This is a genomic window from Staphylococcus canis (genome assembly GCF_016238445.1).
GTDB classification, from domain to species: domain Bacteria; phylum Bacillota; class Bacilli; order Staphylococcales; family Staphylococcaceae; genus Staphylococcus; species Staphylococcus canis.
Map to the genome: position 1 here is coordinate 1 of NZ_JABANU010000001.1, position 115,343 is coordinate 115,343.

110 protein-coding genes, 1 tRNA gene and 1 riboswitch (1 of these 112 running past the window's edge) are annotated in these 115,343 nt (G+C 34.1%); of the genes, 78 read left to right on the top strand and 33 right to left on the bottom strand.

Annotation, left to right across the window (positions count from 1 at the left end; genetic code table 11):
* The first annotated feature begins 278 nt into the window (after nt 1-278).
* From HHH54_RS00005 to HHH54_RS00015, 3 genes are all read left to right on the top strand, one after another.
* A complete protein-coding gene (locus HHH54_RS00005; RefSeq protein ID WP_198616770.1) occupies nt 279-1,700 on the top strand; it encodes a DHA2 family efflux MFS transporter permease subunit in 1,422 nt (473 codons plus the stop codon).
* 359 nt (nt 1,701-2,059) lie between these two features.
* The gene (locus HHH54_RS00010) at nt 2,060-3,127 is read left to right on the top strand and encodes a YkvI family membrane protein (protein ID WP_198616771.1); all 1,068 of its coding nucleotides are present in this window, start codon (nt 2,060-2,062) and stop codon (nt 3,125-3,127) included.
* 45 nt (nt 3,128-3,172) lie between these two features.
* On the top strand, nt 3,173-4,198 hold the full coding sequence (locus tag HHH54_RS00015; protein ID WP_198616772.1) for an alpha/beta hydrolase: 1,026 nt from the start codon (nt 3,173-3,175) through the stop codon (nt 4,196-4,198).
* A 142-nt stretch (nt 4,199-4,340) separates the two neighbouring features.
* Here the strand turns inward: HHH54_RS00015 and HHH54_RS00020 are convergent, their stop codons facing one another.
* A complete protein-coding gene (locus HHH54_RS00020) occupies nt 4,341-4,847 on the bottom strand; it encodes a GNAT family N-acetyltransferase (protein ID WP_198616773.1) in 507 nt (168 codons plus the stop codon).
* 138 nt (nt 4,848-4,985) lie between these two features.
* On the opposite strand from HHH54_RS00020, the gene HHH54_RS00025 reads away from it, so the two are divergent.
* From HHH54_RS00025 to HHH54_RS00055, 7 genes are all read left to right on the top strand, one after another.
* Nucleotides 4,986-5,900, top strand: a complete 915-nt coding sequence (locus HHH54_RS00025; RefSeq protein WP_198616774.1) for an NAD(P)H-binding protein — start codon at nt 4,986-4,988, stop codon at nt 5,898-5,900.
* 5 nt (nt 5,901-5,905) lie between these two features.
* Nucleotides 5,906-6,580, top strand: a complete 675-nt coding sequence (locus tag HHH54_RS00030; protein ID WP_198616775.1) for a response regulator transcription factor — start codon at nt 5,906-5,908, stop codon at nt 6,578-6,580.
* A gap of 196 nt (nt 6,581-6,776) precedes the next feature.
* On the top strand, nt 6,777-7,595 hold the full coding sequence (locus tag HHH54_RS00035) for a sensor histidine kinase (RefSeq protein ID WP_232796180.1): 819 nt from the start codon (nt 6,777-6,779) through the stop codon (nt 7,593-7,595).
* A gap of 101 nt (nt 7,596-7,696) precedes the next feature.
* Nucleotides 7,697-8,458 (top strand): ABC transporter ATP-binding protein, encoded by a 762-nt coding sequence (locus HHH54_RS00040; RefSeq protein ID WP_198616777.1) that lies wholly within the window; start codon nt 7,697-7,699, stop codon nt 8,456-8,458.
* Entirely contained in the window at nt 8,448-10,343 is a 1,896-nt protein-coding gene (locus HHH54_RS00045) for an ABC transporter permease (protein ID WP_198616778.1), read from the top strand. The genes HHH54_RS00040 and HHH54_RS00045 overlap by 11 nt, the downstream gene beginning before the upstream one ends.
* A 406-nt stretch (nt 10,344-10,749) precedes the next feature.
* Complete coding sequence (locus tag HHH54_RS00050) at nt 10,750-11,367, top strand: DUF47 domain-containing protein (RefSeq protein WP_198616779.1); 618 nt, start codon at nt 10,750-10,752, stop codon at nt 11,365-11,367.
* 12 nt (nt 11,368-11,379) lie between these two features.
* On the top strand, nt 11,380-12,381 hold the full coding sequence (locus tag HHH54_RS00055) for an inorganic phosphate transporter (protein WP_198616780.1): 1,002 nt from the start codon (nt 11,380-11,382) through the stop codon (nt 12,379-12,381).
* Between the two features lie 51 nt (nt 12,382-12,432).
* Here the strand turns inward: HHH54_RS00055 and HHH54_RS00060 are convergent, their stop codons facing one another.
* Entirely contained in the window at nt 12,433-13,236 is an 804-nt protein-coding gene (locus tag HHH54_RS00060) for a LysM peptidoglycan-binding domain-containing protein (RefSeq protein WP_198616781.1), read from the bottom strand.
* A 251-nt stretch (nt 13,237-13,487) separates the two neighbouring features.
* Between HHH54_RS00060 and HHH54_RS00065 the strand changes: the two genes are divergently transcribed.
* The 9 genes from HHH54_RS00065 to HHH54_RS00105 all read left to right on the top strand — a co-directional run bounded on the left by HHH54_RS00065 (nt 13,488) and on the right by HHH54_RS00105 (nt 20,645).
* Nucleotides 13,488-14,105: a Bax inhibitor-1/YccA family protein gene (locus HHH54_RS00065; protein ID WP_198616782.1), complete on the top strand. Its 618-nt coding sequence runs from the start codon at nt 13,488-13,490 to the stop codon at nt 14,103-14,105.
* A 15-nt stretch (nt 14,106-14,120) separates the two neighbouring features.
* Nucleotides 14,121-14,229: riboswitch (TPP riboswitch) on the top strand.
* A 63-nt stretch (nt 14,230-14,292) separates the two neighbouring features.
* Entirely contained in the window at nt 14,293-14,883 is a 591-nt protein-coding gene (locus HHH54_RS00070) for a thiamine phosphate synthase (RefSeq protein ID WP_198616783.1), read from the top strand.
* A 1-nt stretch (nt 14,884) separates the two neighbouring features.
* A complete protein-coding gene (gene thiS, locus HHH54_RS00075; RefSeq protein WP_198616784.1) occupies nt 14,885-15,085 on the top strand; it encodes a sulfur carrier protein ThiS in 201 nt (66 codons plus the stop codon).
* 1 nt (nt 15,086) lies between these two features.
* Complete coding sequence (locus HHH54_RS00080; RefSeq protein WP_198616785.1) at nt 15,087-15,854, top strand: thiazole synthase; 768 nt, start codon at nt 15,087-15,089, stop codon at nt 15,852-15,854.
* On the top strand, nt 15,854-16,843 hold the full coding sequence (locus tag HHH54_RS00085; protein ID WP_198616786.1) for a ThiF family adenylyltransferase: 990 nt from the start codon (nt 15,854-15,856) through the stop codon (nt 16,841-16,843). The genes HHH54_RS00080 and HHH54_RS00085 overlap by 1 nt, the downstream gene beginning before the upstream one ends.
* An 86-nt stretch (nt 16,844-16,929) precedes the next feature.
* Nucleotides 16,930-17,646: a YebC/PmpR family DNA-binding transcriptional regulator gene (locus HHH54_RS00090; protein WP_198616787.1), complete on the top strand. Its 717-nt coding sequence runs from the start codon at nt 16,930-16,932 to the stop codon at nt 17,644-17,646.
* A gap of 245 nt (nt 17,647-17,891) precedes the next feature.
* Nucleotides 17,892-18,449, top strand: a complete 558-nt coding sequence (locus tag HHH54_RS00095) for a ribonuclease FAU-1 family protein (protein ID WP_198616788.1) — start codon at nt 17,892-17,894, stop codon at nt 18,447-18,449.
* A gap of 86 nt (nt 18,450-18,535) precedes the next feature.
* Nucleotides 18,536-19,405, top strand: a complete 870-nt coding sequence (locus HHH54_RS00100; protein WP_198616789.1) for a LysR family transcriptional regulator — start codon at nt 18,536-18,538, stop codon at nt 19,403-19,405.
* Between the two features lie 46 nt (nt 19,406-19,451).
* On the top strand, nt 19,452-20,645 hold the full coding sequence (locus HHH54_RS00105; RefSeq protein ID WP_198616790.1) for a sugar efflux transporter: 1,194 nt from the start codon (nt 19,452-19,454) through the stop codon (nt 20,643-20,645).
* An 81-nt stretch (nt 20,646-20,726) separates the two neighbouring features.
* On the opposite strand, the gene HHH54_RS00110 is transcribed toward HHH54_RS00105, so the two are convergent.
* Nucleotides 20,727-21,410: a hypothetical protein gene (locus HHH54_RS00110; protein ID WP_198616791.1), complete on the bottom strand. Its 684-nt coding sequence runs from the start codon at nt 21,408-21,410 to the stop codon at nt 20,727-20,729.
* 84 nt (nt 21,411-21,494) lie between these two features.
* Between HHH54_RS00110 and HHH54_RS00115 the strand changes: the two genes are divergently transcribed.
* The 4 genes from HHH54_RS00115 (at nt 21,495) to HHH54_RS00130 (ending at nt 23,453) form a co-directional block, all read left to right on the top strand.
* On the top strand, nt 21,495-21,947 hold the full coding sequence (locus tag HHH54_RS00115; RefSeq protein ID WP_198616792.1) for a GNAT family N-acetyltransferase: 453 nt from the start codon (nt 21,495-21,497) through the stop codon (nt 21,945-21,947).
* 69 nt (nt 21,948-22,016) lie between these two features.
* Nucleotides 22,017-22,352 carry an SA0632 family lipoprotein gene (locus HHH54_RS00120; RefSeq protein WP_198616793.1) on the top strand — a complete coding sequence of 112 codons (336 nt, stop codon included), beginning with the start codon at nt 22,017-22,019 and terminating at the stop codon, nt 22,350-22,352.
* 119 nt (nt 22,353-22,471) lie between these two features.
* Nucleotides 22,472-22,771 (top strand): hypothetical protein, encoded by a 300-nt coding sequence (locus tag HHH54_RS00125; RefSeq protein ID WP_198616794.1) that lies wholly within the window; start codon nt 22,472-22,474, stop codon nt 22,769-22,771.
* Nucleotides 22,772-22,913: 142 nt separating this feature from the next.
* The gene (locus HHH54_RS00130) at nt 22,914-23,453 is read left to right on the top strand and encodes a GNAT family N-acetyltransferase (RefSeq protein ID WP_198616795.1); all 540 of its coding nucleotides are present in this window, start codon (nt 22,914-22,916) and stop codon (nt 23,451-23,453) included.
* 251 nt (nt 23,454-23,704) lie between these two features.
* Here HHH54_RS00130 and HHH54_RS00135 read toward each other — a convergent pair whose 3' ends face one another.
* The 4 genes from HHH54_RS00135 to HHH54_RS00150 all read right to left on the bottom strand — a co-directional run bounded on the left by HHH54_RS00135 (nt 23,705) and on the right by HHH54_RS00150 (nt 27,039).
* Nucleotides 23,705-24,271: an LOG family protein gene (locus HHH54_RS00135; protein ID WP_198616947.1), complete on the bottom strand. Its 567-nt coding sequence runs from the start codon at nt 24,269-24,271 to the stop codon at nt 23,705-23,707.
* Nucleotides 24,272-24,307: 36 nt separating this feature from the next.
* The gene (locus HHH54_RS00140) at nt 24,308-24,760 is read right to left on the bottom strand and encodes a YaiI/YqxD family protein (protein WP_198616948.1); all 453 of its coding nucleotides are present in this window, start codon (nt 24,758-24,760) and stop codon (nt 24,308-24,310) included.
* Nucleotides 24,757-25,995: a hypothetical protein gene (locus HHH54_RS00145; RefSeq protein WP_198616796.1), complete on the bottom strand. Its 1,239-nt coding sequence runs from the start codon at nt 25,993-25,995 to the stop codon at nt 24,757-24,759. The genes HHH54_RS00140 and HHH54_RS00145 overlap by 4 nt, the downstream gene beginning before the upstream one ends.
* Nucleotides 25,996-26,184: 189 nt before the next feature.
* A complete protein-coding gene (locus tag HHH54_RS00150; RefSeq protein ID WP_198616797.1) occupies nt 26,185-27,039 on the bottom strand; it encodes an undecaprenyl-diphosphate phosphatase in 855 nt (284 codons plus the stop codon).
* Nucleotides 27,040-27,251: 212 nt separating this feature from the next.
* Between HHH54_RS00150 and HHH54_RS00155 the strand changes: the two genes are divergently transcribed.
* Both HHH54_RS00155 and HHH54_RS00160 read left to right on the top strand, forming a co-directional pair.
* A complete protein-coding gene (locus HHH54_RS00155; protein ID WP_432813783.1) occupies nt 27,252-28,862 on the top strand; it encodes an ABC transporter ATP-binding protein/permease in 1,611 nt (536 codons plus the stop codon).
* A gap of 24 nt (nt 28,863-28,886) precedes the next feature.
* Complete coding sequence (locus HHH54_RS00160) at nt 28,887-30,557, top strand: amino acid ABC transporter ATP-binding/permease protein (RefSeq protein ID WP_198616798.1); 1,671 nt, start codon at nt 28,887-28,889, stop codon at nt 30,555-30,557.
* Nucleotides 30,558-30,785: 228 nt separating this feature from the next.
* On the opposite strand, the gene mgrA is transcribed toward HHH54_RS00160, so the two are convergent.
* On the bottom strand, nt 30,786-31,223 hold the full coding sequence (gene mgrA / locus HHH54_RS00165; RefSeq protein ID WP_198616799.1) for a global transcriptional regulator MgrA: 438 nt from the start codon (nt 31,221-31,223) through the stop codon (nt 30,786-30,788).
* 238 nt (nt 31,224-31,461) lie between these two features.
* Here mgrA and HHH54_RS00170 point away from each other — a divergent pair, with 238 nt between their 5' ends.
* The 4 genes from HHH54_RS00170 (at nt 31,462) to mdh (ending at nt 34,744) form a co-directional block, all read left to right on the top strand.
* Entirely contained in the window at nt 31,462-32,391 is a 930-nt protein-coding gene (locus HHH54_RS00170) for a CobW family GTP-binding protein (protein WP_198616800.1), read from the top strand.
* A gap of 25 nt (nt 32,392-32,416) precedes the next feature.
* A complete protein-coding gene (locus tag HHH54_RS00175; RefSeq protein WP_198616801.1) occupies nt 32,417-33,325 on the top strand; it encodes an aldo/keto reductase in 909 nt (302 codons plus the stop codon).
* Between the two features lie 100 nt (nt 33,326-33,425).
* Nucleotides 33,426-33,704, top strand: coding sequence for a hypothetical protein (locus HHH54_RS00180; protein ID WP_198616802.1), 279 nt, complete (start codon nt 33,426-33,428; stop codon nt 33,702-33,704).
* 101 nt (nt 33,705-33,805) lie between these two features.
* Nucleotides 33,806-34,744 (top strand): malate dehydrogenase, encoded by a 939-nt coding sequence (gene mdh, locus HHH54_RS00185; RefSeq protein ID WP_198616803.1) that lies wholly within the window; start codon nt 33,806-33,808, stop codon nt 34,742-34,744.
* Between the two features lie 76 nt (nt 34,745-34,820).
* On the opposite strand, the gene HHH54_RS00190 is transcribed toward mdh, so the two are convergent.
* Complete coding sequence (locus tag HHH54_RS00190) at nt 34,821-35,537, bottom strand: CPBP family intramembrane glutamic endopeptidase (RefSeq protein WP_198616804.1); 717 nt, start codon at nt 35,535-35,537, stop codon at nt 34,821-34,823.
* A 402-nt stretch (nt 35,538-35,939) separates the two neighbouring features.
* Nucleotides 35,940-36,557, bottom strand: a complete 618-nt coding sequence (locus HHH54_RS00195) for a DUF1361 domain-containing protein (RefSeq protein ID WP_198616805.1) — start codon at nt 36,555-36,557, stop codon at nt 35,940-35,942.
* 190 nt (nt 36,558-36,747) lie between these two features.
* Here HHH54_RS00195 and norA point away from each other — a divergent pair, with 190 nt between their 5' ends.
* The 8 genes from norA to HHH54_RS00235 all read left to right on the top strand — a co-directional run bounded on the left by norA (nt 36,748) and on the right by HHH54_RS00235 (nt 47,447).
* Nucleotides 36,748-37,911, top strand: a complete 1,164-nt coding sequence (norA, locus tag HHH54_RS00200; RefSeq protein WP_198616806.1) for a multidrug efflux MFS transporter NorA — start codon at nt 36,748-36,750, stop codon at nt 37,909-37,911.
* A gap of 101 nt (nt 37,912-38,012) precedes the next feature.
* Entirely contained in the window at nt 38,013-40,343 is a 2,331-nt protein-coding gene (locus HHH54_RS00205; RefSeq protein ID WP_198616807.1) for a CDP-glycerol glycerophosphotransferase family protein, read from the top strand.
* Nucleotides 40,344-40,829 carry a Cys-tRNA(Pro) deacylase gene (ybaK, locus tag HHH54_RS00210; RefSeq protein ID WP_198616808.1) on the top strand — a complete coding sequence of 162 codons (486 nt, stop codon included), beginning with the start codon at nt 40,344-40,346 and terminating at the stop codon, nt 40,827-40,829.
* Between the two features lie 244 nt (nt 40,830-41,073).
* A complete protein-coding gene (locus tag HHH54_RS00215; protein ID WP_198616809.1) occupies nt 41,074-41,829 on the top strand; it encodes a DeoR/GlpR family DNA-binding transcription regulator in 756 nt (251 codons plus the stop codon).
* Nucleotides 41,826-42,749, top strand: coding sequence for a 1-phosphofructokinase (gene pfkB, locus HHH54_RS00220; RefSeq protein ID WP_198616810.1), 924 nt, complete (start codon nt 41,826-41,828; stop codon nt 42,747-42,749). Before HHH54_RS00215 ends, pfkB begins: the two co-directional genes overlap by 4 nt.
* A 2-nt stretch (nt 42,750-42,751) precedes the next feature.
* A complete protein-coding gene (locus tag HHH54_RS00225) occupies nt 42,752-44,653 on the top strand; it encodes a PTS fructose transporter subunit IIABC (RefSeq protein WP_198616811.1) in 1,902 nt (633 codons plus the stop codon).
* Nucleotides 44,654-44,947: 294 nt separating this feature from the next.
* Complete coding sequence (locus tag HHH54_RS00230; protein WP_198616812.1) at nt 44,948-46,291, top strand: hemolysin family protein; 1,344 nt, start codon at nt 44,948-44,950, stop codon at nt 46,289-46,291.
* A gap of 175 nt (nt 46,292-46,466) precedes the next feature.
* The gene (locus tag HHH54_RS00235; protein WP_198616813.1) at nt 46,467-47,447 is read left to right on the top strand and encodes a glycosyltransferase family 2 protein; all 981 of its coding nucleotides are present in this window, start codon (nt 46,467-46,469) and stop codon (nt 47,445-47,447) included.
* A 67-nt stretch (nt 47,448-47,514) separates the two neighbouring features.
* Here HHH54_RS00235 and HHH54_RS00240 read toward each other — a convergent pair whose 3' ends face one another.
* The 5 genes from HHH54_RS00240 to queC all read right to left on the bottom strand — a co-directional run bounded on the left by HHH54_RS00240 (nt 47,515) and on the right by queC (nt 50,398).
* Entirely contained in the window at nt 47,515-47,766 is a 252-nt protein-coding gene (locus HHH54_RS00240) for a GlsB/YeaQ/YmgE family stress response membrane protein (RefSeq protein ID WP_198616814.1), read from the bottom strand.
* Nucleotides 47,767-47,828: 62 nt separating this feature from the next.
* Complete coding sequence (locus tag HHH54_RS00245) at nt 47,829-48,422, bottom strand: hypothetical protein (RefSeq protein ID WP_198616815.1); 594 nt, start codon at nt 48,420-48,422, stop codon at nt 47,829-47,831.
* A 170-nt stretch (nt 48,423-48,592) separates the two neighbouring features.
* The gene (gene queE / locus HHH54_RS00250) at nt 48,593-49,306 is read right to left on the bottom strand and encodes a 7-carboxy-7-deazaguanine synthase QueE (protein WP_198616816.1); all 714 of its coding nucleotides are present in this window, start codon (nt 49,304-49,306) and stop codon (nt 48,593-48,595) included.
* Nucleotides 49,299-49,730, bottom strand: coding sequence for a 6-carboxytetrahydropterin synthase QueD (queD, locus tag HHH54_RS00255; RefSeq protein WP_198616817.1), 432 nt, complete (start codon nt 49,728-49,730; stop codon nt 49,299-49,301). Before queD ends, queE begins: the two co-directional genes overlap by 8 nt.
* Entirely contained in the window at nt 49,730-50,398 is a 669-nt protein-coding gene (queC, locus tag HHH54_RS00260; protein WP_198616818.1) for a 7-cyano-7-deazaguanine synthase QueC, read from the bottom strand. Before queC ends, queD begins: the two co-directional genes overlap by 1 nt.
* A gap of 278 nt (nt 50,399-50,676) precedes the next feature.
* Here queC and HHH54_RS00265 point away from each other — a divergent pair, with 278 nt between their 5' ends.
* From HHH54_RS00265 to ltaS, 6 genes are all read left to right on the top strand, one after another.
* Complete coding sequence (locus HHH54_RS00265; protein ID WP_198616819.1) at nt 50,677-51,270, top strand: anthranilate synthase component II; 594 nt, start codon at nt 50,677-50,679, stop codon at nt 51,268-51,270.
* Entirely contained in the window at nt 51,254-52,390 is a 1,137-nt protein-coding gene (locus HHH54_RS00270) for a chorismate-binding protein (RefSeq protein WP_198616820.1), read from the top strand. Before HHH54_RS00265 ends, HHH54_RS00270 begins: the two co-directional genes overlap by 17 nt.
* A 2-nt stretch (nt 52,391-52,392) precedes the next feature.
* Nucleotides 52,393-53,004 carry an aminotransferase class IV gene (locus HHH54_RS00275; protein ID WP_198616821.1) on the top strand — a complete coding sequence of 204 codons (612 nt, stop codon included), beginning with the start codon at nt 52,393-52,395 and terminating at the stop codon, nt 53,002-53,004.
* A gap of 229 nt (nt 53,005-53,233) precedes the next feature.
* A complete protein-coding gene (locus HHH54_RS00280; protein ID WP_198616822.1) occupies nt 53,234-53,914 on the top strand; it encodes a 5-oxoprolinase subunit B family protein in 681 nt (226 codons plus the stop codon).
* Nucleotides 53,911-54,915 carry a 5-oxoprolinase subunit C family protein gene (locus tag HHH54_RS00285; protein WP_198616823.1) on the top strand — a complete coding sequence of 335 codons (1,005 nt, stop codon included), beginning with the start codon at nt 53,911-53,913 and terminating at the stop codon, nt 54,913-54,915. The genes HHH54_RS00280 and HHH54_RS00285 overlap by 4 nt, the downstream gene beginning before the upstream one ends.
* A gap of 374 nt (nt 54,916-55,289) precedes the next feature.
* Nucleotides 55,290-57,227 carry a polyglycerol-phosphate lipoteichoic acid synthase LtaS gene (ltaS, locus tag HHH54_RS00290; RefSeq protein ID WP_198616824.1) on the top strand — a complete coding sequence of 646 codons (1,938 nt, stop codon included), beginning with the start codon at nt 55,290-55,292 and terminating at the stop codon, nt 57,225-57,227.
* 51 nt (nt 57,228-57,278) lie between these two features.
* On the opposite strand, the gene HHH54_RS00295 is transcribed toward ltaS, so the two are convergent.
* Entirely contained in the window at nt 57,279-58,094 is an 816-nt protein-coding gene (locus tag HHH54_RS00295) for a ZIP family metal transporter (RefSeq protein WP_198616825.1), read from the bottom strand.
* Nucleotides 58,095-58,207: 113 nt separating this feature from the next.
* Here HHH54_RS00295 and HHH54_RS00300 point away from each other — a divergent pair, with 113 nt between their 5' ends.
* From HHH54_RS00300 to HHH54_RS00325, 6 genes are all read left to right on the top strand, one after another.
* Nucleotides 58,208-60,076, top strand: coding sequence for an ABC-F family ATP-binding cassette domain-containing protein (locus tag HHH54_RS00300; protein ID WP_198616826.1), 1,869 nt, complete (start codon nt 58,208-58,210; stop codon nt 60,074-60,076).
* Between the two features lie 9 nt (nt 60,077-60,085).
* On the top strand, nt 60,086-61,864 hold the full coding sequence (gene recQ / locus HHH54_RS00305) for a DNA helicase RecQ (protein WP_198616827.1): 1,779 nt from the start codon (nt 60,086-60,088) through the stop codon (nt 61,862-61,864).
* Nucleotides 61,865-61,909: 45 nt separating this feature from the next.
* Nucleotides 61,910-62,869, top strand: a complete 960-nt coding sequence (locus HHH54_RS00310; protein ID WP_198616828.1) for an ABC transporter ATP-binding protein — start codon at nt 61,910-61,912, stop codon at nt 62,867-62,869.
* Complete coding sequence (locus HHH54_RS00315; RefSeq protein WP_198616829.1) at nt 62,866-64,383, top strand: ABC transporter permease/substrate-binding protein; 1,518 nt, start codon at nt 62,866-62,868, stop codon at nt 64,381-64,383. Before HHH54_RS00310 ends, HHH54_RS00315 begins: the two co-directional genes overlap by 4 nt.
* Before the next feature lie 154 nt (nt 64,384-64,537).
* Nucleotides 64,538-65,587, top strand: coding sequence for a histidinol-phosphate transaminase (gene hisC, locus HHH54_RS00320; protein WP_198616830.1), 1,050 nt, complete (start codon nt 64,538-64,540; stop codon nt 65,585-65,587).
* Nucleotides 65,588-65,728: 141 nt separating this feature from the next.
* Nucleotides 65,729-66,268 (top strand): 5' nucleotidase, NT5C type, encoded by a 540-nt coding sequence (locus HHH54_RS00325; RefSeq protein WP_198616831.1) that lies wholly within the window; start codon nt 65,729-65,731, stop codon nt 66,266-66,268.
* Nucleotides 66,269-66,332: 64 nt separating this feature from the next.
* Here the strand turns inward: HHH54_RS00325 and HHH54_RS00330 are convergent, their stop codons facing one another.
* From HHH54_RS00330 to HHH54_RS00350, 5 genes are all read right to left on the bottom strand, one after another.
* A complete protein-coding gene (locus HHH54_RS00330; protein WP_198616832.1) occupies nt 66,333-67,250 on the bottom strand; it encodes a diacylglycerol/lipid kinase family protein in 918 nt (305 codons plus the stop codon).
* Between the two features lie 124 nt (nt 67,251-67,374).
* On the bottom strand, nt 67,375-68,871 hold the full coding sequence (locus HHH54_RS00335; RefSeq protein WP_198616833.1) for a peptide MFS transporter: 1,497 nt from the start codon (nt 68,869-68,871) through the stop codon (nt 67,375-67,377).
* Between the two features lie 237 nt (nt 68,872-69,108).
* A complete protein-coding gene (locus HHH54_RS00340) occupies nt 69,109-70,620 on the bottom strand; it encodes a peptide MFS transporter (RefSeq protein ID WP_198616834.1) in 1,512 nt (503 codons plus the stop codon).
* Nucleotides 70,621-70,812: 192 nt separating this feature from the next.
* Entirely contained in the window at nt 70,813-71,313 is a 501-nt protein-coding gene (gene queF / locus HHH54_RS00345) for a preQ(1) synthase (RefSeq protein ID WP_198616835.1), read from the bottom strand.
* A 34-nt stretch (nt 71,314-71,347) separates the two neighbouring features.
* On the bottom strand, nt 71,348-72,208 hold the full coding sequence (locus HHH54_RS00350; RefSeq protein WP_198616836.1) for a DMT family transporter: 861 nt from the start codon (nt 72,206-72,208) through the stop codon (nt 71,348-71,350).
* A gap of 619 nt (nt 72,209-72,827) precedes the next feature.
* Here HHH54_RS00350 and nrdI point away from each other — a divergent pair.
* The 3 genes from nrdI (at nt 72,828) to nrdF (ending at nt 76,432) form a co-directional block, all read left to right on the top strand.
* On the top strand, nt 72,828-73,226 hold the full coding sequence (gene nrdI, locus HHH54_RS00355; RefSeq protein WP_198616837.1) for a class Ib ribonucleoside-diphosphate reductase assembly flavoprotein NrdI: 399 nt from the start codon (nt 72,828-72,830) through the stop codon (nt 73,224-73,226).
* Complete coding sequence (gene nrdE, locus HHH54_RS00360) at nt 73,189-75,294, top strand: class 1b ribonucleoside-diphosphate reductase subunit alpha (RefSeq protein WP_198616838.1); 2,106 nt, start codon at nt 73,189-73,191, stop codon at nt 75,292-75,294. The genes nrdI and nrdE overlap by 38 nt, the downstream gene beginning before the upstream one ends.
* Before the next feature lie 166 nt (nt 75,295-75,460).
* The gene (gene nrdF / locus HHH54_RS00365) at nt 75,461-76,432 is read left to right on the top strand and encodes a class 1b ribonucleoside-diphosphate reductase subunit beta (RefSeq protein ID WP_198616950.1); all 972 of its coding nucleotides are present in this window, start codon (nt 75,461-75,463) and stop codon (nt 76,430-76,432) included.
* Between the two features lie 134 nt (nt 76,433-76,566).
* Here the strand turns inward: nrdF and HHH54_RS00370 are convergent, their stop codons facing one another.
* The 3 genes from HHH54_RS00370 to HHH54_RS00380 form a co-directional block, all read right to left on the bottom strand.
* On the bottom strand, nt 76,567-76,881 hold the full coding sequence (locus HHH54_RS00370; protein ID WP_198616839.1) for a CHY zinc finger protein: 315 nt from the start codon (nt 76,879-76,881) through the stop codon (nt 76,567-76,569).
* Nucleotides 76,882-76,894: 13 nt separating this feature from the next.
* The gene (gene murB, locus HHH54_RS00375; protein WP_232796184.1) at nt 76,895-77,830 is read right to left on the bottom strand and encodes a UDP-N-acetylmuramate dehydrogenase; all 936 of its coding nucleotides are present in this window, start codon (nt 77,828-77,830) and stop codon (nt 76,895-76,897) included.
* A 67-nt stretch (nt 77,831-77,897) separates the two neighbouring features.
* The gene (locus HHH54_RS00380; protein ID WP_198616841.1) at nt 77,898-78,416 is read right to left on the bottom strand and encodes a GrpB family protein; all 519 of its coding nucleotides are present in this window, start codon (nt 78,414-78,416) and stop codon (nt 77,898-77,900) included.
* Between the two features lie 368 nt (nt 78,417-78,784).
* Between HHH54_RS00380 and ytxJ the strand changes: the two genes are divergently transcribed.
* Together ytxJ and HHH54_RS00390 are read left to right on the top strand one after the other, a co-directional pair.
* Nucleotides 78,785-79,105 (top strand): bacillithiol system redox-active protein YtxJ, encoded by a 321-nt coding sequence (ytxJ, locus tag HHH54_RS00385; RefSeq protein WP_198616842.1) that lies wholly within the window; start codon nt 78,785-78,787, stop codon nt 79,103-79,105.
* A gap of 191 nt (nt 79,106-79,296) precedes the next feature.
* Nucleotides 79,297-80,412 (top strand): glycerate kinase, encoded by a 1,116-nt coding sequence (locus HHH54_RS00390; RefSeq protein WP_198616843.1) that lies wholly within the window; start codon nt 79,297-79,299, stop codon nt 80,410-80,412.
* A gap of 79 nt (nt 80,413-80,491) precedes the next feature.
* Here the strand turns inward: HHH54_RS00390 and pepT are convergent, their stop codons facing one another.
* From pepT to gdpS, 4 genes are all read right to left on the bottom strand, one after another.
* Nucleotides 80,492-81,721: a peptidase T gene (pepT, locus tag HHH54_RS00395; protein WP_198616844.1), complete on the bottom strand. Its 1,230-nt coding sequence runs from the start codon at nt 81,719-81,721 to the stop codon at nt 80,492-80,494.
* Between the two features lie 26 nt (nt 81,722-81,747).
* Complete coding sequence (locus HHH54_RS00400; RefSeq protein WP_198616845.1) at nt 81,748-82,251, bottom strand: threonine/serine exporter family protein; 504 nt, start codon at nt 82,249-82,251, stop codon at nt 81,748-81,750.
* A 14-nt stretch (nt 82,252-82,265) separates the two neighbouring features.
* Nucleotides 82,266-83,027 (bottom strand): threonine/serine exporter family protein, encoded by a 762-nt coding sequence (locus HHH54_RS00405; RefSeq protein WP_198616846.1) that lies wholly within the window; start codon nt 83,025-83,027, stop codon nt 82,266-82,268.
* Between the two features lie 278 nt (nt 83,028-83,305).
* Nucleotides 83,306-84,376, bottom strand: coding sequence for a GGDEF domain-containing protein GdpS (gene gdpS, locus HHH54_RS00410; protein WP_198616847.1), 1,071 nt, complete (start codon nt 84,374-84,376; stop codon nt 83,306-83,308).
* A 228-nt stretch (nt 84,377-84,604) separates the two neighbouring features.
* Between gdpS and HHH54_RS00415 the strand changes: the two genes are divergently transcribed.
* A complete protein-coding gene (locus HHH54_RS00415; protein WP_198616848.1) occupies nt 84,605-85,648 on the top strand; it encodes a glycosyltransferase family 4 protein in 1,044 nt (347 codons plus the stop codon).
* Nucleotides 85,649-85,763: 115 nt separating this feature from the next.
* Here HHH54_RS00415 and HHH54_RS00420 read toward each other — a convergent pair whose 3' ends face one another.
* Entirely contained in the window at nt 85,764-86,399 is a 636-nt protein-coding gene (locus HHH54_RS00420; RefSeq protein ID WP_198616849.1) for a YigZ family protein, read from the bottom strand.
* 341 nt (nt 86,400-86,740) lie between these two features.
* Here HHH54_RS00420 and fakB1 point away from each other — a divergent pair, with 341 nt between their 5' ends.
* The 19 genes from fakB1 to whiA all read left to right on the top strand — a co-directional run bounded on the left by fakB1 (nt 86,741) and on the right by whiA (nt 109,123).
* Nucleotides 86,741-87,616 (top strand): fatty acid kinase binding subunit FakB1, encoded by an 876-nt coding sequence (gene fakB1, locus HHH54_RS00425; RefSeq protein ID WP_198616850.1) that lies wholly within the window; start codon nt 86,741-86,743, stop codon nt 87,614-87,616.
* A gap of 191 nt (nt 87,617-87,807) precedes the next feature.
* Nucleotides 87,808-89,067 (top strand): DEAD/DEAH box helicase family protein, encoded by a 1,260-nt coding sequence (locus HHH54_RS00430; protein ID WP_490707401.1) that lies wholly within the window; start codon nt 87,808-87,810, stop codon nt 89,065-89,067.
* Nucleotides 89,057-89,725: a ComF family protein gene (locus HHH54_RS00435; protein WP_198616851.1), complete on the top strand. Its 669-nt coding sequence runs from the start codon at nt 89,057-89,059 to the stop codon at nt 89,723-89,725. Before HHH54_RS00430 ends, HHH54_RS00435 begins: the two co-directional genes overlap by 11 nt.
* Before the next feature lie 62 nt (nt 89,726-89,787).
* A complete protein-coding gene (hpf, locus tag HHH54_RS00440) occupies nt 89,788-90,348 on the top strand; it encodes a ribosome hibernation-promoting factor, HPF/YfiA family (RefSeq protein WP_198616852.1) in 561 nt (186 codons plus the stop codon).
* Between the two features lie 327 nt (nt 90,349-90,675).
* Nucleotides 90,676-93,204 carry a preprotein translocase subunit SecA gene (gene secA, locus HHH54_RS00445; RefSeq protein ID WP_198616853.1) on the top strand — a complete coding sequence of 843 codons (2,529 nt, stop codon included), beginning with the start codon at nt 90,676-90,678 and terminating at the stop codon, nt 93,202-93,204.
* Between the two features lie 30 nt (nt 93,205-93,234).
* A protein-coding gene (gene prfB / locus HHH54_RS00450; protein ID WP_198616854.1) for a peptide chain release factor 2 occupies nt 93,235-94,339 on the top strand; the annotation gives its coding sequence in 2 pieces (ribosomal slippage) (nt 93,235-93,306 and nt 93,308-94,339; 1,104 coding nt in all).
* Nucleotides 94,340-94,788: 449 nt separating this feature from the next.
* Nucleotides 94,789-95,430 (top strand): YfbR-like 5'-deoxynucleotidase, encoded by a 642-nt coding sequence (locus HHH54_RS00455; RefSeq protein ID WP_198616855.1) that lies wholly within the window; start codon nt 94,789-94,791, stop codon nt 95,428-95,430.
* Nucleotides 95,431-95,434: 4 nt separating this feature from the next.
* A complete protein-coding gene (locus HHH54_RS00460) occupies nt 95,435-95,677 on the top strand; it encodes a CsbA family protein (protein WP_198616856.1) in 243 nt (80 codons plus the stop codon).
* 142 nt (nt 95,678-95,819) lie between these two features.
* On the top strand, nt 95,820-97,802 hold the full coding sequence (uvrB, locus tag HHH54_RS00465; protein WP_198616857.1) for an excinuclease ABC subunit UvrB: 1,983 nt from the start codon (nt 95,820-95,822) through the stop codon (nt 97,800-97,802).
* A 5-nt stretch (nt 97,803-97,807) separates the two neighbouring features.
* Complete coding sequence (gene uvrA / locus HHH54_RS00470; protein ID WP_198616858.1) at nt 97,808-100,657, top strand: excinuclease ABC subunit UvrA; 2,850 nt, start codon at nt 97,808-97,810, stop codon at nt 100,655-100,657.
* The gene (locus HHH54_RS00475; protein WP_198616859.1) at nt 100,654-100,995 is read left to right on the top strand and encodes an SHOCT-like domain-containing protein; all 342 of its coding nucleotides are present in this window, start codon (nt 100,654-100,656) and stop codon (nt 100,993-100,995) included. Before uvrA ends, HHH54_RS00475 begins: the two co-directional genes overlap by 4 nt.
* Before the next feature lie 246 nt (nt 100,996-101,241).
* Complete coding sequence (gene hprK, locus HHH54_RS00480) at nt 101,242-102,174, top strand: HPr(Ser) kinase/phosphatase (RefSeq protein ID WP_198616860.1); 933 nt, start codon at nt 101,242-101,244, stop codon at nt 102,172-102,174.
* A complete protein-coding gene (gene lgt, locus HHH54_RS00485; RefSeq protein ID WP_198616861.1) occupies nt 102,171-103,010 on the top strand; it encodes a prolipoprotein diacylglyceryl transferase in 840 nt (279 codons plus the stop codon). The genes hprK and lgt overlap by 4 nt, the downstream gene beginning before the upstream one ends.
* Nucleotides 103,011-103,496, top strand: coding sequence for an acyltransferase (locus tag HHH54_RS00490; protein WP_198616862.1), 486 nt, complete (start codon nt 103,011-103,013; stop codon nt 103,494-103,496). It abuts the gene before it with no gap.
* A 17-nt stretch (nt 103,497-103,513) separates the two neighbouring features.
* The gene (locus tag HHH54_RS00495; protein WP_198616863.1) at nt 103,514-104,950 is read left to right on the top strand and encodes a tetratricopeptide repeat protein; all 1,437 of its coding nucleotides are present in this window, start codon (nt 103,514-103,516) and stop codon (nt 104,948-104,950) included.
* A gap of 63 nt (nt 104,951-105,013) precedes the next feature.
* Entirely contained in the window at nt 105,014-105,946 is a 933-nt protein-coding gene (trxB, locus tag HHH54_RS00500; protein WP_198616864.1) for a thioredoxin-disulfide reductase, read from the top strand.
* Nucleotides 105,947-106,234: 288 nt separating this feature from the next.
* Complete coding sequence (gene rapZ / locus HHH54_RS00505) at nt 106,235-107,149, top strand: RNase adapter RapZ (RefSeq protein WP_198616865.1); 915 nt, start codon at nt 106,235-106,237, stop codon at nt 107,147-107,149.
* Nucleotides 107,146-108,141 (top strand): gluconeogenesis factor YvcK family protein, encoded by a 996-nt coding sequence (locus HHH54_RS00510; RefSeq protein WP_198616866.1) that lies wholly within the window; start codon nt 107,146-107,148, stop codon nt 108,139-108,141. The genes rapZ and HHH54_RS00510 overlap by 4 nt, the downstream gene beginning before the upstream one ends.
* 37 nt (nt 108,142-108,178) lie before the next feature.
* The gene (whiA, locus tag HHH54_RS00515) at nt 108,179-109,123 is read left to right on the top strand and encodes a DNA-binding protein WhiA (protein WP_198616867.1); all 945 of its coding nucleotides are present in this window, start codon (nt 108,179-108,181) and stop codon (nt 109,121-109,123) included.
* A gap of 47 nt (nt 109,124-109,170) precedes the next feature.
* Here the strand turns inward: whiA and clpP are convergent, their stop codons facing one another.
* Complete coding sequence (gene clpP, locus HHH54_RS00520) at nt 109,171-109,758, bottom strand: ATP-dependent Clp endopeptidase proteolytic subunit ClpP (protein WP_198616868.1); 588 nt, start codon at nt 109,756-109,758, stop codon at nt 109,171-109,173.
* A gap of 143 nt (nt 109,759-109,901) precedes the next feature.
* On the opposite strand from clpP, the gene HHH54_RS00525 reads away from it, so the two are divergent.
* Together HHH54_RS00525 and HHH54_RS00530 are read left to right on the top strand one after the other, a co-directional pair.
* Nucleotides 109,902-109,973: transfer RNA gene (locus HHH54_RS00525), tRNA-Arg, on the top strand.
* Between the two features lie 182 nt (nt 109,974-110,155).
* Nucleotides 110,156-110,356 (top strand): cold-shock protein, encoded by a 201-nt coding sequence (locus HHH54_RS00530; protein ID WP_198616869.1) that lies wholly within the window; start codon nt 110,156-110,158, stop codon nt 110,354-110,356.
* 108 nt (nt 110,357-110,464) lie between these two features.
* Here HHH54_RS00530 and HHH54_RS00535 read toward each other — a convergent pair whose 3' ends face one another.
* Together HHH54_RS00535 and HHH54_RS00540 are read right to left on the bottom strand one after the other, a co-directional pair.
* Nucleotides 110,465-111,970 (bottom strand): M4 family metallopeptidase, encoded by a 1,506-nt coding sequence (locus HHH54_RS00535; RefSeq protein ID WP_198616870.1) that lies wholly within the window; start codon nt 111,968-111,970, stop codon nt 110,465-110,467.
* Nucleotides 111,971-112,257: 287 nt separating this feature from the next.
* The gene (locus HHH54_RS00540; RefSeq protein WP_198616871.1) at nt 112,258-113,163 is read right to left on the bottom strand and encodes a TIGR01777 family oxidoreductase; all 906 of its coding nucleotides are present in this window, start codon (nt 113,161-113,163) and stop codon (nt 112,258-112,260) included.
* Nucleotides 113,164-113,697: 534 nt separating this feature from the next.
* On the opposite strand from HHH54_RS00540, the gene HHH54_RS00545 reads away from it, so the two are divergent.
* The gene (locus HHH54_RS00545; protein WP_198616872.1) at nt 113,698-114,420 is read left to right on the top strand and encodes a DUF4887 domain-containing protein; all 723 of its coding nucleotides are present in this window, start codon (nt 113,698-113,700) and stop codon (nt 114,418-114,420) included.
* A 145-nt stretch (nt 114,421-114,565) separates the two neighbouring features.
* Here HHH54_RS00545 and HHH54_RS00550 read toward each other — a convergent pair whose 3' ends face one another.
* Nucleotides 114,566-114,793: a hypothetical protein gene (locus HHH54_RS00550; RefSeq protein WP_232796185.1), complete on the bottom strand. Its 228-nt coding sequence runs from the start codon at nt 114,791-114,793 to the stop codon at nt 114,566-114,568.
* 312 nt (nt 114,794-115,105) lie between these two features.
* Here HHH54_RS00550 and HHH54_RS00555 point away from each other — a divergent pair, with 312 nt between their 5' ends.
* Nucleotides 115,106-115,343, top strand: partial view of a sugar-binding transcriptional regulator gene (locus tag HHH54_RS00555; RefSeq protein ID WP_198616873.1) — the 5' end (the start) only. The gene runs 779 nt beyond the window's last position; 238 of the gene's 1,017 nt are visible here — the first part of the coding sequence; its start codon is at nt 115,106-115,108; its stop codon lies beyond the right edge, outside the window.

Below are 115,343 nucleotides of genomic sequence, written 5' to 3' on the forward strand. Positions count from 1 at the left end.
ATAATTTCAGAAATAGAATATTAGTTATTTCTAGGATGTTTATAAGTGAACATAAAAAACGTACCAAGTCACTAAAAATAGCAACTTAGTACGTTTTGTCTTCACCAACCGACGTTGACAAAGAGCCGAAATATTTTACCTAATGTAAATATAGAATTTATAGGCATAAAAGCATAAAATATAGAAATTTTATGTCATAATAACTGAAAAGATGACATGGGACGCTTGATAATTCTATTTTAATATTGATAATTAGTGCTTTATTGGAGGAGAAAACAATGGTTAAAGAAAAAAATTACAATAAGATTATTATGACCGTATTTTTAATCGGTGCTTTTTTCATGACTTTAAATGAAACGTTACTATATATTGCACTTCCAGAATTAATGCACTACTTTGACTTACCACGTACAGTCATTCAATGGTTAGCAAGTGGTTTTATGATGGTGATGGGTATTGTGTATCCTCTATCAGCATTAATTATCCAATGGTTTACCACACGACGCCTATATTTAGGATTAATTGTTATTTTTAGTATAGGATCTCTCATAGCTGGTTTTGCAGTGAATTTTCCCATGTTACTAGCGGGACGCATGATTCAGGCAATAGGTACCGGACTCATGATTGCTTTAATCACAAATACGATGTTATTTATTTTTGATAAATCTGTAAGAGGGAAAGCAATCGGGACGTTTAGTCTTGTTGTAATGTTTGCACCTGCTATAGGTCCAACATTATCGGGAGTAATTATAGAAGCATTAGGGTGGAGATGGCTCTTTTTTATCGTATTGCCATTTATGATACTTACATTCATTTTAGGGGCAATATTTTTAAAAAATGTAGGAGAGGTAACACGTCCTAAAGTTGATATCTTATCAATTATATTTTCAACAGTTGGAATAACCGGTATCATTTACAGTATTTCGAATATAAGTCAGAACGATGGAATAGTATTAACACCCCTCATCGCCATAACATTTGTGATAGGGATTGTTTTTGGAGGATTATTTGTTTATCGTCAACTAAGATTAGATACACCCATTTTAGATTTTAGAGTCTTTTTATTCCATAATTACCGTAAAGGTATGATGGTATATGTTGTCATACTATTGAGTATGTTCCCAACTGAAATTGTACTTCCAATGTATCTTCAAGGTCCGGTTGATTTACCAGCTAAGATTGCTGGTTTGGTACTATTACCAGGGGCTTTAATCAATGGATTATTGTCACCAATTATGGGAGGGCTTTTCGATAAATTTGGACCTCGAAAATTGATTGTACCAGGATTAATCGCATTGCTTGGAGTCTCTATTTTTTATATCGTTGTACAGCCAGAATTACCGATATTCTTATTTGTACTTTCATACTTTGTTTTAATGGCAGGCATTTCAACTGTTATGACACCTATTGGCACTAATAGTTTAAATGCACTTCCAAGTCAAAGCTATCCACATGGTTCGGCGATTTATAATATGATACAACCAGTCGTTGGTGCAATTGGTATTTCAACCTTCATTGCGATGATTACAGGTGTGCAAAATGCTAAATTGAAAGGTGAGACTACTGTAACACAACAATTAGAAAACGAAGCCATGACTTCAGGTTTGCATGTAACGTACTTATTTGCGTTGATTTTAATCATAATAGGTATTGTCATAGCATTAACTATTACAAATGCATCAAAAGAAAAAGAAGATTAATTGTGTTGTCACATATTTCTGGCTTTTAGTGTTATTTATATTGATTATTTGATACTATAAGTGTAATAAGTTGTTAAAAATGATAAACAACAAGTTATTTTATTTGTTTTTACTGAATAATTTTTAAAGATGTTTGTCTAATTATAAGATTCGCTTATTTTTATACAAAAAAAGTGTTGTTTTGTATATTTTTATACATTATTAAGCATAATTAATATGGTATAAAAGAAAAGAATATGGCTACAGACCCTATCATATCAACGTTTCTAAGTGTTTTTGCGCTTTAATAAAATTTGAAATAAATCGCATATTATGGTTTAATGTTTAACGTGTTTTGCAAATGAGGAGGTCAAAACAGTATGAAAAACTTTAATGAAGCTATAAAGATAGCTTTCGCTTACGTCGGCGTTGTAGTTGGTGCTGGTTTTTCAACAGGTCAAGAAGTAAAGCAATTCTTTAGTACCTTTGGCGTGTGGTCTTATGTAGGTGTGATTATTTCAGGGTTAATACTTACATTTATCGGACGTCAAGTTGCAAAAATCGGTACAGCATTTGATGCTGACAATCACGGATCAACTTTAGAGTATTTATTTGGAAAAAAGTTAGGTATCTTAATTGATTATATTTTAATTCTGTCACTATATGCTGTAACTATTACTATGATTGCAGGTGCAGGCTCAACATTTAATGAGAAATTTGGAGTACCGGTTTGGTTAGGTGCTTTAATCATGTGTGCGATTGTTTATATTACTTTGTTGATGGACTTCAACAAAATTGTTAGAGCTTTAGGATTGGTAACGCCTGTATTAATTGTACTGGTTGTTATCATAGCAGTTGTCTTTTTATTTAAAGGAAGCGTATCATTTTCACAAATCAACAATGTCGTTGAACAACCAAGTATTGGTTTAGCACTATGGAATGGTTTTAACTACGGTGGTTTAGCTTTTGCGGTTGGTTTTAGTACACTTGTTGCCATCGGCGGTGATGCATCTAAACGCCCCGTATCTGGTCTTGGTGGTCTTATTGGAGGAATTGTCTATTTAATCTTATTAGGATTAATTAACTTTGCGCTTCATTCAGAGTACCCAACAATTAAAAATGTGGATATTCCTACACTCACATTAGCAGATATGATTAATCCATATTTATCTTTAGTATTTTCAATAGTAATGTTAGCAGTTATGTATAATACAATCTTAGGTTTAAGTTATTCTTTTGCTGCACGATTTACAACACCATATTCTAAGAAATATTACATTTTAATTTCAATCATTGTGCCGTTAGCTTACGGTTTAAGCTTTATTGGTTTCGAAGGATTAATTAAGTATGTATATCCTGCAATGGGTGTTATTGGATTAATGATTATTATTGCTGTAGTTGTAAAATATTTATATCGTAAATCTCAAGACAAGAAGTTTATTGCTTAATAAGCAAGATGTGGTACAATTTTTTCGAAAGGAAAGATTGGTATTATGACAAAACGTAAAAAGAGATGGTTTGTAATCACATTTGTTATTTTTCTTGTCGTAGCCGGTCTCGCAACCGGCTATTTTTTTAAGTCAAATCATAAAGAAAACACACAAAAAGTTACAATTGAAAACAAAAATGTTTCAGCTTTTACAGATATTACATATATGGAAGGGTTACCAGATAGTCAATTAGATATTTTAATGCCTAAACGTATACGTCACCATGAGCGTTTTCCTGTTATCTTTTGGGCACATGGTGGAGGGTTTATTGCAGGGGACAAGCAATATAAAAATCCATTATTATCGCAACTTGTTGAAAGAGGCTATGTTGTAGTTAATGTGAACTATGCATTAGCTCCTGCATACAAGTATCCAACACCATTAATTCAGATGGATCATGCAGTATCATTTATTAAAGAAAATCAAGACGCGCTACCCATTGATCTTAATCAAGTAATAATTGGAGGAGATTCAGCGGGAGCACAGATTAACAGCCAATTTACTGCAATTCAAACTAATTCAGATTTGAGAGAGCAGATGGGATTTAAACAACAATTTAGTCCTAAACAAATTAAAGGGGCAGTATTTTTTGGTGGCTTTTATGATATGAAAACTGTACGTGCGACAGAGTTTCCAAGAATTGATTTATTTATGAGAAGTTATACTGGAGTCAAGGATTGGGAGAGAAATGTTAAAAATATTACGGAAATGTCAACACTTAATCAAATTACACCAGACTATCCACCAACATATCTTTCTGTTGGAGATATTGACCCATTTATGAGTCAAAATGAAAGTTTTGCACAACAATTAAAAGCACAAGGCATACCGGTTGATACATTTTTCTTCAATGGTTCTCACAAATTAAAGCATCAATATCAATTTCATTTGGAAAAACCTGAATCCAAAGAAAACATTCGAAAGGTCTTGAGTTTTTTAAGTCGCAATACATCTACGACTCGAATTAACAGTGAAGTGAGTGTGACACCACATACTGAAATTAGGCTAAACCCGTATGATAACAATTAAAATTTTTAAAATCACACTTCCTTATTTGTAAAGGTGTAAAATAGTTTAAAACTATTTGTTTACGGAGGAAGTGTGTTTTTATTTGAAAAATTAAAACTGTGAAATATAGTTTTAGAATGATAAAATATGAGTAACTTTACATCTATTCAATTAAATAAGCCATCAGATACTCATTAAAATATTGGGTATTAATTTTAATGGAATTGCGGCGTTCACCTTCAACAACAAATTTTGCTTTTTTATAAAATTGGTAAGCAGTGGTATTTGCACTGACAACATTTAATTCAATACGAGATATATCATGTGATTGACACCACGTTTTGCAGTGATTTAATAATTCAAACCCAATACCACGATTCTGATGAGATTTTAAAACACCCATAGCTATGTTTGCGGTGTGTTTAATGCGTTTGAGTGGTTTTGTTTTAATCGTTAAATAACCTACGAGTTGTTCATCCTCTTCGGCGACTAATATCGCCAAATGTGGTGATGTAATGACCTTCTCAATTTTAGTTGTTGCACGTTCAAGAGAAGGGATGTATTCTCCTGGGTCATACAGCATAAATTCAGATTCATCAAAAATTTGACGCATGAGCATAATGAGCGGTTCAACATCTTTAATTCTTATTTCTCTAATTGTTACAACCATAAAGTCATCTCCAATCATGATTTTACATTTTACACGTCATGCGATGAATAATCAATTTTATTGTACCTTACTCGAATTCGAACTCAATATAAGTGTCTATGTGAGTAGTACTATTTATATTAGAAAGGAAAGAAGCATATGCATGCGAAAGTTTTATTAGCAGGTGTAACGGGACCAATTGGCCAATCTTTGGTCAATGCACTTGCCTCTGAATATCAATTATTTACAATCTCTAAATACCCAAAACCACAAAAACAAACTAATGTTAAATGGATTACTGGCGATATTTATAACTATAAAGACGTTTTAAAAGCAATGGAAAATATTGATATCGCAGTATTTTTTCTAGACCCAACAAAGCATTCAGCTAAGATGACACGTGCTTTAGCAAGAGAACTCAATCTAATTGCAGCTGATAATTTTGCAAGAGCAGCACATCATCATAATATCACAGAAATAATTTATGTAAGTGGGAGTCAATTTGATGCAGAAACAATCCAACAGTTAAGTGCTTATGGTACACCTGTACGTCAAACAATGCGTGAAATGAAACGTTCGCACATATCTGTAGAGTTTCAAGTCGCAAAATATAATGATATACGAATTGTACATCATATGCCTAAACCACTTAATTGGTCACTTTATGAAGTAATAGAACGGTTTGTGAGTTGGATATCTAATGCAAAAGGAACGCGATTATTAGCAGAAATAGAGCATGAGTATATTAAAATATATAAGAAAAGTAATGGGAAATTACGTGCCACTTTAAAAGTTGAACATATTGATGCCAATTTGTATCGATTGGTCATGGTTAAGGATGACTTAGCGCGACATATGGAGACACCAATTATCGAATTTCGTTATATTGCTCAATTAAATTGGATAATTATTCAGTTTTTCAATTATATACCAAAAGTGATATGGCCAGTAGCATATTTATTACAAGTTCCTTATTTAATGATGTTACTAAGAGGATTTGATACCAAATGTCGTATTCAAGTGTATCATGAAAAGATTCAAAGAGGAATGAAGGTCAATTATACAAAGGACTGAATCATATGGATATTTTATTAGTAGAAGATGATCAAAGTTTAAGGCAAGAAATCACCGAAACGTTATCAAAATGGGATATTAATGTTACAGGTGTTGAAGACTTTAGCAGAGTACTGGAATTATTTAATCAACTCGATCCAGATATTGTCCTAATGGATATTACTTTACCTAAATATGATGGTTTTTACTGGACGCGATTAATACGTCAAAATTCCAATGTACCTATTGTATTTTTATCTTCAAGGGATAACCCAATGGATCAAGTCATGAGTATGGAACTTGGTGCAGATGACTATATCGAAAAACCGTTTAATATGTCAATACTTGTAGCAAAATTACAAGCGATTTATCGACGTGTTTATCAATATACATCTCAAGAGACAAGAATGATGGTGTGGAGAGGTGCTACTGTTAATCTCACTAAGGATTGTATTTCAAATGAAGAAGGTACAGTTTATTTAACGAAAACTGAGATGCAGATTTTAGAAGTATTGCTCAAAAATCGTAATCAAATTGTTTCTAGAAATACACTCATGTCAACACTTTGGGATAATGAAGCATTTGTAAACGATAATACATTGACGGTCAACGTCAACCGGCTTAGAAAAAAATTACAAGAATTACTAATCATAGATGCAATTGAAACAAAAGTTGGAAGAGGGTATATTGCACATGATTAATTTAAAGTGGATTATAGCTTTTTTTAAAGAGAGACGGTATTGGATATTATTACTAGTCATGATAACACTGATGTTGATAGGGATAGGATGGCTAGATGACTCAGTTAACTTAAAAAGTATTATATATATTTGTGTACTGCAGTGGATTGTCATTTTACTTTTTTTAATTGTGACTTGTTATAAGGAAACGCGATTTATGAAACAATTGGATGAACAAGTTGAGTTAAACACATTAAAGGACCAAGACTGGGCGAGTACACCTTTTGAACAACAGGTTATCGCATATTTAAATCGTAAACTTAATATACAGAAACGGAGCCTTTTAAAACAACAAGATTGGCTAGATTTAAATCAACAAAGTTTGACAGAGTTTGTACATAACATTAAAAGTCCTGTTACAGCACTTTATTTATTGATTGAAAAAGAGGAAGATCCATCTCGATATCAGCAATTGATGTTTGAATGGAGTCGTATCGATTATATGTTGGACCAACAGTTGTTTTTATCACGTGTCGATCAAAAGTCACGAGATCTTTATTTTGAACATACCTTACTTAAACCATTAATTATAGAAGAAGTTCAAAAAACAAGACATATTAGTATGAATAAAGGCATTGGTTTTGAAATAACAGTTCCTGAAGATTACAAAGTGTATACTGATAAACGATGGTTTCGTATGATCATTCGTCAAATTATCTCGAATGCGGTTAAGTATTCTGAGAATGAGGCAATTGAAATAGAAGCTACCAATAATAATGAGTATGTTAGCGTATCTATTAAAGATAAAGGTTATGGTATTGCAAAGCATGATTTACCACGTATTTTTCAAAGAGGATTCACATCAACAGATCAAACAAATAATACAGCTGCTTCAGGAATTGGGCTGTATCTCGTTGATCAAGTACGAGATGAATTAGGATTACAGATTGACGTACAATCAGAACTTCATGTTGGTACAACAGTGACACTTACTTTTTCTAAACCTAATGAGTTAATTGAACGCATGTCTAAGTGACAAAATTGTCACTTGAGACATGCGTTTTGTCATATGATTCAAACGATAAAAATATCATTACGCTTTAGAATATAGATAACTTATTAAAAAGGAGTGAGACGATGACATTGTTAAAAGTACGTCATTTGACAAAAGTATACGGTAATAAGAAGCGTATGTTTGAGGTTTTAAAAGATATAAACTTTGAAGTAGCAAAAGGTGAATTTGTCTCGATTATGGGGCCGTCCGGTTCTGGTAAGACCACATTACTTAATGTGTTAAGTTCAATAGATTATGCATCAAGTGGAAGTATTGTAATCAATGAGCAAGAGATTACAGAATTAACGAATAGACAACTAGCAGATTTAAGAAAAAAAGATATTGGATTTATCTTCCAAGAATATAATGTTCTAGATACACTATCAGTTCGAGAAAATATTATGTTACCGTTATCGATTAAAAAAATGGATAAAAAAGAACAAGAAATGAGATTTGAAACTGTTACGAAAGCACTTGGAATTGAGGATATTAGTGACAAATACCCAGAAGAACTTTCTGGTGGTCAGAAACAAAGAACAGCTGCAGCACGAGCACTTGTTTCAAATCCATCGATTATTTTTGCTGATGAACCTACTGGGGCTCTTGATTCTAAAAGTGCAAGAGATTTATTGAAGCGGTTAGAAGATATAAATCAAAAAATGAATACAACTATCATCATGGTAACACATGATCCTGTTGCAGCAAGTTATTCTAATCGAGTGATTATGTTAAAAGATGGAGAAATAAATACTGAACTTTATCAAGGAGATAAGGAAATTTCACAATTTTATCAAGAGATTATTCACAATCAAAGTGTGCTTGGTGGTGTGAAAAATGAACTTTAATCATATTGTTTTAAAAAACTTAAGCCGTAATTTAAAACATTATACCATTTATTTAGTCTCTCTATTGATTAGTATTACGATGTTTTTTAGCTTCGATACGTTAAAGTATTCTAAAAGTGTTACGCATGGTAATGAGATGGAACTTATCGTAAAAGCAGCTAGCATCGGAGAAAAATTTCTTTTTGTAATTATTGTAATATTTTTATTGTATGCGAACTACTTATTTTTAAAACGACGCACACGAAGTTTTGCATTATTTCAATTGATAGGATTAACGAGACGAGATATTTTCAAAATGCTACTTTTTGAGCAAAGCGTTATTTTCGCGATAACATTACTTGTTGGTAGTATTTTAGGAACCTTAGGATCTCGACTGCTATCACTAATTTTGAAAAAAGTATTCGATTTTTCAGTTGATGTGACTTTGACATTCCAACCGTTGTCATTATTAATGACATTTATTTTAATTCTTACATCGTTAGTTTTAGTAATGTTACAAAGTATTCGATTTATTCGTAAACATACGATTATAGAAATGATGAAACTACAACAAAAAACAGATAGTAAAGAAACAAAATTGTCGATATTTGAGGTCATTTTTGGTGTGGTTGGTATCGTGATGATGGTATTTGGGTACTACTTATCAACAGTAATGTTTAGTGGAAAATGGATATCAGCTTTGATTTATCTTCCTTTTATAATTTTATTCCTTACTATTATAGGTGCTTACTTGTTTTTCAAAAGCACTGTATCAGTAGTGTTTAAAGTATTAAAGCGTACGAAAAATGGAAATGTCAACATTACAGACGTGATTTTTACTTCTTCTATGATGTTTAGAATGAAGAAAAACGCCTTTTCACTTACAGTAATTGCAATTATTTCTGCGATTACGATGTCAATCTTGTCACTAGCATCTTTAAGCAAAGCAAGTATTGAAAATAATGTAAATACATTATCACCTCACGAGTACACGTTTTTTGATCATCAAGACGCTACCCGATTTGAGAAGGAGCTTAAAGCAAGAAACGTCTCTTTTGAAGAAAATAAGAAAGAACTTCTAACGGTACCTGAGTCAAAACGTGAAGGATCAGATGAAAATATAGGTGCGTTAAAGGTTGTGAGTGATAAGGATATGGCTCAAGAAAACATTAATCCAGACGATATCAAAATTGTTAGTATGTCTCAAATTAATTTAATATATAATAAATTACATGATAGGGAAAAGTTACAACTTGGTCATGATAAAAAGACGGTATTGCGTATTAGTCGGATTTTAAAAGAATATCAATTTTCATATAAGTCTACTTTAGGAATGATGGTAGGTATTGTAGACGACGGAGTGTATCAAAAGTTGAAATCCGAATCTTCAGACTTAAGTAGTGATATAGATAAGGAATTTGGCTATGACATTCCAGATAAACATCAAATGAAGGCAGCTGATGAAGCAAATGAAGTGCTTGGAAAACATGCAGTACAATCAAGAAGCTCAATATTAAAAGAACAAAATCAAAATAGTAGTATTTTCTTATTTGTTACAAGTTTCTTAGGTGTTATTTTTCTTATAGCGGCAGGATGTATTATTTATATAAAACAAATGGACGAAATTGAAGATGAAAAAGATAACTTTAAAATACTACGTAAATTAGGATATACAGACAAAGATATGACAAAAGGATTTATTTTAAAGACACTTTTTAATTTCGGATTACCGTTGTTTGTAGGTATTGCACATACTTACTTTGCTGCTCGAGCATTTAATAATCTCGTATTTAGTCCATCCTTAAATGTAATATATATTGGTATAGGTGTATATACGGTTATTTATTTAATATTTGCGTTTATTGCATTAATTCATACGAAAAGACTTGTAAAGTACAAATTTTAATACCGTTTAAAGCGTGATAATTAAAAGTTATCACGCTTTAAACAGTAAAAATATCTTGTGAGTATAGATCCAATTAAATTCTCTTAGTTAAAGACTTTGATATATAAGGGTTAAGAAATGATATGAATAAATAGAGGGGCGTTTTATTATTTTTAACAAGCGATATAGGGCGTTAAGAAAATAAAATGTTAATTTTTTGTAAATGTAATTGTAGATTATGAAAATCTATGATATTTTCAAAAGGGATTAAAAGTCCGTTATTATCAGTATTATATAAACGTTTTTGAAAAGTTTGTGAAAAAAAACGCCAAAGTATTCATTAACAATAGCTTAATATTGAATTATAATAAAAGTAACAATTCATTTACAAATAGTGATTTTTTAGTCACTGAACGGAGGCTTTGACATGATTAGGAAGAAAAAGGATAAGTTCATGGTTCGCTTAGAGGAGATGATCTTTAATTTAGATCGAGCGGCAATAGAATTTGGCAAAATGGATTTCAAAACACATCTAGAGTTGAGAACTTATGCTGATACAATTAAAACCTATGAATCACACGGTGATGATTTAATGCATCAAGTGATTACAGACTTGAATCAAACATTTATCACACCAATTGAACGTGAAGATATTATGTCTTTATGTAATGCTATTGATGATGTTTTAGACGCTATGGAAGAAACATCAGCTATGTTTGAAATGTATTCAATTGAATATACTGACGAGTACATGGCAGAATTTGTAGATAATATTCAAAAAGCAGTAGGTGAGATGAAACTCGCAATTGGTTTATTATCAGAAAAGAAATTATCTCATATGCGTGTTCATTCAATTAATATTAAAGAATATGAAACAAATTGCGATGGCATTTTACGTCAATCAATCAAGCACATCTTTAATAGTGAAACAGATCCGGTAACACTAATTAAAATTAAGGACATATATGAAAGTTTAGAGAATGTTGCAGATCGATGTCAGGCTGTTGCAAATAACTTTGAAACAATCATTATGAAAAATAGCTAAGGAGTCTTTTCAATGGATTTTTTAATGCTCATAACTGTGGCAATTATCATATTCTCTTTAATGTTTGACTTTATTAATGGATTCCATGATACCGCCAATGCAGTTGCTACAGCAGTTTCTACACGCGCTTTATCACCAAGGCATGCGATTTTTTTAGCTGCTATTATGAATTTCATCGGTGCATTAACATTTACTGGTGTTGCTTCAACTATTACAAAAGAGATTGTAGATCCATTTACATTAGATAATGGACTTGTTGTTGTACTTTCAGCAATTTTAGCAGCAATTGTATGGAATTTAGTAACTTGGTATTACGGTATTCCAAGCTCTTCTTCTCACGCTTTAATAGGAGCAATTGCAGGTTCTGCTATTGCATCTGCAGGATCATTTAGTATTCTTCACTATCAAGGGTTTACTAAAATTGTGTTAGTGCTTATCTTGTCCCCGGTTATTGCGTTTATAGTCGGGTTTACAATCTATTCAATAGTGAAAAAAGTATTTAAGAATGCTAACCTCACAAAAGCGAATCGAAATTTTAGGTTCTTTCAAATTTTCACAGCGTCATTACAATCTTTTTCACATGGTACAAATGATGCTCAAAAATCAATGGGGATTATTACAATGGCGTTAATTGTTGCAAATATGCAAACAAGTGTCGAGCCTGCATTATGGGTTAAAGTAGCCTGTGCAACGGCGATGGGACTTGGTACAGCAGTGGGTGGTTGGAAGATCATCAAAACTGTCGGTGGTAATATTATGAAAATTCGTCCAGCAAATGGTGCTTCAGCAGATTTATCTTCTGCATTGACGATTTTCACAGCGTCTTGGTTACATTTTCCACTGTCTACAACACATGTTGTTTCATCTTCAATATTAGGTGTAGGTTCTTCTAACCGTATTAAAGGTGTACATTGGAATACAGCGAAACGTATGATAATTACATGGGTTATTACTTTACCTATTACAGCATTTATTGCAGCAATATTTTATATGATTTTGAATCTCTTTTTATAGATTAATAAAAAAACGAACTGATAAATATCAATCAGTTCGTTTTTGTTTTGGTTAATGTATATAATTATATGCGGTTACCATTGACGCAGGGATTGTACGATATGTTACTGTTCCTGGAGGTGCGCTATAATTCATTTCTGAAATTAAAATACTGCCATCACCGTTAACGCGTTCTACATATGCGACATGACCTACTGGACCTTCGAAATTTTGCATGATTGAGCCAACTGTCGGATTATGGTCTACCATATAACCATCTTGTGTGGCGTTATTAGCCCAATGATCCGCATTCCACCAGTATGTACTAATAGGTTGACCTGTTTCAGCGCGACGGTTAAATACATGCCATGTACATTGACCCCAGTCATATAAATTTAAGTGGTTGAACGTAGGAGAAGTATAGCCGTCTGGTGTAACCACTGAATCCGTTGGAGCATTTCCAGAAATGGTACTATCTAAAGTTCCCCCAGAACCACCAGGAATAGATAAGGTTTGAGCAGGATAAATGATATAACTATTAAGGTTATTTGCATTCATCAGGTCTTGTACAGAGACACCATATGTTGAGGCAATCACATTTAATGATTCACCCGCTTGTACGACATGTGTGCCATTGAATTGGGCAGATGTTGTTGTCTCATTTTCAATTGTAAGCACTTGTCCAGGAAATACAAGGTTTTGAGTTAAGCCATTAGCTTGTTTAATTTGATCGACTGTTGTATTGTACGTTTGAGCAATACTCCATAATGATTCACCTGTTTGAACAGTATGTTGTGTAGATGCATCGGCGTCATGCTGAGTTGTAAGTGCAGCAGCGCCTGAAGTGACAGTTAATGCAAATGCGAGCTTTTTCAATGTGTTGCCTCCTTAAAAATTAATGTTATGTATTTTATAAAATTACGCTTATGTACTTATTCTTTTTTATGATAACAAATCTGCATATATTTGTGTGTGTTGTTACAAACATGTAATATTGTAATAAATATATTTATTTCGTCGAATGATAATACGAACAGTTTTGACAAGTGTATAAGAAAGACCCCATATTTAAATAGATAAAATATTAATCATTTTGTAATATTTTAGTATTAAGAGGTGAAATAAAGGTGCATGAAAAAAGTGACAATCGACGTTATGCAAAAGTTTGGCTTTACTTTACTTATTATTGGATAATATTTGGTGTCTCGACTTATTTTGGCCAATTCTTACCAAATGAATGGCGACAACCGCTATCTCTAGGATTGTTGGTCTTAATTTTATTAACGATGATCGTTCAACGCGCACGTTTTAGTGGACTTATTATGTCTCACATTTATACAATTATTTCTGGCTTGTTAGCTTATGCAACGTTTATGTACACGTTACAAGACTTAGGACCAAGTGTATTTATTAAAAATGTGATTTTAGCAGTATCAGCGTTTATTATTTTTGGATGTATTGGATTTTTTATGATTAAAGATGCATCAAGTATGGGAAGATATCTGTTTGTGACTTTCATAGCATTAATTGTGATGAGTCTTGTCGGTTGGTTTATTCACAACCCAATTTTTCATACTGTTATAGCCATAATCGGTGTCTTTTTATTCTTACTTTATACATTGTATGATTTTAATCGTTTAAGACGTGGCCAATTCTCACCTCGAGAAATGGGCTTTAATCTATTCTTAAATCTTTTCCGAATCATCCGTTACGTGTTAAAATTAGCTCGTATGGCTAAAAGATAAATCTTCATAAAAAATCAAAACCACTGGAAGTGCCATTAAAATGGCTGAGATTGAAATTTATGATTTCAAAATTCCTGAACCTGATCCAGTTCGTACTGGCGTAGGAAAGTGGCAATCAATAATATCAGTTGCTACTTTCCTAAATAAGTTAGGAAAGTAGTTTTTTTGTTATAAGGGAGGTTAAGTGATGATTTTAGCGGTCACACCTTTTCAACAACTTAATGAGATGCATATCCAGCATCTTAACGAAATTGAATCATTAATTGATGGTGTTATACTTAGAACCCCTATGTCACAAGAAGTATTATTTGAATGGGTTAATATGCTTACACGTCACGGCTTTCCTATAGAGAAAGTCATTATCCATTCTGATGTTGAACTCGCACTTAATTTAGGTGTTAAATGGCTTCATTTTAGAGAAATGGATGCTACTGCTTTTAAAGTTAAAAGTGCATATCCTCATTTGACTATTAGTATGTCAGTACATCGCGTAGCATCTATACAACAAGCATTACACAATCATATCGACTATGGTGTGTTCGGACATTTATTTATGACACCTTCAAAGCCTAATCAAGAACCTCGCTCGCCATTTGAAGTACAACGTGCCCTTGATGTTGGATTGCCACTTATTGCGATAGGAGGGATTGATAAGAAAACCGTGCAAGAGGTACCTCAACAATTTTCAGGTATTGCAGCAATTGGAAGTGTCTTTAATGCGTCATATAGAGAAGTCGAAAGATTGAGGCAGCATTGGTTATACATAAAGGAGGGATAGTATGGAAGTTATTGTAAATGGAGAAACACAGGAATTTAAAGAAGGCATTACAATTCAACATGTGTTAGATCATTTTGAAATTGAATCTAAGCGTATGGCTGTTGAAAGAAATGCAGAAGTTGTGAAACGTTCAGAATGGTCTACTACTGAAGTAAGACCTAATGACCGATTAGAGCTTTTAGAATTTGTAGGAGGCGGATAACATGTTTAAAATTGCAAATTTAGAATTTAACTCAAGACTATTTTTAGGAACAGGAAAGTTTGAAGATGAAAAAGTGCAAGAAGCTGCGATTAAAGCATCAGAAACTGAAGTACTTACTTTCGCTGTAAGACGTATGAGTTTATATGACAAGAGCTTGCCTAACCCACTCGCTAATGTAGATTTAGACCAATTTATAACTTTTCCGAATACAGCGGGCGCTAAATCTGCTGAAGAAGCTGTGCGCATTGCGGAGATTGCGAATGAAGCGGGTATATGTGACATGATTAAAGTTGAAGTGATTGGTGATGATGATACATTATTACCTGACCCAATTGAAACGTATAAAGCTTGTGAAATTTTACTTGAAAAAGGATATATAGTGTGTCCATATATTTCTGATGACGTTGTATTAGCACAACGATTAGAAGCATTAGGTGTTCATGCAATTATGCCACTTGCATCACCGATTGGAACAGGGCGTGGCATATTAAATCCTCTAAACCTACGCTATATTGTAGAAAAAAGTAATGTTCCAGTTATTGTAGATGCAGGTATTGGTTCAGCTAAGGATTGTGCTGAAGCGATGGAACTAGGTGCCGATGCAATATTACTTAATTCAGCAGTATCTCGTGCAAAAGACCCTGTTAAAATGGCCGAAGCGATGAAAAAAGGTATAGAAGCAGGACGCTTAAGTTATGAAGCGGGTCGTATTCCAATTAAGTACAACGCTGTACAATCTAGTCCATCTGAGGGGTTAGGTTTTCTTTAATGGATAGATATGATAGACAGATTAAGTTTCCTCCATTTGGTCGCGAAGGTCAACAAAAGCTTCAAAATTTACATGCTTTTATTATGGGGGTCGGCGCTTTAGGTAGTGGTATTGCTGAACAACTGGTTCGAAGTGGTATCAAAAAAATTACCATTGTAGATAAAGATATCGTATCTCTTACAAATTTACATCGTCAAAGTGGTTATACAGAAGCAGATGTAGAAACGATGATGCCAAAGGTTTTTGCGCTAAAGCAACACCTCTCAGCTATGAATCATGAAGTCGAGATAGAACCATTAAATGAAGAAATTACAGCACGTAATATCGTAGGTATTCTTGAAGAGGTGAAACCTGACATCGTACTTGATGGGCTAGATCAATTTGAAACGCGATACCTAATGAATGAGGCCACACGTCAACTTAATATTCCTTATATTTATGGTGCTGTTATTGGTAGTCAAGTTAGTGTCTTTCCAATAGATAAGGATGGACCTTGTTTGAACTGTGTGATGCCTGACGTTCCTGAAACAATGGAAAGTTGTGATGTTTATGGCGTGCTACCACCCGCTGTACATTTGACGAGCAGTCTTGTTGTTTCAGAACTATTTTACTATTTAATGCATGGTACGTTTTCTTATAAGATGGTTACAATGGACATTTATAAAGGGACAATGCGTTCAACGTCGATTAAAGCTTTAAAGGAAGAGGATTGTGAAGTATGTGGTCATCACAATTATCCAAGATTAGCACATCGAGAACTTGATCAATTGCGTTTGTTATGTGGCGGTGTTTATCAAATACGTTTAAATCCGGATTATTTTGAAAAGCCGCTTCAAGAGGACGTTCATACGTTACTCAAGAATCCATTTATTAAACGATTAAAATATAAAACGTACGATATGACCTTATATCAAGACGGACGTTTATTAATTTATAACGTTGATGATAGTAAAAATGCCCAAAATATGGTTTCTCAGCTTTTTAACTAACATTATAGTACGAATGTTGATTAAATGAAAAAAAACAATGTATAATAAAGCATATTGAAAATTGTATGCGAAAGCGAGATGGAATCATGGGACGTAAATGGAATAACATCAAAGAGAAAAAAGCACAAAAAGACAAAAACACAAGTCGTATTTATGCTAAATTTGGTAAGGAAATATATGTAGCCGCTAAATCTGGTGAGCCTGATCCAGAATCAAATCAAGCATTAAAGCTGGTTTTAGAACGTGCAAAAACATATAATGTGCCAAATCATATTATTGATAGAGCAATTGAAAAAGCAAAAGGTGGCGGAGAAGAAGATTACGATCAACTTCGTTATGAAGGCTTTGGTCCAAGTGGTTCAATGATAATTGTAGATGCATTAACAAACAACGTAAATCGCACGGCATCAGACGTACGTGCTGCCTTTGGTAAGAATGGTGGTAATATGGGTGTTTCAGGATCTGTAGCGTATATGTTTGACCATACTGCCACATTCGCATTTGAGCAATTTGATGCAGATACTGTGTTAGAACATTTAATGGAACATGATATCGATGTACGAGATGTACTTGATGATGAACAACTCACTATTGTTTATGCAGAGCCTGATCAATTTGCAACTGTTCAACAAGCGTTAAGAGATTTAGGTGTGCAAGACTTTGAAGTTGCAGAGTTTGAAATGTTACCGCAAACGGAAGTTCAATTATCAAGTGAAGATCAGGAAACATTCGAAAGACTCGTTGATGTGCTAGAAGATTTAGAAGATGTTCAACATGTTTTTCATAATGTAGAATTATCATAACCAACAAGGCTATTACGTCACTTGAATATATCGATATGCGTATTTTTAGAAGAGACAAACTGACCTAATTTATAGGGGTGGTTTGTCTCTTTCATTTTGTTAAAACAATGCGTTGGGCGCGAGACGTACGTTAAGTATATGATATGAAGATAGAAGTGTGCTATAGTAGTTTTCGAGATTTTATTCAATAATATGACATGAAACATCTATTTTTATATAATAAATTAAAAGGGGGGATTGTGGCTGTGAAAATTAAATACTTAGATAAACGTCACTGGCGCCGCCTCTTAGATCACGATTATACTGAAGTGAGAGTTAATAATAATAAGTTTAAGGGCATTATAGGTCTAATCACAATGAATAAAGTTAGAGAGCCGTTAGAAGTTAGTGTGATTGGTAAACGTATGATAGTAGCGGATGACCATTATCAGTGGCTGCAAATTTTACCTGAGAAAAAACGTTATAGTATTACCGTCATGTTTGATACAGAAGGTCGTCCTTTACAATACTATTTTGATGTTAACTTAAAAAATATTACTCAAAAAGGTAAGGCACGTACATTAGACCTTTGCCTTGATGTATTGGTGTTGCCAACGGGTCAATATGAACTTGTGGATGAAGATGATTTAAAACGAGCGCTAAAAAACAAAAAAATTACTCAGAAACAATATCATGAAGCTTATATTATTGCACATCAGTTAATGATACAAATTTTCGAAGATTTTGATGCAATTAAAGATAAAGTGCGATATTGTTATCAAAAGATTAACCGCAAACATATTCAGAAAATGAAGCAAAAATAAAGGATGTCATTTTATTGAATAGTGAGATAAAGCGTCATCACACTGGATAATATCTAGTGTTTAATGGTGTAGGAGGATGAAGAAATGTGAAGATTGATGATTATCGTTTACTCATCACGTTAGATGAAACACGTACTCTACGAAAAGCGGCTGAACGTTTATATATTTCACAGCCTGCAGTAACGCAACGGTTAAAGTCTATAGAACAGCACTTTGGCGTGGACATATTTATTCGTACAAAAAAGCAATTAATTACGACAACTGAAGGTGCAATGGTAATTGAACACGCTCGAGCCATGCTAAAAGAGGAGCGTTTATTTCAAGATAAAATTAAAGCGCATATTGGTGCAATAAACGGAACACTATCAATTGGTTGTTCATCCCTAATCGGACAAACCGTGATGCCAAAAGTGTTAAGTCATTATACTGCCGAATATCCAAATGTAGAAATTCAATTACAAATTGGTTCGAGTGAGCATATCAAAGCGCATCACAACGATTACCATATTATGATTGTGAGAGGTAATCAATTATTAAACATGCATAACGATCACTTAATGGATGATCAACATTATTTTATCTATCCTAAAAGTAAAGAAGATGTGTTGCATAAGTTACCATTTATTGAATTTCAAGCAGATCCAGTGTATATTAATCAAATCAAGACATGGTATCGTCACCATATGTCACAAGATTATCGCGCGCGTATTAAAGTAGACCAGGTTGCGACATGTAAAGCCTTGTTATTAACAGGTGTTGGCGTAACGATATTACCGGAAATTATGGTAAAAGATTTAGATACTACACAATTTACGATGGTAAAGGTAGATCTTGAAGAACATGCACTTATACGATCGACTTATTTGAGTTACGATATGAGTATGCTACAACTACCACAAGTGAGTTCATTTATAAATGTACTCAAAGCACAAGTCCAAAAAGATAATAGAGATTAAAATGGATGCGTTGCGTTATTAAAAAATAAATGTGAAGGAGAAATAAATGTTTCGAGAATTACTAAAGATTAAAAACTATAAGTTATTTGTAGTGAATATGATGTTTATTGGAATGGGGATTGCAGTTACTGTCCCGTTTTTTATTTTGTTCGCAACAAATGCTTTAGGAATGACCACTAATCAATTTGGGTTATTATTAGCATTAGCAGCAGTCAGTCAATTTACGATGAATACGATTGTTGCTCGCTTTTCAGACACGCATCCGATTAATCGAAAGCTCATTATTATTGTAGCTTTATTTATGGGAGCATTAAGTTTTAGCCTCCCGTTTTTTATACATTCTATTCCACTATTTATTATTTTGTATGCACTGTTTCAAGGATTGTTTGCTCCGGCAATGCCACAATTATATGCTTCAGCAAGAGAATCTATTAACCAGTCAACATCAAGCAATCGTGCTATATTTGCAAATTCAGTATTGCGTTCAATGTTTTCTTTTGGTTTTTTATTTGGACCGCTTGTTGGGAACATATTAAACCAAAGTTGGGGATATAGTGGTTTATTTGGTGGAACAGTTGCAATCATTTTAACTACGCTTATTTTACAAGTGCTCTTTTTTAAAGAAACTAAAACCACACATCATACGAGAGGTGCATCATTAACTGAGAACAATGCGCCTTCTATGTTTAGACAAACATTCTTAATTATTCCATTTATTGCATTTATTTTGTTACATATTGGGCAATGGATGTATACACTTAATATGCCGCTTTATGTTACAAAATATCTAGGAGAAGAAGAGAAATATGTGGGACACCTTGCCAGCTTATGTGCAGGGTTAGAGGTACCTTTCATGATTATATTAGGCATGATTGCAAGTAAAGTTGAGACAAGAACATTATTAGCTTGTGCAGCGATATCAGGAAGTTTATTTTTTGGAAGTATTGGCATATTTGAAAGTGTCGGTATGATGTTAATCGGCCAACTCTTCTTAGCTGCCTTTCTCGCTGTATTATTAGGGATTGGTATTAGTTATTTTCAAGATATACTACCGCAATTCCCAGGATATGCGTCAACTTTATTCGCAAATGCAATGGTAAGCGGCCAATTTTTAGGGAATTTACTCGGTGGTGCGATGAGTGATTGGATTGGATTAGGCAACGTATTTTATGTATCCGCATTATCTTTATTATGTGGGTTTATCTTAATCTTATTTACACCTAAAAAAGTGAAGGTTTAACACTATAAACTCGGATAAGAAGAAGTTAGAGGGACTCTATGATATGGAGTGCTTGAGTTCTAACGGTCTTATCCGAATTTATTATTTCCACGGTGCACCGTAACTTTTTTTAGTTGGGGTTTCACGGTATACTGCAATTGGAATAATTAAGAAAGAAGCCAGTATAAAGAACCAATGATGAATACGTATATATGGTCCAAACTGTAGATATGTTTGTGGAAAGAAAAAAATATTAAACATAAATACTGCCATCGCAATTAAAAGTAAATAACCAAATAACCACGACCATCTTGAATAATTAAATGCTTGGAGTTGAATCATTTTAAAGCATCCCCAAATAAATAAAAAGGTCGCAAATACGCCCACTATAAAAGTAATAGGGAATGTATATACAAAAATACGTGTATCTTGTATAAAGAAACCTAAAAAACCTTTTAAAAAGCAAAAGACTGCAAGTAAGAATATAAAATGTTGATAAATATATCGGAAAATATTCTTAAAGGTTTGATTTGGTAAGGCTTTTATTGTTTCGATAGCATGTCTTTTAGGATCGTGATTAAAAAAGTCCATCGCATGGGTGCCTTCATCTTCAGCTTCTAAAAGATGTCCTAAAATGCGCTGTAAAACGACTTCAGAATCATAAGCGTTGACACGCATATCAGCACGCACATAGGTCATATAACTCTCAAAGATTTGGCGGTCTGTATTATTCAAGCGTAAAGATTTTACATTGTTTTCTTTCATTAATTCATGCGTTGATTTCATACCATCACCTCCTAATTTACTACTATTAAGATGTATCCATTATGACGATTAATGAAAGATAAATCAATATAAGAAGGTGATATTGTGAAACAAATTGATATTAATGATCAACAATACATTCATGAAATTGCACATTTACATGCACAATTACTTGGCGATGACCCAACGACTCCTGTTACGCCTTCACGATTACAGATGAGTCTCTATGAAGAAATGATTAATCAACGACTTCAATATAGTAAAGAGTATATATTAGTAGAAGAAAGTCAGCGAGCGCATTTAACGGCTTATATTTGGGCTCACTACGATCAACCGCTAAAGCAAGTAGTAATAGAATCGCTATTTGTTCATCCTAGCTATCGTTCAAATGGAGTGGCTACACGACTTAAAAAAGAAGTAGAAGAATGGGCAAAGTCAGTAGGAGCAGAACAGTTAGTTGGTACAGTTCGAATGGATAATCACGCGATGATTGAATTAAATACACAATTAGGATACAAGAAAGAAAAAATTGTGATGGCGAAGCGTATTGAAGGTTAATTTCAGTATGCGAAAGAAACTGAAACATGCTAAAATAAGTGTAATTGATGAATAATGGAGCGAAACAATGTGAGAAAGATATGGATGACTTGTATCGCAGCGTCGCTTATTTTAGCGGGTTGTGGTAACAGTGAAAAAGACAAGTTACAAGACGAAATTAAAACCTTAAAAGAAGAACAGAAGGAATTGAAAAAAGAAAATAAACAATTGAAAGATAAAAGTAATCAGTTAGATACAGAAATCAAAAACGTACAAGACGATATTGATAAAGGTAAGTCATCGAAAGAAGAGCAAGATAGTCATAAAGATAATAAAAAAGATAATATGGATAGTGAACAGTCAAATGCTCATGGTTCAGGTTCAACTTCTAAAGTAGAGACTGATACCACTGAAACAACACATTAGAATCTACATTAACTAAGGATTTATCTTAAAAACGAAGTGAATCTGATGAGCGTTTGATTTGCCAAGATATAGGGTAATAACATTCATATATCAACGATTGAGAAGAGAGGGACAAGAACATGCATGAAAAAAGTTTTGAAAAATTAGAAGGGCGCGAAATGAGCTTAAATGAATTGGGACGTGAATTGGAGAAAGTGACAGGATATTCTGTAAAGCATTCAACAGCTGATGTAAAACGTTCGATTGCGCTAAAACCTAATTTTAAGCATGATTGGGAGACGTATGTAGCGACATATCACTTAGATCATAGAAATGATAGTGTTGATGCAGTTTTTACAACAAAAAAAGGTCAAAACTTAGAACGTATTAAAGAAAAACCAGTTACAATTCAATTGGTGAGCTATATTTCTAAAGCTTAATCATAGCGTATTTAAAGTATAAAATGAAAATTAGGTGAACTTCTAGAGTGATAGGAGTGAAGTGTAAAAATTCAATGGTATTGAAGGATTTTTACCTTACTCCTATTTATTATATAAGTTTTGTTTTGGAAGGGGTGAGACTGTGACAGTCTACATCGAAACAGAACGCTTAAATTTGCGAGATTGGGAAAAAGATGACCTTATACATCTTCAAAAGTTAAACGCGAATCGGAAAGCGCGTCAGTATTTTCCGAGTTTGTTAAGTTATCGCAAATCAGAGCTGGATTTTGAAGCAATGAAAGCGACTTTAAAGCAACATCAAATTGGTTTATTTTCAGTTGAGCTAAAAGCAACTAAAAGTTGGATTGGATTTATTGGCCTAAATTATATTCCGAAAGAAAGTGATTATCGATTTGAGGAACTCCCATTTTATGAAATTGGTTGGCGTCTCATACCTGAAGTTTGGGAGAATGGCCTTGCGACAGAAGGAGCTAAAGCAGTTTTAAACTATGCACAGTCCAAAGGGATTCAAGAAGTGTATGCTTTAGCAGCGGAAAAGAACCGTCCTTCTATTCGAGTTATGGAAAAAATAGGTATGACATTATATGATACATTCGAAAAACCAAACCTTAGTGCAGCTCATGTACTAAAAAATCAAGTAAGATATCGAAAAGAACTATAGAATGAAAAAAGATTCATAACCACTAATGTATGGAGTTAAGGTTGAAAAACCGATAGATTAGAGTCCTATACGTTAGTGGTTCTTTAGAATCCTAAGCACTTTCTCAATGACCTTGGCGATATACGGTGAGAATCTGTGAACGGTGTTACAAAGCAGCGTTCTCGGCAGAACTTTCGCTCCGCTTCAAAACTAAAACTAGTTTTGAGCGTTGCTGTCGTTCTGCTTAAACGCTAATCGCTTCCTCAATGACCTTAGTTGTATGTTCGGGTTGTGAATGGTTTGGCTTGCTGGAGTCCTTCTAAGAGTTGTTTTGGTGTTTCGTATAAAGGAGCTAGGTTTGTATACTTTTCATCTATAAAGCCTTCTTTAATCATGTGCTGGATTAAGTTATTGAGTGGCGTGTAAAATTGTTGTGTATTGTATATCCCGATTGGTTTTTGATGGAGCCCGATTTGAGCCCAGCTATACACTTCGAAAAATTCTTCTAAAGATCCAGCTCCACCAGGGGCAATGACAAATGCGTCAGCAAGGTCTGCCATTGTTTGTTTTCGTTCGTGCATACTATCAACGAGAATGAGCTGAGATACTTTTTGGCTTGTAATTTCACGTTCGTCCAGTAATTTGGGCATGACACCAATTGCAGTTCCACCATGGTCTAATACACCATCTTGTATGGCTCCCATGATACCCACTGATCCAGCCCCAAACACTAATTCAATATTATGTTCAGCGAAGTATTTGCCTAATGCATAGGCATCTTTAAGGTATTGTTCATTTTTTCCTTTACTAGCACCACAATAAACCGCGATTCGTTTAATCATTGATGTGCCTCCTTTTAATAGTTGTGAACGATATCATATCGTAATTTTCAATAATTTGGATAATTGTGATTCAAAATGTTTACGTTGTCTCTCGTTGAAAGGTTTAGGTCCTTTACTATGTCTATGCTTTTTTCGGCGTTCTTGTTGGCTAAAGTAACGTTGGGCGAGTAGTTGATCGATATTGCTTTGTGTATAAATACGACCATTATGGTGTATCACGTGTTGAGCTTTGTTTAATAGTAAACTTGCTAAACCATAGTCCTGTGTGATTACAATATCTTGCGATTGAACGTTTTGGATAATAGAAAAGTCAACAGCATCTCGTCCACCGTCAACGTAATGCGTTTTAACATGCTCAGGATAAACTTGATTTGAAAAGTGATCGAAACTTCTATAAATATAAACTAAAACACCTGAACCAGTCGTCAATCTTATAACAGAATCGACGACTGGACAGGCATCACCATCAATGAGTATACGCATTATTTGTTTTGTTGATCTAAAGATTTTTTTGAAGTTCGATTTAACTTTTTATCCTGACGCAATGTGTTACTTTTTGACGCTTTATCTTCCATATTACGATAATGTTGCTCGAATAATGAGGCATTTTCGAGTTCATTATCAACACGTGTTTGTTCTAAAGTTCGTTGTGTTACAGGTTTGGAAGTGGGTTGATTTGTTTGAGGTGAGTGACTATAAGGTTTTTCGCCTGATTGTGATTCAAGTGTATGCAATTCAGATAGTGTTTTAATGCGATGGTTATCATTGTCTTGAGTTGTACTTTTAACATTGTCTTGAATTGCTTTATTTTGAAGATCCACTTCACGTTCTTTTACATTTTCTTCATGTTTTTGAATTTTTTTCATGTTCTTCTGTAAATCTTTTTGACGTTTATCTTCACGTTTTTGTTCTTCTTTGTGACGCTTTTCAATCGATTTTTGAAGCTTTTTGTTCATTTTATTAATTTCTTTTTTGTTTTGCTTTTCAATTTTTTGACCACGAGCTTCAGTTTTTTCATCAACTGGACGCGGGACGTCACCTACTTTTTCTTCATGTTTTTGCATTTTTTTCATATTTTTCTGTAAGTCTTTTTGACGTTTATCTTCGCGTTTTTGTTCTTCTTTGTGACGCTTTTCAATCGATTTTTGAAGCTTTTTATTCATTTGATTAACTTCTTTTTTATTTTGCTTTTCAATTTTTTGACCACGAGCTTCAGTTTTTTCATCAATTGGACGTGGTACATTATGATGTTTTGTTTCGTATTTCTGCATTTTTTCCATATTTTTACGTAAATCTTTTTGACGCTTTTCAGCTAATTTTTCCTCAGCTTTATGACGCTGTTCGATTGTTTTGCGTAATTTTTTATTCATTTTACTAATTTCATCACGATTTTCTTTTTGAAGTTTTTCGCCACGCTTACGAACATTTTCAGGGCGTAACGCACGTTGATATTCAGCTTCTTTTTTCATTGCTTTATTGTAGTCATGACGACGTTTACGCATAACAACATTGTCTTTAATTCGATTAGAATTTGTAGCAACTTTGTCTTTGACGCGATATGTGATTTCACCCGTTTTATGCGCAATAGTTTTAGATGTGTGTATAGTAGCGTTTTTTGCTTTTTGAACATCAGGATGCGCTTTTGCTTTTTTTCGTTCTACAACTAAAGGAACTAGAAATATAGGTAGAACATTAACGATGGTTTTAATTGTTTTATTCATGAACGTTGCCTCCAATTTTGAGATACTCTAGATTCTTTACCCAAACTTAATGATAAATAAACGCTTAATATCAAGTGCAGATAGCATTGAGAGGGAGTTTGATATGAAATATGGACTGGCACTTTTATTTCGAAAGACCAGTCCAAATTAAATGTTTTTAAGCATATTTCATCGTATAGCGTGTGCGGTTTATTTAATAATGCCGTAGTAAACAACTGCGATAACTACAACGAGTACAATACGATAAATCGCAAAAGGTAATAATTTAACATTTTGAATTAATTTTAAGAAAGTTTTAATTGAGATAAAGCCGACTACAAAGGCTGCGATGAATCCAAAAATGTAAAACAAAATATGTGAAGGTTCAATATAGTTTAGATGTTTAATAATTGAAAGTCCACTTGCACCTAACATGACAGGCACAGCCATCATGAATGTAAAGTCGGAAGCAGATTTATGATCTAATTTCATTAAAACACCTGTTGAAATTGTTGAACCTGAGCGTGAAAAGCCTGGCCACATTGCAATGGCTTGTGACAAACCAATAACAAATGCTTGGAAATATGTGATTTCGTCAACATTCATAGGTCTACGTACGTGTCGGCTAAATTTGTCGGCAATTATCATGTAAATTGCTCCTAAGAATAACCCAATTAACACAGTAGGTACACTGAATAAATATTTTTCGATTAAATCATCAAATAGGAATCCCAATACTCCGGCAGGAATCATACCTACTAAAATATGCGTGATTTTAAGGCGACGTGGTTTAGAACGTAGTCCTTCTCTATGTTCTGGTTTATATTTTCCGATATGTAGCATTTCGAAATATTTATGACGAAAAACCCATGCTGCTGCAAACACTGAACCGAGCTGAATAACGATTTTAAACGTAAATGCAGACTCAGGTCCTAAAAACTCTTCAGACTTTAACCACATATCGTCTACTAGAATCATGTGACCAGTAGAAGATACTGGTGCAAACTCTGTTAATCCTTCTACAATACCTAAAATTAGCGCTTTAATAAGTTCGAAAATTAACATACAAGTACCTCTTTACAGATAGATTTTTAACATACAATATAGCATATCATAGCATAATTTTTTGAGAGTTGTCTTAAATAAATTCTATTTTCAGTCAAAAGTCTGACAAAAATACGATATGAATTTGAGAATATAGAGTGGCTATAACTGAAACATAATTAGAGAACATGTACAATAATGATTACGATTTGTTTCAATGGAGGTGATTAAAGGTGAAGCAACTTAATCAATGGATGAAACCATTTTATAAGTATCCAGCGATGATGTTAGGTATAAGTATGATTCTGGCCATTGCTGTGGTAACACAAAATATTTTAATAGGTAAACTATTAAATCACTTGTTGTTTAATGTCAAAACCAATTGGCTTTTGCTTATCATCGTGTTAAGTTTTGCATTATTCATCCGTGCGACAATGTCGTTTTTGAATGATTTTACAGGTGAGCGACTGAGTTACCGAGTACGTGTAATGATTCGTAAGCAATTACTTCATCAGTACAGTAAGGGGAATGTAGGTGCTCGACTGACAACAGCTACACACACATTGTCTGAAATGCTACCATTTTATCGCGTATACATCCCTCAAGTATTCAAATCTATGATGATTCCATTAGCTATTATCATCACAATGGTATTTATTCATTTACCAACCGCATTGATTATGATTGTTACAGCACCATTTATACCTGTCTTTTATATTGTATTTGGGTTAAAAACACGTGATGATGCTAAAGATCAAATGACCTTTTTAAATCACTTTAGCGCCCGTTTTTTAACATTAACTAAAGGATTAGAAACATTAAAAATCTTCAATCGCACAGTCCAAGCTGAAAATACAGTTTATAAAGAGAGTACACAATTTCGTGATAAAACGATGATTATTTTAAAAAGTGCGTTTCTTTCTAGTTTAATGTTAGAATTCATCAGTATGTTAGGAATAGGGATTATTGCCTTAGAAGTTGGACTAAGCCTCATTGTATTTAAGTCAATAACTTTTGAAATAGCTGCGATTGCAGTGATTATGGCTCCTGAGTTTTATAATGCAATTAAAGATTTAGGTCAAGCCTTTCATACAGGTAAAGAAAGTGAAGGGGCAAGTGAAGTTGTGAACGAAATGCTTCAAAACAATGTAAAGTATGCATCGCTTTTAACTGTTGATAATACTCAGACTGCACTTATACGCGTAAAAGACTTGAATTTTAAGTATGATGAAAGTGAGCAGTGGCAATTAAAAAATATAAATTTTAATATCAATAAAGGTGATCATATTGCTTTAGTTGGACCAAGTGGCTCGGGGAAATCGACCTTAGTTCAGTTGATTTTAGGAGAATTAAGGCCTTATTCTGGTACAGTTATATATAATGCTCACGATTTACGTATAGGTTACTTAGCACAATATCCTTATATATTTAATGCCACAATTGCTGAGAATGTAGCGATGTTTCATAAAGTTGAAGAATCGGAAATTCAGCGTGTTTTATCAGAAGTTCAATTGGATCATGTAGTTCGACAGCTGGAAAGAGGCATCCATACGTATATTGGTGAAGGAGGAGAAATGCTTTCAGGTGGTGAAATGAGACGTATCGAACTTGCTAGATTACTTATTATGAAACCTGAATTTTTAGTATTAGATGAACCTTTTACTGGATTAGATATAGATACTGAAATGATTATTCAACACGTATTATCAAAACATTTCAAGGAGACGACGCGTTTGACTATTGCACATCGTCAACAAACTATACGAGATGCAACACGCCGTATTTATTTACAAAATGGTGAAATTAAATCTGACGATACACAAATTGATGTGTCATTATCATAAGTTTGAAAAGAGAGGGGTGAGTTGATGTCGAGGCACACACAATATCATCAGATTAAGCAAAACAAAGATCTTTGGATTGCAATTGTTATAGGTGTTATTAGTGGATTGGTACTTTTAAGTATGTTTTTCTTGAGCGGTTACATGATTACTCAAAGTGCATTAGGTGCACCTTTATATGCGTTGATGGGCTTAATTGTAACTGTAAAGTTATTTGGTTTTCTACGTGCGATTACACGCTATATTGAAAGATTATATTCACATAGGGCAACCTTTACGATGCTACGAGATGTACGTGTGAAATTATTTAAGGGGCTGACACCTATAGTTCCAAATGTGTTTAAATATTTTAAAGCTAGTGACTTACTCAGTCGTATGGTCACAAGTGTAGAATCTCTTCAAAATATTTATTTGCGTGTTTATTATCCACCGATTGTAATCAGTTTAATCACCCTGATATCAATGATTGTATTTTATTTTATAAGCTGGATTCACAGCTTGATTATTGGATTTACGATGTTGTTGTCATTATTTGTCATGCCATGGCTCTTTGCACGTAAAGCACGTGTAATTAAAGAAAACGTAAATATTAAACAGCAAGATTTGATGAAGCATTATTATAATCATGTCTTAGGACAGTATGAGTTGAACCGTTTTAACAGTGTGCATTTACATCAACACCGTTTAGATGCTATAGAGCAACAATTAAACCAAGCTGAGCATCGAGAACAAACATTTCATATATATTATGCCTATTTATCGAATATTGTAAGTATGGTCGCATTAATTGTTAGTTTGCTGTTAGGAATATATCAAATTAAACACCACACATTAGATGCGATATATATCACCAGTATGATTTTAATGATTTTAACGTTGTTAGAGCAACTCGTTTCAATGACACAAGTTCCTTATTATAAAGGAGAAACTGACTTAGCGAAAAACGAGATAGAAACAGTCACAAGTATGCGTTCTAATTTAGAAGGAACTGAAGAGAGTGGGATTCAAGAAATAGAACAACATGCATTATTATGGTCACTTCAAGATGTTACAATGTTTTATGAATATAGAGAACGTCCGAGTCTTAAAAATATTAACTTAAAGATTTATAAAGGAGAACATATCGCAATAGTAGGTAGTTCAGGGTCAGGCAAGTCATCTTTATTAAGGATTTTAATGGGGTTATATCAAGTGTCAGAAGGAGAATGCTATGTAGGGACGCGAAATATCAAACAGATAGATACAAGAGATTACTTATCACATTTGAATATACTATTACAAAATCCTCATTTCTTTGATGGTACAGTACGTGATAATTTATTAAATGAAGCAAGTGACGACGATTATCGTAAAGTGTTAAGAACAGTTGGGTTGTCGTATGTACCATTACATCATGAAATTACGATGAATAGAACAGCTTTATCTGGTGGAGAGTTTCAACGACTCGCATTAGCTCGATTACTTCTAAGAGATGCTTCGATATGGATTGTTGACGAGCCGACGTCTAGCTTGGATCATAAGCATTCACATCATATTATGAAAGTATTACATGATTATGCTAAAACACTCATTGTAGCGACACATGACTTAGCTTATATTCAAGAATTTGATCGTGTGATTGAAATAAAAGAGGGGCAAGTGGTGAATGATACAACACCGGACGATTTTATAAGAAAAAAGAACAGGATTAATCAATAGATGTAGACATAAAAAGAGGGTGAAAATAAAGCCTCTAAATGTGATTGGAAACGGATTGGGATTAAGATGTAGTAAAAGAAAAAGTTGCGATATCCCAACCTTTAAAAAGGTGCTTTATTTTACCCTCATGATTTACATAGTTTAACGCTACTCTGTTAATGAAATTTATAAAACAAAACAAATAAGATGGTATATTATAGAAAATATCCCAACTTATATATTTAGATATTATTTTGATTCACTAAAAGCAGTAATGATTTTTTCAAGTAAACGATTTAATTCTTTAATCTCATCAGGAGATAAAGATGATGCTTCTGCAACTTTTTCAGATGCGTTGCTTAATTGAGATTGCATCGCTTTACTCTTGTCAGTTAAGTGTACGTAAACTTCACGTTGGTCAATTTCAGAACGTTCCCGAGTAATTAAATCCATTTGTTCCATACGCTTTAGCAAAGGTGAAACAGTACCTGTATCTAAAGCTAAATCAGTAACTACTTTTTTAACATTTACAGGTGATTCATCCCATAGTATCTCTAAAACAAGAAACTGAGGATACGTTAAGTTATACTTTTTAAAGATAGCATTTGAATAATAACGATTTACTTGACGTTGTGCGTTATATAAACTAAAGCATACTTGCTCTTTTAAGTTTAAATGGTCAGACATAATAGTTCTCCTCCAAACATTTGATCCGTATTTCTCTTTTTCACGGATAGGGATCCGTCCATAATTGAGTTGATTTAAGTCGCTCCCTCTTAAATCCATGGGTTGGAACACATATGTTCTTATTGTCCTAACCTCATGCAGTAATTTTAGAAGATTACACAAAGTTAATCAAGCTAAAAGCCAGTGTTACACATACATTATAACAGATTTGTCGATTATTTAAGAGAGGTGTAATAAAATGTTAGAAAATAAAACTACAATTACGATTATTAACGGATTTTTAGGAAGTGGTAAAACCACATTCTTAGAACATTATATGAGGTCAATATTAAAAAATGATGAGAAAGTTGCACTAATTGTGAATGAATTTGGTGATTTTGATGTGGATGGTCGTATTTTAAATCAAAATGATATAAAAATATCGATGACACAAGGTTGTGTGTGTTGTGATTTGCAAAGCGACTTAGTTGCTCAAATTTACCAACTTGCAAAACAACATGTTGACCGAATCATAATTGAAGCATCTGGTGTAGCAAACCCCATTGATATTTTGATGGCATGTCAAGATATTATGTTAGAAGGATTAATAGAGTACCCAGAGACCATTTGTATACTTGACAGCATTCGATTTTTAGAAAGAGATACTTTAACAACTCAAACTCAGCAATTAATGGAAGATCAAATTAAAGCAAGCCAACATGTTTATATTAATAAAGTCGATCAATTGAAAGATATGATACAACAACAAAATCTTATCGATGAAGTTAAACGTATTTCTCCATATTGTGCAATTAGTACGACTACATATGGTGTGGTTCAAAATACAGTAACACAAGGTGCATTAGAACAACAAAAAAGTCAAATATTTAATGACCATCATCATACTCATGCTCATTATCAAAGTTTAAAATATGTCTTTAATAATCCGATTGATCAAGAAGCATTCTTGAAATTTTTACTGAACTTACCTGATGATATTTTAAGGCTAAAAGGGTTTGTTGAATTCCGTAATTCACCTAATCAAACGATCCTAGTGCAAATGGCAAATCATATTCCATTATTTGATGTGATTGATGAAACAAATATGCCTAATACAATTGTGATAATTGGTGAACAATTAGATACAACAAGGCTAAGAAACCAATTAGATATGTTACAATTTAGCTAAAGTATAAATATGAAGGGGTGTACGTATGGAACGCATTCAAATCAATCAACATGTATCTTACTCAAGAATTATTCAAGGTTTTTTTCGTGCTGAACAATGGGCAATGACGCCTCAAGAAATGAATCGATTTTTAAACCAACTTGTTGAAAAAGGGATTACAACTATGGATCATGCAGACATATACGGAAAATACACAACAGAAGGTGCTTTTGGGGATGCTTTAAAACTTTCTCCCGAATTGCGTGATTCGATAGAGATTGTCACAAAATGTGGAATTGTTCAACCTAACGCAATTTACGAAGATCAAACAGAGCATCGTTATGATTTAAGCAAACAACACATTAAACGTTCAGTAGAGCGCTCTCTTAAAATGTTAAATGTGGATCATATTGATTCTTTACTTGTACATAGACCGTCTCCTCTCATGCAGCCATGTCAAATTACAGATGCACTTAAAGATTTAGTTCAAGAAGGTAAAGTATTATCTTTTGGTGTTTCTAATTTCGAGCGTTCACAATATGAACTGCTTAATCAATGTCTTAAAGATGATAAGTTTCATATTGCTGTCAACCAAATCGAGGTCTCACCATATCATCTAGACGCCTTTCATAATGGTTTAATCGATGATATGTATAAAGAAGATGTCAAATTAATGGCATGGGGGCCTTTCGCTGGTGGGAAATTATTTGATACCCAAGATCCAATTTCTAAGCGTGTTTTACCTGTTTTGAAAAGAATTGCTGAAACACATCGTACTTCAGTCGGTGCTATTGTAAGTGCATGGTTTAAAAAACATCCTGCTCAGATAATGCCTATCATAGGCACTCATCGTATTGAACGCGTGGATGAAGTGATTGAGGGACTGGATATTACACTTCGTGATCAAGAGTGGTTTGATATTTATACTGCAGCTCAAGGCTATGATATACCATGATTGAATTATAAATGAGCGCATTAAGCAAGAAGTGAACTGTGCTCTAAAATGAATTGTACATGAAGCGTATTGTCTTAGATGCTTAAAGGAGAATAGTTTAATGAATGAGTTGGAGAGAAAAAAACGTAGTCGCTTTGGAAGAAATCTTATTGCAATTCCTTATATCATTTTCGGTATAGTGATTGCGCTAACTTTTATTTTTATGCCGATACCAGTTGTCCTTGTTACATTTTTTGCAATCTTTACTGCATATAACGTGATTATTATGTTTGTCGCTTTTTTATTAAAATATGGAAGAATTACTTTATATCTTTTAATCATGTCTTTGTGTATGGCTGGAGCGTTAGCGCTTTTAATCTATATGATGTTTAAATTTTAATTAACACGTATTGATAATAATTTACCTATGTTGAAAACGTGTGTGAGTTTCATTAATGTTATAATAAACATGAAGATAGCAATCAAAGGGGATGGTTATAAATGAAACGTAAAAAGGTATCAATTATAGGTTCAGGTCATACGGGGGCAACACTTGCGTTTATAGTGGCAACACAAGATATTGCGGATGTTGTCTTAGTAGATCGAGAGAAGAATGAAAATGCGATGAAAGGTAAAACGTTAGATATTGCTCAAAGTGGACCGATTTTAGGTTTTAACACACATGTGACATCAACTATAGATTATGCAGCAACGAAAGATTCCGATATTGTTGTGATTACAGCAGGTGTGCCACGTCAACCAGGGATGAGTCGTGATGATTTAGTACAAACAAATGAAGCGGTAATGAAAGATGTAACTGCTAAAATAACTCAATACTCACCTGATTGTACGATTATTGTATTAACAAATCCAGTTGATGCGATGACTTATACGGTTTATCGTACTTCAGGTTTTCCAAGTCATCGTGTTATAGGGCAATCTGGTGTACTTGATACAGCGCGTTTTAAAACATTCATAGCCGACGAGCTTAATGTGGCAGTTAATGATGTGACTGGTATGGTGCTAGGCGGACACGGAGATACAATGGTACCTTTAATCAGACACAGTCATGTAAACGGTGTACCACTTGATGAGCTTATGCCACAAGATAAGATCGAAGCCATTATAGAAAGAACGCGAAAAGGCGGTGCTGAGATTGTACAATTGCTAGGAGATGGCTCAGCGTATTACGCACCTTCTGCAGCAATTTACGAGATGATTAAGGCGATTCTAATGGATGAAAAGAGAGTACTGCCTACTATTGCATACTGTGAACAAGAATATCAACTCGATGGATTATATATCGGAGTACCCACAATTCTTGGTGCAAATGGTGTAGAGCGTATTATCGAACTCGATTTAAACGAATCTGAAAAGGAACAGTTTAAAGCATCTGTTGAAGCAGTGAAAAATGTAAAATCATCACTTAAAGAATCTTAAAGTAAGCGAGTCACAGAATAGAAAAGTTGAGGTGAAAGGAATGATACTTTAGTATTCCATTCATCTCAACTTTATTTTAACTATACATTTGGGCTACAATCGCAAAAAATGCTAGTGAATTTACAAGCATGTGTGAAGCGATGGACGCAAGAATGTTGCCACCACTTTTAATATAAACCACAACAAACATTGTTGCCATAAGTAGATAAGGGATGGCTTCAAAAGGAGATACAGCTGCGAAAAGATGCATTGCTGCAAAAAACACAATTGAAATAAGTCCCATTGTTATAAAGCCAAATTTCTTTCCTAATTCCCCAATAACGATATGTCTGAATAATAATTCTTCTGTTATCGGTGTCAGTATGGCGATACTTATAAATACAAGAGGCAAAATTTTAGGGTCCTCGAATAACACTTTTAGCGCTTCTTGATTTCCAGTATCCGTATATTGCCACTTTTGAGGTAAAAATCCCATTAATATATTTGTAATGATGTTTGCAATCATGTAAACAATGTAAGCTACCAAAATTAATTTAATACTATGCTTTAAATGGACGAAGTGATTTTTCATTTGGTTACGTAATTGATGGCGATGTGACCATGCGAGATATAATATAACTAAAAGGGAGGACAATATTCCCACTCCGGTTAAAAATAAAGGGCTAGATATTTGATTAGGTTTAAGTTCTAATACCCAAAAAATAAAAATAGGTATGATATTACTAGCTAAAAAATAAATTAAAAAAGCCCACAGATCACGCCAAGCTACTTTATTTGTATGAAAGCGATTCATCTCTAACCTCCAAAAGTATTTTTCCTTAAAATTATTCTATCATTTTTTGCGTTATTCAACACTATCCTTTAGATATCATATAAACTCTAGAATAAGACTATACTGAAAAGTATTGTTCAAGTTATGAAGACGTAACTCCAAAGACAAAAACAACTAAATACAAACCAATGAATTGTGAAATTGTTAAGAGATAAGCATATTTTAGATGTATCTTAGTTTTAAAAGGGACTGACCAATTTGGATAAAAGCGTTCATAATAAAAAATTTGAATTAAAAATAAACTTATACCAAAAGGCAACAACCCGATTAAGATACAAGATACTAAAGACCAACCCATGCGATAAAAGAGGAACGCGATACATGATTGTGTTAAGATGATCCACATTATAAAATAAATTGAAATCATTGTTTCATACGTACCCCCTTCACACAACATAATAAAAATACTTGTAGTAATGTGAGCATTAATATAAATAATAAGGCCTTGCCATCAATAGCTTGGACTGTGGAGATGAGTACAGAGAATGGATGGTTGATGACATGTACCGTATGAAAACGTAAAAATCTCCCAATGTAAATACCTAAACTATTTAAAAATAGTACGCTGATGATAATAGATAGCCGAATCCATTTTGAAAATGGAAGTCGGTTCAGTTCGATAATAATAAGAATGTAGCAAAACATTGCAAACATCACAGCAAGTAAGAGAAGCGTAAAATGAACCCACTCATATAAGACAATGCCTGACAGAAAAGCAAATTGAAACTGATTCAGATGGATTAAATCAGTTAGCATATAAAAAGTATTAGGTAACATCAAAATAAAGACACATATGTATATGATAAAGAAAGGCCATTCAAAAGAGCGGCGTGGTATAAATAATTTTAATAAGAAAGCGAGCTCTAAAGGTATATAGGCAAGCGTCATATTAAGTAATGTAAAGCGATAGTAATTAGGTAATAGAAATATAATACTCATAAGCACAATATACATAATACGTGCGATATTTCGGGCTTTCACAATCAAGACCTCCTTAAACCATGAGGCATTTAGCATACAATGATTAGTGCTATGATTCAAATATTTGTGTGAATGACATATAGATATTAAAGGTTAATAATGAAATAATGGTGTCGTAGACTTTAATATAGAAGGCAAATATTATATAATGTTCTAATATTTTAATACCGAAAAAAGGAGGAAGCAGAACGTGAATAAACAATTTATCATATTATACTTAAATATATTTTTAGTATTCCTCGGCATTGGTCTTGTTATTCCTGTTCTACCTGTTTATTTAAAAGATTTAGGATTAACAGGGTCAGATCTTGGTATTTTAGTAGCTGCATTTGCACTTGCGCAAATGGTGATTTCCCCATTTGGCGGAACACTTGCAGACCGTCTAGGAAAAAAGTTAATTATTTGTATTGGTTTAATGTTATTTAGTATTTCTGAGTTTTTATTCGCCGCATCGCAAACTTTTAGTTTATTGATTATTTCTCGAATACTCGGAGGGATGAGTGCAGGTATGGTTATGCCGGGTGTAACTGGACTCATTGCAGATTTATCTCCAGGACAAGATAAAGCGCGCAACTTTGGATATATGTCTGCGATTATCTCGGCAGGATTTATATTGGGACCAGGCGCAGGAGGATTTTTAAGTGAAATCTCACATCGTTTACCTTTTTTATTCGCCGGTATATTAGGAGTATTTGCTTTTATAGGTACAGTTATCTTTGTACATCAACCTAAAAAAGAAACGTCACAAGGATTTCCACAATTGGACCCACATCAACTTGAAAAAATTAATCTTAAAGTATTTATTACACCCGCTATTTTAACGTTGATTTTGGCGTTAGGATTATCAGCTTTTGAAACACTATTCCCTCTATATACTGCTGATAAAATGAATTTTAAACCCGCTGATATTTCTATCGCTATCACAGGTGGTGGTGTTGTCGGTGCAGTATTTCAAATTTTCTTATTTGATAAGCTGATTCAATTTTTTAGTGAACTCACTTTCATTATTTATGCTTTGATTTACTCAGCATTTATTTTATTTATTTTAATTTTTGCACACTCGTATTGGCATGTCATGGTAATATGTTTCGTTGTGTTTATAGGATTTGACTTAATTCGTCCAGCATTAACAAATTACTTTTCTAACATTGCAGGTAATCGTCAAGGGTTTGCAGGGGGTCTTAATTCTACATTCACAAGCATGGGGAACTTTATCGGTCCTCTCATTGCAGGAGGATTGTATGACGTAAATATTGAATATCCTTTAATGATGTCAATTCTATTTATGCTCTTAGGTTGTGGAGTCATTTGGATTGAAAAAATGTTATATCGTCATAGAGAACAAAACGCTTAAAAACAAGTGGATACTGTCTTTTGCATTTGAACGAACAGCGAATAGAGGGGTATTCCATGTTATAATTTACTGGTGAGAATAACGTGAGAGGCGGATAAGATATGCATATTAAAATATTAGGGCACCACATCTTTCAGAAGGGCGGTACGTCACGTAGTAATTTAAATTTGATACAAGCGTTAGTTGAAGCGGGCCATGAAGTAACGTATGTGAATTATGTTGGTTTTCGAAATAGTCATCTTAAGTCTTTAATCTCAAATGTAGGAACATTTCTTAAACAGGTTCAGTTTGTCCATTTTAAAGGGTTATCATCTATTTTAAATGCAGATATGCTGATTTTAACGCGAGAAGATTTCTTTCATCTTGCACGCGAGGTCAAATATTACCAAAATAATATAGTCATCTTAGGGGAGGTGCATGGACCGCTCCATTTAATTAAAGCAGATCAAGATTTAGGTCTAGATGCGATGGATGCGATACGAGTAAGTACATTAGACATTGCTAAAGCTTTTCAAAAACAATTTGACTACCCTTACGTATTTCCAATGTATGTGAATACATCTCATATTTCACTTCATCCTGAGCCGAAACCTAATACGAAAAATTTATTAATTAAAGCAAGATTTGAAGATGCTATTAAAGATATTTCTTATGCAATTCAGTTAATGAAATATATAGTTCATACGCGATTAGAAAATGATGTACATTTATATTTAGAAGGGTATGGACCATCACTTTCGCTATATGAACGGTTAATTGACTATTATCAATTACAAGATCATGTGCATATCAATAAACCCTCACCGAAAAGTTATATTTATATTTCAGTTTCTAATTATGAAACTTTAGGGTACTCGATATTAGAGGCAATTGGAAGCGGTAATCGTGTAGCAATTTTCCCGGGAAATGATGATGTTTTACAATCAATCTACCGTCATTTTAATGGCGTATCTTGGCTTGATAAAGAATATGAAGCAGATTACAAGGTGCTTAAAGAGATATTTGATCATCCTTATACACAAGATGAGCGTCAGGCAGATATTACACAGTTTCAAGAACAATTTTCTACTGAGAATTATGCACAACAACTCATTCAACAGACATTCTTAATGAGTGGACAACACAACACTAATGTATTAGTAAAGCCAAAGCCAAAAGCACGTCGTTATTACTATACAGGTGTGTCAAAACGCTCAATCACACGCAGCAAACGTTTACTTTCATTAATACCAAAGCCTTCAATAAAAAGTGTTAAGGGCTATCAGAAAGTGAGACGTAACATTTTTAAAATTGAATCAAAATTCAAAGACCATCAGAATCGTAAGCGAAACGTTTCACCTCATCATATTTTTATAGAATCATTCCACGGTAAAAATTTCTCTGGAGACCCGAAATACATCGCTTTAGCTTTTCAAAGATTATATCCTGATGCACGGATTTACGTTAGTGCTGTGAATGATTTGGTTGATATGGAAATTCGACGACATCATATGGTACCAATACGCTTTGGTTCGAAGGCTTATATTAAAGCTTTTGAACAATGTAAATATGTTGTAGTTAATGGTAATCTGTGGGATAGACTCGTAAAACACCCTGAACAGCAAGTGATTCAAACGTGGCATGGTTTTCCACTAAAGAGGATGGTTTATGACTTGAATGATAAAGTAGAACGTCAAAAGCAATCAGAAGCATTTTTTCCAAGAATGCTAAAATGGGATATTGTTTTATCGTCTTCTGCATTTTATGAAAAGCTCATTACATCTGCATTTAACTTAAAACAGCATCTAAGTTTGAATATATGGCGAGAAGGTGCACCTCGAAATAGTGTGTTATATCAAGTAAATGATGAAAAACGAATGACAATCCAAGAAAAATATTTATTCAAGAAAGATTCTACTAAGCACTATATTTTATTTTGTCCGACTTGGCGACAAAATAAACGCGAACGTATATCAAAACTGGATTTAATAGCATTGATTGAAACATTACCAGAGCATTATGAATTGATTGTAAAGTTACACCCAAATGAAAGCCATATGCAAGAGATATATCAAAATATGCATCCACGTATTCACTGTTTTGATAATAGTTTAGTTGATATTCAAGAATTGTATTTAATCGCTGATGTATTAATTACGGACTATTCATCTGCTATTTTTGACTATGCACATCTTAATCGTCTAATTCTAGTATTAGAAGAAGATATATCGAACTATAATCAGTCCGTTGGCTTTTATTTTGATATAGAAAAGCTCGACAGTATTACTCGTGTACATCCAGATGCATCAATGATTGCAACAAGGATTTTAGAAAAACAACATGTGCAGCATGATATGATTATCCAAGAATTTATGCAATACGATCACCCTCAGTCAGACGAAAAGGTAGTGAAGCGTTTAATGACGCAAGACATTCAAAGAGGAGGTTTGTAAATGAAAACGAAAAAAACGAATGCGATGCGTAAATTAGAACAATCTAAAATTGATTATGAAATGAGAACATTTAATGTGGATGAACAAGAACATGTAGAAGGACATCAAGTTGCAAAAAATATTAATGCAGAAGTCAATCAAGTATTTAAAACACTTGTCCTTGAGAACGATAAGCATGAACACTTTGTTTTTGTCATTCCAATTATGGCTCATTTAGATATGAAAAAAGCTGCGGCAAGTGTAGACGAAAAGAAACTTCAATTAATGCCAATGCAAGACTTAAAAAAAGTAACAGGATATATTCGTGGAGGATGTTCACCTGTTGGTATGAAAACACATTTTCCAACAATTATTGATGAAGCAGTACATCATGTTGATCAAGTCTTTGTAAGTGGTGGACAACGTGGTGTTCAAATGGGATTACGTCCTGATGACCTCATTCAAATGAGTAAAGCGAAAGTAGCAAATGTTACAGTATCTGAATAATAATCATCTTCATTTAAATTAGAGTTGAAAAACAATCAACGTAATAGTGTTTGTGATGTACGTTAACAAAAGAAACACTGTTAAGTTGTGAAGTTTTTCAACTCTTTTTTGCTTGTAATGAAAGAAAATGACTGTTACAGATTTAAAACAAGTATAAAAATGAATGAATAAGACTGTTTTTGGAAGGATTTGATTGAATTTTGCAAGCGCATTCATTATAATATAAATGAAATGAGGTGGTTACGTGTTAACTGAAGAAAGACAGCAATTTATTTTAGATACATTAGCGTCACATCAGTTTCTAACGCTACAACAACTTACGGAGTATACGAATTGCAGTGCTTCCACGATTCGTCGGGATTTGAATAAATTACAACAAGAAGAAAAACTAACACGCGTTCACGGTGGTGCTAAGCTTATCGATGAACGAAAAGAGTTAGAACTGGTAACGAAACGGTCACAAAATACGAATGAGAAAATCGCAATTGCACAAATAGCGAGTCGTTTAATTAATGACGGAGATTATATTTATTTAGATGCAGGATCGACAACTCTTGAAATGATTCCCTTCATAAAAGCTCAAAATATTAAAGTCGTAACCAATGGATTGACGCATGTTGAAAAATTATTGAGTGAAGGTATCGATACGATTGTAGTAGGTGGAGAGGTAAAGACAAATACACTTGCGATTACAGGTGCACGCGCTACTCAATTTATAGAGAATTATCACTTTGACAAAGTTTTTCTTGGTGTGAATGGTGTTGACATTGTGAGTGGACTCTCAACACCAGATGAGCGCGAAGCATTAGTGAAGGAATCCGCAATGAAACAAGGGCAACAAACTTATGTTCTAGCTGATACGTCTAAATTTGGAGAAGTACACTTTTCTACTATACATGAAAATGAAACACCAATTATTATCACGAATCCTAGCACTTATCACATTGAGCACTTTGAACAATATGAAAAACGTTATGAATTTTTAGGAGGTCACTTATGATATATACCATAACATTAAATCCATCAGTTGATTATGTCATGTATACAGAAGAGTTTGAGACAGGTTCGCTCAACCGTGCGCATAAAACTCAGAAATTTGCAGGTGGTAAAGGCATCAACGTATCGCGTGTCTTACAAGCGTTAGATATTCCTTCAGTAACACTAGGGTTTATTGGCGGATATCCGGGTCAAATGATTGAAGAAACACTACATTCAAGTGGTATTGAGACTAGCTTTATCAAAGTAGAAGCTGACACACGAATTAATGTAAAAATTAAAGGTGCCAATGAAACAGAAGTGAACGCAGCGGGACCCTATGTTGATCAGATTCACTTTCAATCATTACTTAAACAACTTGAGCAACTGACTAAAGACGATATGGTTATTTTAGCAGGAAGCATTCCGTCAAGTTTATCACATGACACTTATGCTCAAATTGCAGAACGTATTCAATCTACAGGGGCACAACTCATAGTAGATGCTGAAAAAAGTTTAATTGAATCGATTTTGCCATATCATCCGTTATTAATAAAACCGAATTTAAAAGAATTAGAAGATATATTTGATGTCACAATAAGTGAAAATAAAGATGTAAGATATTATGCTGAACAACTTATTAAAAAAGGTGCTCAATCTGTACTCGTTTCTTTAGGAAGTGCAGGGGCGTTATATGTAGACCATAAACAAGCGTATCAAATTAAAGCACCAAAAGGTAAGGTCATTAATACAGTCGGTGCTGGTGATAGTACAGTAGCAGGATATATAGCAGGTCATGTTCAACGTTATAAATTGAATAATATCTTAGCGCTTGCCATTGCTTCTGGTTCTGCAACAGCTTTTAATGAAGATTTAGCCCAGCGTGATGATATAGAACAATTAAAAAATCAAGTCAATATAACAAAGTTAGAAGCGGAGGGATAAAGATGAGAATTACAGAATTACTTACAAAAGATACAATAGCAATGACGTTATCCGCAACAACAAAAGAGGGTGTGATTGAAGCATTAGCTAAACAGTTAGACCATGCTGGTAAACTGAATGATTTAGAATCATTTAAATCAGCAATTCATGAACGTGAAGGTTTAAGTTCAACGGGTATTGGTGAAGGTATTGCGATTCCACATGCTAAAACAAGTGCTGTAAAGGAGCCAGCGATTGCATTTGGTCAATCTAAAAATGGTATAGACTATGATAGTTTAGATAACCAACCAGCACACCTCTTTTTTATGATAGCAGCTCCTGATACGGGTGCTCAAACACACCTTGATGCGCTTGCGAAATTATCAAGTGTGCTTATGGATGAGTCTGTACGTGCAGCATTATTAGAAGCAGAAACACCTGAAGCAGTACTTGCTATCATTAATGAAGCAGATGAGGAAGCAACTTCTGATGAAACAACGCCAGAATCTATTGAACAAAATCAGATGAGTCAAGATGATCCTTATGTTTTAGCGGTTACGGCATGCCCAACAGGTATAGCACATACTTATATGGCACGTGATGCATTAAAAAAACAAGCTGAGAAAATGGGCATTCCTATCAAAGTTGAAACAAATGGTGCAAGCGGGATTAAAAACCATTTAACAGATGAAGATATTGCGCGCGCCACAGGAATTATTGTAGCGGCAGATGTTCATGTTGAGACCAATCGTTTTAACGGTAAAAATGTCGTTCAAGTTCCAGTAGCGGATGGTATTAAACGTCCAGAAAATTTAATTGAGCAAGCACTTGATACATCTCGACCTACATTCAAAGCTGAACCACAGACAAAAGATGAGTCTAGAGAGACAGAATCACTTGGCATTGGTAAAACGATATATAAACATCTAATGAATGGTGTCTCTAATATGTTGCCTCTCGTTATTGCAGGCGGAATACTCATGGCCATTGTATTTATGATACATCCGAATGCAATGGATCCAAAGAGTGGTCATTATAATGCCTTTGCAGCACAGTTATGGGAAATTGGAAACCAAAGTGCTTTCGCTTTAATTATTCCGATTTTAGCAGGTTACATCGCGCGTAGTATTGCGGATAAACCTGGATTTGCTGCAGGTCTAGTAGGTGGGATGTTAGCAGTCAATGGCGATTCAGGATTCATTGGGGGTATCATCGCCGGATTTCTAGCCGGATATTTAACACAAGGTATTAAAAAAGTAACGCGTAATTTCCCGCAAATGTTAGAGGGTTTGAAACCAACGTTAATTTATCCAATCGTTTCTGTGACAGTGACAGGATTATTAATGATTTATGTTTTTAATGCGCCTGCATCGTGGCTAAATCATGCACTCATGTCAGGACTTAATAGTTTGTCAGGCTCTAATATTGTTGTCTTAGGTATCGTAATCGGAGCAATGATGGCAATTGATATGGGAGGACCATTTAACAAAGCAGCATATGTATTTAGTACAGCAGCATTAACGTCAGGTAATTTTGGTCCAATAACAGCAGCTATGGTTGGTGGAATGGTACCACCGATTGCACTTGCTATTTCAATGTTAATCTTTCGTACTAAGTATACAAAAGTGCAACGCGGATCAATTATACCTAATCTTGTGATGGGGGCAAGTTTCATTACTGAAGGTGCTATACCATTTGCCGCCGCTGACCCATTACGTGTGATTCCATCAATGATGGTAGGTTCAGGTATTGCTGGGGGACTTGCGTTACTATTTGGCTCACAAATTCAAGCACCACATGGTGGAATTTTCGTGATATTTGGAACGGATTTAAATCATGCCTTTTTCACAATAATCGCGATTTTAATCGGTGCTATAGTAGGTGGCATCATCTATGGCTTGGTTAAACAAAGACCAACAGTATAATGTATAAATAATAAATTGAAGTGTAATAGTATCTATGATTTTATGAGATACATTGCACTTCTTTTTTCGTTGTGATGATTGAAAATAGTCAATATGGTGTTGACCTAGCAGACTTAGTTAATGTAATTTGACTATCATTTATGATATGATAAAGTTAATATTTTTGTGTCTGGAGGTAAGCTCAATGGGAAGGTTATAGTATGGAAAATAGATTTAGCATTCAAAAAACACTATCGCTTTTCTATTGAGCGGTGTAAATTGACGGAGGTGAAACCCTAATTATTAGGGAATTAATTGGAGAGTACGACCATCATTTATTTAATTATTTTTGTTGCATTAATCGCACTTACAACAGTGTTTGTAGGTTCAGAGTTCGCGCTTGTTAAAGTGCGTGCATCACGTATTGAGCAGTTGATTGCTGAAGGAAATGGAAACGCACGTGTAGTAAAGAAAATGATTTCTAATTTAGATTATTATTTATCTGCATGTCAGTTAGGGATTACGGTGACTTCTTTAGGCCTAGGTTGGTTAGGAGAACCGCTATTTGAAACGTTATTACATCCTATTATTGAAGTGTTACATGTTCCTGATGCATTGATTACAACAGCTTCAATTGTAACAGCGTTTATTGTAGTGACATATATTCATGTGGTTATCGGAGAGCTCGCACCTAAGAGCTTAGCCATTCAATACACAGATCGTATTGCATTATTATATGCGCGTCCACTCTATTATTTCGGTCTTGTGATGAAACCTTTAATATGGTTAATGAATGGTTCAGCACGTGTCATTATTCGTATATTTGGAGCAGATCCAAATGCAGGTAATGATGCCATGTCGGAAGAAGAGTTAAAGATTATTATGAATAATAGTTATCACGGAGGAGAAATCAATCAGACTGAACTTGCCTATATGCAAAATATTTTTTCTTTCGATGAACGCCATGCGAAAGATATTATGGTACCGCGAACACAAATGGTGACATTGAATGAACCTTTTAATATTGATGAGTTGTTGGAGACAATTAAAGAATATCAATTTACGCGTTACCCTATTACTGAAGATGGAGATAAAGACCATATTAAAGGTTTTATTAATGTTAAAGAGTTCTTAACAGAATATGCATCTGGAACGACCATTAAAATTAGTGATTATATTCATGAGTTACCAATGATTTCTGAGTCAACACGTATCAGTGATGCACTTGTACGCATGCAAAGAGAACATGTTCATATGAGTTTAATTATCGATGAATATGGTGGAACGGCTGGCATTTTAACAATGGAAGATATTCTTGAAGAAATTGTTGGTGAAATTCGAGATGAATTTGATGATGATGAGGTTAATGATATTGTTCCACTAGAAAATCAAACGTATCAAATTAATGGTCGAGTATTACTGAGTGACCTTGAGGATATGTTTAATATTGAGTTTGAGGATTCTGAAGATATCGATACCATTGGCGGATGGTTACAAGCTCAAAATACAGATATTCAACAGGATGATGTATTAGATACTAAGTACGATCGATGGATTATTTCAGAAATTGAAAATCATCAAATTATTCATGTGTTATTACGATACGAATATCATAATGAACGCGTTAGCCCTAACGATGATGACGAAGAGGAAGAGTAATTTTAAGTTGTAATGAGGAGTGAGTAGAGGTCTAAGTTGTTTGTATTTAGAGTTCTATCTCGCTCTTTTTAGTACGCATTGAACATAAGAATACGTTATATTAAGTTATGAAGTATAAGTAAAAGGGTAAAATTGATTACCTTGAATAGAAAGAATATATTGGAGAAGAAGTGTTATGAAATTAAGAATAATCATACCATGTTACAATGAAGCTGAAATTTTGAAACGTACAATCGATGAATTACAGCATATCCTTCATAAGGACTCAAAGCAACAAGGTTATACATATGATTTATTATTTATTGATGATGGAAGTCAAGACAATACGATTCAAATTTTGCAAGCAGAAGCAACGCATTCCGATACGGTGAAATATATTTCATTTAGTCGTAATTTTGGTAAAGAGGCAGCGATGATTGCAGGATTTGAACATAGTACGCATTGTGATGCTGTTGTGATGATTGACGCAGACTTACAACATCCACCTGAAATGATTCCAGAAATGGTGTCGGCTTATCATGAAGGATACGATCAAGTGATTGCTAAACGTACGCGTGACGGTGAGAATGCGACACGTAAGTGGGTGACGCGCACGTATTATAAGCTCATTAATTATTTTGTAGAAGATATCGAACTTGAAGACGGTGTGGGTGATTTCCGCTTATTAAGTCAACGTACTGTGCAAGCTTTAGTGAACATGCAAGAAGCCAATCGTTTTTCGAAAGGATTATTTGCTTGGATTGGTTACCATACTAAAATATTAAATTATAAAAATGTAGAGCGCGAAGTTGGAGAGTCCAAGTGGTCTTTTAGTAGTCTTTTCAATTATGCTATAGATGGGTTAATCTCATTTAATAATAAGCCGCTTCGCACAATGATTTATTTAGGATTGTCTATTTTTGCGCTAAGTATGATTTATATCATATATTTACTTATTGATACAATCATACATGGTGTTTTAGTGCCAGGATATTTCACGACAATTGCTGCAGTTTTATTTATGGGTGGCATTCAATTAATCTCAATTGGTATTATAGGAGAATACATCGGACGTATATACTATGAAGTAAAGCGTCGACCACATTATATTGTACAAGCATCGAATGTTCAGCCACCATTTGAAGCGCAACATTCTGACAAAATTAGAAAAAGCTAAAATTTAAAAAGGATTATACAAAAATAACGGTTAGTAGGAACACCTACTAACCGTTAAATATAATATATTATTTTTTGCGTAATGCACCTAAAATAAGTGAAATTACAGCGATTAAAATAATTGATCCGATAAGTGCTGGGAAGATATAAACGCCACCAAATGATGGACCCCATTGGCCAAATAATAATGTACCTAACCATGAACCAATTAAACCTGCAATGATATTACCGATAATACCACCAGGGATATCTTTACTTAAAATTGCACCGGCAGCCCATCCAATAAGACCCCCGACAATTAACATAATAATGAAACCCATACAGATTTCCTCCTTTTGTTTTCCTTGATGATTGATATATACCACCAAACATTAGCCTTTAATCATTTTTTTGTTATAAATATTTTTTCTAAATATAGTTCAGCAAAAAATGACAAATTGACTACTAAAATAATATACCAAAAAGGTGTTAAAATGACCATCAAAATAAAAGAGAAAATAATAATAAACACACCTAGTAATAGAGGTTGACGGATTTTAAATTTTTTAAATATAGTTTTTAAATAGGGTAGGCCAATCATTTGTGAGCATAGAATGATGGCGCCTAATACAAAGATAGCTGGTGCTAAGTAAGGTAGAGACATATAATAAGACTGGTCTCCTGTATGATAAATCACAACTAAAGAAATACTTAACATCGTTGTTAAAACAATGGCTATAAATTTTTGTTGATGAATAAAAAAAGTACCATAATGGCGGTCTAAAAGTTGTTGTAATATGAACCAAATCATATACATAAGCATAGTAAATATCGAGATAAATGTAATTTTATTCAATAAAATTTGATTGAAAACGCTATTGACTGTGATAGCCAGTAAAATAGCACTGAAGCTTATATATTGAAAGCGATGCCGATTCATATCTATAAAAAGTGTCACAAGGACAACGATGATGTTCAGTATTACAAAAAGCGCCATGATTTTCTCCTAACTATATCAATTCATCTTATCATTATAGCAATCTCCATAGAAGATGGCATATATAAAGCCCTACTACTTTTAAAGAAAAAATAAGTCACACCACTACTTTTGACCAAGTAATAATGCGACTTGTATAAAATAGATATATTTAGTTGCAAGATCAAACATTAAACCCCTTTTTGATTACTCCAAAGTAATGTATGGAGTTGAGGCAATACATAGACATCATTCATATCGGAACTATCCATTACCATTTGAACAAGATTTTCATAGCGAGATAATAATTTAGAAGTGTGCGCATCAACTTCATCTTCAAGATATGGATTTCCAACTTGTAAATAAAATGGGATTTTTGGATAACGATGATGTATGATTTTAGCAAACTCATAATCTTGTTCATCAAAAATAACGACTTTTAAATTAATACTTTCCTGAACACATTGACGGATGACATCGTCAAGTATGTCTAAATTTTGTTTCATTCCAGAACTAGGTGGTTTTGGTGAAATGGTAAGATCATCAATTTGGCGCATCCATGGTTTAAAAAAGCTCCCTTGTGTTTCTAATGCTGTTTTAATCTGTTTACTTTCACATAAATCTATAAAAGATTGTAATCCCGCAATTAAAGCAGGGTTACCACCAGAAATTGTAACGTGGTCAAAACGAGCGTCGCCAATACGCTGTAATGATTCAAATATATCATCAGCTGTCATCATCTGAATCTCTTCTTTCATACTACCGTCCCAAGTAAACTTAGAATCACACCAACTACATCTAAAATCACAACCAGCTGTACGAACGAACATCGTTTTGCGACCTATGACACGCCCTTCACCTTGTATTGTAGGGCCAAATATTTCAAGTACAGGTATTTTACTCATAATATTGCTCCTGACGTTTCGGTCGATAAACAACGTAGCTTGTTGGTGTTTCTCGTAAAAAGACTTGTAAACATTTAGGTGCATGGGGTAGGTCAGATAAATGAGCATCTACAATTTGATAAATTGTACGAGCGACGACTTCTGTAGATGGACTTTGATCTTTGAAATCCGTAAGGTCATTGAGTAAATAATGATCAAATTTGTCGTGAATTAAACTTTTTAATGTACTAAAGTTTACTAAAAAACCAAGTTCATCTAGTGCATCTCCTGCAATCGTTAAGTTCACAAAATAAGTATGGCCGTGTACACGTGTACATTTACCTGCACGTTCATCTGGAATATAGTGTGCAGCTGAAAAGTTAAAATCTTTATTTAATTCAAATTCATAATTATGAGGAACAGATGGATAAATTTGTTGTAGCATTAACTGTGCACTCCTTTTTCAGCTAAATATTGATCTAATCCACGCTTACGTAAACGACAAGCTGGGCATGTACCACAACCTTCTGCGATAATACCGTTGTAACATGTAAGGGTGTTATAACGAACGTAATCTAATACACCTAATTCATCACTTAAAGCCCAAGTTTCTTTTTTGTTCAACCACATTAAAGGTGTGTGAATGACGAAATCACGATCCATTGACAAACTTAAGGATAAGTTCATAGATTTAATGAAACTATCTCGACAATCAGGGTATCCTGAAAAGTCTGTTTCACAAACTCCTGTGATGATGTGTTTAGCATTGATTTGATAAGCAAGTGCACCAGCAAAGGACAAAAATAATAAATTTCGAGCAGGGACAAATGTATTTGGGATATCTTCATCTTCTGAGATTGAAATATCTGAAGAAGTAAGTGCGTTTGGGGTAAGTTGAGATAATAGAGACATGTCTAGTACATGGTGTTTAAGATTTTGATCTTCTGCGATTTGACGCGCAACCTCTATTTCTTTAGCATGGCGTTGTCCGTATTCAAACGTGACAAGCTCAACCTCTTTAAAATGTTTTTTCGCATAAAAAAGGCATGTTGTACTATCTTGTCCACCACTAAAGACAACAAGTGCTTTTTCATTTTTTAGTACTTCTGACATAATTATAAACTCCTTTTCGATGTACTTCATTTTAGGCATAAAAAAAGCCATCCCTATAAAAAGATAGACACCTTAAGGATGATCTAGTTTTTTATAGAGGGTTAAAGGCTAGGAACCTCTTTTTCTATTCAATATGGTGTATACTCTAATACAATTAGGGACATAAATCAAGCTTATCTAAAATGTATTAGTTTACATTTTTGTGAAATTCACCTTTGTCAATTAAGATAACATTTGTGATAATAGAGTAAACTATGATTTGAATGAGGCAAAAAACAATGATAGTAATGATAGATAACAAAGATTCTTTTACATATAATGTAGTTGATTATTTAGAAGTGGAAAGCGGTCAAACGATTAAAGTCATTGATGTTGAAGCGGTTAACGTGTCTGACTTAGTAACATTGAAACCTGATGCGATTGTTATCTCACCAGGACCTGGTGCACCTAAAGACTACCCTCAATTGTTTGAGGTTATTCAACATTTTGAATCGACAGTTCCAATATTGGGAGTATGTTTAGGCTTTCAATTATTAGTGGCTTATTATGGCGGAGAAATTGTTCATGCACCATATCCTGTACACGGGCATACAACGTTGATTACACACAATGACTCTGAATTGTTTTATGGGTTACCATCACAATTTAATGTGATGCGTTACCATTCTTTAATGGCAGATAAAGATAGTATTCAATATCCGCTTCAAATTACGGCGTATAATGATGAAGGTATTATTATGGCAATAGAACATGATACTTATCCAATTTATGGCGTTCAATATCACCCAGAATCTATTTTATCAGAACACGGTCATGCTCAAATACGCAATTTTTTAGTGAAAGCAGGTGTGATTGATGGTTGTGAAGTTTAATTATGTGTATTATCAAACGCCAAAACAAAAGAAACGATATCAATACACTTTTGATAATCCAGTTTTAACTTTAGTGGCCAAACACTTATCTGAAGTAGGAAGTATCGTGGATGAAGCGGAGCACTATCAAAAAAAAGGGTATTACGTAGCTTTATATCTACCGTATGAAGCAGCTGCTTATTATAATGACAATTTTAAAGTGTACACACCACAAGATGAGGTATATGCAGCATGTTATGTTTTTGATAAACCTATTAACGAAGATAAGGATATGCGTATACAACAGTTTGAAATGCCTGAGTTTTATGGCGTACAATCATCGGAAAGTATTCAAACGCAAATTCGAACAATTCATGAAGAGATCACAGCTGGTTGGACGTATCAAGTGAATTACACCACACGTTTTAAAAGTAAAGCAACTGCACCAATTTCACAACTGTATACTTTTTTAACGCAAAAAGGTAATGGCAATTATACCGTTATGATTGATACAAAAGCATTAAAAATTGCATCGATTTCACCTGAATTATTTTTCCAAGTGGGTCCGTTTGATATGAATCATAAACGAACAATTGTGAGTAAGCCGATGAAAGGCACAATAGATCGAGGACAGACGAAAGAAGCGGATATCCAGAATTACAATACACTAGCACAGTCTTTAAAAGACCGTGCAGAAAATGTAATGATTGTAGATTTATTAAGAAATGATATCGCTAGAATTGCTCGAAAAGGGTCGGTACGTGTAGAAAATCCGTTTTTTATTGAAACCTATGAAACCGTTTTTCAAATGACGACAATGGTATTAGGTGAAGTAGAAGAACAAGTGACGTACAATGAATTATTTGAAGCACTTTTTCCATGTGGCTCAATTACTGGGGCACCTAAAGTAAATACAATGCGTATTATTAATAGATTAGAAACAACACCGCGTCATGGTTATTGTGGCACAATAGGACTACTACATCCAAATGGAGAGGCTATTTTTAACGTGCCGATACGTACTGTTCAAGAAGTAAATGATGAGCTTGTATACGGAGTTGGCGCTGGGATTACAATTGATTCAGATCCCCAAAAAGAATATGAAGAATTTTTAATGAAAACTAAAATATTAGAGGGATAACTATGTATGTATTCGAAACAATGCGGTTAGAACAGGGTCAAATTTCAAGATATGATTACCATTATCAACGTATACGTCGTGCAAGCACAGATCTTAACATTCCATTTGATAATGCTAAATGGAACGCGATGATGACCTCGATACAATCACATCATTTAGATGGAACGTATCGTATTAAGGCGATGTTAGAAGAAAATGGGAAGATGCATTATGATAGTCAAGCGTTACCTGAAACCCAAGTAATGACAGCTCGATTAAAACGCATCAATAGCAACGTTCCAACATGGCAGCGCGTATATAAAACTTCTCATCGCGATCACTTAACGCATACGAAAGCGACACAACTGATTCTATTATATGAAGAAAGTGGAAAAGTGCTAGAATTTGATATCGGAAATCTCGTTGTAGAATATAACGGTGATTGTTACACACCTACTTTAAATGATGATTTTTTAAATGGTTGTATGCGTCAAGCGCTAATCGATCAAAATAAGATACAAGTTAAAAATATTACAATTGATTTTCTTCAGGAAGCGTTACAAAATGGTGCTAAACTCTGGATGATTAATAGCTTGCGCGAGTGGGTTCCAGTTGTTTTGGATACTAATGAGTAGGTGTTTAAGTGTTTATCTTTTTTCTAGTACTGTTTATTATATTACTTATTTTAATACAATTTATGAGCTATCAATATCGTTACAAGAATAAAAAACTGATTACTTTAAGTTTATTAATTTTATTATTAGTGATACAAACTTTTGTTATATTTCAACTTGTAGACACTTTGATAAAGACAATTGTTTCGATACTTGCATCATTCTATAACGAATAGTTGGGGTGTAATAAATGAAAGTATATAGCCAAGGCGATCAAGCAATTGTAGTTTCAAAAAAAGAACCGGTAACACCTGAATCGGTCCATCAATTAATTGCTTTAAGACAATATTTATTAAAACAAAATTACCCATATATAATTGAAATTATACCGACTGAAACAGATATGTTGATTTCTTATGATGCGCGTATGATGATGAAATATTTCGATATAGCATCTCCATATCTATATTTCAAAGATATGATTGAACATATTCACCTAGATGACGTTCAAGTCGAAGCACATAAAGTAGTAGACGTTCCGGTATATTATGATGAGCAACACGGACCACATCTTCCAATGTTACTTAAAGAGTTAAATTTAGATTTAGATACATTTGTTCAATTACATACGCAATCTGATTATTTTGTGTCGATGATGGGTTACGCTCCGGGGTTCCCATATTTAACAGGTATGGACACGCGACTTGTTGTCAATCATACAGCACCCGAAAAGCGTAATATTCCAGCGGGTTCAATTATCATTGAAAATAACAAGTGTGGCATTACAACAACTGATTTGTATGAAGATTGGCTAGTTATTGGCTACACTCCGTTAAAGTTATTTAATCCAAATCAAAAAGATTTTGCGTTAATTGGTCTCGGAGATAGTGTTCGATTTTACCCAATAGAAGAAGGGAGTACGACAGTGTGACAATCATCGTTGAAGAAGGAGGATTATTCTCAAGTTTTCAAGACTTTGGACGAGAGGGATATGAACATTTAGGGGTCATTCGATGTGGCGCACTCGATTTTTTAGCTCATGAAATTGCGAATCGCTTAGTTGGTAACGATCGTAATGAAGCGACACTCGAAATGACAAATCAGATGGCACGATTACGTTTTACTGAACCAACACTCATCGCATTATCGGGCGCACAAGTTGTTGCTTATGTGGATGGTAAACGTATTAGATCGAATCAACTTTATTTAATGCATAAAGGAGATGTATTAGCGTTTGAAGCGTTAAGAAGTGGTTCAAGGGTATATTTAGCAGTCGCAGGAGGATTTGAGGTTGATGAGTGGTTAGGTTCAGCTTCAACTGACACTACAGCGCAACTTGGAGGATATGGTGGACGTACGCTAAAAGCTGGTGACGAGCTTAAAATGAAACGGACTTATAGCGACAGACATCATAAATTATTTGAAAACCTGGAAACCCTAAAGGCAACAGATTGGGGTGTAGATGGTTATGCGCTATCATTCAATTATATCTCTGATGTAGTTCATGTGATTCCTGGAAAAGGTACTGAAGATTTTGAAACAGACATTATAGACACATTCACGAAAGAAGAATATAAGGTATCAAACAAAGCGAATCGCATGGGGATACTTTTAGAAGGCAATGCGATAAAAGCTCATTACGAAGGGATGCCACCACACCGTTCCGTGCAACGGGGTACAATTCAAGTGAAACGAGACGGGACGCCTATTGTTTTATTAAATGATCATTATACATTGGGCAGCTATCCCCAAATAGGAACTATTGCTTCTTATCATTTATCAAAACTTGCTCAAAAACGTCAAGGTTCCAAGATTAAATTTCAATTTATTGATGTTCTTCAAGCAGAAGCAAATCTTATGAAATACCATAAATGGCGTAAACAACTTTTCCAAGGTATAGAGTATCGTATGCAAAATGAAATGAATAAATGATAAGAACTCTACGGGTAACATAAATTTTGATGTTACCTGATTTTTTTATTTAAAATGATAAAAATTACAACTAGAGTCTGAATACATTTTCTCGATATTATCGTATACTCTTTTCTATTCGAACCAAAGAAGGCTGCGTCGAGTATCGATATGAAGAAAGCGTTTTAAAACCTGGTATTATCATCACAATAAAATCGTCTTTTGAGAAGTCAATAGATGGGTTATGACTTGAAATTTCACTGGAATTCCTATATATTATTAAATTGAACTAACTTACGTTTATTACAAAAATATTACAAATTAAAAGAAATGTTATTATTGTATAGAGTATATTAAGATAGAGTTTTGACTGAATATTAAACGGAGGAGCATGTATGAAGAACGAAAAAAAGAAAATAGGGATATTCGCGTTTTTTCTTTTAATGGTGTTCACCATTGCACTAAAAACGTATTTTGCCTATTACGTTGACTTGTCGCTCGGTGTAAAGGGATTGACTCAAAATTTAATTTTACTATTAAATCCCTATAGTTTAGTCGCATTAATCTTAAGTGTGTTTTTATTTTTTAAAGGAAGAAAAGCCTACTGGTTAATGCTTATTGGTGGCTTTTTAATTACATTTTTATTGTATGCTAACGTCGTGTATTTCAGATTTTTCTCTGATTTCATTACGTTTAGCACACTGAACCAAGTTGGTAACGTAGATTCTATGGGTGGTGCTGTAGGTGCATCATTTAAATGGCATGATTTTGTTTACTTTCTTGATATTTTAGTTTATCTATTCATTTTGATTTTTAAACAAAACTGGTTAAGTAAGAATGTGTTCCATAAAAGATTTATCCCTGTTGTTATGGCGACAGCGATTGCCTTATTCTTTTTAAATTTAGCGTTCGCTGAAACAGATCGTCCAGAATTATTAACACGTACTTTTGATCACAAATATCTTGTTAAATATCTAGGGCCTTATAATTTTACTGTATATGACGGTGTGAAAACGGTCCAAAACAATCAACAAAAAGCACTTGCATCAGAAGATGATTTAACTGAAGTTTTAAATTATACTAAACAGAAAAATACAGAACCTAACATGGAATATTTTGGAAAAGCAAAAGGTAAAAATATCATCAAGATTCACCTTGAAAGTTTCCAAACATTTTTAATCAATAAAAAAATCAATGGTGAAGAAGTTACACCATTTTTAAATCAATTATCATCTGGTCAAAATGATTTTAGATATTATCCTAATTTTTATCATCAAACTGGCCAAGGTAAAACATCTGATGCTGAGTTTACAATGGATAATAGTTTATATGGTTTACCTCAAGGGTCTGCCTTTTCACTTAAAGGGGACAATACGTACCAATCATTACCGGCAATTTTACATCAACAGCAGAATTATACAACGAGCGTAATGCACGGTGACTACAAAACATTCTGGAATCGTGATCAAGTGTATCGTCATTTTGGTATTGATCGTTTCTATGATGCGACATATTATGATATGTCTCCAGAAAACCAAGAAAATTTAGGACTTAAAGATAAAGAGTTCTTTGATGAGTCTTTAAATTACTTATCTGAAGAAAAAGAACCGTTTTATACACATCTTATAACACTAACAAACCATTATCCGTTTACACTTTCACCAGAAGATGCATCAATCTCTAAACCCAATACAGGTGATACAACAGTGGATGGGTATGTTCAAACAGCACGCTACTTAGATGAATCACTTCAACAGTTTATTAATGGTTTAAAAGAACGTGGTTTATATGATGATTCCGTCATTATGATTTACGGTGACCACTATGGTATTTCTGAAAATCACAACAAAGCAATGTCTCAGCTATTAGGTGAACCGATAACACCAGCGAAATTTACAGATCTGAATGCTACTGGTTTTTGGTTGAAAGCGCCTGGAGTGGAACCTGAAGTAGATGAAACATATGCAGGACAAATTGATGTGATGCCTACATTATTACATCTTGTAGGTGTTGATACTAAGAACTATTTAATGCTTGGTACGGATATGTTATCAAAAGATCACAAAGACGTTGTACCATTCCGAAATGGTGATTTTGTGACAAAAGACTATAAATACGTCAATGGCCGAGCTTTTAGTAATGAAAATAATGAACCGCTTGAACAGCCACCTGCTGATTTAGAAAAAAATAAACGTCAAGTTGAAACAGATCTTGAAATGAGCGATAAAGTATTAAATGGTGATTTGTTCAGATTTTATGATAATCCAGACTTTAAAGCGGTAGATCCTGCTAAATATCAATATGAAACAGGACCTCAAGGTAATCAAAAATAAATAATAAATACAAAACCTCCCCCAGAATTCCTGGGAGAGGTTTTTTAGTGTTTAGCCTAACGCGACGTCTAAAATCATCATAATTGTAAAACCAAGCATTAAACTTAATGTAGCAAGGTCTGTATTTTGCGCGGATTGTGAATCTGGTATTAATTCTTCTACCACCACAAAAATCATCGCCCCTGCTGCAAAAGCGAGTGCGTATGGTAAAAGAGGTGTCACTATTAATATTGCAGCAGCACCAATTGTTGCGAAAACAGGCTCTACAAGTGCTGAGGCTTGACCGTAGTTAAAAGCCTTCCACTTAGACTGACCTGATGCATGAATTGGTAAAGATAATGCGGCACCTTCTGGAATGTTTTGAATTCCAATACCTATGGCTAAACCAAGTGCGCCTAATAAAGTAGCATGACTATTACCAGTTGCAATTCCACCAAATGCTACACCAATCGCTAAACCTTCTGGAATATTATGAAGTGTAATTGCAAGTAAAAGTAACGTGTTTTTATTTAAACTGGTTTGAATACCTTCTTTACGTTGCGTATCGTCGGTTGCATTTTGATGAATGTGAGGAATGATATAGTCTAATGAGCGAATAAAAATACCGCCTAATAGAAAGCCGATTGCTGCAGGAAGCCAAGGTACAGAGCTATCAGAGCTGCTTTCAATAGCAGGTTGTAACAACGACCAAAAGCTCGCCGCAATCATAATACCGGCTGCAAAACCTTGCATCGAGCTCAAGACTTTATCATTGACGTTTTTGAATACAAACACAATTGCTGCGCCTAAAGCTGTTAATAACCAAGTAATAATACCGGCAATTAAAGCTTGTAAAAAGGGCGGAGCAGAAGCAATATAATCTAACATTTTAATAACTCCTTAGTATCATTCAAATCGAAAAAAGTGTATAATATATAGAACTGATTTAAGGTTAACAGATATATCCAAGTAAATCTATAAGAAAAAAGGATGTATGTTTTGTGGAAGCATTTAAAATTGAACATTTAAAAAAATCCTACGCGGATAAAGTTATTTTTGATGATTTGAACTTATCAATTTCAAATCAAGAGCGAATTGGATTAGTAGGCATTAATGGGACAGGTAAGAGTTCTTTATTAAAAGTAATAGCAGGATTAGATGAAGATTTTGAAGGTGATATGACACATCCCAAAGCTTATCGTATTCGTTATACATCTCAAAAGCATGATCTTAATCCAGTATCAACAGTATATGATGCAGTATTAAGCGCTGAAACAGAAACGCTTCAAGCTATAAAACGTTACGAAAAAGCTGTTTTGCAATATACGGAAACACAATCTCAGAAGGATTTTAATGAAATGATGGATGCACAAACGGCTATGGATACATTAGAAGCTTGGGATTATAGCGCTGAAATCAAAACGATATTATCAAAGCTTGGTATTTATGATACGACTAAAACGATTCAACAGCTTTCAGGTGGTCAGCAAAAGCGCGTGATGTTAGCGCGAACATTAATTGAAATGCCGGACTTATTATTGTTAGACGAGCCAACGAACCATCTAGATTTTGAGTCAATACATTGGTTGATTCAATACATAAAAAACTATCCTAAAACAGTTGTTTTTATCACACACGATCGCTACTTTTTAAATCAAGTGGCTTCAAGAATTGTAGAACTGAAATCAGGAAAACTGTACTCTTATCCTGGAAATTATGAAGATTATATTGCTATGCGTGCGGAACGTGAAGAAATTGAAAGACAACAACAGGTTAAACAAAAAGCACTATACAAACAAGAATTAGCTTGGATGAGAGCTGGTGTGAAAGCGCGTACAACTAAACAACAGGCTCGTAAAAATCGCTTTGAGACATTAGAAGAAGAGGTCAAATCTCAGAAACATCAAGCAGAAGCACGTTTAGATATGGCGCATTCACGTTTAGGAAAGCAAGTATTTGAACTCAAAGATATATCGAAGTCTATCGATAACAAAGTCTTATTCCAAAATCTGACATCCATTATTCAAAAGAAGATGCGTATTGGTATTGTTGGGCCAAATGGAGCAGGGAAAACGACTTTGCTCAATATATTAGCTGGCTTAGATACAGATTTTGATGGAGAGCTTAAGGTTGGTCAGACTGTTAAAATTGCATATTTTAAACAAACAGATGAACGTTTAAATCTTGATGTACGCGTGATTGATTTCTTAAGGGAAGAGAGTGAAATAGCGTATCAAAAAGATGGTACATCTGTATCAGTGACACAATTATTAGAACGCTTTTTATTGCCAAGCGTAACACACGGTAAAAAAGTATATAAATTATCAGGTGGCGAACAAAAAAGGTTATATTTACTAAGACTTCTTGTTCATCAACCAAATGTTCTACTCCTTGATGAGCCAACCAATGATTTAGATACAGAGACATTAACAATTCTAGAAGATTATATTCAAACGTTTGGTGGTACTGTAATTACCGTTAGTCATGATAGATATTTTTTAAATAAAGTAGTAGACACATATTGGTATATACGAAATGGTCAAATTGATACGATAATGGGTCAATTTGAAGATTATCTGGCTTATAAACAACTAGAAACGAATCCGAAACCTAAAAAAGAACCTACAGTACAACAACAGCCTAAAAAGAAAAAGGGGCTTTCCTACAAGGAAAAAAGAGAATACGAAAGTCTGCTTGAACGTATTGATGAAACGGAACAACGTCTCCAAGTCATTGATGAAGAAATGATTGAAGCACATTCTGATTATGCTAAAATCAAAGAATTAAATGAAGAGAAAGAATCGCTAAATGCGCAATATGAAGTTGATATTGCAAGATGGAGCGAACTTGAAGAAATTTTAGAACAATAGAGGGATTATATGGAACAAACACTGTCTCATTATTTTGGTTATCAATCATTTAGACCCGGTCAAAAAGAAATCATTAGCCATATTCTTAATGGAAACCATACATTAGGCGTTTTGCCCACTGGAGGCGGAAAATCAATCTGTTATCAAATCCCTGGGTTAATCTTAGAAGGTACAACGATAGTCATTAGTCCATTGATCTCACTCATGAAAGACCAAGTAGATCAACTAAATAGTATGGGGATTGCTGCGGCATATTTAAATAGTAGTCAAAGTACTGCAGCACAAAAAGAAGTGGAAGATGATTTGAAACAAGGAAATTTAAAATTTTTATATGTTGCACCAGAACGGTTTGAAAGTAGCTACTTTCAACAGTTACTCACTCATATCTCCATTGCGCTTGTCGCATTTGATGAGGCACACTGTATCTCTAAATGGGGGCATGATTTTAGACCAAGTTATCAAGCTGTAATCCATAAAGTCTTTGCGATTCCTCAAGTATTTCCAATTGTTGCATTAACTGCTACTGCAACGGTAGAGGTACAACAAGATATTATGTCACGCCTTAACATAGATGGGGAATATGTGATAAAGACGAGTATCAGACGACGTAATCTTGTTTTTAAAGTGAACCCAACGTATCAACGTCAAAAATTTATTACAGACTATGTGAAACAGCATGATAAAGATGCAGGTATTATTTATTGTTCAACACGTAAGCAAGTCGAAGCACTCTACGAAGCTCTAGAGGAAGAAAATTTTTCTGTTAGTTTTTACCATGCTGGGATGTCAGCAAAATTACGAGAAGAAGCACAAAACGACTTTCTATATGACCGAACACGAGTTGTGGTCGCAACAAACGCTTTTGGTATGGGGATTGACAAATCGAATGTACGCTATGTCATTCATTATAATATGCCTGGAGATTTAGAGTCTTACTATCAAGAAGCAGGACGTGCAGGTAGAGATGGGTTAAAAAGTGAATGTATTTTATTGTTTAGTGATCGTGATATCAGTTTACATGAATATTTTATAACGTCTTCTAAAGCGGATGACGATTATAAAGAGCGTATGGGTGAAAAACTTAATAAAATGATTCAATATACAAAAACAAATAAATGTCTCGAAGCCACACTAGTTCACTATTTTGAGCCCAATGAAAATTTAGAAGAATGTCAGCAATGTAGCAATTGTATAGCCAAAACGAAAACATATAACATGACTAAAGAGGCTAAAATGATTATTAGTTGTGTAGCACGGTTAAAACAAAGTGAAAGCTATCAAGTTGTGATTCAAGTGTTACGGGGTGAAACAACAGATTATATTAAATATCAGAATTATGATAGTTTATCAACATACGGCATTATGAAAGACTATACGACAAGTGAATTACATCATTTAATCGACGAGTTACGATTTAAAGGCTTTTTAAATGAACGTGATGAAATTTTATTATGTGATACTTCAGTTCAAAAATTACTTCAAGCAGATGCACAAATTTATACAGTGCCATTTAAGCAAAAATCTAAAGAAACGGTACACATTAACACCATAGAAGGTGTCGATCGTAAATTGTTCGAGCAACTTGTTGAAGTGCGTTTTAAAATGAGTCAACGTTTAAATATCCCACCAACAAATATCTTTTCAGATTTGACATTAGAAGCGTTTGCGAAACGTAAGCCGACAACTAAAGAAGATATGATTCAAATTGAAGGGGTAGGCAGTTACAAATTAAAGCACTATTGTCCACAGTTTTTAGAGGCTATTCAAAATTACACAACATATGTATAATGAAGGTAAGGTTGGGTAAAATATACAAAATGAGAGAGGGAGTCTATGATACAATTTAACAATGTTTCCAAAAAATATGGAAACAAAGTCGTCGTTGATCAAGTGGATTTTGAGATTAACGAAGGAGAGTTTTTCATTTTAATTGGTCCATCGGGGTCAGGTAAAACGACAACAATGAAAATGATTAATCGACTCATTCCATTATCTGAAGGTTATATTTATTTTAAGGATCGACCAATTAGTGATTACTCTGTATATGAGATGCGTTGGGATATGGGATATGTTTTACAACAAATCGCACTTTTCCCACATATGACAATACGTGATAATATTGCTCAAGTGCCTATGATGAAGGGATGGAGTAAAGAGAAAATAGATCAACGTATTGATGAGCTACTAGATATGGTTGGTTTAGATCCTAAACAATTTAGAGACCGTAAACCAGAAGAATTATCAGGAGGCCAACGTCAGCGTGTGGGTGTTGTACGTGCTTTAGCTGCAGATCCACCTGTGATATTAATGGATGAGCCTTTTAGTGCGCTCGATCCAATCACAAGAGCAAAACTACAAGATGATTTGTTACAATTACAAGATAAAATTAAAAAGACGATTGTATTTGTAACACATGATATCGAAGAAGCGTTTCGTTTAGGGGATCGTATTTGTTTACTAAACCAAGGACATGTCGAACAAATTGGAACACCGAATGATTTTATAAAAAATCCTAAAAATGATTTTGTTCGAGAGTTTCTTGGAGATACAACACGTATTGTGATGAATCACTTTACTTTAGGAAAGATTGCTGAATTAGTGGGACAGCCTTTAACAGCAGATGAAAATCCAAATTATCCAGTTGTTGATCAAGCGAATAAGATTAGCGATGTATACCGGGAACTTGTGTCTCATGAAGGCGTCATCGTTGCTTTAGAGGAACGACACTGGTTATTAACGAGACAAGATATTTTCAAATTCTTATCTCAAAGTAAGGCTGGTGAACTTGTATGAATACATTCTTAAATACACTTAATGAACGTAAAGGTGAGTTGTTGACGACTTTAGTTGAGCATATTCAACTTTCATTTATAGCACTTTTAATTGCAGTTGTGATTGGTGTACCCCTCGGTATCTTATTGACTAAAACACGCAAACTTTCTGAAGTGGTCATTAATATCGCAGCTGTATTACAAACAATTCCGTCACTTGCATTATTAGGGTTAATGATTCCATTATTTGGTATTGGAAAAGTACCAGCAGTTATTGCATTAGTAGTTTACGCTTTATTACCAATTTTAAGAAATACATATACTGGTATTGTAGGCGTAGATCCATCACTAGTTGAAGCGGCTAAAGGGATTGGAATGAAACCTACCCGTCGTTTATCTAAAGTAGAATTACCACTTGCGATGCCTGTTATTATGGCAGGGATACGTACGGCGATGGTTCTGATTATCGGAACTGCGACACTTGCAGCATTAATTGGTGCAGGTGGTTTAGGTAGTTTGATTTTATTAGGTATTGACCGTAATAACGCGTCACTTATTTTAATAGGTGCCATTCCAGCAGCATTACTTGCGATTGTATTCGATATCGTGTTGCGTATTTTAGGTAGAATCTCTTATCGTAAAATGATGATTACATTAGGTGTTATTTTACTCGCAATGTTTTTACTTACAATTGCACCGTTACTAGCGAATAAAGGTGAAAAAATCACGATCGCTGGTAAATTGGGTACAGAACCTTCAATTGTTACGAATATGTATAAGATATTAATTGAAGATGAAACGGATAACACAGTAGATGTCAAAGATGGTATGGGTAAAACAACTTTCCTATTTAACGCGTTGAAAGCAGACGAAATTGATGGTTATTTGGAATTTACAGGGACAGTTATTGGTGAATTGACTAAAGAAGAATTGAAATCTAAAGATGAAGCTAAAGTTTATGACCAAGCGAATAAAGGTTTAGCCAAGAAATTCGACATGGAAATGTTAGAACCTATGGCTTACAACAACACATATACATTAGCAGTCAAACGTCAATTTGCTGAGGAAAATAACCTTAAAACAATTGGAGATTTAAGAAAAGTTGAAGATCAAATTAAACCTGGCTTTACATTAGAATTTAATGACCGTGAAGATGGTTATCCTGCAGTAGCAAAAGCGTATAACCTTAACTTACAAGGCATTAAAACAATGGAGCCTAAACTAAGATATCAAGCTATCGAAAGCGGCGATATTAATTTGATTGATGCTTATTCAACAGATGCAGAATTAAAACAATATGATATGGTGATATTAAAAGATGACCAAAGTGTCTTCCCTCCATATCAAGGTGCACCTTTATTTAAAAAACAATTCATTAAAGATCATCCAGATGTTGTCAAAGCACTCAATAAATTAGAAGGACGCATTACGGATGAAGAGATGCAAGAAATGAATTATGAAGTCGCAGAAAAAGGTAAAGATCCTTACGAAGTGGCGAAAGCATATTTAGAAAAACATCATTTAGTTTCTGAATGATACTAAGACGATTTAGACGAGAACAGAATCGATAAGACGGTTGTTCTCGTCTTTATTGTTATTATAGATTTCGGCAAAATACTAGAGTTTTAATATTCATAGCGTTATAATGGGTGGTATATTCTAAATTTTCAGATTCATAGGAGGGAGATTAATGAAATCTCAAATTAAGCAGTTAAAAGCATATCAACCGGGCTTATCTCCCGAGGCGTTAAAAAAGAAATATCATATCGAAGGTGATTTACATAAATTAGCATCTAATGAGAATGTTTACGGTCCTTCACCAAAAGTAGAAAAAGCAATGAGTAAAGCCGTAAATGAACTTTATTTGTATCCAGAACCGAATGCGCCTGAATTACAAGAAGCTGTTGCAAATCATTATGGAGTAAATCAAAATCAAATCCTATTTGGTTCAGGTTTAGATGAAATGATTTTAATTATTTCTCGTGCATTATTAGCGAATGACGAAAAAATGGTTACGAGTCAAGCAACATTTGGTCAATATAAGCAAAATGCGATTATCGAAAATGCTAATATTGTAGAAGTTCCACTCAAAGATGGTTTCTTTGATTTAGACGGTATCTTAAATGAAATAGATGACCAAACGGAATTAGTATGGATTTGTAATCCAAATAACCCTAGCGGGACTTACCATAATCAACAAGAGATTGAAGCATTTTTAGATAAAGTACCGTCACGTGTTACAGTAATTTTTGATGAAGCTTATGCTGAATATGCAACAGCTTCAGATTATCCAGATACAGTAGCTTTACTCAATAAATATCCAAATATCGCAATGCTTCGTACTTTTTCTAAAGCGTATGCACTTGCTGGTTTACGTGTAGGATATCTCATTGGACAACCTGAATTAGTTGAACAATTAAATGTGTTACGCCCACCATTTAACATTACACGTGTTTCAGAACAAGCTGCAATTGCTGCAATAAATGATCAAGCACATCTTAAAAAAGCAGTAGAGACGAACCATGAAGAAAGAGAAAAATTCAAGAATCTTGATACGTCATTGAAAATTTATCCTTCTCAAACTAATTTTGTATTTATAGAAACAGATCAAGTGCAAGCGTTAAGTGATTCACTTTTAAAACGTGGCATTATTGCACGTGATTTTCCAAATGGTATCCGTATTACTTTAGGATATCCTGCACAAAATGAAACGATTAGAGAAGTGTTAGCACAATTTTAATATTGTAACTTATCATTTACCGAGTGCTGAATGAACTTTTAAAGCGCTCGGTTTTATCTTTCTGACGCTAAGATGAGTTCGTGGTAAAGTTTATAAGCTTTGATATAATGTAAACTAAGTATACAAAGTAGGAGAGATAGCATGAGACAATCGATAGGAATTGATATGGACGAAGTGTTAGCAGATACACTAGGTTCAATCATAGATGCGTTAAACGAACGTACGCAATTAGGCATCAAAATCCAAGATCTTATAGGTGGAAAGATTTATGATATCATGCCAGAACATGAAGCGGAAATTAGAGATATTTTAGCTTCAGAAGGATTTTTTAGACATTTAAAAGTCAAAGAAGGTGCACAAGAGGTCGTACAAAAACTCGCGCAACATTATGATATTTATATTGTGACAGCAGCAATGGATGTGCCTACATCGTTTCGTGATAAATACGACTGGTTATTAGAACATTTCCCATTTTTAGATACTCAACAATTTGTATTTTGCGGACGTAAAAACATCGTTGCTACTGATTACCTTATTGATGATAATCCAAAGCAGTTAGGCATTCACACGGGTAAGCCACTGATGTTTAGTGCGCCACACAACGAAAATAACACAGACTTTGAACGTTTAAATGATTGGAAAGAAGTAGAAGCCTACTTTTTAGATGATACAAAACAATAACATCATAATTAAATTATAAAAAGCAGTATCAGCAAGCTATTAAGTTATGCTGATACTGCTTTTATTACTCAGGTAATGCGGTTAAAAGACGTACAGCATTAGGTACAACTTCTAGTGTAATTGGTGTTGTGATGTTAATCTCACCATCAACATCTACACTCATTTCCGGATCTGTTTTCATCGTAATCTTGTGACTTGGAATAAATTGAATATTTTCTGGGATCTCATTCCATGTCATACTATCTTTTAAGCTAAATAAGTCTTTAAGAATACTAATACTGTGCGAATTAAAAATAAATGTCTCAAGCTGACCATCAGAAGGTGATATTTCAGACATTGGGACTTTAGTTCCTCCAATGAAACGACCATTTGCGATTAAAATCATCGCAGTTGTTCCAGTATAAGTTTCGCCATCTATCTCAAGATGATATTCGAATTCAATAGGATTCGCTAATGTTTTTAAAGTAGAAGTGACATAACTTAACTTACCGAAAATATCTTTTGATTTACCTTCAACATTTTCAGCATTTTGAACCATTAATCCAACACCAGCAAAGTTTAATGCATAGCGATCGCCAATCTTAATCACATCATAAGATTCAGGTGTTGCACTTAGTAAATCCTCGCTAGCTTGCCCTGCTTTAGGCGATAAATTCAATGTTTTAGCGAAATCATTAAAAGTACCACCAGGTATAACACCAATAGGAATATCCAACTCATTTTGAAGTACACCATTTATCAGTTCGTTGACTGTACCATCCCCACCTAAAATAAATAAAACATCTATATTTTCTGGATTTTGATTTTCTTTAATTTCACGACAATATTTCTCGATATCACCTTCATTTTCACTTAATTGAATCGAGAAGCGTTGACAAAGTTGTGTTAGTGCAGTAGTTACTTCTCCAAGTCCTTCATGAATCTTGTTAAGACCACTGTGTTGGTGATAAAAGAGTAGGCCATGCTTATAACGATGTGCCATTACAATTCCCTCTTTCTTATATTTTATGATTATCTATATACCATTTTATGTGTTTCTTTAATCATTTTTCTCAAAAAAAGACACCATCTTTTTCAAGATGATGCCTTATTTTAACATGAAATAATTATAGTTTCATTGCTTTTAAAATGAGTGGTGAACCTAGAACCACTAAAATAGCTACAACTACAGCAATCCCACCGATAATTCCGAAATAATTTTGATCTCCAACGATAGGTTGTAATTTAACCAATTGAGCGTTAATTGCTTGAGCTGTCGCATTTGTTAATAGCCATAAACTCATCATTTGAGAGTTGAATACTTTTGGAGCAAGTTTTACTGCAGAACTACTACCAGTTGGTGATATACATAATTCTCCGATTACGCAAATGAAATATGACAATACAATCCACATAAACCAAATATCACGATTATCATGGAAGAATATAACACCCATCATGAGTAAGAATGACAGGCCGGCTAATAATAAACCTAAAGCAAATTTAATTGGGAGGCTTGGTTCAAATCGACCAAGTCTGCGCCACAACCATGAAATTACAGGTGCGAATAAAACGATAAATAGCGGGTTGATAGACTGGAACCATGTGACTGGAAATACACCGCTAAATCCTAAAATATTAAAAGTTAAGTCAGCTTTTTCATCTGCATAAACGTTAAGTACGTTTGCCCCTTGTTCTTGAATCGACCAGAATATAACACCTACGATAAATAGCGGGATAAACGCAATAACACGTGAACGTTCAACAGGTGTTGTTTCTTTACTTGAAATCATAATTACAAAATATGTAATAGGAAGGATTAATCCTAAAATTAAAACAACAAGACTAACTAAGTTAAATGACAATGTATTTGTCAGAGACGTGATAACAAGCGCAATAAGAATTACTGCAGCAATTCCACCGAAAATAAGAGTATACTTTTTCTTTTCACTTGCACTCAATGGGTTTGGTGCGTGAATTCCAATTCTTCCTAAATTTTTTCGGTTAAAAGCTAAGTAAACAAGTAATGACAATGCCATTCCAATTGCAGCAATTAAAAAACCACCATGAAAATGACCAGTTGCTCTAAAATGGTCTAAGATTAATGGTGATACAAATGCTCCCATGTTAACCGCCATATAGAAAATAACAAATCCTGAATCAATTCGATTATCGCCTTCAGGATACAATCTACCTACAATATTAGAAATGTTAGGTTTCATTAAACCAGAACCAACAATAATAAAGAACATTGAGAATAGTAAACCTGTTAATGCAAAAGGTAAACTTAAAACAACATGACCAATGATGATGAGAAAGGCACCGTATACCATTGAACGGCGTGTACCTAGTATTCGGTCGGCAATCCATCCTCCTAAAATAGAGGTCATGAAAATAAGTGATCCGTATATTGACATTAACGATTGTGCGAACGTTTTTTCAAGACCTAGTCCACCTTGTGCAACGCTATAGTAAATGTAGTAGATGAGTAACGCGCGCATACCATAATAGCTGAATCGTTCCCAAAACTCTACAGTATATAAAACACCCAAACCACGAGGGTGTCCGAAGAAGCCTTTTTGAGGAATTTCCTGCACGGCTTTTTCGTGTGATAATTCAGACATTTTATACCAACCTCTCTAGCAACATATAAAGTATAATAGCAAGTTTACTCCTAAAAGTTTTTAATTTCAATGATTTGTTTCTAAATATTAAATATATTTTCAATACCTAGATAAAAATAAAGTTGTAAACTTTCAATTATGATAAATTAAGAAACTTTAATTAAAATTTGTGAAAGATAAAAGGTTAGGATGATGACAATAATTGCCTTCATCCTAACCTTGATAAATGAAATATAATTAGTTGACCCCAGCCATAAGTTTTTTAATAAATGGTGTAAGTACAAAGAGTAAAACACCAATACCTACAGCAATGAGTCCTGAATATAAGAAATAATTGTTAGCACTAATATTTGTATAAACTTCTACCATTTGAGCATTGATACCTTGAGCCATCGCATTTGATAAGAACCAAACACTCATCATTTGTGATGTAAAGGCTTCAGGTGCTAATTTTGTAGATGTTGATAGTCCTATAGGTGATAAACATAGTTCACCTAGCGTAACAATTAAAAAGCTTATAACTAACCAGAATGGATTAATTAAAGTAACTTCTCCTGATAGTGGTACTACCATAATAAGATACGAAATACCGGCTAAAAACACCCCAATTGCAAACTTCATTACTGTTGGTGGATTAAAACGTCCTAGTTTAACCCACATAATTGAGAATAATGGTGCGAGAATAATAATAAATAATGGATTTAAAGATTGGAACCAAGCTGGTGGTATATTAAAATCAATAGCGCCACCGGTAACTTTCGCTAAACTTAATTGTGTTTTTGTATCTGCAAATTGCGCAAGTACTGTAGAACCTTGTTCTTGAATCATCCAAAAAGCAACCGACGCAATGAATAAAGGAATATAGGCATAAACACGTTTTCGTTCATGTGCCTGAGTTTTACGACTTGTAATCATTTTAGCAAAGAAGAATAAAGGTAATACAACACCTAAAAATGTAATAAAATCAGCAAATACTGTGATTGTCATTTTGCCCATTGAAGCTAATACAGCACATACGATGCCAATAATCACTAAAACAATAAGTGTGATTTTAATCAATTTTGAACGTTCTTCGCGTGTCAGTGGATCAGGTACTTCTAACCCAGCTAAACCTAAATATTTTTTATTTGTAACAAAATAAATTAAAAGTCCTAAAAACATACCTACAGCAGCAATCGCAAATCCAGCATGAAAACCTACATTAACTTGTGTCCAACCGATGATAAGTGGTGAAATTAAAGCACCAAGGTTAATAGACATATAGAAAATCGTGAATGCAGAGTCCATACGAGGATCATTTTTTTCGTATAATAATCCAACAGTAGATGAAATATTAGGCTTTAACAACCCTGTCCCAATAATTAAAAAGAGTAAAGCAATCAGTAAAATTGCAAAACTATTCGGTAATGCTAGTAATATATGACCAATCATAATCAAAATACCACCATAAAAGAGTGCATGGCGTGTTCCAGTGATACGGTCAGCTATCCATCCCCCAATGACACCACTCATATATACAAGTGCACCGTAAATTGAAACAATTTGAAGTGCGACGCCTTGGTCTATCCCAAAGCCACCTTTAGCTACTGAGTAATATATGTAGTAAGCGAGTATTGCTTTCATACCATAGTAACTAAAACGCTCCCAAAATTCAGTGAAAAATAAAGTGCTTAGACCTTTTGGGTGCCCAAAAAAGCCTTTACGAGGGATACTATCAAGTATTTCCGCTCTAGTATAATGCTTGCTCATTAAAAAAGTCCCCCTAATATCTTCAAGTTAAAACTATTTTATACCTATTGTTAAAATTAAACAAGAAAATTCTGAAAAGAAAATTTTCGAGTGTAAAAGTAAAATTATATATTTTTTATTTACAGTAGTAGATAAAAAACACCCTTAAAGTTATCATAAGACATTGCTTTAAGGGTGCGTATATATCATTGATTAACGGTTATCTACTTTTTCTGGGTATAAATCATGGTTAATGAGTCGATGTTCAGCCATCTTTTCATATTTAGTATCAGGACGCCCATAGTTTGTGTATGGGTCAATAGAAATGCCACCACGAGGCGTGAATTTGCCCCATACTTCAATATAATGAGGATCCATAAGTTCAATTAAATCATTCATGATAATATTCATACAATCTTCATGGAAATCACCATGGTTTCTAAAGCTGAATAAATAGAGTTTTAAAGATTTAGATTCGACCATTTTAACATTTGGAATGTATGAAATATAGATTGTTGCAAAGTCTGGTTGACCAGTAATCGGACATAGTGATGTGAATTCTGGACAATTAAATTTAACAAAATAGTCACGTCCTTGATGTTTATTATCGAATGTTTCTAAAACATCAGGGCGATAATCGAAATGATATGTGTTATTTTGATTCCCTAATAATGTGATATCTTGTAATTCTTCTTTTGAACGACCTTCAGCCATTAAAAAGTCCTCCTTAAAAATTTAAATGAAATCGTTATTCGTCGAGTTGTGGTTTTCTTGCTTTTTGGAACATATAGTAACTTGCACTAAGGATGATAATATATCCAATGATGGCATAGAAATCTGGCGATTCACCAAATAATATAAAGCCGATGATTGCCGTAAAGATAATAGATGCATACGTAAAGATTGAGATGTCTTTAGCAGGGGCAAGTCGATAGGCAACTGTAATACCAATTTGTCCTACTGCAGCAGACAATCCAGCTAAAATAAGATAAAGAATTTGTAACTTACTCATAGGTTCGTATGTGAATAAAACAAACGGAAGCAAAGCTACTACAGAAAAAAATGAAAAATAAAAAACAATTGTATATGGCGCTTCCCTAGAACTCAATGCTCGAACTGCTGTATATGCCCCAGCAGCAAATATACCAGCTAATAATCCAAACATAGCGGGAATCACATCGGATGAAAATTCAGGCTTTACGATAAATAACATACCAATCAAGGCAACGATCATTGAAGTGATTTGATACTTTCGAATGTACTCTTTTAAAAAGAGTAGACTAAGAAGTATCGTCCAAAAAGGGTTGAGTTTCATTAAAATATCCGCATCACTTAAAACCATATGGTCGATGGCATAGATATTCAATAAAACACCGGCCAAACCTAATGTTGAACGTAATATGAGCAAAGGTTGACTACTTAGCTGTCCAAAAAACGGTTGCTTATATTTTAAAATAAAAAATAGTGGTATAAACATCGCTACGAAATTTCGAGCTAGTGATTTTTGAAAAATAGGTAAATCTCCGGATAAACGAAAAAAAACTGCCATAAAACTAAAACCAATAGCAGAAAGTAAGATAGCGATAATACCTTTAACTTTTGAATTCATTAACTCGCCTCTTCGTAATATATTTATAATGCATACATAATAGCATAAAAAGATGTATTTGCCTATATGTATGGAAATAGTTATAATATGAATAGAACATACGTTCTTATTCTTAGGATTTTTGACTCCTTATCACATTTTCATTAAAAGGTTAAGGGTTAAATTGTCACAAAAAATTATTTATACTTTCAAGTACTTGATACTATCGTATTTGCACGATGTTAAAAATTTTTTCACAGGATTTACGCTTTAAAAATAGATGGGATTTAGTTATAATGAAACACAGAATATAGTATGTACGAAATCAAAACAACACAATATATTGTGTCTTGACTACAAATGAAGTATATTCAAACATAAAAAATGATGAACGATTACACAAATTATCACTTTCTATTTCACGGCATTTAAGAATGAGAGTTAGTTATAGATAAATCTTAAATGCGAGAAATAGATTTTTAATTATTAAACTACATATATTTAAAATGGAAATATATGTTCGTATCATAACTAGACACGGTTGTATTATCGAAAGAAAACATACTAATCATTTTTAAATGTCACGATTCAGTTTGACTACAGTCATCATGTTTATTATCTATGGAAGGCGGTTATTCTGATGAAAGTCGTTTATTACTCCTTTACTGGTAACGTTAGACGTTTTATCAAACGGACGGAATTGGAAGACACAATGGAGATTACAAATGCAACAGCAACTCAAAAAGTAGAAGAGCCATTTATTTTAGTGACAGGTACAATTGGTTTTGGTGAAGTGCCTCCAGTTGTCCAAGAATTTTTAAACTATAATCATGAGTACTTGCAGGGGGTTGCTGCAAGTGGAAACAAAAATTGGGGTCAAAATTTTGCGAAAGCTGGAAAATTAATCGCTCAAGATTATAATGTTCCGCTTCTAATGAAATTCGAATTACATGGCACACAGAAGGATACAATAGAATTTAGAGATAAGGTGGTTAATTTTCATGAAGACAATGGATCAAAAGTATTACAATCATATTGAATTGAATAACGAAGTGACAAAACGAAATGAAAATGGTTTCTTTAGTTTAGAAAAAGACCAAGAAGCACTTGAAGTTTATTTACAAGAGATTCAAGAAAAAACTGCGCATTTCGATAGTGAAATTGAACGTTTACATTTCTTGGTAGATCATCAATTTTATTATGATGTTTTTAAAGACTATAGCGAAGCACAACTTGAAGAAGTGATTAATTTTGCCAATGCAATACCATTTAAGTTTGCAAGTTATATGTCAGCAAGTAAGTTTTTTAAAGACTATGCATTAAAAACAAACGATAAATCTCAGTACTTAGAAAATTATCATCAACACGTTGTCATTGTGTCATTATACTTAGCTAAAGGTGATGTAGCTCAAGCTAAACAATTTGTGGAAGCAATGGTTGAACAACGTTACCAACCTGCAACACCTACATTTTTAAATGCAGGACGTGCACGTCGAGGAGAACTCGTTTCATGTTTCTTACTTGAAGTGGATGATAGTCTAAACTCTATTAATTTTATTGACTCAACAGCAAAACAATTAAGTAAAATTGGTGGAGGCGTTGCGATTAATTTATCAAAACTCCGAGCGCGTGGCGAAGCAATCAAAGGTATCAAAGGTGTTGCTAAGGGGGTATTACCAGTAGCGAAGTCTCTAGAAGGTGGTTTTAGTTATGCTGATCAACTAGGACAACGACCAGGGGCAGGTGCTGTATATCTTAATATTTTCCATTATGATGTAGAAGAATTTTTAGATACTAAAAAAATTAATGCTGATGAGGATTTACGTCTTGCTACAATATCAACTGGTTTAATTGTACCTTCAAAATTCTTTGAGCTTGCTAAAGAAGGGAAAGACTTCTTTATGTTTGCACCACATACTGTTGAGAGAGAATACGGTATGACTTTAGATGATATGAATATTGACGAATATTATGATGAACTCGTTGCTAATCCAAACATTATGAAGAAAAGTAAAGATGCGCGTGAAATGTTAAATACTATTGCGCAAACACAATTGCAATCAGGATATCCTTATCTCATGTTTAAAGATAATGCAAACCGTGTTCATGCGAATTCAAATATTGGTCAAATTAAAATGAGTAATTTATGTACAGAAATCTTCCAACTTCAAGAAACTTCTGTAATTAATGACTATGGTCAAGAAGACGAAATCAAACGAGATATTTCTTGTAACTTAGGATCACTAAATATTGTAAATGTCATGGAATCTAATAAGTTTAAAGACTCTGTACACACTGGCATGGATGCACTTACATTTGTGAGTGATGAAGCGGATATTAAGAATGCTCCGGGTGTTAAAAAAGCGAATAACGAATTGCATTCAGTAGGTTTAGGTGTAATGAATTTACACGGTTATTTAGCTAAAAATCAAATCAGCTATGAATCAGAAGAAGCTAAAGATTTTGCGAATGTATTTTTCATGATGATGAATTATTATTCAATCCAACGATCAATGCAAATTGCAAAAGAACGTGGTGAGACTTTCACTGATTTCGATAAATCTGATTATGCAAACGGTCGTTATTTTGAGCGTTACACTTCTGAAGACTTTTTACCACAATACGATAAGGTAAAAGCGCTTTTTGAGCAACACGACATCCCAACACGTGAAGACTGGAAAGCTTTACAATCAGAAGTTGAAAAACATGGCTTATATCATGCATATCGTTTAGCAATTGCACCGACACAAAGTATTTCATATGTCCAAAATGCAACAAGTTCAGTAATGCCAATTGTAGACCAAATTGAACGTCGTACGTATGGTAATTCTGAAACATTTTATCCGATGCCATTTTTATCACCACAAACAATGTGGTATTACAAATCTGCATTCAACACAGATCAAATGAAATTAATCGATTTAATTGCAACAATTCAAACACATATCGACCAAGGTATCTCAACAATTTTATATGTTAACTCTGAAATTTCTACTCGTGAATTATCACGTTTATATGTATATGCGCATCATAAAGGTTTAAAATCTTTATATTATACACGTAATAAATTATTAAGTGTTGAAGAGTGTACAAGCTGTGCAATCTAAAGTTATCAGAGTGATTCAGCTTTAAAGTGTAACTATTCATTTCGATACCGGGATTTCATAAACGATAAAACGCGACACCTATCATGATGAAGGTGTTGCGTTGTTATGAGTCCTATAATTTTTAAAATACAATCAATAAATATGAGATAGGAGAAAACATATGTCTATGATAGCAGTAAACTGGAATACTCAAGAAGATATGACGAATATGTTTTGGCGTCAAAATATTGCTCAAATGTGGGTAGAAACTGAGTTCAAAGTTTCAAAAGATATTGCGAGTTGGAAAACGTTAACCGATGATGAAAAAAATGCATTCAAAAAAGCTTTGGCAGGATTGACTGGGTTAGATACGCACCAAGCTGACGATGGCATGCCTTTAATCATGTTACATACAAAAGATTTACGTAAAAAAGCTGTTTATTCATTTATGGGCATGATGGAGCAAATCCATGCTAAAAGTTACTCTCATATATTTACAACTTTACTACCTTCTAAAGAAACGAATGAACTATTAGATAAGTGGGTTTTAGAAGAGCCACATCTAAAGTTTAAATCAGAGAAGATTGTTGGTAAGTATCATAAGTTATGGGGTAAAGAAGCATCAATTTATGATCAATATATGGCGCGTGTTGCAAGTGTATTTTTAGAAACATTCTTATTCTATTCAGGATTCTATTACCCGTTATATCTTGCTGGACAAGGTCGTATGACAACTTCTGGCGAAATCATCCGAAAAATTTTGCTTGATGAATCTATTCATGGTGTATTTACAGGACTTGATGCTCAAGAATTACGTAATGAACTGTCTGAGAGTGAAAAGCAAAAAGCAGATCAAGAAATGTACAAATTATTAAAAGAGTTATATGCAAATGAAGAAAGCTATACACGTGAGTTGTATGAACCTATAGGATTAGCAGAAGATGTATTAAATTATGTACGTTATAATGGCAATAAAGCTTTATCTAACTTAGGTTTCGAACCTTATTTTGAAGAACGTGATTTTAACCCAATTATTGAGAATGCTTTAGATACTTCTACAAAGAACCATGACTTCTTCTCAGTTAAAGGTGATGGCTATACAATTGCTTTAAACGTTGAAGCACTACAAGACGAAGATTTTGTTTTCGACGATCATTAATTTAAGTTCTATAATAAATCGGACTGGTGACATTTCAATTATAAATGTTGCGAGTCCGATTTTTTACTTTAATTAGATGCAAAAAGACGCAATGACTATCGGTTAAAGTCATTGCGCTTTTTAAATATGTCATATCAAATTGAAAAGTAATGATGATAATGAAATTTACAGCGACTATTGAAATGTGCACCACAATTTGGACAAGATTCAATCATCATATATTCATTAATGGTCATTTCTTGTTTACAAACACCACATAATACTACTTTTTTATCAAACTCATCAGCCTGCCAACGCTGTATTTGATGATTTTCGGCTTCATTATGACATTTAAAACATGGATAGTACTTATTACAACATTTGAATTTAATAGCGATAACATCGAGTGGCGTATTGAAGTGTGTACAACGTGTTTCATCATCTATCACGGCGCCATGAACTTGTACCATCTCTTATCACTCCTTATTCATCTGACTTAACATGTTCGCCTATAATACGTACTTCACGTTGCAACTCGACATCGAATTTTTCTTTAACTACATTTTGGACATGACGGATAAGATTTTCATAATCAGTAGCAGTGCCGTGATCCACATTTACCATAAATCCTGCATGTTTTTTAGATACTTCAACTCCACCAACACGATAGCCTTGAAGGTCTGAGTCTTGAATTAGCTTACCAGCAAAATACCCTGGCGGTCTACGAAACACACTACCACAAGAAGGATATTCTAATGGCTGTTTAGATTCGCGTCGCTCTGTAAGATCGTCCATAATTGCCTGAATCTCTGATTGAATGCCAGGTTTTAATGTGAAAGCCGCTTCTAGCACAACAAAGTGTTCTTTTTGAATGATACTGTTACGGTAATCCAATTCTAACTCGTTATGTGAAAGTTCAATGAGATCACCTTGTTCATTAACGACAAGTGCATAATCGATGACGTCTTTGACCTCGCCACCATAAGCACCAGCATTCATATACACTGCACCACCAATAGAGCCTGGAATACCACAAGCAAATTCTAAACCAGTTAATGATAGGTCACGCGCTTTACGAGAGACATCGATAATCGCTGCACCACTACCAGCAATGATCGTTGCGTCTGAAGCTTTAATATGATTTAAATTTAATAAACTGAGCACTATTCCACGAATGCCACCATCACGAATAATGATATTTGAACCATTGCCTAAGTAAGTTAAAGGAATTTGGTGTTGGTAGGCATACTTTACAACCTTTTGAACCTCTTCATTTGTTGACGGGGAAATATAAAAATCAGCCTTGCCGCCAGTTTCTGTATAAGTATAATGTTTAAGTGGTTCATTTACTTTAATAATTGATTTAGAGACAAGTTGTTCTAAATCTCTTAAAACATTAGATGTTTCCACGAATAACATCCTTTCTATATATTCATTATTTTTATTTTAACTGTTTTTAATATTAGAAGTCATGTATAAGCCTATACTATATCTTTTTAAAGATGTATTGAAAGTACTTTTCTTTTTCAGTCTCATAATGTCGTATAGTTGAGTTTTGGTGATATATCTCTTGCTTGTGTTGCGCAAAGAATGTCTGAACCTCTGTGTCCTGTTTGAGTGATGTATTGACAGTTTGATATTGGTGATAAAGTGGTGTGTCCAGTTGTAGTATATGTAAGCGTACAATTTGTTTTAAATCTATAAGATTATTAAATTTTGCCATTACCACCTTTTTCTTATATTGATGATGTAGACGATAGAATCCTTCATAATTTAATCTTTTTTCATCTAATGCTGTAATATCGTGTAAATTGTGAACACCTACCAAAATATCAATGATGGGTTCAGTAGGGTAATTTAAATGTTGGGTTCCACCGATATGTTCTGTTGATTTAACTGGGGAATCCAGTAGATTAAACAACGTATCACGATAATTTTCATATTGTTTATGGAACGAATCTGTCACATCTTCTTCTATTATAAAGGGTTGCACATATTGATACATCTTAATCCTCCATAGTCATTTTTGGCACATAATTATGCATAACTATAACATAGATTATTTTCAACTTAAATACATTTTAAATTGAAACAACATTATAAGTGTATGACAAGTTTTAAACGATTACAAAACATAAAATGATTTTTATTGGGTAAATAATATAAGAGTGGTTAAGTAGGTGCTTAATGCTTTAATGTCAATGCATCACATGATAGGGGTTTGAATGTCTTGGAGCGTGTACTGTATATAAAAGTTAAATTTACGGTTAACAAGTTGTTATAAAATGTGTATAATGATAAACATTGAGAAAGTAGATAACGTGAAATTAAAAAAATCGATTATTAGAGAATTTAAAACTAGAGGTGAATAGAATGGCGATTAAGCTAAGTTCGATTGACCAGTTTGACCAAGTTATTGAACAAAACCATGATATTTTTATTTTAAAACATAGTAACACATGTCCTGTTTCTGAAAGTGCATTAGATCAGTTCAATAAGTTTTTATATGAACGTGATATGGATGGCTATTATCTTGTCGTACAAGATGCAAGAGAACTGTCTGATTATATTGCACAAAAAACAGGCGTGAAACATGAATCGCCTCAAGCATTTTATTTTGTAAATGGTGAGGTCAAGTGGCACGATAGTCATCAAAATATTAATGTATCGTCACTTGCTAAAGCAGAAGAATAAAACGTGAAATATGAGAATGTTGATGGAGGAGGGTATGTCTTGTCTTCTGCTATCAACATTCTCTTTATTTGTATTCTTTTGATTAACAACGCTATAATATAATGAAAGTCTTTTAGGCTATTAAAGCGTATCGAAAAGTAAAGCTGTATAATATATAAATAGATATAAGATGACAGTTAGAGGTGACAGTTATGAAAGTGCTAGTAGCTATGGATGAATTTAATGGGATTATATCAAGTTATGATGCTAATCGCTATATTGAAGAAGCGGTTGCAAGTCAAATTGAGCGAGCTGATATTGTACAAGTACCGTTATTTAATGGCCGACATGAACTGTTAAATTCCGTTTTCTTGTGGAAGTCAGGAACACAATATCATATAACAGCACATGATGCTGAAATGAATGAAGTGGAAGTGACGTATGGGCAAACAGACGATGGCATGGGTGTGATTGAAGCTGGTCAGTTTTTAAAAGGGCAACAATCACGTTTGACGCATACAAGTTATGGTTTAGGTGAAGTCATACAACACGCATTAGATAAAAAAGTAAATCATCTCGTGATTTCTGTTGGAGGCCTCGATACAAGTGATGGAGGCGCAGGGATGCTTCAAGCGTTAGGTGCACGCTTTTATGATGATGAAGGACAATTGCTTGATTTATCTAAAGGCGCTACACAAATAAAACACATTCGCCGTATTGATACAGCATCATTACATCCAGAACTCTCATCCTGCCGTATTCAAATTGTTTCAGATTATGAGAGTCGACTATATGGTAAAAAAAGTGACATCATGCAAACATACGCAGCTTTAGGAATGTCACGCGATACCGCTGTAGAGATTGATAATTTAATATGGTACTTTGCAGAATTACTTAAAAGTCATTTGAAAAAGTCACTAGGTCCTATTGAACGTGGGGGTGCTGGTGGAGGTATTGCTGCCGTAATGCATGCCTTATTTGATGCTGAAATTGTCTCAAGTCATGAGCTTGTAGATCAAATTACGCAATTAGATAGTTTGATTAAAGAAGCAGATTTAGTGATTTTTGGCGAAGGTGTTAATGAGCAAGAACAAATTATTGAAACGTCGTCACTTAGAATTGCTGAATTATGTCAAAAACATCATAAATTATCTATCGCTTTATGTGGAACCGCTGATAAATTTGATCAGTATGAAGCTTATGGTGTAACAGGCATGTTTAACACGTTTATCGATATGCCGAAAACATATACTGATTTTCAAATGGGAATACAACTGCGTAGTTATGCACGTCAAGCTATAAAGTTATTACAAGCACAGCTATCTTAAAGATATATATAAATAACGACACGCCATTAAAGAGGTTTTAAAAGGGCGTGTCGTTATTTTTCATGTATTATAGTTTCATTTAGTGTTCTAATTCTGCCGCTTTTTGAGCGATACCTATAATAACTTGTACGGCAAGTGCCATGACATCAATAGATGCATATTCATACGGACCGTGGAATTGATCACAACCTGTAAAAATATTTGGTGTTGGTAATCCCATAAATGATAATTGTGAGCCATCTGTTCCACCACGAATAGGTGCTGTATTCGGTTCAATATCTAAATCTTTAAAAACAGCTTTTGGTAAATCAATAATGTGTTGATGCGGTGTTATTTTTTCAGCCATATTAAAGTATTGATCGTTAATTTCTAATTGAACTGGATCGTAATAGTAATCTTGATTCATTTTAGCTTGAAGCGATGCAAGTGTTTGTTTGCGTGCTTCAAATTGAGTACGATCATGGTCGCGAATGATGTAATGTGCCGTAGCCTTTTCAACATTACCGTTAAGTTGCATTAAATGATAGAATCCCTCGTAACCATCCGTATGCTCAGGAACTTCATGTTGAGGTAGGGCAGTATTAAAAGCTGTAGCTAAGTTCAGTGCATTAACCATTTTGTTTTTAGCAGAACCTGGATGCACGTTAACACCATCAAATGTCACAATTGCTTCAGCAGCATTAAAACTTTCAAATTGTAATTCTCCAAGTTGACTGCCGTCCATCGTATAAGCAAAATCAGCGTTAAAGCGTGCAACGTCAAACTTATGAGGGCCTCGTCCGATTTCTTCATCAGGTGTAAATCCAATGCGAATTGGACCATGTTTTATTTCAGGATGTTCAATTAAATAATTCACAGCTTCCATAATTTCAACAATACCTGCTTTATCATCTGCCCCAAGTAATGAAGTGCCATCAGTAGTCATAAGCGTATGACCTTTAACAGATGTCATATCTGTAAAGACACTTGGGTCAAGTTGTCGCTCTGAATTGCCTAATTGAATAATGCCACCATCATAATTTTCAATAATTTGAGGATTAACATGAGCAGCATTAAAGTCTGGAGATGTATCGACATGCGCTAAAAAGCCGATAGTTGGGACGTCTTTATCAATGTTAGAGGGTAAAGTCGCAAATAGATAACCATACTCATCTAGAACAGTTTCAAGTCCCATATCTTTTAATTCTGTTTCAAGCAATCGCAATAGATCCCACTGTTCTTCAGTAGATGGTGTAGTTTCACTCGTAGGATCAGATTGTGTGTTGATTTTAACATAACGTGTGAGTCTCTCTATAATTTGTGATTTCATTTTTTTACACTCCTCATATTGATGAATTATAAACGGTTATTCATATGATAACCTTTACGATAGGTTTTACCTTTAAGCTTACTATATTGATGCTTCGTACGTGTATAAATGTAATAAAAAATTTCTGCGCATAAAATACCGAAAGCGATGGCACCTGAAGTGAGTGTTACCTCAAGAAATTGGTTGACTGCTTCTGTATAGGCATTTGTAACGAGTAGTCGCGTTGCTTCATAAGCCGCGCCCCCAGGTACAAGTGGGATAATACCAGGCACAATAAAGATAATAACAGGCCTTTTGTATCGACGACTCATGGTATGACTCATGATAGCAAGAATGAAGCTACCTAGAAAAGCAGCCATGACAATACCATAGTTTAAATCAACAGTAATACGATAAATAATCCACCCCATTGCGCCAACAAATCCAGCGGCAAGTAACAATCGTCTAGGGGCATTAAATAATATCGAAAAAAGCATTGTTGCAATAAAACTAATGACAAATTGTGCCACATAATATAAAACGAGTGTCATAGGAACACGCCTTTCTAAAAGATTAATAATACGATAGCAACACCAGCACCAATCGCAAAGGAAGTTAGTGCTGCTTCAACACCGCGAGACATACCGGCTAATAATTCACCAGCAAGTAAATCTCGAATCGCATTCGTAATTAAAATACCAGGAACAAGGGGCATTACGCCGGCTATCGTAATAATATCTTGATTGATTGCCCAACCGATCTTAGTAAAAAATGCCGCAACAGTAATGACGACCATAGCGCTAATAAATTCTGAGAAAAATTTAATTTGAATATAGCGTTGAACCAAATCAAAAGTTAGAAATGCACCTGCACCAGCTAGGACGGCAAAAATAAAGTCGTGGCGTACACCACCAAACATAAAAAGAAAGAATCCTGATGCGATAGCTGCTGATAAAAATTTCATTAAAAATGAATACTGAAGAGAAGCGCGATTTAAATGTATCAACTCGGCCTTTGCTTCATCTAAAGTCAATTCATTTCGCGATACTTTGCGTGAAATGTTATTTGTTAATGCAATTTTTTCCAGATCAGTAGTTCTTTCACGTACACGTACCAAACGTGTATTGGTACGATTATTCAATGAGAAAATAATCGCAGTGGACGTCACAAATGCATATGTATCATCTAAACCAAAACTTGCAGCGATGCGTCCCATTGTATCTTCCACACGATAGGTTTCGGCACCACTCTCAAGGAGAACTTTTCCCGCTAATAATACAACATCAATGACTTTGTTTTCGTCTATAATTGTTAAAGAGTCAGACATAATATACCTCCATCATCTATAGCCTAGTTCATTTCTCGTGCAATGTACAATGGTATAACACAGTAAATATAATATTATCATAAGACTAAAAAGGTTATGATACAAAAATTTAGATGTGAACATTGTAGATAATAAAGATTAGAATGAAAAGTGAAATGATAGTGATAATGCTATAGAAAATAAAAAACCACTTTAATATATAGTTGATTCTAACTATATATTAAAGTGGTCTATCATGATATAAGCTGAATGTTATAACAAAACTATTGAATGACGGATTATTGTAATTTAATAATCGGGTTAAACATGACTTTGTCACGCCCCTCAGTTTTAGCCGCATGAAGCATGTCGTCAGCATCCTTAAACACCTTACGTTGTGATTTATAATCATCATGCGCTAAATAACCTACACCGATAGAGACGGATAATTTTATAACTGTTTTATTTGGGAGATGGAAACTAGATTTTTTAACAGCTTTTCGAATGTTTTCAGCAAGTTTGACACACTCATCTAAAGAGTAATTGCTTAACACGATAGAAAACTCTTCACCACCATTACGGAATAGTTTTGTGTTTTTAGGAACGTAATTTTGTAAAAGATGTGACATTTGTTTAAGCACCGCATCACCCGAGTTGTGTGTGTATTCATCATTTACTTTTTTTAGACCATCGATATCAATGAGTAGAAGGCCTAAACTTTGATTATTTTCTTCTGCTATCGTTGTGACATGGTTTAGATGACGATCGAATTCTTTAACGTTACCAAGTCCTGTAAGATAATCGATAGTATCTTCATTTTCATATCGCGCAATCAGTGAAAAGAATTGTAATAAATCAACATAGAATACAGTTGTTATTACTGTTGCAACAATTGATAATGGAACGAGATAAACGACCTCCATGATATCAAACGATGGTGTAATTATAGCGATGATGGCTAAAATCACTAAACTTAAACCATTTAAAATTTGCATCGCAATCATATGATTTTGCTTTAAAAATGGTCCAATTACACTCACAACACCAGCAATAATCACTAAAGAAAGTGCAAAAGTTAAAGAAGTTGTAAGCACAAAATAGCCGACTAGAGCAATGATAATTGCCGCGAGTACAGTGTAAAAAGAATTGGTATAACGCCCTAAAAACAAAATAGGTACAAATGACAACTGAATCATATATGAATCAATAGGAACGGGATGAAAAGCAAGGAGCAATCCTACAATTGTCATCAGTACAGTAATGTAGCTTTTAGAGAATCTAAAATCATGTGATTCAGCATACTGTAAACGGTGGAATAAATAAATACCAGCTATCGTTACTGAAATATTATAAATAATTGCTTCAATCATATTTTATAAACCTCTTTTCTACCAACTGTTATTGTAAGTGAAATGTTACAATTTGTCATTAGACATTTCTTATAAATAGTAATGAGTTTATAACTAATAATGTTATTTAAAGATATTAAATGTTAGAATAGAATGGAGTTTAAGTGTTGAAATAAAAAGAATGATAGCTGTGACTACAAAACTTACTTAAGCGACAAACTTACTTATAAAATTAATGAAGGTGAACTGATGTATACGTTAAAGCTCATTGTTTTTTCAATGATAGTCAGTTTGATAGTAACACCTATTGTGATTGCTGTTTCAAAAAAACTAGACATTGTAGATAAGCCTAATTTTAGAAAAATACATACAAAACCAATCTCAGTACTAGGTGGGTCTGCGATTTTAATTTCTTTTCTCATTGGCATTTGGCTAGGCCATCCAATAGAACGTGAGATTAAACCACTTCTACTAGGATCTGTTGTTATGTACTTAGTTGGATTAATAGATGATATATACGATTTAAAACCTATTTTAAAATTGATTGGTCAAATTATAGCTGCATCTGTTGTGGTTTATTATGGTGTAACGATTGATTTCATTTCTATTCCGATTGGACCGACGATTTATTTTGGTTGGTTTAGTATTCCTATTACCATTTTTTGGATTGTTGCTATTACAAATGCGATTAATTTAATAGACGGTCTCGATGGACTTGCAGCGGGCGTTTCTGCTATTGCACTTACTACGATTGGCTTTATCGCTATTCTGCAGGGAAATATCTTTATCATGATGATATGTAGCGTACTTATTGGCTCTCTATTAGGATATTTAGTGTTTAATTTTCATCCTGCTAAAATATTCCTCGGTGATAGTGGCGCACTATTACTAGGTTTTATTATCGGTTTTTTATCGTTATTAGGATTTAAAAATATTACATTTATCTCTTTGTTTTTCCCTATTGTGATACTAGCTGTACCATTTATTGATACATTGTTTGCGATGATACGTCGTGTAAAAAAAGGACAACATATTATGCAAGCTGATAAATCTCATTTACATCATAAATTGTTAGATCTAGGATATACACACCGACAAACTGTTATGTTGATTTATTCTATTGCGATTATGTTCAGTGTCGTGAGTGTCATACTATACTTGTCTCAACCCATAGGCGTTTTCTTTACAGTGATTTTAATTGCAATTACGATTGAACTGATCGTTGAATTCACAGGTTTAATAGATGATGATTATCGACCATTACTTAACTTTATTGAAAGAAAAAGAAAATAAACAAAAACATGATTTAAACGTAATATAGCGTGTGCATCTGAAATAGAACAGGTTAGGATATGAGAATGACATGATGTTATTTCACTCCTAACCTGTTATGTTTTAAATGTATATTTTAATCAATATCGAAAGGGAGTCGCTTGACATCATCTTCAGTTAAATCATAATTACCTTGTGTATATTGGTTTAAAAACTGTATAAATTGTTCGTAGTCTTCTTGAATGACATCAATGTGATACGTAACGCGGTCAGTATAAACAGTGTCACGTAACAAGAAGTCAGTAGATTGAAGTTCATACTCGAATTTGCCTGTTAAATCATAGTCAATAGTGACCTGTGCTGGAATCGCTGGACGTAATTCAACTCTCCCAATATCTTGAATAACATCTCTTACAGCGCCACCGTAAGCACGAATCAGTCCACCAGTTCCGAGCTTAATACCGCCAAAATAACGGGTAACCACAACTGCTGCGTTGTGGATATCAAGTTTTTTGAGCATTTCAAGCATAGGTACACCAGCAGTGCCACTAGGTTCACCATCATCACTTGCTTTTTGAATATGCATTGTATCTCCAATCGTATAAGCCGAACAGTTATGTGTCGCCTCACGATGTTCTTTTTTCTTCTCATCAATAAATGCTTTTGCTTCATCTTCTGTGAATACAGGTTTAATATGTGCGATAAAACGTGATTTATTAATGACATTTTCTATGATATGTTCTTTTTTTATTGTAATAATTGAAGATTCCATTTTATCCTCCTTAAAAATGATAAAGCACTTTAGTACATAGTATTTACCTATTATTATACTATAATGGTATTAGTATGAATATGAGTATGAAGTATCTAAAAATAGTAGATTTAGAATTAAAAAATGTTAGCAATTATAAAAGAAATTTGATATAAAAGAGTATGAAGTAAACAATAGACATGTCAAATTATGATATAATCATATTTTACAACAAAACTAACGTAGTTGAGGTCTAGCAACTATCTTATCAATAAGTGATAACCTGGGAAATAGTGATGAACTGCACTATTGAACTATCAAAGTCTTGACCGCTTCTATATCAATATTAGGAGGAAACAATTATGAAAATAGCAGTAATGACTGATTCTACTAGCTATATCCCTCGTCCTATTTTAGAAAAATATAACATTCGTTCAGTACCTTTAAGTATAACATTTGAAAATGGTGACAATTATAGAGAAAACGAAACAATCACTGCTGATGAGTTTTACAGTAAATTAAAAGAAAGTGATACTATCCCAACAACGAGTCAACCAGCCATTGGTGAGATGATCAATGCATATGAAGCCTATCGTGATGAAGGTTATACAGATGTTATTGTTGTACATCTTTCCTCAGGCATTAGTGGTGCTTATCAAACAGCGCTTCAAGCAGCTGAAATGGTTGAAGGTATTAATGTGCATCCAATTGATTCAAAAATCGCATGTCTAGTTGAAGGGGCTCTAGTATTTCGTGCACTTGAAATGATTGAACAAGGAAAGCATATTGATGAAATCTTAGAAGAATTAGAAGATATGCGACAAAATAATGGAGCATTTTTAGTTGTAGATGATTTGAAAAATTTACATAAAAGCGGTCGTATTACAGGTGCGCAGGCTTGGATTGGTAATTTATTAAGAATGAAACCTGTACTAACGTTCGAAGATGGATTAATTGTACCTTACGAGAAAGTACGTACGAAAAAACGTGCGCTTAAATTGATTGAAGAAAAAACGTTAGAACTAGCAGATCAATATGAACATGCAACAATTGTTATTATTGGTGGTGACAACAAGGAAGAGTCACGTAAAGTGTATAAAGAAATGACTGAGGCTCATACAGATCGAAATATTTTATTTTCTGAGTTTGGACCTGTTATTTCTTCACACCTTGGTTTAGGCGGTTTTGGTATAGGTGTTATCAGTCGTCATATTGAATTACCAAAAGTGGATGAATAATTTTTGGAATTATGTAGGATTCGCATGAGAATACTAATGAATTGGAACATCATTATATTGTGTTTCAACAGCATTAAGTAAGCTTTAGCGAACCTACTTTTTTATTTTTAAAGTAATCGTTAAAGTTAAAGCGTGTAATCTAGTGAAGGGAGGTTAGCACAGTAAAATATTATGGACAAATTATCAGTGATGTGAGTCAATTAACAGATGAACAAATGAGTATAGAACAAATGGGTGTGACGACAGAGTCATATCATTATGTTTGTATACGCTGTGAAACAAAAGTAAAACAAAATTTTTTTCGTTATTGTAGTTCTGTACTTCACCAAGAGATTATTTATTGTCGTAATTGTATCAGCATGGGACGTGTTGATAGTATTACGCCGTATTATATCGTAAAGAGCCATACAACGACATCTCAAGCTGATTATAAACTGCCTTTTAGACTTTCGGAGCAACAACAATACGCATCTGATCAAGTTGTCCATGCCGTATTATCTAAAACATCATTGTTATTACATGCGGTGACAGGTGCAGGTAAAACGGAGATGATGTTTGAAGCAATTGCGCAAGCACGGAGGTTAGGATATAATGTCGCTGTTGTTTCACCGAGAGTAGATGTTGTGGTTGAGGTAAGTGAACGTATTGTGTCGACATTCAAAAATGAAGAGATTGATATTTTGCATCAAGCTTCTCATCAACGTTTTAATGGTCATTTTGTCATTTCAACAGTACATCAATTATATAGATTCAAAAGTCATTTCCACGTGATATTTATAGACGAAGTAGATGCGTTTCCTTTATCTATGGATCCTAATTTGATACACGCTATCTCAAAATCTGCGCACTCTAAAGCAAGTTTTATTTATATGACAGCAACACCGCCACTTAAGTTACAATTGCAATTCTCCAAATCTCAAACGATTACACTGCCCGCACGTTTTCATAGAAAGCCACTTGTTTTACCTCAATTTAAGTATTTTAAAGTTAAACATCATAAAGTTCAAAAATCATTGCTATTAGCTTTAAAACAACAGCAAACCAATCACCGGACAACTTTACTCTTCTTTAATGATATTCAGCAAATGTTGGTCTTTTATCAAACATATCAAGGATTAATCAGTAATATGTGCTATGTCTACAGTGAAGATAGTGCGCGTCTTAAGAAAGTTTCGGACTTACGTCAAGGTGTGTATACAGTTGTGTTAACTACGACAATTTTAGAAAGAGGATTTACGATGCCTTACTTAGATGTATGGGTTATGGACAGTCATCGCTATTCATCGAGTGCACTTATACAAATTGCTGGAAGAGTTGGGCGGAAATTAGAAGACCCAAGTGGGACAGTACTATATCTACATGAAGGCAGAACTTTAGCTATGTATAGAGCGTATGCTCAAATCAGAAAAATGAATCGACTTGCTCAAGAAAGAGGGTGGATTGACAATTGAATGTTTAATTTGTCATACACGTATCAGATTTACACTACAGATGGATAATGCTTTTAAACCTATGGATATTTTATGTGAGCGTTGTAAGGTAGGCATTGAAGAAAATAGATTCAATACAAGTCGTCGTTGTACGTATTGTAAAGGACAATTGTTAAATGCACATTGTGTGAATTGCCATCAGAATAGTGAGAACACGAATGTTTTTGATGAAATCACACCACTCTATCATTACGATGGACTCATTAAAACGATGATACATCAATACAAATTTTTAAAAGATATTGCATTAGCACAAGTTTTTTCCTACTATCTCACCATCCCTTTTAGCGATTATGATGTCATTATTCCAATACCTTCCGTACCTAGTAATGATGTAGAGCGTACATTCAATCCAGTAGCGACAATTTTAGAAATGAAAGGACTTCAATATTCAACTTGTTTAAAGATGTACGATCGTCCTAAACAATATCAACTATCTCTGAATCAACGAAAATCTGCTTCAAATCCAATGTACTTTAAAGATGAAATAAATCTCGAAAATAAAACAATTTTACTTATTGATGACATCTATACTACTGGCTCAACTGCCCACCACGCCGGGAAGTTATTGAAATCCAAAAAAATCAGAAAATTAAATATGTTAACGTTTGCACGATAGCGTAAACATGTTAAAATATAAGTAAGGAATATATTATAAAGAGGTTGAAAGGAGAGAGCACTATGATTAACTTTGAAATTCATGGAGACAACCTCAAAATCACAGATGCTATTAGAAATTATATCGAGGAGAAAATCGGTAAACTTGAACGTTACTTCACTAATGTGCCGAATGCAACAGCACATGTAAAAGTGAAAACTTATCACAATTCAAGTACAAAAATCGAAGTCACAATTCCGTTAAAAAATGTGACATTACGCGCAGAAGAGCGTCATGACGATTTATATGCAGGTATTGACCTCATCAGTAGCAAATTAGAACGTCAAGTACGTAAATATAAAACACGTGTTAATCGTAAGAATCGAGACCGTGGTTATGAAGAAGATGTTTTTGTAGAAGCATCACCAATTACAGCTGATGCTGAGGAAGAAACGAATGATTCTGATATTGAGATTATTCGCTCTAAAACATTCAGTCTAAAACCAATGGATTCTGAAGAAGCAGTGTTACAAATGAATCTATTAGGTCACGATTTCTTCGTATTCAATGATAGAGAAACAGATGGCACAAGTATTGTATATCGTCGTAAAGACGGTAAATACGGCTTAATTGAAACTGAATAATAACGCAACCTATATGAATGCATAGGTTAATTGAGTTCTTTTTTAGTAGAAGATGACACTTTGTAAATGCAAATAGATGTCAAAAGGAATAGATTCAATAAAAAGAGGTAGGGCAAAAGTATTTTAGAGTATCAGAGACCACTTTTGGGTTTTCCATAAAATACTTTGTAGCCTTGCCTCTTTTTTACCTTCACTATATATTCGTATGAATAGAATGTACAACACTTGTTTGAATTGGAATTAGTGTATGAGTATAAATTTATACTCAAAAATGGTATGATGAGTTGTTGTAAGCGATAGAGTTTTTGAGCTAAAGGAGCGAACAAAATGAGTTTTTTATCTAAAATACTTGACGGTAATAAAAAAGAAGTTAAACGTTTAAGTAAATTAGCAGATAAAGTTATTGCGTTAGAAGAAGATATGGCTATTCTAACTGATGATGAAATAAAAGAAAAGACGCAATCATTTCAACAAGAAGTTCAAGCGATTGAAGATATTAGAAAGCAAGAAGATAAGTTAGATAAATTATTACCTGAAGCTTTTGCATTAGTACGTGAAGCATCAAAGCGTGTATTTAATATGACCCCTTACAAAGTTCAAATTATGGGTGGTATTGTGATTCATAAAGGGGATATTGCTGAAATGAGAACTGGTGAAGGGAAAACTTTAACAGCAACAATGCCTACTTATTTAAATGCACTTACAGGTCGTGGTGTTCACGTTATTACAGTTAATGAGTACTTATCTAGTGTACAAAGTGAAGAAATGGCAGAACTCTATAACTTTTTAGGCTTATCAGTTGGGTTAAATTTAAATAGTTTAAGTACAGAAGAAAAACGAGAAGCTTATGCGCGAGACATCACATATAGTACTAATAATGAATTGGGTTTTGATTATTTACGAGATAATATGGTCAATTATAAAGAAGACCGAGTTATGAAACCTCTCAATTTTGCGATTATTGATGAGGTCGATTCAATTTTAATTGATGAAGCGCGAACACCGTTAATCATTTCTGGTGAAGCGGAACAATCAACATCTCTTTATACTCAAGCGAATGTTTTTGCTAAAATGCTCAAAGCAGAAGAAGATTATAATTATGATATTCAAACTAAAAACATTCATCTTACTGAACAAGGTATTGACAAAGCAGAACGTATGTTTAAAGTTGATAACTTGTATGATGTAAAGAATGTAGATATTATTCACCATATTAACCTTGCGTTACGTGCGCAATATTCATTACAACGTGATATTGACTATATGGTTGCAGATGGTGAGATTTTAATTGTCGACCAATTTACAGGTCGTACGATGCCGGGAAGACGTTTTTCTGAAGGATTGCACCAAGCAATTGAAGCTAAAGAGGGCGTTAAAATTCAAAATGAATCTAAAACAATGGCATCGATTACATTCCAAAACTTCTTTAGAATGTATAACAAATTAGCTGGTATGACAGGTACAGCGAAAACGGAAGAAGAAGAGTTTCGTAACATCTATAACATGACAGTAACTCAAATTCCTACAAACCGTCCTGTACAACGTGTCGACCGTTCCGATTTAATTTATGTGAGCCAAAAAGGTAAGTTTGATGCAGTAGTAGAAGAAGTTATTGAAAAACATCGTAAAGGTCAGCCAGTATTATTAGGTACTGTGGCAGTTGAAACTTCAGAATATATTTCAAATCTACTAAAAAAACGCGGTATTCGTCATAGTGTGCTTAACGCGAAAAATCACGAGAAAGAAGCAGAAATCGTTTCTGGCGCTGGGCAAAAGGGTGCTGTTACAATTGCAACTAACATGGCAGGACGTGGTACGGATATCAAGCTTGGAGAAGGTGTAGAAGAGCTTGGTGGTCTTGCTGTTATTGGTACTGAAAGACATGAATCGAGACGTATTGATGATCAATTGCGCGGTCGTTCAGGACGTCAAGGTGACAAAGGTGATAGTCGCTTCTATTTATCATTACAAGATGATTTGATGGTCCGTTTTGGTTCAGAACGTATGCAAGCAATGATGAACCGTTTAGGTATGGATGATACTACACCAATAGAATCTAAAATGGTTTCACGCGCAGTTGAATCAGCGCAAAAGCGTGTTGAAGGTAATAACTTTGACGCACGTAAACGCATTCTTGAATATGATGATGTATTACGTAAACAACGTGAAATTATGTATGAAGAACGTAATCGTATTATCGATGAAGAAAACAGTTCTGATTTAGTTAAACAAATGATGTCCTCAACACTTGAACGTACCATCCAATATTATATTAATGAAGATGATGATAGTTTAGATTACGAGCCATTTATCCATCAAGTTGAAGATATTTTCTTACATGAAGGTGATCTTGATATTTCTGAAATTAAAGGTAAAGATCATGAAGATATCTATAATGTTGTTTGGGATAAAATTGAAAAAACTTATCAAAATCAAGAAGAGAAACTAGAAGAACGTATGCCAGAATTTGAACGCATGATTTTATTACGTTCTATTGATAAGCATTGGACATCACATATAGATACAATGGATCAACTTCGACAAGGTATCCATCTTCGTTCATATGGGCAACAAAATCCATTACGAGATTATCAAAATGAAGGGCATCAGCTCTTTGATATGATGATGCAAAGTATCGAAGAAGATGTCAGCAAATATATTTTAAAATCTGTTATTACAGTTGATGACAATGTTGAAAGAGAAAAAACAAAAGAATTTGAAGGAAAACATGTTTCAGCAAATGACGGAAAAGAAAAAGCTAAACCACAACCTATAGTAAAAGGAGAGCAAGTCGGTCGAAATGACCCTTGTCCATGTGGTAGCGGTAAAAAGTACAAAAACTGTCATGGTAAATAATGGAAAAACGTAAAGGAGTTTCAAAATACTATGGAATTATCTGAAATTAAACGTTATATCGAACAATATGCTTCTAAACTTGAACAACTTAGGGGGTCTCTTTGACTTAGAGAATAAGACTACTAATATTCAAGAGTATGAAGAAATGATGGCAGAACCTGATTTTTGGGATGATCAAGAACGTGCACAAACAATTATTGATCAAAATAATGCATTGAAGTCTATCGTTAATCAATATCATGCGCTAGAAGCAGAAATTGAAGATATGGAAGCGACTTATGAATTGCTATCAGAAGAGCAAGATGAAGAAGTGAAGCAAGACTTAGAAGAGACTGTAGGTCAATTTGAATCACGTCTTGATGATTTCGAGTTACAACTTCTACTTGATGGTGAACACGATGGTAATAATGCGATTTTAGAATTACATCCAGGTGCTGGGGGTACGGAGTCTCAAGATTGGACAAGCATGCTATTACGCATGTACCAACGTTACTCTGAGCAAAAGGGTTATAAAGTAGAGGTTGCCGACTATCAAGCGGGCGATGAAGCGGGTGTTAAAAGTGTGACATTAATTATTAAAGGTCATAATGCTTATGGATTTTTAAAAGCAGAAAAAGGCGTGCACCGCTTAGTTCGTATTTCACCTTTTGATTCATCAGGACGCCGTCATACGTCATTTGCTTCTTGTGATGTTATACCTGAGTTCAATAACGAAAAGATTGAAATTGAAGTTAATCCGGATGATATCACTGTGGATACATTTAGAGCATCTGGCGCAGGTGGACAACATATTAACAAGACTGAGTCGGCAATTCGTATTACTCATCATCCAACAGGTATTGTTGTGAATAACCAAAATGAACGTTCACAAATCAAAAATAGAGAAGCAGCGATGAAAATGTTGAAAGCGAAACTCTATCAACTTGAATTAGAGCAAAAAGAACGAGAACTTGCTGAAATCCGCGGAGAACAAAAAGATATTGGATGGGGCAGTCAGATTCGTTCATATGTATTCCATCCTTATTCCATGGTAAAAGATCATCGTACTAACGAAGAAACAGGAAATGTTAATGCTGTTATGGATGGTGAAATTGGTCCATTCATAGAGGCTTATTTAAGAAGTTTAATGAAGTAAGGTGTATGTAGAGGTTAATATAATTGCATATGTTAAACCTATTATCACCTCTATTATCTAAGGTGTTTGATTATCAGTTTATAAAGTAGCGTGTCGTGCAAAAAGAGATACGCTGCTTTTTTATAAGCAAAATACTGTTTGCTTGGTATTATTCAAACATTAAACGAGTATTTTGAGTTCAACATAAAAAGATACGAGTCACATTAAGTGCTTTACTACTTATAAATGTAAAAATTAGTAGCACTTGACAAGAGTAGTATTATAGTTAGAGAAATGAATTATAGGAGCGAAGTTTGGCTAGTGAACGTAAGATAACTAATCCTAAATGTGTCTATAATTATCAGATGAAATGTGAAGCTTTTCCTAATTTTTGTTTAATAAGTGAATAAAATTTATAAAGTGTGTTATATTTATCAGTAATTAATTTGTGTTATATAGGAGGTTTAGGAATGGGCGTTCATCAGTATTTTAAGAGATTATCAGATTTAGAAAAATTAATTAGACTTCCTGGAAAGTTTAAATATTTTGAACATAATGTGGCTGCACATTCTTTTAAGGTAACTAAAATTGCACAATATTTAGGGACTGTTGAAGAGTATCATGGTAAAGAGATTGACTGGAAAAGCTTATATGAAAAAGCGTTGAATCATGACTTTGCTGAGATTTTTACAGGGGATATTAAAACACCCGTAAAATATGCGAGTAGTGAGATTAAAAAATTGTTTTCTCAAGTTGAAGAAGAGATGGTAGATACATTTATAAAGGAAGACATTCCAGAACAATATCAAAGTATTTATCGTGAGCGTCTGCAAGAAGGAAAAGATGATTCAATAGAGGGACAAATTTTGTCAGTAGCTGATAAAATTGATTTGTTATATGAAACATTTGGTGAGATTCAAAAGCGGAATCCTGAACCTTTATTTTTTGAAATATATGAAATGAGTTTAGAGACGATTATGCAATTTGATCATCTGTATTCTGTACAAGACTTTATTCACAACATTATTCCAGAAATGTTGACAGAACGATTTATTCCACGTACAGAGTTGAAAGAAACGACGATGCGTATAGTAAAAGATAGAAAGATGTGATCAGATGATATTAGTTTGGTATATCTTAGCTGCTTTTTTTCCATGCATGCTTGTCGTTATATTTAGTGCTATAACACGAAGTAAATGGATTGGAACAATTGTGACGTTGGTTATAATTGGTGCGTCAGTGTATAAAGGATTTTTCCATGATGAATGGATTATCTTTTTAGATGTTGTTTCAATTTTAGCTGGATATATAATCGTGGATCAACTTAAATTACATCAGAAGAATCATTTTAGAGGGTGAGGCATAAAAAGCACATGTCTTATCCTTTTTGTGTTGCAAACGATACTAAGATGTACCTCACTGATAAACGAACAGATGTTTGTATTTATAAAGTGAAATTTGGTAAAATAATTGTATTACTGTTATTAGGGGGCGAACGTAAATGGAGCATCATCCGTTTAAAATAAATTCAGATTTTAATCCTCAAGGGGACCAACCTAAAGCGATAGCAGAATTAGTAAAAGGAATAAAGGAAGGAAAGAGACATCAAACATTACTTGGAGCAACAGGGACAGGTAAAACTTTTACGATGAGTAATGTTATTAAAGAGGTCGGTAAACCCACTCTAATTATTGCACATAATAAAACACTGGCTGGCCAATTATATAGTGAGTTTAAAGAATTCTTTCCAGAAAATAGAGTAGAATATTTTGTAAGTTACTATGATTTTTATCAACCAGAAGCATATGTACCGTCTACTGATACATTTATTGAAAAAGATGCGTCTATCAACGATGAAATTGATCAACTTAGACACTCAGCAACAAGTGCACTGTTTGAACGCGATGATGTGATTATTATTTCGAGTGTGAGTTGTATCTATGGTTTAGGTAATCCTGAAGAATATCGCGATTTAGTCGTGAGTATTCGTGTGGGTATGGAGATGGACCGAAGCGAACTGTTACGTAAATTAGTTGATGTTCAATATACACGAAATGATATAGATTTTCGACGCGGAACATTCCGAGTTCGTGGAGATGTTGTTGAAATTTTCCCAGCATCACGTGATGAAATGTGTATCCGTGTTGAGTTTTTTGGAGATGAAATTGATCGTGTGAGTGAAATTAATTATTTAACAGGGGAAACAATTCGTGAAAGAGAACATTTTGCGCTATTCCCAGCTTCTCACTTCGTCACACGTGATGAAAAGATGAAAAGTGCCATTGACCGTATTGATAATGAACTGCAAGATCAATTGAAAAAATTAAAAAGTGAAAATAAATTATTAGAAGCTCAACGTTTAGAGCAACGTACGAATTATGATTTAGAAATGTTAAGAGAAATGGGATTTTGTTCAGGTATTGAAAATTATTCTGTTCATCTTACTTTACGTCCACTTGGTTCGACACCGTATACTTTATTAGATTATTTTGGAGACGATTGGTTAATTATGATTGATGAGTCACATGTTACATTGCCTCAGATTCGTGGTATGTACAATGGTGACCAAGCTCGTAAAAATGTACTTGTGGATCACGGATTCCGTTTACCAAGTGCGCTCGATAACAGACCGTTAAAGTTTGAAGAATTTGAGTCAAAAGCGAAACAACTTGTTTACGTTTCAGCGACACCAGGCCCATATGAATTAGAGCATACAGATGAAATGGTAGAACAAATTATTCGTCCTACAGGTTTACTTGATCCAAAAATTGAAGTTCGTCCAACGAAAAATCAAATTGATGATTTATTAAGTGAAATTCAAGAGCGTGTCGATAAGAATGAACGTGTATTAATTACTACATTAACTAAGAAAATGAGTGAGGATTTAACGACGTATTTAAAAGAAGCAGGCGTAAAGGTAAATTATCTACACTCTGAAATTAAAACACTTGAACGTATCGAAATTATACGTGATTTACGTATGGGAACATATGATGTGTTAATTGGAATTAACTTACTAAGAGAAGGGTTAGATATCCCTGAAGTATCGTTAGTTGTTATTTTAGATGCAGATAAGGAAGGCTTCTTACGTTCTGAACGTTCATTAATCCAAACAATTGGCCGCGCTGCACGTAATAGTAAAGGTGAAGTCATTATGTATGCGGATAAAGTGACAGAGTCTATGCAGTATGCCATTGATGAAACAAAGCGACGTCGTGAAATACAAATGGCTTACAACGAGGAACACAATATTACACCGACTACAATACAAAAACGTATCCATGATGTGATTAGTGCTACACTTGAAACGGAAGATAAGAATGAGGAAGCACGTAAAGAAGTACCGAAGAAAATGACGAAGAAAGAACGTGAGAAAACGATTCAAAATATCGAAAAAGAAATGAAAGAAGCGGCAAAAGCGCTTGACTTTGAACGTGCTACAGAATTACGAGATATGCTATTTGAACTTAAATCAGAAGGGTGAAAAATATGAAAGAACCATCTATTGTGGTAAAAGGGGCACGTGCCCATAATTTAAAAAATGTTGACATTGAATTACCAAAAAATAAGTTAATAGTTATGACAGGATTATCAGGTTCTGGAAAGTCATCTCTTGCATTTGATACGATTTATGCGGAAGGACAACGCAGATATGTTGAGTCTTTAAGTGCTTATGCTAGACAATTTTTAGGACAAATGGACAAACCTGATGTTGATACGATAGAAGGACTTTCACCAGCAATCTCTATTGATCAAAAAACAACAAGTAAAAATCCAAGGTCAACAGTGGCGACCGTGACAGAGATTTATGATTATATTCGTTTACTTTATGCACGTGTTGGCAAACCATTTTGTCCAAATCATGGGATTGAAATTCAATCACAAACTGTACAGCAAATGTCAGATCGTATTATGCAGTTAGAAGAGCGTACGAAGGTTCAATTGCTAGCACCTGTTGTGTCACATCGAAAAGGAACACATGAAAAAACGTTAGATGATATTAATAAAAAAGGTTATGTACGTGTGCGTGTCGATGGAGACATCATGGATGTGACAGCCGTACCAGAGCTTGATAAAAATAAAAATCATACGATTGAAGTTGTAGTAGATCGTCTTGTGGTTAAACCAGGAATTGAAACAAGACTCGCAGATTCAATCGAAACGGTCTTAGCGCTTTCAGATGGTCGATTACTTGTAGATGTCATTGATGGTGAGCCATTAGAGTTTTCTGAAAAACATGCTTGTCCAATTTGTGGTTTTTCAATAGGTGAATTAGAGCCGAGAATGTTTAGTTTCAATAGCCCGTTTGGCGCTTGTCCAACATGCGATGGGTTAGGACAAAAATTAACGGCAGATTTAGATTTAGTAGTACCAGATAAAAATAAAACATTGAAAGAAGGCGCAATTGTGCCTTGGGAACCGACAAGCTCTGATTTTTATCCAACCCTTTTAAAACGTGTTTGTGAAGTATATAAAATTAATATGGACAAACCTTTTAAGCAACTAACAGATCGTCAAAAAAACATCATTTTATACGGATCTGGAGATAAAGAAATCACATTTACTTTTAAAGGTAAAAATGGACAGACTCGAAAACGTACGATGCCTTTTGAAGGTGTGATTCCTAATATAGAACGTCGTTTTCACGAATCACCGTCAGAATATGTACGTGAAATGATGCAAAAATATATGGCAGAGCAACCATGTGAAACGTGTCATGGGAAACGTTTAAGTCGTGAAGCTTTATCGGTATATGTTGGGAGCCAAAATATTGGTGAAGTAGTGGAGAAATCAATACATGAAGCGTTGGATTATTTCCAAAATCTAGAACTCTCAGAACAAGATGCAAAGATTGCTGAATTGATTTTACGTGAAATTATTGAGCGTCTAACATTTTTAAATAATGTTGGTTTAGACTATTTAACTTTAAATCGTTCATCTGGTACTTTATCTGGTGGAGAAGCACAACGTATTCGTCTTGCGACACAAATTGGGTCACGACTTTCAGGTGTTTTATATGTTTTAGATGAACCTTCTATTGGACTACATCAAAGAGATAATGATCGTTTAATAAGCACAATGAAAGAAATGCGAGACTTAGGTAATACGTTGATTGTTGTCGAGCACGATGAAGATACAATGATGGAGGCGGATTATCTTGTAGATGTTGGCCCTGGTGCTGGTGATCACGGTGGAGAAATTGTTGCGAATGGGACACCTAAACAAGTGATGCGTAAGAAAAAATCATTAACTGGACAATATTTAAGTGGGAAAAAGTTTATCGAACTACCTGAGCAACGTCGTCCAGTTACAGATAGAAAAATAGCCATCAAAGGAGCAAGAAGCAATAATTTAAAAAATATAGATGTAGATATACCACTCTCAGTTCTTAACGTTGTAACGGGTGTATCAGGGTCAGGTAAAAGTTCACTTGTTAATGAAGTGTTATATAAAGCACTAGCTAAATCTATTAACAAGTCTACAATTAAACCCGGAGATCATGATGCTATTGAAGGTATTGAAGAGATTGATAAAATTATAGACATTGATCAGTCACCAATTGGCCGCACACCACGTTCAAATCCAGCCACATATACGGGTGTGTTTGATGATATTCGAGATGTTTTTGCTTCTACCAACGAAGCTAAAGTACGTGGATATCAAAAAGGACGTTTTAGCTTTAATGTTAAAGGTGGACGTTGTGAAGCATGTAAAGGTGACGGTATTATCAAAATTGAAATGCATTTCCTTCCAGATGTTTACGTCCCATGTGAAGTGTGCCATGGTAAGCGATATAACCGTGAGACATTAGAAGTCACATATAAGGGTAAAAATATATCAGACATCCTTGAAATGACAGTTGAAGATGCAACAAACTTCTTTACCAACATTCCAAAAATCAAACGTAAACTTCAAACATTAGTTGATGTAGGACTTGGTTATATTACTCTTGGACAACCTGCAACAACACTTTCAGGTGGAGAGGCACAACGTGTGAAACTGGCGTCTGAATTACACAAGCGCTCAACAGGACGATCTATTTATATTTTAGATGAACCAACAACTGGTTTACATGTTGATGATATTAATCGTTTACTAAAAGTGCTTAATAAACTTGTGGATAACGGCGATACGGTCGTCATTATAGAACATAATTTAGATGTTATTAAAACAGCTGACCACCTGATTGATTTAGGCCCTGAAGGTGGAGAAGGTGGCGGTACTGTTATAGCGACTGGAACGCCTGAAGTTATTGCGCAAAACGAGGAATCTTATACAGGACGTTACTTGAAATCGATTTTAGAACGAGATCGTAAACGAATGGAGGGCAATGCATGAATAATACAGGACGGATTAAAGTTTTAGAACTTTTAAAAGAAGACAAAATTACTGTAGATGAAGCGATGACTTTATTAGATGCTATGTCATCAGAACAGACACAACATACTTCAAACGAGCAAGTACAAAATGAATCAGAGCAACGCGAACATTCAGCTTCTGATGTTGAAGATTTTGTGTTTGATACGTTTCGAAATATGTCTGATACCTTACAAAAGGGATTAAATCAATGGAGTCGTAAAGGTATGTTCGAGGAACGTGGAAAGGTTGATCCATTTAAAGAAATAGAGAAGACAGTGAAAGAGATTAAAAATCAAATGAATCGAAACGATAAATAAAAGCATCGGAATTGAGCTGTAAACAAGATAAGTAGCGGGGTTAGAAAAGTTTAAGTAGCGGTATAATTAGCGCGAAAGGATCTAACCTCGCGCTTTTTATATGTTTTGAGAGTGTTACCGAATTTGTTCGTCGTGTATAATATAGGACATAATCGATTTTATCTAAAAGGTTCATTTGGATAAAATGAGTTGCATGCTATGATTTGGTTGAATGTGACAGATGAGAATAGATATTGAGGTGACAATATGTTAACAACAAAAGATTTAATTGAACGATTTAATTTTGAAGTAGTGTCAGGACATCAAGGCTTAAATCGTCCAATACGTAACACTGATATTTCAAGACCTGGTTTAGAAATGGCTGGCTACTTTTCACACTACGCTTCTGATCGTATACAATTACTTGGGACAACAGAACTCTCTTTTTATAATTTACTACCAGATGAAGAACGTCACGGTCGCATGCGTAAATTATGTCGACCAGACACACCAGCCATTATTATTACACGAGGACATGAGGCACCTGAAGAGTTACTACAAGCATCAAAAGAATTAGATACCCCAATTATTTCAGTGAAAGAAGCAACGACACGTGTGATGGGGCGATTAACGACTTATTTAGAGCATGAATTAGCAAAATCAACGTCTCTTCATGGCGTACTAGTAGACGTTTATGGTGTCGGTGTACTGATTACTGGAGACTCTGGAATCGGGAAAAGTGAAACAGCTTTAGAGCTTGTAAAAAGAGGACATCGTCTTGTTGCAGATGATAATGTTGAGATTAAAGAGATTACGAAAGATCAACTTGTTGGAAAACCGCCTAAAATTATTGAACATTTATTAGAAATCCGAGGATTAGGTATTATTAATGTGATGACTTTATTTGGTGCCGGATCTATTCTTACACAAAAACGAATCCGCTTAAATATTAATCTCGAAACATGGCGTGAAGATAAGTTATATGACCGTGTTGGTTTATCGCAAGAAACATTAAAGATATTAGATACAGAGATTACTAAAAAAACGATACCGGTAAGACCAGGGCGAAATGTTGCGGTGATTATCGAAGTTGCAGCAATGAATTACCGACTAAATATAATGGGCATTAATACTGCTGAAGAATTTAATGAACGTTTAAACGCTGAAATTATGAAAAATAGTAAAGGAGCTTCGTCATGAATCTAGGATATATCGATCCCGTCGCGTTTACGCTAGGTCCTATTCAGATTCGATGGTACGGTATCATCATTGCGACGGCAATTTTAATTGGGTATTGGATTGCTCAAAAAAGTGCACAACGTGTAGGCTTTAAAGAAGATGACCTCATCAATATGATTTTGATTAGTGTGGGTGTGGCTATTGTAACTGCGCGAATTTATTTTGTATTGTTTAACTTGGGATATTACTTGCAACATCCTGTCGAAATTCCGATGATTTGGCTTGGTGGTATTGCAATACATGGTGGATTAATCGGCGCATTTGCTATGGGCATTTATTATGCGTATATCAAAAATTGGCACCCATTTCAGCTAGGCGATATTGTTGCTCCTAGTATTATTTTAGCGCAAGGCATTGGGCGTTGGGGTAATTTTATGAATCATGAGGCGCATGGAGGACCTGTCTCACGTTCTTTCCTTGAAGGCCTGCACTTACCTCAATTTATTATTGATAATATGTATATCAAGGGTGTCTACTATCATCCGACATTTTTGTATGAATCATTATGGGACATTTTAGGATTCATCATTTTAATTTCGATTCGTAAGCATCTTCGTATAGGAGAAACATTCTTTGGATATTTAATTTGGTATTCAATTGGACGCTTTTTTGTAGAAGGATTGCGCACAGATAGCTTGATGTTAGCAGATACTATACGAATTGCTCAATTAATGTCTATTTTGCTTATCATTTTAGGAATAGTCATGATCGTATGGCGACGTACGAAATATAATATACCGCGATACCGTCAAGTAAATGTCTTAACGTGGCCTGAGAAAAGAAAGGATCGACGTTAAATGAAGAGAAGATTACAATCGTTACCAGCTGTAGGGTTTAATACACTTTGGCACATGTATCGTTACATACGATTTAGCAAAATTTTAAAAAATACAATTGTCATTGAAATTTCACGATTCATCCCTTTTGTACGTTTAAAAAGATGGGTTTATCGTCGATGTCTTAATATGACAATTGGTGAACATACAGCTTTTGCGTATAAAGCGTTACCAGATTTACTATATCCAGAAAAAATAACCATTGGCAAAAATGTGATTGTTGGTTATAATGCAACAATACTCACACATGAATATTTAACACAATCTTTTCGTACAGGTGAGGTTGTAATAGGAGACGATACAATGATAGGTGCCAATGTGACAATATTACCAGGAGTGCACATTGGCCATCATGTACAAGTTGGGGCAGGATGTGTAGTCTCAAAGGACATTCCTGACTATGCTACTGCTTATGGGAATCCTGTACAAATTTATACAAAAGATTAAGAAATGAGGTGACAAGGATGACACAACTTGAAAATGTAATTCGACTTCATTCGGATGTTTCAATTTATGAACGCTTAGCTAAGCAAAATTTTAATCAACAAAAGTATGCTAAAGCTAAACAGTATTATGATAAAGTGTTAGAATTGTCACCGGAAAACTTTGATGCTAAACACCATATTGCTCAATCATATGCAAAACTCGGGCAACCACAACGAGCAGAAGCGATATACTTTGAAATGATTAGTCAAAATGAAAATCTAGAAGTTGCTTATTATGAATTAAGCCAACTCAATATCGATTTAAATGAACCAAATAAAGCATATTTGTTTGGATTGAATTATGCATTTTTAACTCAAGATGAAGCATATAGAGATGAACTTGAAAGCATGTTTGAAGTGTCAATTCATAATGAGGACCAACTAGAATTAGAGAGTGGATTATTTGTTGTTCAAATTATCTTTCAACATTTGTTTGGACAAGGACGATTATTAGAAGCACGAGAATATATTTTAAGACAAGATGAAATCATTCAAGAACATAAAATTATTCGTAATTTACTTGCGATGTGTTATTTATATCTAAGTGAAAATAAAATCGCTAAATCTATGTTCGAAAGATTATTGAAAGAAGATAGTACAGATATTTACGCTTTATGCCATTATACGTTGTTGTTATATAATATGAATGAAACCGAATCATTCAATCATTATGTAAAGTTACTGAATAAAGTAATACCAATGAGTGATGATGAATCCTTCAAGTTAGGGATTGTATTAAGTTACCTTAAACAATATGATTCTTCCCAACAATTACTTGTGCCATTGTATAAAAAGGGGAAATTTCAGACGGTACAATTATATCACGCATTAGCGTTTAATAGTTATTACCTAGGAAATAAGACGCAAAGTGAATATTTTTGGGAACGTTTAACTGAAATTTCAAAAGTACATCCAGGTACACCACCGTGGATTGTTGATGAAACTGTGGAGTATTTTAATCAGTACGTTAAGCCTTTAATACAAAGTGATGATCAACATCGTCGTTTATATGGTTTATTTTTAATGCATCAAATCAATGCTATAGAAGTATTAATGACTAAAGAGATTTGGAGTATTATTGACGAGATGGGTAATTATGAGAAGTTGTATTTATCCTATCTTACACAAGATTTACAACTAACAAAACTCGATTTTATTCATCAAGGTATGAAACGTTTGCAACGTAATAAAGTGACCCGACAGGAAACGACAGTATTCTTAAGTTGGATTAATTATGCTGAAAGTTTATTAGAGCATGAGGTGGATGCACAACAAATAGATGCATACGTGGCAGCTGTAGTGTACCTCTATTTTAAAACGACGGTGAAAGATTATACAGAACAACAAATTGCAACGATGTTTTCTGTGACTGTTGATAAACTTAAGAGTGCCGTAGATACCCTATTGAGCATATGAGTTTGCGCGAGGTAATAAAATGGTATAAAATGCGAATGATGATATTAAGAGGAGGAACGATTCATGTCAGAAAATACAAGATATGATGTTGCAATTATCGGTGCAGGGCCTGCTGGTATGACGGCTTCTGTATACGCTTCTCGAGCTAACTTAAAAACAGTTATGATTGAGCGAGGCATTCCAGGAGGACAAATGGCAAATACTGAAGAAGTTGAGAACTTCCCAGGATTTGAAATGATTTCTGGTCCGGATTTATCTAGTAAAATGTTCGAACATGCAAAAAAATTCGGTGCAGAATATAAATATGGAGACATTAAAGGTATTGAAGATAAAGGTGATTATAAAGTCATCGATTTAGGTACAAGTGAAGTGGAAGCAACAGCTGTTATTATTGCGACTGGTGCAGAGTATAAAAAACTTGGCGTGCCTGGTGAGGAGTCACTAGGTGGACGCGGTGTCAGCTATTGTGCCGTATGTGATGGTGCATTCTTTAAAAATAAAAATATTTACGTTATCGGCGGCGGAGACTCAGCTGTAGAAGAAGGCACATATCTTACTAAATTTGCAGATAAAGTGACAATTGTACACCGTCGCGACCAACTACGCGCACAAAAAATCCTTCAAGATCGTGCTTTCAAAAATGAAAAAATTGATTTCATCTGGAATCACACATTAAAAACAGTAAATGAAAAAGATGGTAAAGTAGGTTCATTAACACTTGTATCAACAGTGGATGGTACTGAACAAACAGTTGAAGCGGATGGATTATTTGTGTATATCGGTATGCAACCTTTAACTAAACCATTCGAAAACTTAGGTATTACAAATGAAGCGGGATATATTGTAGCAAATGATGACATGAGTACAGCCGTTAAAGGTATTTATGTCGCAGGAGACGTACGAGAAAAAGGATTACGTCAAATCGTTACTGCAACAAGTGATGGCAGTATTGCTGCAGAAAGTGTACAAGAGTATATCGAAAGTTTAAATGATTAATATACAATCTTGCTTTTTTATAGTTTAAAAATGACTAAGATAACGTGTATTGAAAAGAAAAGTTTTACTAGATATAGGAAGCTCTAGCAACTTGAATAGAGTGGTACGATGAAATTTTACAATAAAGATTTCTCGACCACTCTTTTTATATACATAAAAGATGACTATAGTATGTGCATAGTCTCACTAGGTTATGAACAATATCACTTGTAAATAAATGTGGAATTGCCTACTACTTAAGACGGTTTTCATGTACACTAAAAGGGAATATATTGGATGGTGATAAATATGCAACATGAAGAAAAAAATGAAATTGTAAAAAGTGAATTATTAATCGTAACAGGTCTTTCAGGTTCTGGGAAATCATTAGTGATTCAAAATTTAGAGGATTTAGGTTATTTTTGTGTCGACAATTTACCGCCAATTTTATTACCTAAATTTGTAGAATTGATGGAGCAAGGCAATCCTTCGATGCAAAAAGTAGCAGTAGGTATCGATTTAAGAGGTCGTGAGTTTTTTAGATATTTAGTACGTGAAATTGATGCAATACAAAGTCGTAAAGATGTAATAGTAGATGTGCTGTTTATTGACGCTAAAACAAGTAAACTGATATCAAGATATAAAGAAACGAGAAGGAAACACCCCCTTCAAGAGCAATCTGACTTAACTTTAATTGATGCGATTAATGAAGAGCGTCAATTACTTTCGGAAATCCGTAGTTTAGCAAACTATACATTAGATACTACTGAATCTACACCTAAAAAACTAAGAAAACGCGTGGAGGCTTATTTTAATAAGTCGAATAAATCAACATTTACAATCAATGTTTCGAGTTTTGGATTTAAACATGGTATCCAAATAGATGCGGACCTTGTGTTTGACGTGCGATTTTTACCAAACCCTTATTACGTAGAAGAATTAAGACCCTTAACAGGGCTTGATGAGGATGTTTATAAGTATGTGATGAAATGGAAAGAAACAAATACATTTTATGAAAAGTTATTAGACTTACTTTTATTCATGATTCCTGGTTACAAAAAAGAAGGAAAATCTCAACTTGTAATAGCGATTGGGTGTACAGGAGGACAACATCGTTCTGTTGCATTAGCCCAACGTTTAGCAGAAGAGTTAAAACAAACTTTTGATTATAATATATATGTACATCATAGAGATGCACATATTGAAAGTGGCGAGAAGAAATGAAACAACTTAAGTTGGTACTGATTGGTGGAGGTACCGGACTCTCTGTTTTAGCAAGAGGGTTGAAAAATTATCCAATTGAAATAACTGCAATCGTAACTGTTGCTGATGATGGAGGGAGTACTGGTAAAATCCGTAGCGAAATGGATATGCCTGCCCCCGGTGATGTTCGAAACGTTTTGGCAGCATTGAGTGATGTTGAGCCAACCCTAGAAGCACTGTTCCAATACCGATTTGATGAAGATAAAATTAGTGGACATTCATTAGGAAACTTACTTATTGCTGCAATGACACATATTACACATGATTTTGGTCATGCAGTTAAAGAATTAAGTAAAATCCTAAATATTAAAGGACGCGTGATTCCTTCAACGATTTCAAGTGTATCACTTAATGCCGAGATGGAAGACGGCGAGATTGTCTCAGGGGAATCTAACATTCCTATGAAACATAAGAAAATCAAACGTGTATTCTTAGAGCCTGAAGATGTTAAACCGATGGATGAAGCACTTGAAGCCTTACTTGAAGCAGATCTTATTGTGCTTGGCCCTGGATCACTGTACACGAGTGTGATTTCTAATTTATGCGTACGGGGTATTGCGGATGCTATCGTCAAGAGTGAAGCGAAAAAATTATATGTATCAAATATTATGACTCAACCTGGTGAAACAGATGATTATACAGTAACAGATCATGTCAATGCCATTCACCACCAACTAGGGCAGAATGTTATCAATTTTGTAATAGCGAATAAAGTTAGTTTTGATACGAATGTTTTAGAACGTTATCAAAAAGAGGGGGCCAAACCAGTTTATTGTAACATCGAAGAATTACATCGAGAGGGAGTAGAAGTGATTACTGGAGAAGGATTGGCACTAATATCAGAAGATGATTATGTCCGCCATGATACAGAAATTTTAGCCAATATGATATATGAAATTGCATTACAAGAAGTAAGTACAATTCAATTTAATCCTAAAAAACATAAAAAGTGATTTAAGATTCAATGAATAAAGAAAGGAATCGATGAAAATGAGCTTTGCATCTGACATGAAAAACGAGCTAACGCGAATTGAAACCGATAATGATAATGCCAAGGCAGAGCTCAGTGCATTGATACGTATGAACGGCGCACTTAGCTTATCCAACCAACAATTTGTTATTAATATTCAAACTGAAAACGCAACAACAGCAAGACGTATATATTCATTAATCAAACGTGTATTTCGTGTAGAAGTTGAAATATTAGTACGTAAAAAAATGAAACTTAAGAAAAATAATATATATATATGTCGAGTAAAAAGTAAAACTAAAGAAATTTTAGATGAGCTAGGGATATTAAAAAATGGTATATTTGCTCACGCTATTGATGAATCAATGGTAGATGATGATGAAATGAGACGTAGCTATTTAAGAGGAGCATTTTTAGCTGGAGGATCTGTCAATAATCCTGAAACCTCATCCTATCACTTGGAAATATTCTCATTATATGAGAGTCACTCTAAAGGACTTACGCAATTAATGAATAGCTATGGTTTAAATGCGAAAAATTTAGAACGTAAAAAGGGTTGGATTACGTATTTAAAAGAAGCAGAACGTATAGCAGAATTTTTAAGTCTTATAGGTGGATATCAAGCTTTATTAAAGTTTGAAGATGTTAGAATTGTTAGAGACATGCGTAACTCAGTAAATCGTTTGGTCAATTGTGAGACAGCCAATTTAAATAAAACAGTTAGCGCTGCAATGAAACAAGTTGAAAATATCCAAATTATTGATGATGAAATTGGACTAGACCAATTACCTGATCGTTTGAGAGAGATTGCTAAATTAAGAATTGAGCATCAGGATGTATCTTTAAAGGAGCTTGGCGAAATGGTGAGTACGGGAGCGATATCAAAATCAGGCGTTAACCATCGATTACGAAAGCTTAATGAAATCGCAACCAAAATAAAAAATGGTGAGCATTTTGAATTGTAAAATAAAAAAACCTCAACAGCATACACTGTTGAGGCTATTTTTATCAATTAAGCTTGATCAGGTTCCATAACACCATCAATTAAACCGTATTCTTTAGCTTCTTCTGCAGTTAAGAAATTATCGCGGTCAGTATCTTTTTCAATTTTTTCAATAGGTTGACCTGTACGTTCTGATAAAATTTTGTTTAATATTGCACGAGTTTTTAAGATGTGGTTTGCAGCAATTTCAATTTCAGTTGCTTGACCTTGCGCACCACCAAGTGGTTGGTGAATCATAACTTCTGCATTTGGGAGTGCGAAACGTTTACCTTTAGTACCTGCTGCAAGTAAGAATGATCCCATTGATGCAGCCATACCAATACAGATAGTTTGTACATCTGGTTTAATGTGTTGAATCGTATCATAAATCGCAAAACCAGCTGTTACGCTTCCACCAGGAGAGTTAATATATAAATAAATATCTTTTTCAGCATCTTGTGCTTGTAAGAATAAAAGTTGTGAAACGATAGAGTTTGCTACGTTATCGTCAATAGCTGACCCTAACATAATAATACGGTCTTTTAATAAACGTGAATAAATATCATATGCGCGTTCACCGCGGTTTGTTGTTTCAATAACTGTAGGAATTAAATTCATTATAGACTTCCTCCTCAATAACTTTTGTTATGTTTATTCTAACTTAAAAGTCAAAAATGGTCAAAAAATAACGCTCAAAAATTTATTAAAGTACATTGACCTTAAACTATTTAAACGCTAAAATGAACATTAGTTTTATATTACCCCTCGTAGTGTAATGGATAACACTTAAGATTCCGGTTCTTACAATAGAGGTTCGATTCCTCTCGAGGGGATTAATTAACCCTTTTAAAAATGTCTAAATAAAACTTTACAATATAAATGATTAAGCGTATAGTTATGCTTGTAGTATTTATGGTTGATGTATTGAATTGTAGTTTATTCTAAGAATAGCTCCTTTTAATCCAAGCATTTATTTACAATTATAACGTGCAGATATGCACATGGAGGTATTCTTATGTATAGTGGAACAGTAAAATGGTTTAACGCAGAAAAAGGTTTTGGATTCATCGAACGTGAAGATGGAGACGATGTATTCGTACACTTCTCAGCAATCGTTGGTGATGGGTACAAAACTTTAGAAGAAGGTCAAAAAGTGGACTTTGACATTGTTCAAGGTGACCGTGGTGACCAAGCATCTAATGTCGTTAAAATGTAAGGAATTTAACTGTAAAGTAGCATTTACTTTAAAATAGATTCTAGTATTTAATAAATAAGTGAAAAAAACTGGCTGAATGTATTAATCACTCGGCCAGTTTTTTATTTACTAAACCCCAACGGCATTCCATGAATTAGTAACTGTTTGTTTTGCTGAATTTCCATATAAATCGTATGCTGCTTGTTCTAAAGCGCGTTTAGCATCTGAAAATTGAGCATTTGAAGTGAGGTAATTTGTTAGAGCGCGATAATAAATTTGTTCAGCTTTTGCTTTTCCTAGTTTTTGTGTCGTCAAATAGGCAGCTTTATTTGGAATACCTGAATTAGTATGAACGCCGCCTGAATCTTGAGTAGTATTGAGATACTGATTCATATGTGCAGGTTGATTAAATAATGTTGGGTTTTCTAGGCTTCTCAGTGCTTTTTTAGATGCAGGATATTTGTAGATATCTTCTCCAATAAAAGTATCTTCAAAATCAATAAAATAGGCAAACACATCTGAAAAACTTTCATTTAGTGCGCCAGTTTGTCCAGTGTAAGCAAGTTGAGCAGTTTCTTGAGTAATGCCATGTGTTAGTTCGTGAGCAATAATATCTTTAGCACCTGCAAAACTGAGATACGTACGATTGTCTCCATCTCCATAAATCATTTTATCCCCAATCCATGCTGCATTATTCGTTGTATTCACACCGTTAAATTGGTTGACGTTAGTGATTGACGTTATTGGACTACCTAAATTATCGTAAGAATTGCGGTTGAAGGTATTTTTGAAATAATCATAGATCTGTCCTGTATAGTAATTCGCATCAACACCAGCGCGTTGAGTGACGTTATCAAATCGTGTATCGCTATCTTTAATTAAGGAAGCAATACCTGTTGAAGCATCATAACGATAGGCAGATAGTGTTGTAGGACGTGAGACATCTTCTAAACGGTACCCATCAGAACTTTGATTAATACGAATAGGTTTTTCATCATTATGTACACCTACACCAGTTCCGGCTTGATCTGCATATTCAATTAAATTTTGTTTTTCAATAATTGTTCCAGTTTCAGCATCAACTTGAATGTTCCAGTGGCTCGGATTAGGTTTGAGTGTAATTAATGTAATGTCATACGCATATTTATTTTGTTTTGCATTAATAATAAGATGATTAGATTGAACCACCTTGTCTGATCCGTTAGAAGCTTGATTAGGATTAAGTTGAATGTTTTGAAATGCACTACTAAGTGCTTGTGATTGTGTCAATTTGACAAGGTTATTCGGTTGAATTGGAGAAATTTTTAAGTCTCCATTCATTAATATGATGTGACCTTCTGGATTAACATGTACTTTGATTTCGTAATCTGTTGCGAGATGTTTTTGATGTTTAGGGTGAAGGGTGTAGTGAGTATAATTAAGTGCATCTGTTTCACTTTTGACAATACTAAACTGAATAGGCTGTTTTAAATGATTACGAGACTGAATCGTATGTTGAACCATGGACACTACATCTTTATTAGTATGAACTGGTGTATCTTCAACTGGTCGAATAGTGGCAGCTGACGCACTATGCTGACTCATTAATGTAAGTACTCCGGTTAAAACCGTACTGGCTATTAATTTTTTATACATTGAAACCCCCCCTAAATAAGAATAAACTTAATATATCATAAAACTTGGAATAATATACTGTCGTTAATGAAAGAAAATAATTGTTCGTTATAATATAGAAGTCGAAAATATTTTAAATGAATTAAAAATGAGATGAAAAAAGGAGTTAGGATTTAAATTCATAATTAGGGATAGAGGTGAAGGGACTCTCAGATTGAACAAAAAGATAATTCACAAATGATATATTGAAAGAACTGCTCAAAGAAAGTGACTAATGAGCAGTTCTCATGAACAACTTAGAATGATATTTAAGATTGATAAATCTGTTGAAGTGCGCTTTTTAAAGTCGGATGTTTAAAACGGAAACCTTCTTGTGTAAGTCGTTCAGGCAACACATATTGAGTGTCAAATACGAGTTTAGACATTTCACCCAATGCGAGGCGCATAATAAAACCAGGAACACGTGTATAGTGAGGTCGGTTTATTGTTTGACCTAATATACGACCAAAGTTATTTTGTTTTTCAGGCGTAGGGGCTGTCAAATTATATGGCCCTCTTGCAATTGGTAAATCAATCAGAAATAAAATAGCACGTACTAAATCATCAATATGAATCCAAGAATAAGGTTGTTTACCATTACCGATAATGCCACCCACCATTAATTTATAAGGCATAGCTATCATTGGTAACGCACCGCCTTCTTTCGATAATATTAACCCAAAGCGACCGTATATCACACGTGTACCTAAAGATTCGAAATACTGAGCTTGTCTTTCCCATTGATACACAATTTCCGATAAAATGTCATGAGGTGAAGTTTTGAACTGTTCTGTATAAACTGCGGTTTCTGAAGGCGGGTAATATCCCATAGCGCTCGCATTGAATAATACTGAAGGTTTATGTGCTCGATGTTTAAATAATTCATATAATGCGTGTGTTGCTTGTATACGGCTTGTCATCATCAACTGTTTATGTTCTGTCGTCCAACGTTTATTTAAAGTAGCGCCTGCTAAATTGATAACAACATCGATAGATTCAGGTACACTATCTTTCCAATTTTCTTCATTCCAATTAATGTAAGAAACTTGTGGATGTTCTGATGTATGAGAATGACGAGATAAGATATAAATTTGATGTGAATTGTTTTCGATTAAACGATTAATAATATGTCGACCTACTAATCTTGTACCACCACTGATTAAATAGTTTGTCATCTCTATCTTCCTTTCATAAGTTCATGTTTTTGACATAAAAAAGTCACGAATTAGTCAATATAAATTAGATTAAGTATGTTTATTTTTTCACAAAGTGCGTTATACTATAAGTACCTTCGAAATAGATAAAACATCTCTTAATTAAAAAAGTATACCCCATAATACACAACGAAGGTTATTTTGACTCCCTTTAGTAGAGGTCTGAATGATGCAGCATTCAGACCTTATTTTTATCTTTATTAATATTTACGATTATTACCCATAAAGCGACGTAATAATTTGCCAATCCCTCTATAAACTAAAAAACGAACAATCATATTAATGATACGTTTCATACTAATCTCTCCTTTTTATATTTCATTAATACTATACTTCCTCCATATTCAAAACTTAAACACGTTTATTTTAAGTTATAGAGGTTGAAATAAAATAAAAAGGGTAGTTGTAGTATGGACAAAACAAATTATGACACTTTCACCTACAAGTGTTGTTATAATGTAACAATATTATTGTGATAAAAAGTGAGGGAAAGTTATGACAACGCCCAGAAGGAACCATCAAAACTCAAATTATAATGAGTATAAGGATTCAAAGAAAAAGAAACGGGTAACCGGTTGTTTGAGTATTATTGTATTACTGATTTTGTTAGGAAGTTTGGTATTCGCTATTTTTTCTTTTGTTGATCAATCACATAAGAGTGAAGAAAGACTAAGAGATAAATCAATTGAAGAGCAAAAAGAAAAACGTCAAAAAGCAGCGCAAAAAGAAAAAGAGAAAAAAGCGCGTGAAGCAAAAGCTCGAAAACAAAGTATCGAAGAAGCACAACGTTCACAAGAAGCATCAATTCAAGCAGAAGAAGCTAATCGACTACAACAGCAGCGTGAAGCAAGTTTACAGCAACGTAATACACAACAGTCTGTACCTAGTATCGAGCCGTCTACAGAACCGAAAGAAAAAACTGTAGAGAAACCTTCAACAGAACAACCAAGTACAGAGGAGTCGACACAGTCAAAACGTGATACGAACGAAGCTAAAGAAAAAAATAATGATGGCCAAAATGAACCTTCAACAGTAGAACCATCTACACAGTCAACGCCTTCAACACAACCATCTACTGAACAGAAACAAGTGCCACAATCGACTCAAGAAGCACCTACACAACAATCAACGCCATCAGCTCAACCTGAAGTTCGTAGTAATCCTTCAAATACGACACAACCAGCACGTCAATCTGGACAATCTAATAGTACTCAATAGTTATATGATAAGGAGCTAGGAAGAGTTTTAGAAATCTTCTTAGCTCCTTATGTATCCTAATAAATGCATAGTTGTGTAAAGGAATTGATAATAAAATACCATGATGATATACCTTTTTACCTTTGAAATAAGAATGTCTAATTAATTACCATAACAGCAAGTTGAGTAACACTGTTAAAATAATTGAAAGAATGATAGATATTAAACAACCGGGAAAACAACCTATCGGTGTACAACCTACTGACCTATAATAAAATTGACCTGGACCACCAAACCTACCTCTTTGTTGATCATAAGGATCACGATTAAAATCTTCTGGTCTACGATAACGTGGATCATCTGGATCGATTACTTCTTGTCTATCATCACGCATAGTATCACCTCGCATTATAAGTGTTAAATTTAATGTATAAGAGTTTAAGAACATATTCAAATATTTTAATAATCATGTTTAACTAAAGGTATATGGTGTATAAATGTAATAGACAAGGGCTTTAATGACTAGTTGGACTTTTTATGTCCAACGAATATATGAAGTGGGATGTTTTTTGACTTGCAATTTAAAAGAAGTGGTAGTATGATATATGTGTAAACAAGTTATATTTTTTTAAAGTCCAAGGGACTTAAAATGTCACACCTTGGCTTAAAGATGACCATCTTGTTCACTATTAAGGAGGCCTGCAACTTGAAACAAATGATTCAAGTACAACAAAAATTGGTGCCTGACTTGATAGACAAAATGTATCGTCGTTACTCTGTTCTAATGACAATTCAAAAACTTCAACCTGTAGGAAGACGGACATTAAGTGAGGCTTTGAAGTTAACAGAACGTGTATTACGTTCTGAGACAGATTTGTTAAAAATGCAAGGCCTTATATTGGTTAAATCAACAGGTATGACTTTAACATCAGAAGGAATAGGTG

What these genes read in the sequence shown, in the direction of transcription:
- HHH54_RS00005 (WP_198616770.1), top strand. Translation starts at nt 279, where the DNA reads ATGGTTAAAGAAAAAAATTACAATAAGATTATTATGACCGTATTTTTA.
- HHH54_RS00010 (WP_198616771.1), top strand. Translation starts at nt 2,060, where the DNA reads ATGAAAAACTTTAATGAAGCTATAAAGATAGCTTTCGCTTACGTCGGC.
- HHH54_RS00015 (WP_198616772.1), top strand. Translation starts at nt 3,173, where the DNA reads ATGACAAAACGTAAAAAGAGATGGTTTGTAATCACATTTGTTATTTTT.
- HHH54_RS00020 (WP_198616773.1), bottom strand. Translation starts at nt 4,847, where the DNA reads ATGGTTGTAACAATTAGAGAAATAAGAATTAAAGATGTTGAACCGCTC.
- HHH54_RS00025 (WP_198616774.1), top strand. Translation starts at nt 4,986, where the DNA reads ATGCATGCGAAAGTTTTATTAGCAGGTGTAACGGGACCAATTGGCCAA.
- HHH54_RS00030 (WP_198616775.1), top strand. Translation starts at nt 5,906, where the DNA reads ATGGATATTTTATTAGTAGAAGATGATCAAAGTTTAAGGCAAGAAATC.
- HHH54_RS00035 (WP_232796180.1), top strand. Translation starts at nt 6,777, where the DNA reads ATGAAACAATTGGATGAACAAGTTGAGTTAAACACATTAAAGGACCAA.
- HHH54_RS00040 (WP_198616777.1), top strand. Translation starts at nt 7,697, where the DNA reads ATGACATTGTTAAAAGTACGTCATTTGACAAAAGTATACGGTAATAAG.
- HHH54_RS00045 (WP_198616778.1), top strand. Translation starts at nt 8,448, where the DNA reads ATGAACTTTAATCATATTGTTTTAAAAAACTTAAGCCGTAATTTAAAA.
- HHH54_RS00050 (WP_198616779.1), top strand. Translation starts at nt 10,750, where the DNA reads ATGATTAGGAAGAAAAAGGATAAGTTCATGGTTCGCTTAGAGGAGATG.
- HHH54_RS00055 (WP_198616780.1), top strand. Translation starts at nt 11,380, where the DNA reads ATGGATTTTTTAATGCTCATAACTGTGGCAATTATCATATTCTCTTTA.
- HHH54_RS00070 (WP_198616783.1), top strand. Translation starts at nt 14,293, where the DNA reads ATGATTTTAGCGGTCACACCTTTTCAACAACTTAATGAGATGCATATC.
- thiS (WP_198616784.1), top strand. Translation starts at nt 14,885, where the DNA reads ATGGAAGTTATTGTAAATGGAGAAACACAGGAATTTAAAGAAGGCATT.
- HHH54_RS00080 (WP_198616785.1), top strand. Translation starts at nt 15,087, where the DNA reads ATGTTTAAAATTGCAAATTTAGAATTTAACTCAAGACTATTTTTAGGA.
- HHH54_RS00085 (WP_198616786.1), top strand. Translation starts at nt 15,854, where the DNA reads ATGGATAGATATGATAGACAGATTAAGTTTCCTCCATTTGGTCGCGAA.
- HHH54_RS00090 (WP_198616787.1), top strand. Translation starts at nt 16,930, where the DNA reads ATGGGACGTAAATGGAATAACATCAAAGAGAAAAAAGCACAAAAAGAC.
- HHH54_RS00105 (WP_198616790.1), top strand. Translation starts at nt 19,452, where the DNA reads ATGTTTCGAGAATTACTAAAGATTAAAAACTATAAGTTATTTGTAGTG.
- HHH54_RS00110 (WP_198616791.1), bottom strand. Translation starts at nt 21,410, where the DNA reads ATGAAATCAACGCATGAATTAATGAAAGAAAACAATGTAAAATCTTTA.
- HHH54_RS00125 (WP_198616794.1), top strand. Translation starts at nt 22,472, where the DNA reads ATGCATGAAAAAAGTTTTGAAAAATTAGAAGGGCGCGAAATGAGCTTA.
- HHH54_RS00145 (WP_198616796.1), bottom strand. Translation starts at nt 25,995, where the DNA reads ATGAATAAAACAATTAAAACCATCGTTAATGTTCTACCTATATTTCTA.
- HHH54_RS00150 (WP_198616797.1), bottom strand. Translation starts at nt 27,039, where the DNA reads ATGTTAATTTTCGAACTTATTAAAGCGCTAATTTTAGGTATTGTAGAA.
- HHH54_RS00160 (WP_198616798.1), top strand. Translation starts at nt 28,887, where the DNA reads ATGTCGAGGCACACACAATATCATCAGATTAAGCAAAACAAAGATCTT.
- mgrA (WP_198616799.1), bottom strand. Translation starts at nt 31,223, where the DNA reads ATGTCTGACCATTTAAACTTAAAAGAGCAAGTATGCTTTAGTTTATAT.
- HHH54_RS00170 (WP_198616800.1), top strand. Translation starts at nt 31,462, where the DNA reads ATGTTAGAAAATAAAACTACAATTACGATTATTAACGGATTTTTAGGA.
- HHH54_RS00175 (WP_198616801.1), top strand. Translation starts at nt 32,417, where the DNA reads ATGGAACGCATTCAAATCAATCAACATGTATCTTACTCAAGAATTATT.
- HHH54_RS00180 (WP_198616802.1), top strand. Translation starts at nt 33,426, where the DNA reads ATGAATGAGTTGGAGAGAAAAAAACGTAGTCGCTTTGGAAGAAATCTT.
- mdh (WP_198616803.1), top strand. Translation starts at nt 33,806, where the DNA reads ATGAAACGTAAAAAGGTATCAATTATAGGTTCAGGTCATACGGGGGCA.
- HHH54_RS00190 (WP_198616804.1), bottom strand. Translation starts at nt 35,537, where the DNA reads ATGAATCGCTTTCATACAAATAAAGTAGCTTGGCGTGATCTGTGGGCT.
- HHH54_RS00205 (WP_198616807.1), top strand. Translation starts at nt 38,013, where the DNA reads ATGCATATTAAAATATTAGGGCACCACATCTTTCAGAAGGGCGGTACG.
- ybaK (WP_198616808.1), top strand. Translation starts at nt 40,344, where the DNA reads ATGAAAACGAAAAAAACGAATGCGATGCGTAAATTAGAACAATCTAAA.
- pfkB (WP_198616810.1), top strand. Translation starts at nt 41,826, where the DNA reads ATGATATATACCATAACATTAAATCCATCAGTTGATTATGTCATGTAT.
- HHH54_RS00225 (WP_198616811.1), top strand. Translation starts at nt 42,752, where the DNA reads ATGAGAATTACAGAATTACTTACAAAAGATACAATAGCAATGACGTTA.
- HHH54_RS00235 (WP_198616813.1), top strand. Translation starts at nt 46,467, where the DNA reads ATGAAATTAAGAATAATCATACCATGTTACAATGAAGCTGAAATTTTG.
- HHH54_RS00240 (WP_198616814.1), bottom strand. Translation starts at nt 47,766, where the DNA reads ATGGGTTTCATTATTATGTTAATTGTCGGGGGTCTTATTGGATGGGCT.
- HHH54_RS00245 (WP_198616815.1), bottom strand. Translation starts at nt 48,422, where the DNA reads ATGGCGCTTTTTGTAATACTGAACATCATCGTTGTCCTTGTGACACTT.
- queE (WP_198616816.1), bottom strand. Translation starts at nt 49,306, where the DNA reads ATGAGTAAAATACCTGTACTTGAAATATTTGGCCCTACAATACAAGGT.
- queD (WP_198616817.1), bottom strand. Translation starts at nt 49,730, where the DNA reads ATGCTACAACAAATTTATCCATCTGTTCCTCATAATTATGAATTTGAA.
- queC (WP_198616818.1), bottom strand. Translation starts at nt 50,398, where the DNA reads ATGTCAGAAGTACTAAAAAATGAAAAAGCACTTGTTGTCTTTAGTGGT.
- HHH54_RS00265 (WP_198616819.1), top strand. Translation starts at nt 50,677, where the DNA reads ATGATAGTAATGATAGATAACAAAGATTCTTTTACATATAATGTAGTT.
- HHH54_RS00270 (WP_198616820.1), top strand. Translation starts at nt 51,254, where the DNA reads ATGGTTGTGAAGTTTAATTATGTGTATTATCAAACGCCAAAACAAAAG.
- HHH54_RS00275 (WP_198616821.1), top strand. Translation starts at nt 52,393, where the DNA reads ATGTATGTATTCGAAACAATGCGGTTAGAACAGGGTCAAATTTCAAGA.
- HHH54_RS00280 (WP_198616822.1), top strand. Translation starts at nt 53,234, where the DNA reads ATGAAAGTATATAGCCAAGGCGATCAAGCAATTGTAGTTTCAAAAAAA.
- ltaS (WP_198616824.1), top strand. Translation starts at nt 55,290, where the DNA reads ATGAAGAACGAAAAAAAGAAAATAGGGATATTCGCGTTTTTTCTTTTA.
- HHH54_RS00295 (WP_198616825.1), bottom strand. Translation starts at nt 58,094, where the DNA reads ATGTTAGATTATATTGCTTCTGCTCCGCCCTTTTTACAAGCTTTAATT.
- recQ (WP_198616827.1), top strand. Translation starts at nt 60,086, where the DNA reads ATGGAACAAACACTGTCTCATTATTTTGGTTATCAATCATTTAGACCC.
- HHH54_RS00310 (WP_198616828.1), top strand. Translation starts at nt 61,910, where the DNA reads ATGATACAATTTAACAATGTTTCCAAAAAATATGGAAACAAAGTCGTC.
- HHH54_RS00315 (WP_198616829.1), top strand. Translation starts at nt 62,866, where the DNA reads ATGAATACATTCTTAAATACACTTAATGAACGTAAAGGTGAGTTGTTG.
- hisC (WP_198616830.1), top strand. Translation starts at nt 64,538, where the DNA reads ATGAAATCTCAAATTAAGCAGTTAAAAGCATATCAACCGGGCTTATCT.
- HHH54_RS00325 (WP_198616831.1), top strand. Translation starts at nt 65,729, where the DNA reads ATGAGACAATCGATAGGAATTGATATGGACGAAGTGTTAGCAGATACA.
- HHH54_RS00330 (WP_198616832.1), bottom strand. Translation starts at nt 67,250, where the DNA reads ATGGCACATCGTTATAAGCATGGCCTACTCTTTTATCACCAACACAGT.
- HHH54_RS00335 (WP_198616833.1), bottom strand. Translation starts at nt 68,871, where the DNA reads ATGTCTGAATTATCACACGAAAAAGCCGTGCAGGAAATTCCTCAAAAA.
- HHH54_RS00340 (WP_198616834.1), bottom strand. Translation starts at nt 70,620, where the DNA reads ATGAGCAAGCATTATACTAGAGCGGAAATACTTGATAGTATCCCTCGT.
- queF (WP_198616835.1), bottom strand. Translation starts at nt 71,313, where the DNA reads ATGGCTGAAGGTCGTTCAAAAGAAGAATTACAAGATATCACATTATTA.
- HHH54_RS00350 (WP_198616836.1), bottom strand. Translation starts at nt 72,208, where the DNA reads ATGAATTCAAAAGTTAAAGGTATTATCGCTATCTTACTTTCTGCTATT.
- nrdI (WP_198616837.1), top strand. Translation starts at nt 72,828, where the DNA reads ATGAAAGTCGTTTATTACTCCTTTACTGGTAACGTTAGACGTTTTATC.
- nrdE (WP_198616838.1), top strand. Translation starts at nt 73,189, where the DNA reads ATGAAGACAATGGATCAAAAGTATTACAATCATATTGAATTGAATAAC.
- nrdF (WP_198616950.1), top strand. Translation starts at nt 75,461, where the DNA reads ATGATAGCAGTAAACTGGAATACTCAAGAAGATATGACGAATATGTTT.
- HHH54_RS00370 (WP_198616839.1), bottom strand. Translation starts at nt 76,881, where the DNA reads ATGGTACAAGTTCATGGCGCCGTGATAGATGATGAAACACGTTGTACA.
- murB (WP_232796184.1), bottom strand. Translation starts at nt 77,830, where the DNA reads ATGTTATTCGTGGAAACATCTAATGTTTTAAGAGATTTAGAACAACTT.
- HHH54_RS00380 (WP_198616841.1), bottom strand. Translation starts at nt 78,416, where the DNA reads ATGTATCAATATGTGCAACCCTTTATAATAGAAGAAGATGTGACAGAT.
- ytxJ (WP_198616842.1), top strand. Translation starts at nt 78,785, where the DNA reads ATGGCGATTAAGCTAAGTTCGATTGACCAGTTTGACCAAGTTATTGAA.
- HHH54_RS00390 (WP_198616843.1), top strand. Translation starts at nt 79,297, where the DNA reads ATGAAAGTGCTAGTAGCTATGGATGAATTTAATGGGATTATATCAAGT.
- pepT (WP_198616844.1), bottom strand. Translation starts at nt 81,721, where the DNA reads ATGAAATCACAAATTATAGAGAGACTCACACGTTATGTTAAAATCAAC.
- HHH54_RS00400 (WP_198616845.1), bottom strand. Translation starts at nt 82,251, where the DNA reads ATGACACTCGTTTTATATTATGTGGCACAATTTGTCATTAGTTTTATT.
- HHH54_RS00405 (WP_198616846.1), bottom strand. Translation starts at nt 83,027, where the DNA reads ATGTCTGACTCTTTAACAATTATAGACGAAAACAAAGTCATTGATGTT.
- gdpS (WP_198616847.1), bottom strand. Translation starts at nt 84,376, where the DNA reads ATGATTGAAGCAATTATTTATAATATTTCAGTAACGATAGCTGGTATT.
- HHH54_RS00415 (WP_198616848.1), top strand. Translation starts at nt 84,605, where the DNA reads ATGTATACGTTAAAGCTCATTGTTTTTTCAATGATAGTCAGTTTGATA.
- HHH54_RS00420 (WP_198616849.1), bottom strand. Translation starts at nt 86,399, where the DNA reads ATGGAATCTTCAATTATTACAATAAAAAAAGAACATATCATAGAAAAT.
- fakB1 (WP_198616850.1), top strand. Translation starts at nt 86,741, where the DNA reads ATGAAAATAGCAGTAATGACTGATTCTACTAGCTATATCCCTCGTCCT.
- hpf (WP_198616852.1), top strand. Translation starts at nt 89,788, where the DNA reads ATGATTAACTTTGAAATTCATGGAGACAACCTCAAAATCACAGATGCT.
- secA (WP_198616853.1), top strand. Translation starts at nt 90,676, where the DNA reads ATGAGTTTTTTATCTAAAATACTTGACGGTAATAAAAAAGAAGTTAAA.
- HHH54_RS00455 (WP_198616855.1), top strand. Translation starts at nt 94,789, where the DNA reads ATGGGCGTTCATCAGTATTTTAAGAGATTATCAGATTTAGAAAAATTA.
- HHH54_RS00460 (WP_198616856.1), top strand. Translation starts at nt 95,435, where the DNA reads ATGATATTAGTTTGGTATATCTTAGCTGCTTTTTTTCCATGCATGCTT.
- uvrB (WP_198616857.1), top strand. Translation starts at nt 95,820, where the DNA reads ATGGAGCATCATCCGTTTAAAATAAATTCAGATTTTAATCCTCAAGGG.
- uvrA (WP_198616858.1), top strand. Translation starts at nt 97,808, where the DNA reads ATGAAAGAACCATCTATTGTGGTAAAAGGGGCACGTGCCCATAATTTA.
- HHH54_RS00475 (WP_198616859.1), top strand. Translation starts at nt 100,654, where the DNA reads ATGAATAATACAGGACGGATTAAAGTTTTAGAACTTTTAAAAGAAGAC.
- hprK (WP_198616860.1), top strand. Translation starts at nt 101,242, where the DNA reads ATGTTAACAACAAAAGATTTAATTGAACGATTTAATTTTGAAGTAGTG.
- lgt (WP_198616861.1), top strand. Translation starts at nt 102,171, where the DNA reads ATGAATCTAGGATATATCGATCCCGTCGCGTTTACGCTAGGTCCTATT.
- HHH54_RS00490 (WP_198616862.1), top strand. Translation starts at nt 103,011, where the DNA reads ATGAAGAGAAGATTACAATCGTTACCAGCTGTAGGGTTTAATACACTT.
- HHH54_RS00495 (WP_198616863.1), top strand. Translation starts at nt 103,514, where the DNA reads ATGACACAACTTGAAAATGTAATTCGACTTCATTCGGATGTTTCAATT.
- trxB (WP_198616864.1), top strand. Translation starts at nt 105,014, where the DNA reads ATGTCAGAAAATACAAGATATGATGTTGCAATTATCGGTGCAGGGCCT.
- rapZ (WP_198616865.1), top strand. Translation starts at nt 106,235, where the DNA reads ATGCAACATGAAGAAAAAAATGAAATTGTAAAAAGTGAATTATTAATC.
- HHH54_RS00510 (WP_198616866.1), top strand. Translation starts at nt 107,146, where the DNA reads ATGAAACAACTTAAGTTGGTACTGATTGGTGGAGGTACCGGACTCTCT.
- whiA (WP_198616867.1), top strand. Translation starts at nt 108,179, where the DNA reads ATGAGCTTTGCATCTGACATGAAAAACGAGCTAACGCGAATTGAAACC.
- clpP (WP_198616868.1), bottom strand. Translation starts at nt 109,758, where the DNA reads ATGAATTTAATTCCTACAGTTATTGAAACAACAAACCGCGGTGAACGC.
- HHH54_RS00530 (WP_198616869.1), top strand. Translation starts at nt 110,156, where the DNA reads ATGTATAGTGGAACAGTAAAATGGTTTAACGCAGAAAAAGGTTTTGGA.
- HHH54_RS00535 (WP_198616870.1), bottom strand. Translation starts at nt 111,970, where the DNA reads ATGTATAAAAAATTAATAGCCAGTACGGTTTTAACCGGAGTACTTACA.
- HHH54_RS00540 (WP_198616871.1), bottom strand. Translation starts at nt 113,163, where the DNA reads ATGACAAACTATTTAATCAGTGGTGGTACAAGATTAGTAGGTCGACAT.
- HHH54_RS00545 (WP_198616872.1), top strand. Translation starts at nt 113,698, where the DNA reads ATGACAACGCCCAGAAGGAACCATCAAAACTCAAATTATAATGAGTAT.
- HHH54_RS00550 (WP_232796185.1), bottom strand. Translation starts at nt 114,793, where the DNA reads ATGCGTGATGATAGACAAGAAGTAATCGATCCAGATGATCCACGTTAT.